We start from the raw sequence: 111,244 nt of genomic DNA, 5'->3' as shown, positions 1-111,244 counted from the left end.
GCGCGGCCGAGTGGGCGCCCGAGCCGGTGCGGCCGTACGAGCCGGCCCGCGTCGAGCCGCCCGCCGCCTACGAGCCACCCCGGCCCGAGCCGGTACGGCCGTACGAGCCGCTGCGTGCCGAACCGGCCCCCGGCCCCGAGGCGACGCGGCAGTACCCGCCGCCCGCCGAGCCCGAGGCGTCCCGGCCGTACGAGCCGGGTGCCGGGCCGGAGCCGACCCGCCGCTACGAGCCGCCGGCCGCGCCGGAGCCGACGCCCGAGGTGACCCGGCCGTTCCGGCTGGCCCGGGGCGACGCCGAACCGCCGCACGGCTACGAGCGGCCCTCCTGGGCCGGGCCGCCGGTGCCGGTCGCCCCGCTGATCACGCCCCCGGGCCCTCCGCCGACGAGTGCCCCGCCCGCACCCGGCGCCCCGCCCGCGCCGGCCGGTGGATACGCCCCCACGGAGGCGGCCGTCCCCGCCCCGCCGACCTCGGGCGTGCCCGCCACGAGCGGCCCGCCGCGGTTCGACCCCACCCCCGCGTCCCAACCGACGAGCGCCCCTCCCTACGCGGCCCGCCGGTCCGCACCGGAACCGGTGCCGGCCGCCGACGCGGTCGCCGAGCCCCGACCGGAGGAACCGTCCCCTGTGCTGCCGCAGCGCGTCCCCTCGGAACCGGACGTGCCAGTCGTGCCGGAGCCACCGGCAGTGGAACCGTCCGCCGAGACCCCCGAACTCGCCCGCATCGCCACCCACCTGCGCCGCGACGACGAACCCGCGCCGCTGCGGGAGCGGCCGGAGGGCTTCGACGTCAACGCGATCCTCGACGCGGTCCGCGAGGTGGCGGGCGTACGCGACGCCGCGCTGCGCCGTACCCCGGCCGGCGCGCACAGTCTGCGGCTCGACCTGGCCGACGGCGCCGACCCGGCCGAGGTGAGCCGCCTGGTGGCCCGGCTGCTCCAGGATCGGATGGGCCTGGCCGCCGCCCCGCAGAACCTGCCCGGCGCGCCCGCCGTGCCGCCGCCGGCCCCGCTGCGCCGCCGCTCGGCCCGGCTGGAGCGCTCCGGTGAGCCGCGTACGGGTGAGAACCGGGCACCCGGCGCGCAGCCGGCGCCGGTCGAGGCCCGCGCCGCGCAGTCCGAGCCGGTCGAGGCCCGCAACGGTGACGAGACGGGCGGCGACGAGATGCCGGCGCGGACCGGTGTGGTCCGTCCGGCCGCGAACCGCTCCGGTGACGCGCGGTTCGGTGCGGACCGTGCCACGCGTCCGGCCGAGGCGCCCGGCGACGCCGACGAGCCGCCGCGCCGCCGCCGGCAGGCCACCCACCGGGGTCGCGCCGCTGTCGACGAGACGTCGCTGGCCGCCGCGCCGACCGGCATGTCCACCGGCAGCCCGGTGACGCTCGGTACGTCGTACTCCGGTGGTCAGATGACCACGACGGAGACCGCGCCGTCGCGACCGCTGGACACCGGCGGCGTGCCGGGGCCCCGGGTGGTGATCGAGCACGTCCTGGTGAGCACGTTCGGCCTGGACGCCACCACCGAGGTCCGCCTGGTCGCGGGCGACCGCACGGCCGAGGGGCACGCGACCGGGCCGGCGGTCGACGGGTACGTGCTGCGGCTCTGCGCGGTGGCCGCGGCCGCCGCGGTGGACGAGCTGCTCGGCCGGGGCGTTCCGGCCGGCGACCACGGCCGGTGCTTCGTGGAGCACGCCGCCGTGGTGCCGTTCGGCAACTGCGAGGTCGCCACTGTGGTGGTGCTGCTGGTCTGCGACGGCTGGGTGGAGCAGCTGGCCGGTTCGGCGCTGGTGGCCGGGGATCCCCGGCAGGCGGTCGTGCGGGCCACGCTCGCGGCGGTGAACCGGCGGCTGGAGGCGCTGCTCTCCTGAGCGCCGGTGTGCGGTACGGCCCCCGTGCGGGGAAGACTGGAGACATGAAGCGCGCCGCACTCTGGCCGGAGCACAGCCTTCCCGCACACCACGTCCCGCCGCCCTGGCCGGGCCGGCACGTCCGCCTCGACGGCACGCTCGTGCACGTCCGCGACACCCCGGCCACCGGTCCCGGCGCGGAGCCCGCGCTGTACGTGCACGGCCTCGGCGGGTCGGCGCAGAACTGGACCGACCTGGCCGGCCTGCTCGCGGACCGGCTCGACGGCCAGGCGATCGACCTGCCCGGGTTCGGGCGCAGCGAGCCGGGGCCGCGCTACACGATCCCGTCCTTCGCCGAGCGGGTGATCCGCTGGATCGAGCACAGCGACAGGGGGCCGGTGCACCTGTTCGGCAACTCGCTCGGCGGCGCGATCTCGGTCCGGGTGGCGGCGTTGCGCCCGGACCTGGTCCGCACGCTCACCCTGGTCTCGCCCGCGCTGCCGTTCCTGGACTTCCGGCGCTCGTTGCAGGGGCGGATGCTCCCGCTGCTGGCGATCCCCCGGGGCGAACGGCTGGCCGCCTGGCGGCTGGCCCAGTTCAGCCCGGAGGTGACCGCGCAGCAGGTGATGGAGGCGTGCGTGGCCGACCTGACCCGGATCAGCGAGCAGCGCCGGCAGGAGGCGATCGACGAGATCCGGGTCCGGTACGAGGCGGCCCACTACGCCGCCGCGTACGTGCGGACGTTCCGGGGCCTGGTCGGCAGCTTCCTGCGGTCGTACCTGCCGGGGGAGGGCGCGCTCTGGCGGCAGGCTTCGGCGGTGCGGGCGCCCACGCTCGTGGTGGGCGGGCGGCAGGACCGGCTGGTCGACGTGCGGGTGGCGCCGCAGGCGGCGCGGGTCATCCCGGACAGCCGGCTGCTGATGCTCGACGGCGTCGGGCACGTGGCCCAGCTGGAGGTGCCCCGCACCGTGGCGCGGGCGGTGCTCGGGCTGCTCGCCGAGGCGACACCGTCGCTCACCACCGGCATGGGGGAGAGCGGATCGGAGCGTGACATGGCAGGCTGAGCCGGATGCCCAGCTCCCGCCGCTCTCGTGCCACACGCTCCCGTTCCTCGTCTCCTCGCTGGCGTACCGCGCTCGTGGTCTGCGCCTTCGTCGCCGCCGCCGCGGTCGGGGTCGGCGTGGCGGTGCAACTGCCGTCGGCGGGCGCGGGGACGCGGGTCACCGACGGGTTCGCCGCCCAGCCTCCGGCGCCCACGCGGGAGCCGTCCACGCCGAGCGTCGCGCCGCCGCCTCCGGTGGTGCCCGGCTCGCCGGCCGCGCCGGTGCTGACGTTGTCCGGTCCGGGGCCGGCGAAGGGCCGGGGCAGCTTCGCGTACGACGAGCGGACCAGCGGTGTGCTCGGCCGCTCGGGGACGCTGCGCCGCTACCGGGTGGCGGTGGAGAACGGCTCCGGCGAGGAGGTCCGCGCCTTCGGCGAGGCGGTGCAGCGCGCCCTGGCCGGCCCGGGCAGCTGGGTCGACGGCGGCACGCTGCGGTTGCAGCGGGTCAGCCCGGGCGACCGGTACGACTTCACGATCTACCTGGCCACCCGCGACACTGCCGGGCGGCTGTGCGGGGCGGGCGGGATCGACATCCGGGTGGGCGGGGTGCCGTACACGTCGTGCCGGGTGCCGGGCAAGGTGGTGATCAACCTGGATAGGTGGCGGACCTCGGCGCCGCACCTGGTCGAGGCCGGGATGCCGCTGGACACGTACCGCCTCTACGTGGTCAACCACGAGGTGGGTCACCAGCTTGGGCACCGGCACGAGGGGTGCCCGGGCGCGGGCCGGGCGGCGCCGGTGATGCAGCAGCAGACGCTCTTCCTCAAGGGCTGCCGGCCGAACCCGTGGCCCTACGTGGGCGGGAAGCGGTACACCGGGCCGGCCCTCTGAGCGCCGGTTTGTGAAGAACATTCGCGGCATGGGCGGCAAAAGCAGCTAAATGCCCGAATTGCATGGCACGCTGAGGTCATGACGTCGTCGTCCCCTTACGACAACCCCGCCACGCCGCCGCCCGAGCGTCCCACGCTGCGCCGGATGCGCCGGCGCCGCCGCCGCTCGGTGCTGCTGCTGGCGATGCTGCTCGCGGCCGTCGGCGGCGCGGTCGGGATCACCCGGCTGAACGCGCCGCCGGCCGGGCACGCCGCGACGTCACTCGCCGCCGAACCGTCGCTCGCGCGCGGCGCCGAGGCCGACGTCCCGGCGGCCGCGCCGACCGGCTACCCCACCGCCGGTCCCGGCACGTTCGCGGTGGCGCAGGGCCGGTCTCCGGTACGCGGACAGGAGGGCCCGCTGCGCCGCTACCGGGTCGAGGTCGAGCAGGACACGGGGCAGGACGCCGACGAGTTCGCCGCAACCGTGGACGCGGTACTGGGCGACCCGCGCAGCTGGATCGCCTCGGGGGACCTGCGGGTGCAGCGGGTGCCCGAGGCGGCCGCCGCCGACTTCACCGTCTACCTCGCCACCCCCGTCACCTCCGAGCGGATGTGCGCCGAGGGCGGCCTGCACACCGACCGGTACACCTCCTGCCGGCTGCCCGGCCGGGTCGTGCTCAACCTGGCCCGGTGGATGACGGCGGTGCCCGGCTACGGCGCCCCGATCGAGGTCTACCGCACCTACGTGATCAACCACGAGGTCGGGCACGAGTTCGGCGAGCTGCACCAGGCGTGCCCCGAGCCCGGCGCGCCCGCACCGGTGATGCAGCAGCAGACGTACGGGCTGGACGGCTGCCTGCCGAACGCCTGGCCGTACGTCGGCGGTGTGCGCTACGAGGGCGAGCCCACCGACGGCGTCTGAGTTATTCCCGGTCCCGCAGTTCGGGCGCAGTGTCCCTCATCATGGCCGATCCCCGCCCAGGCGAGCGACAATGGCGCGGTCACACCGCCGATCCCGGGGAGTCCACCGTGTCGTTGCCCCCGCTCGTCGAACCCGCCGCCGAGCTGACCGTAGACGAGATCCGCCGCTACTCGCGCCACCTGATCATCCCGGACGTCGGGGTCGAGGGGCAGAAGCGGCTGAAGAACGCCCGGGTGCTCTGTGTGGGCGCCGGTGGCCTCGGCTCGCCGGCGCTGCTCTACCTGGCCGCGGCCGGTGTCGGCACGCTCGGCATCATCGACTTCGACACCGTCGACGAGTCGAACCTCCAGCGCCAGGTCATCCACGGCGTCTCCGACGTGGGCCGGTCCAAGGCCGAGTCCGCCGCGGCGTCGATCCGCGAGATCAACCCGCTGGTCAACGTGGAGATCCACAACACCGCGCTGGACCGGGAGAACGTCCGGGACATCTTCTCCCGGTACGACCTGATCGTCGACGGCACCGACAACTTCGCCACCCGCTACATGGTCAACGACGCGGCGGTGCTGCTCGGCAAGCCGTACGTCTGGGGTTCGATCTACCGCTTCGACGGCCAGGCGTCGGTGTTCTGGGCCGAGCACGGCCCCTGCTACCGCTGCCTCTACCCGGAGCCCCCGCCGCCCGGCATGGTCCCCTCCTGCGCCGAGGGCGGCGTGCTCGGCGTGCTCTGCGCGTCGATCGGGTCGATCCAGGTCAACGAGGCGATCAAGCTGCTCGCCGGCATCGGTGAGCCGCTCGTCGGCCGCCTGATGGTCTACGACGCCCTGGAGATGAGCTACCGCAAGATCAAGGTCCGCAAGGACCCGAACTGCGTGCTCTGCGGTGAGAACCCGACCCTCACCGACCTGATGGAGGACTACGAGGACTTCTGCGGCGCCGTCTCCGACGAGGCGCAGGAGGCGGTGGTCGACTCGACCATCACCGCTCTGGAGCTGAAGGACTGGCAGGACTCCGGCAAGGACATCTTCCTGGTCGACGTGCGCGAGCCCGCCGAGTACGAGATCGTCCGGATTCCCGGCGCGACGCTCATCCCCAAGGGCGAGATCCTGTCCGGCGAGGCGCTGGCGAAGTTCCCGCAGGACCGGCAGATCGTGCTGCACTGCAAGTCCGGCGTCCGCTCCGCCGAGGCGCTGGCCGCGCTGAAGGCGGCCGGATTCTCCGACGCGGTGCACCTCCAGGGCGGTGTGCTCTCCTGGGTCAAGCAGGTCGACCCGTCGCTGCCCGCGTACTGAGTCGTGTCGATGGGCCGCCCGGCGCTCCGGGCGGGCCCATCGTGTTCTCCGGGGCCCCTGGCGTGGGCATACGCCCGATCGCGGCGACCGCTGGGCCGGGTGGTCCTGACCGAGCTACCGAGGCGTGACGTCGGCCGCGCCAGTACCGTCGGTGCCGTGGTGGACTTGGACGCGGCGATCGGATTCGTCGTCGCTCACGGTGACGCGGTGGACCGCGCCCGCCTCTCCCGGCTGCGCACCGGCGCTCCGGTGCCGCCCGAGGTGCTCGACGCCGCCGAGTCCGGGCAGGCGCCCGGCGGCGGCTGGCCCGCCGTCCTCGACGACGAGGTCGCCTCGATCGACGCGACCTGCTTCCGCCTGGCCGAGCTGGACGACCTCGGCGCGCTGAGCCGCCCGGCCGCCCGGCACGCGCTGGACTGGCTGGCCGCCCGGCAACTACCAGACGGCGGCTGGGACGAGGACCCCTCACTCGCCGGGCTCGCCCCCGAATGGGCCACCCCCGGTGATCCCGAGGCACGGCTCTACCAGACCGCCAACGCCGGGTTCTGGCTGACAGTGGCCGGGCTCGACGCGCGGGCCGCCGGTCCGCTCGACCACCGGGTCGGCGGCGCGTACGCCGGTGTGGTGCAGGCGGCGGCCCAGGCGCTCGCCGCGCAGCTCGCCCCGGACGGCAGCTGGCCGTCCTTCCTGCCCGCCGGCTGGCTCGCCGCCGCGGTGCTGCACCGCCAGCAGATGTACTACGAGTCCGCACGCATCCAGGCGGTGCTGGCCGACCGGATCCCCCGCATGTCCCCGGCCGACGTGGCCTGGCTCGCCGCCACACTGCGCCGGGTCGACGTGGGCGAGGAGCAGTGGCTGCTGGTCTCCGCGCGCAGGCGGCTCGCCGAGACCCAGCGCAGCGACGGCGGCTGGGACAGCGACGACGGCCACCAGTTCGACGTGCACACGACGCTGCGGGCGATCCGCGCGTGCCGCCCGCACACGCCCGAGGCACCGGTGTCCGGGGCGCCGTTCGTGGTGCCGCAGACCGCCGAGCTGCCCGCGCCGCCCGCGGTGCCGGCCCCGCGCCCGCGTCGGCTCCCCGCATCGACGCCGCCGCCCGCGTCCGACTCTGGGCCGCCCGCCTCCACGCCCGCGTCGCCTGCGCCCGTGTCTCCGCCGCCCGCCCCGGCTCGCCCGTTGACCGGCCCGGCCGAGGCATCGGTCGCATCGGCGGGTCTCGATTCCGAACCTTCGGCGGGCTTCGGCTCCGACCCGTCGTCCAGTTTCGGCACCGACCCGTCGACCGGACCGGGGATCGCGCCCGCGCTGTCGGACGGCGCGCCGGAGCTGTTTCCGGCCCGGGGTCTCGGGCCTGAGACCTGGTTCCGTCCGGACACCGGGTCGGATGCGATGCCCGGATCGGGAGCAGGGCCTGATCCGTCAGCCGGTGTTGAGGTGTCGGCCGGTCCGGACAGCGGGCAGGGACCATGGTCCGCCTGGATCGTCACGCCCGATCTGCTCCCCGACGAGAGCACCGGGCCTGCCGCAGAGCCGGCACCGGAGCTGCTGTCCGGCCCGGTGCCGCCCGTTCTGCCTCCGGCGGTTGCGGTGCCACCGGCCGCCCCGGTGTCTCCGGGATTGCCTCCGCCGGTCATGCCGATGATCAACACCAGATCGGGGAAGTAGCGGCATCAAAGGTGCCGGGATACCGCCACTTCCCCGATCTGGCGCGTGCCCAGACCAGTACGGCGACCGGCGCGCCACGAAGGCACGTCCGGTCAGCGCACGTGACCGTCGCCGGTCACCACGTACTTGGTGCTGGTCAGCTCCGGCAGGCCCATCGGGCCGCGCGCGTGCAGCTTCTGCGTCGAGATGCCGATCTCCGCGCCGAAGCCGAACTCGCCGCCGTCGGTGAAGCGGGTGGAGGCGTTGACCATGACCGCTGCCGAGTCCACCCGGGCCACGAACTCCCGGGCCGCCCGCTGCGAGTCGGTGACGATCGCCTCGGTGTGGCCGGTGCCGTACCGGCGGATGTGCGCGACCGCCGCGTCGAGCGAGTCGACCACGGCCACCGAGATGTCGGCGGAGAGGTACTCGGTGCCGAAGTCCTCCTCGGTGGCCGGCACCACGGCGTCGGAGTGGGCGGCGACAGCGGGCGTGCCGTGCACAGTCACCCCGGCCTCGGCGAACGCGGCCAGCACGGCCGGCAGGAACGCGTCCGCCACGTCCCGGTGCACCAGCAGCGACTCGGCGGTGTTGCAGGTGGACAGGCGCTGGGTCTTGGCGTTCAGCGTGACCGCCAGGGCTTTGCCGAGGTCGGCGGCGGCGTCCACGTACACGTGGCAGTTGCCCACACCGGTCTCGATCACCGGGACCGTCGACTCCTCGACCACGGCGCGGATCAGCGACGCGCCGCCGCGCGGGATCAGTACGTCGACCAGGCCGCGGGCGCGCATCAGCTCCTTCACCGAGTCGCGGGTGCTGGAGTCGAGCAGCTGCACCGCGTCCGCCGGCAGCCCGGCGCCGGAGACCGCGTCGCGCAGCACCGCGACCAGCGCCGCGTTGGAGTGCGCGGCCGACGAGGAGCCGCGCAGCAGCGCCGCGTTGCCGGACTTCAGGCAGATCCCGGCCGCGTCGACTGTCACGTTCGGCCGGCCCTCGTAGACGATGCCGACCACCCCGAACGGCACCCGCACCTGGCGCAGCTCCAGGCCGTTGGGCAGGGTCGAGCCGCGTACCACCTCGCCCACCGGGTCGGGCAGCGCGGCCATCTGGCGCAGCGCGTCGGCGATCGCCGCCACCCGGCCCTCGTCGAGCGCGAGCCGGTCCAGCACGGCCGCGGACAGCCCGGCCTCGCGCCCTGCTGCCAGGTCCGCCGCGTTCGCGGTCAGGATCTCCGGGGTACGCGCCACGAGCGCGTCGGCCATCGCGTGCAGCGCGGTGTCCTTGACGGTACGGGTGGCCGTGGCCAGGGCTTCCGCCGCGTCCCGGGCTCGCCGGGCCTGCTCGACGACGCTCATCGTGCGTACTCCTTCACCGGTGGGGCTCACAGCAGGACCAGGTCGTCGCGGTGGACGACCTCACGTTCGTACGCCGGGCCGAGCGCCGCGGCGAGTTCGGAGGTGGACCGGCCGAGCAGGCCGGGCAGCTCCACCGCGTCGTAGTTGACCAGCCCCCGGGCGACCGGCGCGCCGGCGGTGTCGACCAGGTCCACCGGATCACCGGCGGTGAACGCGCCGTCGACGGCGGTGATGCCGGCGGGCAGCAGCGACTTGCGGCGGCCCACCACCGCCTGCACCGCGCCCGGATCGAGGTGCAGCCGGCCGCGGGGGGCGGTGGCGTGCGCCAGCCAGAACAGGCGGGCGGCGGGGCGGCGGCTGCTCGGGTGGAAGTACGTGCCGACCGGCTCCCCGGCCAGCGCCGGCGCGGCCAGCGGGGCGGCGGTCAGCACCACCGGGATGCCGAAACCGGTGGCGATCCGGGCCGCCTCGACCTTCGTCACCATGCCGCCGGTGCCCACCCCGGCGCGGCCGGCCCCGCCGACGTCCACGCCCGCCAGGTCGCCCTCGCCGTGCACCTCGGTGATCCGGGTGCTGCCCGGGCGGGCCGGGTCGCCGGTCCAGAGCGCGTCGACGTCGGAAAGCAGCACCAGCAGGTCGGCGTCGACGAGCGCGGCGACGAGCGCGGCCAGGCGGTCGTTGTCGCCGAACCGGATCTCCTCGGTGGCCACCGTGTCGTTCTCGTTGACGATCGGCACGGCGTGCAGGTCGAGCAGCTTGCGCAGCGTCCGGTACGCGTTGCGGTAGTGCGCCCGCCGGGTCACGTCGTCCACGGTGAGCAGCACCTGCCCGACGGTGCGGCCGTGCCGGGCGAACGCGGCGGCGTACCGGCCGATCAGCAGGCCCTGGCCGACGCTGGCGGCGGCCTGCTGGGTGGCCAGGTCGCGCGGGCGCCGGGGCAGCCGCAGCGGGGCGAGCCCGGCGGCGATCGCGCCGGAGGAGACCAGCACCACCTCGCGTCCGGAGGCGGCGAGCCCGCCGAGCGTGTCGACGAGCGCGTCGACGCGGGCGTCGTCGAGGCCGCCCGTCGCGGTGGTCAGCGAGGACGAACCGATCTTGACCACGATCCGCCGGGCCGAGGTGACTGCTTCGCGCACCCGACCATTCTGCGCGCTGCGTTCTGCCGCGCCGTGGCGCGTTCCCAAATCGTGGCAGCTCGCGGCCGGTGGCCCGACGGAGCTCACACGAAATCGGTTGCTAGTCGAACGAACAGTTTTGATCGTCCGGTTAGCGGCACACATCCGCGGATTCCGCTGCATAGCGTCTCGTTCATCACGAACGGGGGTTCGCAGTGATGATTCCGAGGAAACATCGTGCCTGGTGGCTGGCGCTGCTCGTCACCGTCGGCCTGGTCGCCGGGCTGACGCCGGTACTCGCCGGTCTCCGCGACGAGAAGGCGCCGGCCGTCCGGCGGGACGGCTACCGGCCGCATCCGGTGCCGCTCGCGGCGATTCCGTCGCGCGAGGGGATCGCGCCGCTGGTGGACGCCGGGCTGCACGACACCGGGAACGTCCGGATGTTCCGGATGCACGACCAGACCTGGGACCACCCGGTGGCGCAGGCCCAGTGGGGTCTGCAGAACCTGGCCGGCTGGCGGGCCACCCGCAAGCGGATCTACCTGGACCGGGCGATAGCGAACGCGCAGCGCAACGTCGACCGGCGCGTCGAGTCGCGCGGCGCCTGGTGGTATCCGTACGACTTCGAACTGACCCGGTGCAAGAAGCGTCCGCTGCTGAAGCCCAGGTGGTACAGCGGCATGTCGCAGGGCCAGCTGCTCAGTCTCTTCGTCGGGCTGTACGAGGAGACGCGCGACGAGAGGTGGAGAACCGCCGCGGACCGGACGTTCCAGAGCCTCACCCTGCCCGCCCGGGCCGGCGAACCGTGGGCCACCTGGACCGACCGCGGCGGCTACCTGTGGCTGGAGGAGTATCCGGAGAACGACGACCCGCGCGGCGAGCAGGTGCTCAACGGGCACATCTTCTCCCTGTACGGCGTCTACGACTACTGGCGGCTCACCGGCGACGAGCGGGCCGCGGAGATCTTCGACGCCGCCGCCACCACGGTGCGCCGCTACCTGCCGACGAGGTTCCGGGTGGAGAACTGGGCCAGCCGGTACTCCATGAACTGCCGGCACTTCCACCCGAAGTACCACCAGGTCCACACCCGGCAGACCCTCAAGCTGTACGAGGTCACCCACGCGACGGTCTTCGCCGAATACGCCGACACGCTGCGGGCGGACTACCCGGTGCCGGACCTGACGGGCACCGTGCAGCTCGAACCCGGGACACACGTGGGCTACACGTACGACGCCGAGGGCGCCGTCACCGGCCGGCGGGCCGTCACGCTGGAGCGGCCGAGCCGGTTAGCTGCGGACGAGCGCATCCGGGTGCGCGGCCGCGGCATCCACTACCGGATCACCGAGGGCCCGCTGGCCGGCCATCTGGTGCCCGAGGAGCCCGGTCGGCGGGTCCTGCTCGGGGTGGCGGTCGAGCACCGCTACCAGCCCGCACGCGTGCTGACCGCCCAGCCCGGCACGTACACCGGCTACACCTACGACCGCAACGGCGCGGTGCTCGACGCCCGGAAGGTCACCTTCGCCGCCGTGACGGAGTTGACGCTCGGCGGCACCGCCTGGGTCAACGGGGAATTCAGCTACCACGTGAGCGGTGGTGAGCTGGGCGGCTACTGGCTGGCGGCGCGGGGAGACCTCGCCATCGCCACGCTCGCCGGCTGAGGCCCCTTATCGTGGCTTCCCGTGACACCTGACGAGTACGTCGAGGCGGTGCTGTCGCTGGTCGAGCGGATCCCGCCGGGGCGGGTGATGTCGTACGGGGCGGTGGCCGACGCGCTGGCGGAGCGCTCGGGACGGGCGTCGCCGCGACTGGTCGGCTCGATCATGGCGCGGCACGGTGGCGGGGTGCCCTGGCACCGGGTGGTGAACTCCGCCGGCCGGCTGCCGCCGGGCCACGAGCGCAAGGCCCGGGAACGGCTGCTCGCCGAGGGATGTCCGTTACGCGGGGACCGGGTGGACCTGGCGGCGGCGTCCTGGTCGCCGGACGAGGGGTGACCCGACCACGTCGGAGACGGCCGGGCGTTCAATCGTGACGGCGCCTCATCGCGGCCAGTCCGAGAACGCGTGGCGGAGGTCGCGGATCTCCGCCGGGGTGAGGCGGTAGAGCGCGAAGACGGTGTCGGGCAGGCGGTCGAGGCGCTGTAGCGCGTCCTGGAACTCTTCGTCGGTGAGCGCCGGGTCGGCCCGCAGTGCGAGGTCCACCAGGTCGCTTCTGCTGTAGCGGCCGAGGGCGGCGGCGACGTCGATGTAGTCGCGGGGCTGGGCGCGGGTGACCATGGCGGCGACCTTGGTGCCGATCACGTCGTCCAGGTGCAGCACCGGCCCGACGTCGAGCACGATCGGGCTGGTGCTGCGCGCGAAGCGTACGAGCTGCAGCCGCACGGTCCGGTCGTCGCGGCGAACCTCGAACTCGGTCATGTCGTGTTCGAAGCCGTAGAAGACGTCGTCCAGCTCGGTGGGCTCGGCGATGGTGTCGACCTGGAAACCGGCATCGAGCAGGGTGGCGTGTACCAGCTCGGCGGCGGCGGTGACCCCGCCGTCGACATCGGTGAACAGGTCGACGTCCTCGGTGGGACGGGCGCCGATGCCGTGGGCGATGAGGGCTTGCCCGCCGGCGAGGGCGAAGCCGTGCCGGCCGGCCACGGCGAGCGCGATACGGGCGACCTCGTGCTGGAACGGGTCCGGCGCCGGTGACATCAGGCGGCGACGTCCCGGGCGCGCAGCACCGGGTGACTTTCTTCCCAGGCGCGGCGGACACCGCGGGGCACGTACAGCTCGGGCCACAGCCGGACGAGGGTGGGGCCGTGCAGCCAGGTGCGCAGCTCGTCGGGGTGAACGGCTTCGGTGAGCACCGTCTCGTACATCCAGGCGAGCAGACCCGGAACATCGAGGTCGACGTGCCGGTCGGGTTGCCAGAACAGCCGGTGGGGCAGCTCGACCACACCGGCGACCGGGCCCTGCAACTCGCTCAGGTCGGGGACCACGACCGCACGACGGCCGGGGCGGGCCTCGTACGGTGCCCGCGAGCTGCGGACGGATCGGGCCGGGTCCATGCCCTCCAGGGTAGCGGTGCCGACCTGCGCCTCACCGCGACTCGCGCGCGACTGTCGGCATCGACGAGCAGCGCAGCACCCGGGAGGGGATGTGACCCGGGCCATAACGTGAGTAGCATTCGGCTCCATGACAGCTTCGGGCCTGCCCCGCCGGGTGCACCTCGGGTACGCGCTGGGTTCCCTGGTCACCGGCGCGTTCGGCACCGTGCCCGGGCTGCTCCTGCTGCCGTACCTCACCGACACGCTCGGCGTCGCCGCCGGGCTGGCCGCCCTGCTGGTGCTGCTGCCGAAGGCGTGGGACGTGCTCGTCAACCCGGTCGCCGGGCGCATCTCCGACCGGACCCGCTCCCGCTGGGGCGCGCGCCGGCCGTACCTGCTCGGCGGCGGGCTGGCGCTCGCCGTGCTGTTCGCCTCGATCTTCGCCGCGCCGTTCGCGAACGGTCCGGCCGCCGCCGCGTACGTGGCGCTGGCGTTCCTGGCGACGGCCACCGCGTTCGCGTTCTTCCAGGTGCCGTACGTGGCCATGCCGGCCGAGCTGACCGCCGACCCGGCGGAGCGTACCCGGTTGATGACCTGGCGGATCGCGGTGCTGGCGCTGGCCATCCTGGTCTCCGGCGCGGTGGCCCCGGCGGTGGTGAGCGCGGGCGGCGACGGCGTGCCCGGCCACCGGTGGATGGGCCTGTTCGTAGCCGTGCTGATCGTCGCCGGCACGGTCGGCGTCTTCCTGGGCACCCGGTCGGCACCGACCGGGACGGCGGGGGAGAGCGAGCCGAGCCTGCGCGCGCAGCTCGCCGTCGCCACCGGCAACCGGCCGTTCCGGGTGCTGCTGATCTGCTTCGTGATCCAGTCCGCCGGGGTGGCCACCGTGCTGGCCGGGGTGAAGTACTTCGCCGACCAGGTGCTGCGCGAGCCGGACAGCGGCCCGACGCTGCTGTTCGCCTGCTTCGTCGCGCCCGCGCTGCTGGTCATGCCGCTGTGGTCGCGGGCCGGCGCGCGGCTGGGCAAGCGGGCCTCGCTGGTCGCCGCGTCGCTGATCTTCGCGGTGGGCGCGCTGACCCTGGTCGCCGCGCCCGCGCTGCCCGCCGCCGCGGCCTACGCGGTGGTCGCGGTGATCGGCGTCGGGTACGCGGGCCAGCAGGTGTTCGCGCTGGCCATGCTGCCGGACTGCATCGCGTACGACACGGCGCGCACCGGGCGGCGGCAGGCCGGGGTGTTCACCGGGCTGTGGACGGCCGGGGAGACGTTCGGGCTGGCGCTGGGGCCGGGCATCTACGGGCTGGTGCTCCAGCTCTCCGGTTACGTCTCGTCGTCCACCGGAACCGCCGCCGTCCAGTCCGACACGGCACGGCTCGGCGTGCTGCTCGGCTTCACCGTGCTGCCCGCCCTGCTGGTGGCGATCCCGCTGGTGCTGCTGCGCGGCTACACCCTGACCCCGGCCCAACTGGCCGCCGCACCCGTGGTCGATGACGCCGCGCCGGCCGCGCGGGCGTGAGCACCGGCCCGTCCAGGAGAGGAACCACCCGATGACCGACACGGCAGGCGGAGGCGCGCTGCCCGCGCGGGGGATGCCCGCGACGGACGTACTGGGCGAGATCCGCGCGCTGCGGGCCGCCGACCGGCCGACCCACGGCGGGCGGCTGTTCGCGTACGTCTACGACCCCGGCGTGGCCGGGCTGGACGAGCTGGCGCAGGCCGCGTACGCGGAGAGCGCGCACGTCAACGGCCTCGACCCGACCGCGTTCCCGTCGCTGCTGGCGATGGAGAACGCGCTCGTCGGCGCCGCCGCCCGGCTGCTCGGCGGCGGGCCCGGCACCGGCGCGCCGGACGTGGTCGGCAGCGTCACCAGCGGCGGCACCGAGTCGCTGCTGCTCGCCGTCAAGGCGGCCCGGGACGCCCGCCCCGATCTCGCCGAGCCGCGGATCGTGGTGCCGGCCACCGCGCACGCCGCGTTCGCCAAGGCGGCGCACTACCTGCGGGTCGCGCTCGACACCGTGCCCGTCGACCCGGTGACGCTGCGCCCGGACGTGGCGGCGGTGGCCGCCGCGATCCGCCCGGAGACCGTGCTGGTGGTGGCGTCCGCGCCGTCGTACGCGCACGGGGTGGTCGACCCGGTGCCCGAGATCGCCGCCGTCGCGGAGGCCGCGGGGGTGCGCTGCCACGTGGACGCCTGCTTCGGCGGCTGGGCGCTGCCCTGGCTGCGCCGGCTCGGCACGCCGGTGCCGCCGTTCGACTTCGCCGTGCCGGGGGTCACCTCGATCTCGGTCGACCTGCACAAGTACGCGTACGCGCCGAAGGGCGTCTCGGTGCTGCTGCACCGCGATCCGGCGCTGCGCGCCCCGCAGTTCTTCGCGTACGCGGACTGGCCCGGGTACACGATGGTCAACCCGGTGATCGCCTCCACCCGGTCCGGCGGGCCGATCGCCGCCGCGTACGCCACACTGCGGCACCTCGGCGAGGACGGCTACCTGCGGCTGGCCGCCGCCACCCGGGACGCGGTCGCCGCGCTGGCCGGCGCGGTACGGGCCACCGGCGGTCTGCGGCTGATGGCCGAACCGGAGACCACAGTGGTCTGCTTCACCAGCGACGGCCCGGGGCTCGACCTGTTCGTGCTCGTCGACGAGCTGACCGAGCGTGGCTGGCACACCCAGCCCCAGCTCACGTACGCCGATCTGCCGGCCAGTGTCCACCTCACGGTGACCGCGGCGGTGGCGCCCCGGGTGGCCGAGTTCGGTCCGGCGCTGGCCGAGGCGGTCGCGGCGGCCCGCGCCGCCGGGCCGGTGGTGCTGCCGCCGGAGCTGCTGGCGCTGGCTGGCAGCCTCACGCCGGAGGCCCTCACCCCGGAGCTGGTGGCGGGGCTTGCCGGCGGGCTCGGTTTGGCCGGCGGCGCCGGTGTGCCGGACCGGATGGCGGTGGTGAACACGCTGCTCGACGCCGCCCCGGCGCGGCTGCGGGAACGGCTGCTCGCCGAGTTCGTCGGGCTGCTCCAGCGCCCCGCCTGGTGACGAACACTCGTCCGTTCGGCGGAGAAGTCGGGCGTTTCGGTGCCGGAACCGGTGTCCGTCCCTGCCTAGCATCAGGGCACATCGATGACACGGGGAGTCTTGCATGATCACCGCTAAGTCACCACCTGTCCGCCGGCTCGTCGCAGTGGTCGCGGCCGGCGCGCTGGTCGGCCTGGCGCCGGCCGGTACCGCCCCGGCCGCCCCACAGGGCCCGGACCGCAGCGCCGACGTCTCAGTCGTGGACCCCGGGTGGGCACCCGACCCGCTGACCGACGGGGTGCCGCAACTGCCCTCGCGGGACGTGGCGAAGACCAAGGAGCAGCAGCGGCGGGAGCGGGCGAGCGGGGCCACCGCCGCCGCCACGTACGCCCGCGACGGGCCCCTGCCGAAGCCGCTGCCGCTCGCCGCCCAGCCGACGAACAGCAACCCGGCGCCGCTCGTCGACAGGGGACTGCACGACGCGCAGGGCGTCCGCATGTTCAGCTTCGCCGGGAAGACCTGGAACCACCCCGTCGGCCAGGCGCAGTGGGGCCTGAGCAACCTGGCCGCCTACCGGACCAGCGGCGACAAGCGGTTCCTGGACCGGGCCGTCGCCAACGCCCAGCGCAACATCGACCGCCGGGTCGAGTCGCGGGGCGCCTGGTGGTACCCGTACGACTTCGACCTGAGCCGCTGCACGGGCCGCCCGCTGCTGCGCGCGCCCTGGTACAGCGGGATGGCGCAGGGCGAGATGCTGAGCCTCTTCGTCGGCCTGGCCGAGATCACCGGCGAGGCCAAGTGGCGGACGGCCGCGGACAACACGTTCCTGAGCCTGACCCTGCCGGTCGTCTCCAACGCGCCCTGGGCTAGTTGGGTCGACCCCAACGGCTACCTGTGGCTGGAGGAGTACCCGGTGACCTTCGGCACCACCGGGGAACGGGTGCTCAACGGACACACCTTCGCCCTCTACGGCGTGTACGACTACTGGCGGCTCACCGGCGACGAGCGGGCGGTCGCCGTCTTCGACGGCGCGGCGAGCACCGTCCGGCGGTACCTGCCGACCCACTTCCGGGTCAACCGGTGGGCCAGCAACTACTCGATGGGCTGCGCGCAGCCGCACGTGAAGTACCACCAGGTCCACACCGCGCAGAACCTCAAGCTCTACGAGATGACCACGTCGGCCGTCTTCGCCACGTACGCGTACCTGCTGCGCTCGGACTACCCGGCGCCCGCCGTCAACGGTGCCGTGTCGTTCGCCGCCGGCACCCACGTCGGCTACACCTTCTCCAGCACCGGAGCCGTCAAGAGCCAGAAGACGCTCAAGCTCGCCCGGGCCTCCGGCGCCCAGGCGAGCCAGCGGGTCCGCGTGTACGGGCGGGGCATCTACTACCAGATCGCCAACGGCGCGCTCGCCGGTTACCTCGTCCCCGAGGCGTACGGGCAGCGCGTCCTGCTCGGCAAGGCGGTCGAGCACCGGTACGACCCGGCCCGGACGCTCTCCTTCCAGCCGGGTACCTACACCGGGTACGCGTACGACGCGGCGGGCAACGTGACCGGCTCCAAGCGGCTCACGTTCTCGGCCGCCTCGATCGCGCCGCTGGGCGCCACGGCCTGGGTGAACGGCCGGCTCAGCTACCAGGTCACCGCCGGGGCGTACGTCGGCTACTGGCTGCCCCACACCACCGGACTGGCCTTCACCTGAGCCTGAGCAACGTGCGGCCCGCCCGGAGTCCGGGCGGGCCGCGGTGTGCGGTGGCTCAGTCGGTCGCGCGGACGCTGAACGTCGTGCTGTTGTCCGCCGGGTCGACGTCCGCCACCGGCTCGCTCTCGTAGACGGCCGCCACGGTGAACGAGCCGCTGCCCAGCGCGCCGGCCGGAGCCCGCAGGACGACGTCGAACGTGCGCTCCTCGCCCGGCATGAACCGGCCGCCGGGGACGTCGAACCAGTCCGGGAAGCTGGGCAGGTCCTGCGGGTCGGTGGCCCACACCTCGACCCCGGCGGGCAGGCTCGCCCGCACGTCGAGCCGGAACGACGGGGCGTCGTTGCCGTAGCGCACTGTCACCGGCGTCCGGCCCAGCAGAGCCCCGTCGGCCTGGCGGGTGAGCGTCACGTCGCCACCGCTGATGGTCAGGTCCGTCTCGGTGGCCTGCCGGTAGACGCGCGGATTGCGGACGCTGCCCGAGGTGGACCGGAACACGGTCCGGAAGGAGTCCCGGTCCGACACCCGGGTGCCGCCGTCCGGTACCACCGCGACCGAGCCGCCCAGCGCGGTCATCGGGTAGGCGCGCGCTGTCGTCCACACCTGGAAGTCCAGGCGGAGGGTCACGCTTGTGCCGGCCGTGACCCGGCCGCCGTAGCTCTCGACGACCCGGCGGTTCTGCTCCATCCCCACCGTGAACCAGGGCGAGCCGTTGTCGAGGCCGGTGAAGGAGCCACCGGCCGGCTCGGTGATGCGCAGACCGGCGGTGGCGTCGGCCCGGCCCCGGTTGCTGATCGTCGTGGTCAGCGTCCCGACGTACCCCTTGCCGGTCGGCGTCAGCACCAGCGTCTCGGTGTCGACGGTCAGCCGCGCCGTGGTGCCGCCGGCCGCGGCGGCCGGCGCGGCCGGCGCGAACAGCGCCGCCGCCCCGGCGAGCAGCGCGGCGGCCACTCGTGTGGTCCGTGTGGTCATGAGAAGGTCCTCCGGATCCCCGTGGTGGGCGGCGGTGGTTCCGTCCGCCCGGCAGTGGTGACACACGCCGGCACCGCTGATCGTTGCGCGGGTGCCCTGTCGGGGGTACGACACCGGAACGGGGCCGCGGGCGCTGTGGTTGACTGGCACCTCGGGGTTCTGCGAGGGAGGCCAGAGATGCAGGTGCCGGCCGTGCTCGGCGAGCCGATCCGGTTCGTGCTGAACTGGGGCCGCCGCTACTCGCTCTGGGTGTTCAACTTCGGCCTGGCCTGCTGCGCCATCGAGTTCATCGCCACCAGCATGGGCCGGCACGACTTCATGCGGCTCGGCGTGATCCCGTTCGCCCACGGGCCCCGGCAGGCCGACCTGATGGTGGTCAGCGGCACCGTCACCGACAAGATGGCCCCGGCGGTCAAGCGGCTCTACGACCAGATGCCCGAACCGAAGTACGTGATCTCGTTCGGCGCCTGCTCGAACTGCGGCGGCCCGTACTGGGACTCCTACTCGGTGACGAAGGGCGTCGACCAGCTCATCCCGGTCGACGTGTACGTGCCCGGCTGCCCGCCCCGCCCGGAGGCGCTGCTGCACGGCATCCTGCGTCTCCAGGAGAAGATCGCCGCCGAGCAGTCGGGCATCGGCGGCGTACCCCGGCCGGACGCGCTCACCTCCCCGGCGGACGCCGTCGCGCGGCCGGTCGAGGCGCTCACCGCACCCCCGGTACGTCCACCGGTCGGCTGACCCGTCGGGTGGCGGCGCGGGGCTAGCCTGCGGCTCATGACCGACCTCGCGGAGGAGCGCTCCGCATTCATCATCGACGTGCTGACCGAGGAGTTCGGCGCGTCCATGGCGATCGACCCGGCGGCGTTCCGCCGCAAGTTCCGCAAGATGGCGGCGTCACCGTTCGCCTTCTACCGGGGCAGCGCCGCGCTGTTCTACGCCGACCAGCGCGGCGACTTCGGCAGCGACCGGTTCCTCGACGAGCGGACCAGCCGGGTGTGGATCCACGGCGATCTGCACGCCGAGAACTTCGGCACCTACATGAACGCCTCCGGGCAGCTCGTGTTCAACGTCAACGACTTCGACGAGGCGTACGTCGGGCCGTTCACCTGGGACCTGAAGCGCTTCGCCGCGAGCGTGGCGCTGCTCGGCTACGCCAAGGCGCTCTCCGACCGGGTGATCGGCGAGCTGGTGACCGGCTTCGCCCGGTCGTACCTGGGCGAACTGCGGGCCATCGCCGCGGGCGGGGACGACGCGATCGGCTCGATCACGCTCGACAACGCCGACGGTGTGCTGCGCCGGGTGCTCCAGCAGGCACGGCTGAACACCCGGGTGGACCTGCTCGCCGCGCAGACCACGATCGACAACTACGAGCGTCGCTTCTCCCTCGGCGACGGCGTGCACGAGATCGACGACGCCACCCGGGAGAAGGTCTGCGCGGCGTTCGCCGACTACCTGCACACGCTGCCGGACTCGACCACCCGGATGCGCCCGGTCGCCGCCGGCATCAAGGACGTGGTGCTGCGTAAGGGCGTCGGCATCGGGTCGGCCGGGCTGCCGTCGTACAACCTGCTGCTGGAGGGGCACACCCAGGCGCTGGAGAACGACGTCGTCATCTACATGAAGCAGGCGCAGGTGCCGGCCGTGGCGCGGTACGTCGACGACGAGCGGGTCCGGTCGTACTTCCGGCACCAGGGGCACCGCACCGCGGAGTCGCAGCGCGCGTTGCAGGCGCACGCCGACCCGTGGCTGGGCTTCACCGAACTGGACGGCGTCGGGCAGCTCGTCGCCGAGGTGTCCCCGTACGCGGCGGACCTCGACTGGGCCGACCTGAACGAGCCGGAGGAACTGGCGGGCGTGCTCGCCGACCTGGGCCGGGCGGTGGCCCGGATGCACTCGGTCGCCGACGACGAGTCCAGCCACGACCTGGTCGACTACTCGACCGAGGAGGCGATCGTCGCGGTCGTCGACGCCGACCCGGAGGCGTTCGTCGACTACCTGGTCGACTTCGGGCACCGGTACGGGATCCGGGCGCGCGAGGACCACCAGCTCTTCGTGGACCTGTTCCGCAACGGCCGGCTACCCGGCATCTGAGGGGCCGGGGCACCGGATCCGGCGCCCCGCCTCACTGCGTGAAGTCCAGCACCGCCTTGATGTCCTCACCGACCGAGGCGTACGCCTGCCGGTAGCTCGACAACGGCACCCGCCGGGTGATCAGCGAGGTCAGCCACGACTGTTCGGCCTGGGCGAGCGCCTCGGCGGCCATCTCCCAGTGCCGCCGGCCGGCGTTCACCGAGCCGAACACCACGTTGTTCTCCAGCACCAGTTCCCGGTTGAGCGCACCGGCGTCGAAGTTGATCGTCCGGCCGCCGCTGGAGACGCCGGTCAGGCAGACGATGCCGGTGGGCGCGGCCTTGCACATGGCGTCGAGCACCACAGTGGGCGCGCCGGTGCACTCGATCACCACGTCCGGCTTCACGTCCAGCTCGGGCACCGTCGACGTGTGGTACGTCGCCCCCAGCGCCCGGACCAGCTCCGGCTTCGGCCCGGTGGTGTTGCGGTCCAGCACGTGCACCGACAGCCCACGCTGGCTGCCGAGCAGCGCGGCCAGCAGCCCGATGGGCCCGGCACCGGTGACCAGCACCGTCATCGGTTTCCACTCGGCCCGGCGGCCGATCCGCTCGATGTGGTCCCACGCCTTCGCCACCACGCTCGTCGGTTCCAGCAGCACGCCCACCGACGCGAGCGCCGGGTCCAGGCCGACGGCGAACTTGGGCTGCAACCGCCAGCGTTCCCGGGCGAAACCGGGCAGCGCCTTGATGCCGTGCTCGGTGTACCGACCGTTGCGGCACATGTCCCACTCGTCCACCGCGCAGTTCGCGCACGGCACCGGGTCCGGGTGGCGGACCACGCCGGCGACCAGGTCGCCGGCCTGCAACGTGCCGGTCGGGTCCTCCAGCACGCGGCCCAGCGACTCGTGCCCGAGCACCAGCCGCTCCTGGCCCGGCGGCGCCTCGCCGTACTCGCCGGCCACGATCTCGTGGTCGGTGCCGCAGACACCCACCGCCAGCGCCTCGACCAGGATCGCGCCCTCCTCGGGCGGCGGCTCGGGCCAGTCCTCGGCGAGCCGCAGCGAATCCGGGACACCGGGGGTCACAGTCACAGCGCGCACGGACCTCATCTTTCCGCGCGCTGCCGCCGCCCGTCCGGCGAAGCGGCGATCCCGGCACGGACGGCCCGACCCGGCCGGCAGCCGTCGGCCATAGGATCAGCGCATGACTCCGGAAGAGGTCGGCCGGCGAGTGGTCGCGCTGCTCGCGCCCGTCGAGGCCACCGCGTCCGTGTCCGGCGGTCAGGGGTACGCCCGCGCCACCGTCGACGTACCCCCGGCGAGCTGGGCGGACGCGGTGCGTGCGGCACGCGACGACGCCGAGCTGGATCTCGACTTCCTGGACTGGCTGTCGGCGGTGGACGAGCTGGCCGACGGCTTCGACGTGGTGCTGCACCTCTGGTCGGTCCGGCACCGGCACGGGCTGCTGCTGCGCACCCGGGTGCCCCGGGACACGCCTGTCGTCGCGTCGGTGGTCGACCTGTTCCCCGGCGCCGCGTGGCACGAGCGCGAGACGCACGAGATGTTCGGCATCGACTTCGCCGGCCACGGCGAGCTGCGTCCGCTGCTGCTGCCACCCGAGTTCGAGGGGCACCCGCTGCGCAAGGAGTTCGTCCTCGCCTCCCGGGTCGCCAAGCCGTGGCCCGGCGCCAAGGAGCCGGGCGAGTCGGAGGCGGGCGGCGGCCGCCGGCCGGTCCGGCCGCCGGGCGTGCCCGCGCCGGGTGAGTGGGGCACGACGCCCACGCCGGCGGGTGCGGCGGGTGCCGGTGAGGGCCCCCGAGGGGGTACGCCGGCGCGCCCGGCCCGGGAACGCCCGGCGCGGCCCGCTCCGGGGGAGCGTCCGGCGCGCCCTGCTGCCGCTGAGCGTCCGGCGCGGCCGACTGCCGGGGATGCTCCGGAGCGGCCTGCTTCCGGGGAGGCCGGGCCGGGGTCAGGTGCTGCTCTGGGGGCCGACGAGGCGGGTCCGCTCGGGCGGCCGTTGCCGGGGGAGCGGCCGACCGGGCCGCCCCGGCAGGAGCCGGAGCCGGGCGCGGCGGGGGAGAGCTGATGCCGGACTGGTTGGAGCTGGTCCTGCGCGTGGCGGGGGTGCTCGTCGCGTTCCTCACGCTGCCGCTGATCGTGGGCCAGGCCGAGCACAAGGTGATGGCACACATGCAGGGCCGGCTGGGTCCGATGTACGCGGGTGGCTTCCACGGCTGGGCGCAACTGGTCGCCGACGGCATCAAGTTCGTGCAGAAGGAGGACGTCACCCCGCGCGACGCGGACCGGCCGGTGTTCCGGCTGGCGCCCGCGGTGGCGCTGGTGCCGTACCTGCTGGTGCTGCTCGTCATCCCGCTCGGGCCGGGTGACCTGGTCGCGCAGCCGCTGGACATCGGCCTGTTCTTCGTGCTCGCCGTGGTGGGCGTCGGCGTGCTGGCGGTGCTCATGTCCGCGTGGGCGTCGGCGAACAAGTACAGCCTGCTCGGCGGGCTGCGCGGCGCGGCCCAGCTGCTCGGGTACGAGCTGCCGCTGGTGCTGGCCGCCGCCTCGGTGGCGATGGCGGCCGGCACGCTCAGCCTGCCCGGCATCGTGGAGGCGTGGCAGCCGTGGTGGCTGCTCTGGCAGGCCCCGGCCATGGTGATCTTCTTCGTGGCCGGGCTGGCGGAGATCCGCCGCCCGCCGTTCGACATGCCGGTGGCCGACTCCGAGCTGGTCTTCGGCTACATGACCGAGTACACCGGCCTGCGGTTCGCGTTCTTCCTGCTCGCCGAGTACGTCGGCATCGTGGTGATCGCGGCGCTGACCACTGTGCTGTTCCTCGGCGGCTGGCAGGGTCCGTTCGCCGACGCGCAGCTCGGCTGGCTGTGGACGCTGCTGAAGGTCTTCGCCGTCGCCTTCGTGATCATCTGGCTGCGGGTGAGCTACCCGAGGCTGCGCGAGGACCAGCTCCAGCGCCTCTGCTGGCTGGTCCTGGTCCCCCTGGCCCTGGCCCAGCTAGTCCTCACCGCCGCAGTCCGCCTGGCCCTGTAACCCACCGTCCCTCCCTCCCCGCCCCGCCCGGCCCGGCCCGGCCCGGCCCGGCCCGGCCCGGCCCGGCGATCTTGCACTTTCTGCCCCGGCGAAAGGGGCAAAGTGTCCAGGCCTAGGGCCCAAAGTGCAAGATCGGCGGGGCGGGGCGGGGAGGGATAAGGCGGGGCGGTGAGGCGGGGCGGCGAGGGAAGGGCGTGGGTCAGCGCAAGGGGGTGTGGGACGGGTCTACCCGCTCGGACTCGGGTGGGGGCGGGGGCGGGGTGCCGTCGCCGAACGGGCGGCCGCCCAGCTCCTCCCGCCCGTGCGGGGTCAGCCAGTTGCTCAGGTCGGGGCCGAGCGGCACGATGCCCGTCGGGTTGATGTCCCGGTGGACCTCGTAGTAGTGCCGCTTGATGTGGTCGAAGTCGATCGTGTCGCCGAACCCGGGCGTGGTGAACAGGTCCCGGGCGTACGCCCACAGCACCGGCATCTCGCTGAGCTTCTGCCTGTTGCACTTGAAGTGCCCGTGGTAGACCGGGTCGAAGCGGACGAGCGTGGTGAACAGCCGTACGTCCGCCTCGGTGATGGTGTCGCCGACCAGGTACCGCTGACCGGCCAGCCGCTCGCTGAGCCAGTCCAGCCGGTCGAACAGCCTGTGGTACGCCTTGTCGTAGGCCTCCTGGCTGCCGGCGAAGCCGCACCGGTAGACCCCGTTGTTGACGTCGGCGAAGACGACAGCGTTCACCTCGTCGATCTCGCCGCGCAGCGGTTCCGGGTAGAGGTCGGGCGCGCCCGGCCGGTGGTGGGCCGTCCACTCGGTCGTGAGGTCCAGGCTCATCTGCGCGTAGTCGTTCGTCACCACCTGCCCGGTGGGCACGTCGACGAGCGCCGGGACGGTGATGCCGCGCTCGTAGCCGGGGAAGCGGGCGAAGTACGCGTCGGCGAGCCGCTCGATGCCGAGCACCGGGTCCTTGCCGTCCGGGTCGAGGTCGAACGTCCAGCTCCGCTTGTCGTGGGTGGGCCCGGCCACGGCCATCGAGATGGCGTCCTCCAGCCCGAGCAGGCGCCTGATGATGATCAGCCGGTTGGCCCAGGGGCAGGCCCGGCTGACCGCCAGCCGGTAGCGCCCCGGTTCCACCGGCCAGCCGTCCCGCTCGTCCGCGGTGATCCGGGTGGCGATGTAGCGCTGATCCCGGGTGAACTCGCCACCCGGCTCCACGTACTTGCCGCCGGTCCGGTCCAGGACCTCGTCGTCGCTGCCCACACCCACCTCCGAGTTCGCTTCTCGTTCCCATCATTGTCGCTCCGGCCGCTCCCGGCAGGGCGAGTGCGTCACCGAGGGGCATAGGCTGCCCGCCGTGATCGATGTGGAGGCGGCAGTCCGGCGTTTCGTCGCCGACGTGTGGAACGCGGGGCGCGAGGAGAGCGCGTACGAGCTGGTCGCGGCGGACTGCCCAGGGCTCGGCGGTACCGGCCCGGCGGCGATGCTGGCGTGGCACCGGGACCGGCGGGCGTCGTTCCCCGACCTGCGCTACAAGATCGTCGACGTGGTGGCGACAGGTACGCGGGTGGCGGTGCGCTGGCGGGCCGCCGGCACCCAGGCGGGGCAGTTCGGCCCGGTGCCGCCGACCGGCCGCGTGGTCAGCTACTCCGGTGCCACGTTCCTGCGCTTCGACGACGACGGGCGGATCGTGGACGTGTGGAGCGTCAACGAGCTGTTCCAGCTGCTCCAGCAGCTCGGGGTGGAGATGCTTCCCCCGCTCACACCCGGCGAGGCGTGATCCGGCCGCACGCGCGGGACAAAGCGACGGGTGGTGGTCGCGCGCGCCCGGGCCACAGGGCAGGATGGGCGGCATGAGCGAGCACGGTGGAGTGCCCGGCGGGGGCCTGGTGAAGGGCCTGGCGGTCACGTTGAAGACGATGACCCGCCGCTCGACCACCCAGCAGTACCCGGACGTCGAGCCGGAGCTGCCGCCCCGCTCCCGTGGCGTGATCGCGCTGCTGGAGGAGAACTGCACCGTCTGCATGCTCTGCGCGCGCGAGTGCCCGGACTGGTGCATCTACATCGACTCGCACAAGGAGGAGGTGGCGGTGCCCGGCGCCGCCCGCCCCCGCCAGCGCAACGTGCTCGACAAGTTCGACATCGACTTCTCGCTCTGCATGTACTGCGGCATCTGCGTCGAGGTCTGCCCGTTCGACGCGCTCTACTGGTCGCCCGAGTTCGAGTACGCCGAGTACGACATCAAGAACCTGCTGCACGACAAGGACCACCTGGGCGAGTGGATGGCCACCGTGCCGCCGCCGCCGGCTCACGACCCGCTCGGCGACCCCTCCAAGGAGGAGACCACCGCCGCCCGGAAGGCGGCGGGTCCGTCGGCCCGTCCGGCTCCTTCCCGGGTACGCCCCGACGCCGCCACCGATCCGGGCGGAGGGGCTGCCTCATGACCGGTGCGGACGTCCTGCTGCTGGCGCTGGGCGCGGTGGCGGTGGGTGCGGGTGCGCTGGTGGTCGCCACCCGCCACCTGGTCCGGGCCGGGCTGTGGCTGGTGGTGTGCCTGGGCGCGCTGGCCGGTGACTACCTGGTGCTGACCGCTGAGCTGGTGGCCTGGGTGCAGGTGCTCATCTACGTCGGCGCGGTGGTGGTGCTGCTGCTGTTCGCGGTGATGCTGACCCGCGCGCCGATCGGCCCGTCGGACGACCTGGACCGGCCGGGCTGGGCCGCAGCGCTCGTCGGCGCGGGCAGCGGCCTGGGCCTGGCCGTGCTGCTGATCGACGCGTTCCGCTGGTCCCGGGTGGACCTGCCGGCCGCCGGCACCGCCGAGCGCATCGGCGAGCAGGTGTTCCGTTCCTGGGTGCTGCCGTTCGAGGTGCTGTCGGTGCTGCTGCTGGCCGCGCTGGTCGGCGCGATCGTGCTCTCCCGCCCCGACATCGGCCGCCGGCCCGTCGACGCCGCGCAACCCGCCGACGAGGGTGGGCGCCGGTGAGGCCGGTCATCCCGTACGTCACCGCCGCGCTGCTGTTCGGCCTCGGCGTGTACGGCGTGCTGCGCCGCCGCAACGCCGTCCTGGTGCTGATGGCGGTGGAGTTGATGCTCAACGCGGTGAACCTGGTGCTCGTCACCGCCGACACCACAGTCAAGGCCGTGCTGCCGCACTCCGGGCAGGTGTTCGCGCTGTTCGTGATCGTGCTCGCCGCCGCCGAGATCGGTGTCGGGCTCGCCATCGTGCTCCAGCTCTACCGGCTGCGCGCCAGCGTCACAGTCGACGACGTACCGCTCGACGAACCGGCGCCGGCGGTCGCGGTGGCCCCGGCCGAGCAGCCGAACGCGCAGGGAGCGGTCCGGTGAGCACGCCGATGCTGTGGCTTGCCGCAATCCTGCCCGCCGCGCCGCTGGTCGCCGGGCTGCTCGGCCTGCTGCTGCCGCCCGCCCCGCGTCAGGACCGGGCGTCGGCCCGGCGGTCGGCGATCGCGCTGGGCGTGGCCGGTGCGGCCGTGTCGCTGCTGGCCGCGCTGGCGCTGCTGGTCCGCGTGGACGCCCCGGTCGAGGCGTCCACCACCTGGATCGACCTGGGCGGGCTGCGGGTCACGCTCGGCCTGCGCCTGGACGGCGTGGCGGTGCTCGTCGCCACCGCCGTCGCCGCCGTCGCGCTGGCCGTGCAGGTCTACTCGATCGGCTACCTGCGCCGGGGCCCGCACGACGACGTGGACGTCGACCACCGCTACCCGCCGTACGCGGCCCAGCTCAGCCTCTTCACCGCCGCCATGCTCACGGTGGTGGTGTCCGGTGACCTGATCATGCTGCTGGTCGGCTGGGAGGTGATGGGCGTCTGCTCGTACCTGCTCATCGCCCACGACCGGCGGCTGCCCGAGGCTCCCGGCGCGGCGGTCAAGGCGTTCCTGGTCACCCGGGTGGGTGACGTCGGCTTCCTGCTCGGCATCGCGCTGCTCGGCGTGGGCGCGGGCAGTTTCCGGATCGCCGACGTGCTGGCCCACGACTACGGCACCGGCACGCTCACCGCCGCCTGCCTGCTGCTGCTCGCCGGGGTGGCGGGCAAGAGCGCCCAGTTCCCGCTGCACACCTGGCTGCCCGACGCGATGGCCGGTCCCACGCCGGTGTCCGCGCTGATCCACGCCGCCACGATGGTCGCCGCCGGGGTGTACGCGGTGGCCCGCCTGTTCCCGCTGTTCGAGCGCGCACCGGCCGCGCTCGCCGTGCTGGGCGTGATGGCCGCGATCACCATGCTGCTCGGCGCGTTCGCCGCCACCGCGCAGGACGACATCAAGCGCGTGCTCGCCTGGTCCACGGTTTCGCAGATCGGCTACATGACCGGGGCGCTGGCGGTCGGCGCACCCGCTGCCGCGCTTTTCCACCTGCTCAGCCACGCCGCGTTCAAGGCGCTGCTGTTCCTCGCCGCCGGTGCGGTGATCCACGCCGTCGGCACCACGCTGATGTCCCGGATGGGCGGCCTGCGTACCGCCATGCCGGTGACGTTCTGGTGCATGGTGGTCGGCCTGGGCGCGCTGGCCGGCGTACCCCCGCTCTCGGGTTTCTGGAGCAAGGACGGCGTGCTCGCGGCTGCCGAGGCGGCCGCGCTCGACGGCGCCGGGCCGACCGCCGCCTGGGTGGGCTGGCTGGTCTGGCTGGCCGGGCTGGTCGGCGTGGCGGTGACCGCCTGGTACGCGACCCGCCTGCTGCTGCGCACCTTCCTCGGCGCCACGCGCACGCCGCTGCTGCGCCCGCACGACCCGCCCGCGCTGCTGCGCTGGCCGGTGCTGCTGCTCACGGTCCCGGCCGCGCTGCTGGGCCTGGCCGCGTTCGCGCAGTGGTTCGCCGACCGGCTGCGCGTGCCGGGCGACGACACCGGCGAGGCGGTCGAGCTGGTCCACCTGGCGCCGAACCTGGTCCTGCCGTTCCTGCTGCTGCTCGCCGGTGCGGGCGTCGCCTGGGCGGGCTGGCGCCGCGATCCGGCCGCCGACCCGGCCCGCTTCCTGGGTCCGCTGCGGCCGGTCTTCGCCCGGGCGTTCCGGCTCGACGACGTCCAGCACACAGTCGTCGTACGCCCGGCGGGCGCGCTGGCGCGGGTCGTGCGTACCGGTGACGAACTGGGCGTGGACGGCCTGGTCGAGGGCACCGGCCGGACGGCGGTCGAGGTGGGCGGCGGCCTGGCCGCGCTGCACCGGGCGGCGCTGCCGCGCGCGGCGGCCGGGGTGCTCGCCGGCGCGCTGCTGATCGGCCTCGCGGTCGCGCTGATCGGAGTGACCTCATGACGTTCGGGCAGGTGCTGCTGGTCGCCGTGGTGGCGGTCCCGGCGCTCGGCGCGCTGGCCGCTGCCGTCGTGCCCGGCGACCGGGCCGGCCGGGTGGCAGGCACCGCTGCCGCCGCGCTGACGCTGCTGGCGACGCTGCCGCTGGTCGGCGGCGACCACGGCTGGTTCGGGTACGGGCCACGCCCGGCGGTGCAGCCGTGGCACCAGCTCGACGTGCCGTGGGTGCCGGGGCTCGACCTGCGCTTCCACCTGGGCGTGGACGGCATCTCCTGGCCGCTCGTGGTGCTGACCGCGCTGCTCACGCTGCTGTGCTGCGCGTACACGCTGTGGCGGGTGCCGCCCGGCGGCGGCAGCGGGCGGGCGCTGGTGGCGCTGCTGCTGGTGGTCGAGGTCGGCATCCTCGGCACGTTCCTCGCGCTCGACCTGGTGTTGTTCTTCCTGTTCTTCGAGGTCGTCCTGCTGCCGATGTACGCGGTGATCGCCGGCTGGGGCGGCGCGGACCGTCGCCGGGCGGCCCGCAAGTTCGCGCTCTACACACTGTTCGGCTCGGTGCTGCTGCTGGTCGGCGTCTACGTGGTGGTGTCCGCGGCGGGCACCGCCGACCTGGTCGCGCTCACCGGCGGTGCCGGGCTGTCCCGGGGCACCCAGCTCGCCGCGTTCACGCTGCTGGCGCTCGCGTTCGCGGTGAAGAGCCCGCTCTGGCCGCTGCACTCGTGGCTGCCCGACGCGCACACCCAGGCGCCCACAGTCGGCAGCGTGATCCTCGCCGGGGTGCTGCTCAAGATGGGCACGTACGGGCTGATCCGGGTCGCCGTGGGCGTCGCCCCGGAGGGCGCCCGCTGGGCCGCGCCCGTGCTCGGTGTGCTCGCCGTCGCGGCGATTCTGATCGGTGGCCTGGTCTGCCTGGCGCAGGACGACCTGAAGCGGCTGATCGCGTACTCCAGCGTCGGGCACATGGGCTTCGTGCTGCTCGGGGTCGCCACGCTCACCGCCACCGGGATCCAGGCCGCGCTGATCGGCAACATCGCCCACGGCGTCATCACCGGCCTGCTGTTCTTCCTGGCCGGGGCGGTAAAGGACCGCGCGCACACCGGCTCGCTGGCCGAGTTGTCCGGGCTGCGGGAGACCGCGCCCCGGCTGGCCGGGCTGCTCGGCTTCGCGGCCGTCGCCTCGCTGGGGCTGCCCGGCCTGGCCGGGTTCTGGGGTGAGGCGTTCGCCGTGGTCGCCGCCGTGCAGCGGGGCGGCCCGCTCTGGCTGACGCTTGCAGTGCTGGCCGCGCTGGGCGGGGCGCTCACCGCCGCGTACTTCCTGCGGCTGCTGCGCCGGGTCACCCACGGGCGGCCCAGCCCGGCGGTGGCGGGGCTCGCACCCGGGCTGGCCGGGGCGGAACTGACCGCCTGGGCGCCGCTGGTGCTGCTCGCGCTCGCGGTCGGCCTGGCCCCGGCGCTCGTGCTGTCGTACGCCTCCGGTCCGGTGGAGGCGCTGCTGGGGGTCGTCCCATGAGCCTGGTGCAGCCTGTCGACAACCTGGCGATGCTGCCTGCGTACCTGGCCGCCGGCACGGCCGTGCTGGTGCTCCTGTTCGACCTGCTGGTGGCCCGGTCCGCCGTCACGGTGGCGGTGGCGGCGCTCGGCGCGGCCGGTACCGCGGCCGGCGCGGCACTGGTCGGGGCGGCCGGTGAGCGGCGCACGTTCTGCGTGGGCGCGGACTGCTCCTGGGTGTGGGGTGGCCGGGCCGCTCTGGTCGGGGCGGTGATCGCCCTGCTCACGCTCGGCGTGCTGGCGCTGTCCGGCCCGCTGCTGCGCGCCGGGCGTACCCCGGTCGGCGAGTACTGCTTCCTGCTCGCCTGCGCGATGACAGGCGGCGTGGTGCTCGGCGCCGCGGGCGACCTGATCACGCTGATCGTGGCGCTGGAGACGCTGACGCTGCCGCTGTACGTGCTGGTCGGCCTGCGCCGGGGCAGCCTCGCCGGTGCCGAGGCGGCGGTGACGTTCTTCGTGGTCAGCGTGGTCGCCACCACTGTGACGCTGCTCGGCGCGGCGCTGCTCTACGCGGTCACCGGCACCCTGCACCTGGACCGGCTCGGCGCCACCCTGGCCGCCCGCGACGACCTGACCGACCTGCCGCTGACCACGGTCGCGGTGGCGCTGGTGGTGGCCGGGCTCGCGTTCAAGGTCGCCGCCGTGCCGTTCCACGCCTGGGCCCCTGCCACGTACGACGGCGCGCCGCTGCCGGTGGCCGCGTACCTGTCGACCGCCTCGAAGCTCGGTGGTGTGGTGGCGCTGCTGGCTGTGGTGCAGCGGGCGCTGCCGGGTGACCTGACCGGCCCGGTGCTGGCGGCGCTGGCGGTGCTGACCATGACCGTCGGCAACCTGGTGGCGCTGCGTCAGCGGCGTACCGTGCGGTTGCTCGCCTGGTCGTCGGTGGCCCAGGCGGGGTACATCCTCGCGCCGCTGGGCGCGCTGGCGCTGGCCGCGGGCCGCACCGGCGACGCGCGGGCGACCGCGTACGCCGCAGCCGTCGCGTACGCGATCTTCTTCGTGCTGCTGGAGCTGGCCGCGTTCGCCGCGGTGGTGGCGTTGCGCCCGGCGGACGGCGACGGCGGCACGCTGGCCGACCTGCGCGGCGCGGCGCGGCGGCACCCGTGGGTGGGCGGCGCGTTCGCGCTGGCGCTGATCGGGCTGGCCGGGTTGCCGCCGGGCCTGGCCGGGCTGTTCGCCAAGGTGACGGTGGTACGCGCGCTGCTGGCCGGGCACGCGGGATGGCTGGCGCTCGTGGTGGCGCTGAACGCGGTGATCGGCCTGGCGTACTACCTGCGGGTCACCGCGTCCCTCTACGCGACGCCGACCGGCGTGGCGACGGTCCGGCCCGCCCGGACCGTGGTGCTGGCGCTCGGCGTGGCCACGGTCGCCGCGGTGGTGATCGGTTTCGCACCGCAGCTCGTGCTGGACGTGGCGTCGCGCTGACCGGTTCCTGCCCGGATGGGCGACCGCTTCAGCCTGCGCACAGCAACATCCAGCCAACTTTCAGCCATGAGCCGGATGGTTGACGGGTACCGGTGTGTTGAACCGGTCAGCGGGCCTCCCGCAAGGGCCCGTGCACCGAAGGAGAGATCGTGCATCACAACCGTCTCAAGACCGCAGCGCTGCTCGGCCTGTTGACCTCGCTGATCCTCGCGATCGGCTACTGGTTCGGCGGTAGCGGCGGTCTCGTCATCGCCGTCGTCGTGTCGTTGCTGATGAACGGCGTCACCTACTTCTACTCCGACAAGCTCGCACTGCGCTCGATGAAGGCGCAACCGGTCAGCGAGGCACAGTTCCCCGAGCTGTACCAGATGGTGCGGGAGCTCTCCACGCAGGCCGGCAAGCCGATGCCCCGGCTCTACGTGAGCCCGACCGCGCAGCCCAACGCGTTCGCCACCGGCCGTAACCCGGAGAACGCGGCGGTCTGCGTAACCCAGGGCATCGTGGAGATCCTCGACTACCGGGAGCTGCGTGGCGTGATCGGCCACGAGCTGTCGCACGTCTACAACCGGGACATCCTGATCTCCAGCGTGGCGGCCGGCCTGGCCGGCATCATCACCATGCTGGCGAACCTCGCCTGGTTCATCCCGCTGGGTTCCTCGGACGACGAGGACGGCCCGAACCCGGCCGTGCTGCTGCTCACGCTGATCCTCGGCCCGATCGCCGCCACGGTGATCCAGCTCGCGATCAGCCGGAGCCGGGAGTTCCAGGCCGACCAGTCCGGCGCCGAGCTGAGCCGCGACCCGCTGGCCCTGGCCAGCGCCCTTCGCAAGATCCACATGGGTACGCAGGCGCGTCCGCTGGCGCCGCAGGGCCAGCTCGCCAGCACCGCGCACCTGATGATCGACAACCCGTTCAAGCGGGGCGGCGGCATCGCCGCGATGTTCGCCACCCACCCGCCGATGGAGCAGCGGGTGGCCCGCCTGGAGCAGATGGCCCGCAACTCCGGGCCGGTGCAGTTCCAGCGCTGACCCGCCGTACCGCCTGCCGCGCCCGCGTCCCCAGGACGCGGGCGCGGTGGTGTGTCCGGGCACAATGCGTTTCCCCCGGTCATCCCGCGCCGTTAGGGTCGAAACGTCTCCCACTCATTACTCCCATGGAGGTCGACCGTGGCCGCACTGCGCCAGTACCAGGGCGTCTGGCGGATCCCCGGCGCGCCGATGCTGCTGGTCCTCGGCATCATCGGCCGGCTCGGGATCGGCATGACCCCGCTGGCGCTGCTGCTCGTCGTCGAGCAGGTCACCGGCCGGTACTCCCTGGCCGCCGTCGCCGGCGGCATCTACGCGCTCTCCGGCGCCGCGCTCAGCCCGGTCGCCGGCCGGATCGCCGACCGGGTCGGACCCACCCCCGTCCTGCTGCTCACCGCGGTCACCCACCCGCTCGCCCTGATCGGGCTGCTCGTCGCCACCCGCTCCGACAGCGGCAACCTCGGGCTGATCTACCTGGCCTCGGGCGTCGCCGGAGCCACGTACCCGCCGCTCACCGCCGCGATCCGGGGCGCCTGGAACGACCTCACCGCCCCCGCCACCGGCCGGGCGCACCTGCGCAACACCGCGCTCGCCGCCGAGACCACCCTCTTCGAGGTCGTGTTCGTGATCGGCCCGCTGCTGGTGGCCGGCTTCGTACTGTTCGCCGACGCCTCCGCCGCGCTCGTCGGCGCCGCCGTGGTCACCCTTGTCGGCACCGCCACCGTCGCGCTCGGCCGGGTCATGCGCGGCTGGCGCCCGCACCCCCGCGAGCACCACGCCCGGGGCCTCGGCCCGTTGCGGCTCGGCGGCTTCCCCGCGCTGCTGCTCTGCGTGGCGAGCCTCGGCATCGCGTTCGGCGCCTCCGGCGTCATCGTCCCGGCCTTCGCCGGGAACTCCGGCGCCGACGACCCGGAGAGCCTGGCCGGCGTGCTGCTCGCCGTCTGGGGCATCGGCAGCGCCATCGGCGGCTTCTGGTTCGGCGTACGCAAGCCCGCCGCTAACATGACCCGCCAGTTCGCCTGGCTGCTCGGCACCGTCGCGGCCAGCTTCGCCGTCTTCGCGGTGATGCCCGGCCCGGCCGCGCTCGGCGTCGCGCTGGTGCTCGGCGGCGCGGCCATCGCCCCCGCGCTCACCCTGGAGAACACGCTCGTCGGGCGGATCACCCCGGCCGGCATGCTGAACGAGGCGTACACCTGGGTGGTGACCATGTCGGTCGCGGCGAGCGCCGCCGGCGGCTCGATCGCCGGCCTGATCATCGACCACGCCGGCGGCGTCTCCTGGGCGTTCGTCTTCGCCGGGGTGGCGGTCGCCGTCGGGGCCGCGGTCGCCGCGCTACCAGGCGGCCCGATCGCCCGGGCCGAGGCCACAGCGGTACGCGCCGAGCAGACGCTCGCCGCCTGACCGCTCACCCGCCGGCGGTCACCACCCGCTCCACCCCGGGCAGCTTCTCCACGGCGGCCCGGATCGGCGCCGGGTCCTCACCCTGCGCCAGCAGCAGCGACAGGACGACCCGGCCGTCGCCGTCCGGCCGAGCCGCGACAGTCCTGCCACCGCAGCGCAGCCCGGTGTCCCCGCGCGCCTGCCCGATCCGGTAGTCGACCTCCCCGATCTGCGGCGTGGCGGCGCCGGGCCGGAAGACGACGTCCAGCCGTACCGGAGGGTCGGCCTGACACGCGGCCGACGCCGTGGCGGACGGGGTGGCCGCGCTGCCGGCGGCCGGCATCGGCGTCGCCGGTCCGGACAGCGCCGCCATGCTCGCGGCGCCGCCGGTGACCGTCACCGCGGCCACCCCCGCCAGAACCGCGGCCCGTCGCCGGCTCCTGGCGCGCCCCCGTGCGCGCACCTCGGCCGCCGGGCTGAGCCGCAGCCCGGTCATGTCCTGCTCCAACTCCCGCAGAGCCTCACCAATGCGTGCCGACATCGACTTCCTCCTTGTCGTCGGTCAGTAGAACGGCGAGCGCGGCGCGGCCCCGGGACAGGTAGGACTTGACAGTCCCCTCCGGCATGCCTGTGCTCCGGGCGATCTCCGCCACCGGCAGGTCGTGGAGGTGGTACAGGACGACGACCAGCCGCTGCGCGTCGGGCAGTCGCCGTAACGCCGCCAGCAACGCCACCCGGTCCGGGTTTGGCCCGGGTGCCGGAGTCTCCCGGCCCAGCCGGGCCCGCGCGGCGAACCAGCGCCGCAGGCCGCGCCACCGGTTGGCCGTCAGGCGCCAGGCCACCGTCCGCACCCAGCCCTCCGGATCCTCGTACGCCCCGACTGTCGACCAGCGCTGCCAGGCCCGCGCGTACGCCTCCTGCGTCACGTCCTGGGCCTCGGCCAGGTCGCCGCAGAGGGCGTAGACGTGGTGCACGACCCGCCGCGCGGTCGCCGTGTAGAAGGCGTCGAAGTCCTCGGGGCCGTCCATGCCCACCTCCCGTGTCCGCTCTCACCACTCGACACCCCGATGCGGCTCCGGCGGTTGCACCCGGATCAGGTCGCTCCGGGTCGTACCCGGTCTGGCGCGTCCACCCGTGCGGACGGGGCGTGCGGTCCGGGCTGGTCGTGCGGGCTCGCCGGCCCGGTCCGCTCCGTGTTCTGTGCTCCGGGGCGGCCGGGGCGTGCGGCGGTCGTCGCGGCGGCCAGACCCAGGGCGAGGATCGTCACCGCGCACGCCAGGAGCGTGGGGCGTGCCCCGAAGGCGGCGGTCGCCGGACCGCCGAGCATCGTGCCCAGCGGTACCGCCAGCACGGTGACCGCGCCGTTCGCAGCCAGCACGCGGGGAAGGTCCACGGTGCCGGCGCGGCGCTGGAACAACGCCGTCGCAGTCGGCTGGTAGGGCGCCCAGACCAGGCCGGCGAGCGCGAACGCGGGCAGCGACAGGACGACCGGCGCGCCCAGGCCGAGCGGGAGCAGCGCGGCGCCGAACAGCGCGACGATGCCGGCGAGCGTGGTCCGCAGCGGCCATCCGCGCAGGTGGCCGGTGAGCAGTCCGCCGAGCAGCGAGCCGACGCCGAACGCGGTGTAGTAGGCCGCGAGCGTCCCGGCGGAGGCGTGCATATCGTCGGTGACGTGCACCGGCATGGCGACGTAGAACGGTCCGAAGAGGAAGAAGAACGCGAAGGACAGCGACAGCAGGCCGAGCAGTGACCGGTCTCGCCCGATGATCCGGAATCCCGACGTACGCGACGGTCCCGCCCCGGCCGGGGCTGCTCGGTCACGGACAGCGGCGGCTTCTCGATTGCGGACGACCAGGCGGTAGCTCGCGGCCAGCACGGCGAAGCTGACCGCGTCGACGGCGATCACCCACACCGCGCCGGCCCAGGCGATGAGAAGGCCGGCCAGCGGCGGGCCGACGATCGTCGCCGCCTGGCCGAACACGCCGAGCAGCGCGTTCGCGGCCAGGTGGTGCCGCTGCGGCAGCAACTCCGCCACGAGCGTGAAGCGACCGGCCGACCCCCACGGGTGCAGCAGCGAGGACACCGCGAGCAGGACGACGTAGAGACGGACGTCCAGCACCCCGGCGAGGTGGGCGGCGGGGATCGCCCCCAACGCGGCGGCGCGCACTGTCGCGTCCCAGCCGGCGAGCTGGGCCCCGCTCCGGCCACCCAGCCACCGCCCGAGCAGCAGCGTGCCGGCCGCGCCCGGCAGCGTGTACGCCGCCACCGCGAACGCGGTCCACGTGCCGCGCTGCCCGGCCGGGGCGAGTTGCAGAGCCAGCCACGTCACCGCGACAAGGGCGAGCCCGTCACCGAGAGCGGATGTCGCGAGCCCGGGGAGCAGCCGGCGCAGGACCGGTTGACCGAGCACCGGGCGATAGGGGAGGAGCATCGCGGGGGTCATGGCTTCCAGCCGACCTCATACCCGGCCCGTACCCCAAGGAAGTCGCCTGACGGCAGAAGAGGCCGTGGCGTTCCGGCCCGCCGGTCGTGGCCGGACCGCGGTCTTTGCCGACGCCGCCGTCGCGGTTGAGCAGGTCGCGTTGATTCGCCGCCGTAGAGGGCTGCGAAGACGCGGTGCCGCAGGATCTCGTACTGCCGACGGCATCGCCCAGGTGGGCCCGGCGGGCGTTGCTGGACCTGACCGCCGACGACGACTTCCGGCGGCTGGAACTGGTCAGCTGTCAGGTCGACCTCGCGGCCGTCGGCCAGTCGATTCCAGTAGTGGTAGCCGATCTTGGCGTCCCCGGCGAGGACCTCGCCCAGGATCAGTTCTCCGCCGAGCAGGTCCTGAATGATCAAGGCGGTCACTCCGCATTGACCACGGGCCGGGTTGCCGGCGTGCCAATCCCGCACATCGTGTGGGTCGCAGGTATCCGCTCCCCAGCCGCTGCGCAGTACCGGACGCAGCATCTCCAGGTCGATCGCGAGCGGGACTGATGGTTGGGCGCGCTCTTCGGACGTCATCCAGGAAGGGTCGGCCCTCGACCGGGTCGAGAGTCAAGAACATCCCCGCCTCGGGTTCCGGCCTACCGAACGGCGCCGCCAGCGGGCTCGCTCATCTAGCGGTCTGGCCCGGGTGCTGCTGTTCGAGGCGGATCGCAGCGATGCTCGCGCTGAGGCGGAAGCTGCCCGCGCTGAGGGCAGCGAGGCTGCGCGCGAACCGCCGTACAGCAAGCGGTGATCCAATCCGCTAGCCGAACGTGGATGATCCCCGCATCGCCTTTATTCATGGTTGCCTGAGCGGGTGGGTGCGAGGCCGCCGCCCGGCCGTCGGCCGTCAAACACGAGTGACGAACGACGACCGGTGGCGACGAGGCCGGCCCGCGAGGCCAGACGGCGTGACCTATGCCCTGACCTGCCAGGGTGGTCGAGCCTTACCTGTAGTTGGTGAACTGGAGCGCCAGCCCGAAGTCCTCGCCCTTGAGCAGGGCGATGACGGCCTGGAGGTCGTCCTTCTTCTTACCGGTGACGCGGAGCTGGTCGCCCTGGATCTGCGCCTGCACGCCCTTCGGGCCTTCGTCGCGGATCTTCTTGCTGATCGCCTTGGCCTTGTCCGAGTCGATGCCCTGCACCACCTTGGCGTCGATCTTGAAGATCTTGCCCGACTGCCGGGGTTCGCCGGCGTCGAGCGACTTCAGCGAGATGTTCCGCTTGACCAGCTTCTCCTTGAAGACGTCCAGCGCGGCCCGGACCCGCTCCTCGGTCTCCGCCTGGAGGCTGATCGCCTCCTCTCCCGACCAGGTGATCTCGGCACCGGTGCCGCGGAAGTCGAACCGCGTCGAGAGCTCCTTCTCCGACTGGCGGAGGGCGTTGTCGACCTCCTGCCGGTCGACCTTGCTCACGATGTCGAACGACGGGTTCGCTGCCATGCTCATGCTCCTGCTGTCCGGCGGTATGTCCTGGTCCGTCCCGCGCTGACCAGCGTGGGACCTCCTGACGGTACCCGGTTGCGGCAGTGCCGGGGGCAACCGCTATCCTTGCTTCCGCCGCCGCGTTGCGACGCGGTGGGGTGCCCTGGCGGGTTGCCCGAGCGGCCAATGGGAGCGGACTGTAAATCCGTCGCGAAAGCTACAGAGGTTCGAATCCTCTACCCGCCACCAGGTGCAAGAACGGCCCCGTGAGCTGCGGAAACGCGCTCCGGGGCCATTCTCGTTCAGGCCGTGCGGCACTCGCCGGCCCTGTCGGCTTGCGCCGTTAAGCTGAGCCATGATCGAAGCGGGCAGCCGCATGCGCGGTCAAGCGCCTCCGCCGGCCGTCGTCTTCGAGGCGCTGACCGAGCCCGACCGCGATCCGGCACGCCCGTGGCTGCTGTTGCTCGACGACGAACAGCGACCGCAGATCCTGCGCCGCGAACGCCCGAACCTGGTCGTCTGGTCATCGCTGTGGTCGAAGCGCCCCGACGCGCAGGTGCGCTTCGATCTCGCGTCCGACGGGCATCAAGGCACCCTGCTTCGGTGGACGCTGCTGCTCGCTGAGCCTCTACCCGACCCCTCGCTGCTCGGGCATCTGCGTAAGCGGCTGAACGAGCTGATCAACGCGAATCTGCGGTACACCTTCGGCCAGTAGCCGCGCGACCGGTTCGCCGGGCCGCGTCCTCCGGCGTACGGGCCGGTAGATCGATACTGGGTCGTGGATCACGATGAGGTTCGGGTGCTGGCGACCGCTGAGTTCACCAGACGGATGCGCGCGGGCAAGCCCCGAGGCGGGTTCCAACTCGACGACTGGCAGATCTCCGAGCCGTACGAAGCGCAGGTGCGAGGACTCCGCGGAACGGAGCGCTTGCTGGTCGTCGACTTCGTCCCCCGTGGCGAAGCCCGAGCCCGGGGACACTTCAAGCTCAGCGTGGCGGTCGACCCGGACACCGGCGTGGCGGACATGCTCAGGTGACGTACGCCGAGACGCTGGAGGCCCCTGGTGTGCCCACTGAGCGGTTCCGGCGTGAATGAGGGAATCATCCTCTGGCGTTCATGACAGGGGCAGGTATGGTGGTCAATGCCCGCGGGTCCGGTGGCAAGCCACCGGACGGATCGGCCGAGTCGAGCCGGCCGGGCGACCCGGGGTTGGTGGTGTGGGGTTTCGCGTGACTTGATCCCCTTCGTGGGTGAAGGTGGGAATCCGCAATGGACGAAGCGGCTGACGTCCCTTCACCCCCATGACCTGGCTGCGTGTCGTGGGTAGCCGGGCCGAACGGCGGAACCTGACAGCTACTCGGGCTGGGCGGGTCCTCTCCGCTTTTCTGCTCCCCGGCGTTGTGGCACGATCGGGAAACCTTCACCATCCCTGTGGCAATCTCCCGACAGGAGCAATCATGTCTGGTCGAACGCTGGGCCGGCTGTTTGGCTCGCTCCTCGTGCTCGCCGCCATCGCAGGCGCCTTCGGCATCATCCCCGGCACTGGTAGCGCGCAACTCGCCGACATCGTCTGGACGATGGACGCCCCACGCTGAATCATCGAGCCGTCCGCCGCCCGGCGGACGGCGTCTCGGGTAGGAGGGGCATGGCAGGCCAGGGCCGACCTCGAAGGTCGACGGAACGTGCCTGGCTCGTCACTGCCCCTCTGGCTCTGCTGGCGGTGGTCTGCAGCACCTGCGTCGCGCTGGTTGCCGATCAACCGTTCGGCAAGTGGCCGCTCGCCTTCGTGTTCTTCGTCGTCATGGCGGGGATCAGCTTCGCGGTGCTGAACGTCTACGTCCGGCGCCAGTCGGTGGGCGTGACGCTCACCGAGGTGCCACTCATCGTGGCGCTCTACTTCCTGCCCCCGTTGAGTGTCGTCCTGATCTACACACTCTCGGTGCTGATCTGGAGCGCCTCGCATCGCTTCGGCGCGGCGAAGCTCTGGTTCAACGTCGCCAAGGCCGCGGCCGCCACCTCGCTGGCCGGCCTCGTACTCCTGGCGCTGCCGCCGCTGAAAAATGTCGGACCGGGGACGTGGGGCTCCCTTTTCCTCGCCGTCTGCGTGGTCACGCTGGTCAGCCTCGTGAGCGTGGTCGGCGTGCACGTGCTGCTCCAGGGCTGGCAGGCCGGGCGGGACGCGCTGCGCAGCATGCCGACCGCTCTGCTCACCGCCGCCATCAACGTGGCGATCGGTCTGCTCGTCCTGATCGCCCTGAAGACGACGTGGTGGTCGGCGCTGCTGCTCGCCGCCCTCTTCAGCGGCCTGGTCCTGGTCTACCGCTCCTACTCCCAGTTCTTCCGGCAGCACCGGACACTGGCCGGGATGTACGAGCTCACCCGCCTTCTCGCCTCCGGCACCGAGCGGTCGCTCGCCGACATCCTGCTCGACCGGGTCCGCGCGCTGATGCAGGCGGAGTACGCCACGCTCTGGCTGCCCGCCCAGGGGCGGCATCCCGAGGTGCTGCTCACCGCCCGGGTGGACACGCCGGGCCTGCTGGACCTGGCGCCCACCCCGGCGAGCCTGCGCCAGCAGGTGCACAAGAAGGGTCGTACCCTCTCGATCGGCCGCTGGCTCGGCGGAGATCCGGCGTTGCGGCAGGCCGCGGGGGAGGAGCGGGTCAAGGACGCCATAGTGGTGCCGCTGCGCTCCGGTCAGGCCGTGATCGGCACGCTGGAGGTGACCAACCGGCTCAGCGACATCGGCCACTTCGCCCCCGGTGACATCCCCGTCTTCGAGACGGTCGCCGCGCACGCCGCGGTGGCGCTGGAGAACTCCCGCCTGGTCGACCGGCTGCGGCACGACGCCGACCACGACGCGCTCACCGGCCTGCCCAACCGGCGGCGCCTCACCTCGTCGGTGGCGGAGGCGGTCAAGATCCGTGCGCCGGGCGAGGTGGTGGCGCTGCTGCTCTTCGACGTCGACCGGCTCCGCCAGGTCAACGAGTCGCTGGGCCACGCCGCCGGTGACAAGGTGCTCATGGAGGTGGCCGAGCGGCTGCGCGCGTGCGCGCCCTCCTCGGCGCTCGTCGGCCGGGCCGGCGGGGACGAGTTCCTGGTGACGCTCCGGCTGGAGAGCACCGAGGCGGCCCTGGAGCTGGCGGCCCAGTTGCGGGAGCAGATCCGCGACGAGATGGTCTTCGACTCGCTGACCCTGGACGTCGACACGGTCGTCGGGGTGGCCGTCCACCCGGACCACGGCAGCGACGCGGTGGCCCTGCTGCAACGCGTCGACCTGGCGGCCACCGCGGCCAAGTCGGTGCCGGGCAGCGTCCAGCTCTACAGTCCGGCGCTGGAGTCCCGGTCGCTGCGCCGGCTCGGTCTCGCCGGCGACCTGCAACGGGCGCTCGACGAGGGCGAGCTGGAGGTCTACTTCCAGCCCAAGGTCACGCTGCGGGACCGCCGCCTGGTGGGCGTGGAGTGCCTGGCCCGGTGGGAGCACCCGGCACACGGCAGCGTCGCCCCCGACGACTTCGTGGCGGTGGCCGAGCACACCGGCCAGCTCGGCCGGCTCACCGAGTTCGTGCTCCGGGAGAGCCTGCGGCGCAGCCGCGACTGGAGCCACGGCGAACAGCCGCTGTCCGTCGCGGTCAACCTCGCCGCGCGTACGCTCACCGACCAGCACTTCCCGGCGCTGGTACGCGACCTGCTGGCCGAGTACGGCGTACCGCCGCAGCGGCTGACGCTGGAGGTCACCGAGGCGGGTGTCCTGGACGGCACCGAACGTCCCATACCGACCCTGCGCAGCCTCCGTGACCTCGGTGTCCGCCTCTCGGTGGACGACTTCGGCACCGGCAACTCGTCGCTGGCGCAACTGCGCCGGCTGCCGGTGCACGAGGTGAAGGTGGACCGGTCGTTCGTGCAGGGCATGGCGACCGACCCGGGCGACCTGGCGATCGTCAACGCGGTGGTGACGCTGTCCCAGCAGTTCGGCCTTGCGGTGGTGGCCGAGGGCGTGGAGAGCGAGCTGACGCTGGAGCTGCTCCAGGACATCGGCTGCGAGATCGGCCAGGGCTTCCTGTTCAGCCGCCCTCTGCCGTACGAGCGGCTGGAGGCCTGGTTCGGTGCCCAGGTCGACCCGGAGACGGTGGTCGCGGGGGAGCTGCCGCGCCTGCGAGTGGTGCCCTGACCAGGGCGGACACGCACCTGGGGGATCCGATTTCACCTGCGCGACGCGGTCGTGTACTGTTTCCTCTGCGCGACACCCCCCGGGGTGATCGAGCAGGCCCCCTTAGCTCAGTCGGCAGAGCGTCTCCATGGTAAGGAGAAGGTCTACGGTTCGATTCCGTAAGGGGGCTCAGAGGGTCCGGCTGGACCCGCCACGGCGGTGTAGCTCAGATGGCAGAGCAAGCGGCTCATAATCGCTGTGTCGCCGGTTCAAGTCCGGCCACCGCTACTCTCGTCCTCCGGGCCCAGCCCGGTGGCCGGTGGGACGGGCGCCACAGGCGCCCACTTTGCATGTCCGCGTCGTCAGCGCGTAGGCTGACACGCCGTAGTTGTTCCGTGAGCGAGGAAGGCACTCCGCCGTGGCGAAGGCGACCGATGTTCGGCCGAAGATCACTCTGGCGTGTGTGGAGTGCAAGGAGCGCAACTACATCACGCGTAAGAACCGCCGTAACGACCCGGACCGCATCGAGCTGAAGAAGTTCTGCCCCCGGGACGGCAAGCACACCGTCCACCGCGAGACCCGCTGACCGCTGCCGGCGCAGCCGGTTCGCAGCAGCTTCTCGAACGCCGATCCACCTGACGGGTGGCCTCCGGGCCGCCCGACCGGGCGGATCGGCGTTCGTGTTTTCCGTGTAGGTTCGGCGGCATGTCCCTGGACCCGTCCTTCGTCGGCCGGACGTACCCGCCGACCGCCCCCTATCAGGTGGGCCGAGAAAAGATCCGCGAGTTCGCCACCGCCGTCGGTGCCACCGACCCGGCCCACCACGACCCCGAGGCGGCCCGGGCGCTGGGCCACCGCGACGTGGTGGCACCCCCGACGTTCCCCGTGGTCGTCACGATGGCGGCGAACCGGCAGGTCGTCGAGGATCCGGCGCTCGGCGTCGACTACAGCCGTGTGGTGCACGGCGACCAGCGGTTCGCGTACACCCGGCCGGTGGTGGCCGGGGACGAGCTGGTGTGCGTGAACACCATCGAGGAGGTCACCACCCGGGGCGGGCACGGCTTCCTGACCACCCGCACGGACGTGAGCACCGTGGACGGTGAGCCGGTGGTCGCCGTGTGGTCCAAGATCGTCGTACGCGGAGAGGGCTGAGGACATGGAGCTGCCCACCCAGACGTACCGGGTGACCCGCGCGGACCTGGTCCGCTACGCGGGCGCCTCGGGCGACTTCAACCCGATCCACTGGAGCGACCGCACCGCCACAGGCGTGGGTCTGCCGGGCGTCATCGCCCACGGCATGTTCACCATGGCGCTGGTCGGCCGGGCGGTGGCCGGCTGGGCCGGCGCGCCGGACGCGGTGGTCGACTTCGGCGTCCGGTTCACCCGCCCGGTGGTCGTCCCGGACACCGACGAGGGCACCGAGATCGAGGTGTCGGCGGTGGTCAAGGAGGTCACCGATGCGGGCCTGACCAGGCTCGACATCACCGCCACCTGCCAGGGTGAGAAGGTGCTGTCGCAGGCTCGGGCTCTGATCCGCACGACGCGCTGAGGGTTCGCCCGACGCGCGAGGGGCAGACCGGTTGGGAAAGTCGCACGACTACCCGTACACTGGTCCGCCGTGGGGCAAGTGACCCCCGCTCGGCACAGCGTGTCCGGGTGGAGGTGAGTTGCCGCACAGGGGTGTAGCTCAATTGGCAGAGCAGCGGTCTCCAAAACCGCAGGCTGCAGGTTCAAGTCCTGTCACCCCTGCGCCTCAGGCCTGACCGTTCCGTGGGTCGCGCCGCCCTCACCGGCGGCGTCCGGCCCGTGGTGGTGGCACCGGTGGGGTGGTTCCGAGGCGTTCGGGCCCTCCCGGCCGGTCCGCCGGCCGCGGCCCGTCGCGGGACGGTTGGTCCGGCCGGCGTGACCAACACGCCGCGCACGCCGCCCGGCGTGCGACCCCATACCCGCACGGAGGGCGAAGTGGCCGAGAGCAAGCGCCGCGGCGAGGACGACGGCGACGAGCGTCTGAACGACGACGCGACCGTCGACGACGTGGCCGACGACGACGCCACCGACGCGGACGAGCCGGTCGCCCGGGGTGGCACCGCGACCCGCAAGCGGGCGCAGGCCGAGCCGGCCGAGGGCCGGAAGACCCGCAAGGACACCGAGCGGATCGGGCTGTTCGCCCGCATCGCGCGGTTCTTCCGCGAGGTCGTGGCCGAGCTGCGTAAGGTCATCTGGCCGACCCGCAAGGAGCTGCTGACCTACACGGCCGTGGTGGTCACCTTCGTGGCGGTGATGCTGGCGATCGTGGCCGGCCTGGACTACGGCTTCGCCAAGGCGGTGCTGTGGGTCTTCGGCGAGTCCAGCTGACCTGCGGACAGCGATACTGACGGAAGTGAGCGAGCGTGCCTGAGTACGACGAGACCGCCGGAACCCCGGACGACCAGTCCACGGTGGCGACGGCGGCCAACAACGAGTCGGTCGAGGCCGCCAGCGAGCCGGAGTTCCCGACCACCGAGCCGGCCCCGGACGAGGACTTCGACCCGGTCGCCGAGCTGCGCCAGAAGCTGCGCTACGCGCCCGGCGACTGGTACGTGGTGCACTCGTACGCCGGCTACGAGAACAAGGTCAAGACCAACCTCGAGACCCGGATCACCTCCCTCGACATGGAGGACTTCATCTACCAGGTCGAGGTGCCGACCCGGGAAGAGGTCGAGGTCAAGAACGGCAAGCGGTCGCAGATCCAGGCGAAGGTCTTCCCGGGCTACATCCTGGTCCGGATGGAGCTGACCGCCGAGTCCTACTCCTGCGTCCGGAACACCCCGGGGGTCACCGGCTTCGTCGGCGCCACCGACCGGGCCGACCGGCCGGCGCCGCTGAGCCTCGACGAGGTTCTCAAGTGGCTGGCCCCGGCGGTCGAGACCGAGCAGAAGAAGGCCAAGCCCGAGGTCAAGGTCCTCGACTTCGAGGTCGGCGACTCGGTCACCGTCACCGACGGCGCGTTCGCGTCGCTGCCGGCGACGATCAGCGAGATCAACGCCGACCAGCAGAAGCTCAAGGTGCTGGTGTCGATCTTCGGCCGGGAGACGCCGGTCGAGCTGAACTTCAACCAGGTCGCCAAGATCTGACGTACGTCGGCACCGGCGGCCCGCCCCTCCGGGGGTGGCCGCCGGTGCGCCGTTTCGCCGCCCGCCGACCTCGGCGCGGAGGGTGGCCGACGGCTGCGCTACCCTAGAACGTCGGCTGTCCGCACCGTGCTGACCGTGCGCGCCCGCGGACCGGCGAGAATCCCAGTTCCAAGCCCCAGGAAGAGACATGCCTCCGAAGAAGAAGCTCGTCAAGACGTTCACGCTTCAGCTCCCGGCGGGCCAGGCCACCCCGGCGCCGCCGGTCGGCCCCGCGCTCGGCCAGCACGGCGTGAACATCATGGAGTTCTGCAAGTCCTACAACGCGCAGACCGAGTCCCAGCGGGGCGACATCGTCCCCGCCGAGATCAGCGTCTACGAGGACCGCACCTTCACCTTCGTGCTGAAGACCCCGCCCGCCGCCCGGCTGCTGATCAAGGCCGCCGGTGTGCAGAAGGGCTCGGGCGTCCCGCACAAGGAGAAGGTCGGCTCGGTCACCCGCGCCCAGTTGCGCGAGATCGCCGAGAAGAAGATGGCGGACCTCAACGCCAACGACATCGACCAGGCCGAGAAGATCATCGCCGGCACCGCCCGGTCGATGGGCCTGACCGTCGCCGACTGATCTCGCTCCACCGCTCCACCCGATCTTTCTGTTCGTGGGAGGGCCGCGCACGCCGCGCGCCCGCCAGAGACCACAGGAGTCACCAGAAATGCAGCGCAGCAAGAGCTACCGCAAGGCCGCCGAGGTCATCGACCGGTCGAAGCTCTACACCCCCGTCGAGGCCGTCAAGCTGGCCAAGGACACCACCAACACCAAGTTCGACGCCACGGTCGAGGTCGCGATGCGCCTCGGCGTCGACCCCCGCAAGGCGGACCAGATGGTCCGCGGCACGGTCAACCTGCCGCACGGCACCGGTAAGACCGCCCGCGTGATCGTCTTCGCCGCCGGCGCGAAGGCCGAGGAGGCCGTCGCCGCGGGTGCGGACGAGGTGGGCACCGACGAGCTGGTCGCCCGTATCCAGGGCGGTTGGCTGGACTTCGACGCGGCGATCGCCACGCCCGACCAGATGGCCAAGATCGGCCGGATCGCGCGGATCCTGGGCCCGCGCGGTCTGATGCCGAACCCGAAGACCGGCACCGTGACCATGGACGTCACCAAGGCCGTCTCGGACATCAAGGGCGGTAAGATCACCTTCCGGGTGGACAAGCACTCCAACCTGCACCTGATCATCGGCAAGGCCTCCTTCTCGGAGAACCAGCTGGTGGACAACTACGCCGCGGTGCTGGACGAGGTGCTGCGGGCCAAGCCGTCCGCGGCCAAGGGCACCTACCTCAAGAAGGTCACCCTCACCACCACGATGGGCCCGGGCGTCCCGGTCGACCCGAAGGTCGTGAAGAACTTCCAGGAGGGCTCGGCCGAGGGCTGAGCACGCGTACTCCCGGACGGGGCCCCGCCACCACGACGTGGCGGGGCCCCGTCCGTCTGTCCGGTGTGGCACGCTCGGGCGCATGCGGCTCGACGGCGTCTGGCTCCGCTACCACCGGCACGGCCCGTGGGTGCTGCGGCAGGTCGACGTAGCGATCGGCCCGGGTGAGGCGGCGGTGGTGCTCGGCCGCAACGGCGCCGGCAAGTCCACGTTGCTCCAGCTCGCCGCCGGGGTGCTGCGCCCGAGCCGGGGCCGGGTCACCGACCGGCCGCCGGTCGTCGGCTGGGTGCCGGAGCGCTTCCCCGCCGACCAGCCGTTCACCGTCGGGGCCTACCTGTCCGCGATGGGCCGCGTCGCCGGCCTGCCCGGTCCCGCCGCCGACCGGGCGGTGCGCCACTGGGTGGAGCGGCTGGGCCTGACCCGCTTCCACGACGTACGCCTGCCGCGGTTGTCCAAGGGCACCGCGCAGAAGGTCGGCCTGGCGCAGGCACTGCTGCGGCCGCCCGGCCTGCTGGTGCTCGACGAGCCCTGGGAGGGGCTGGACGCCACCGCCCGCGAGGCGGTCCCCGAGATCATCGGCGAGGTGCTGGCCGGCGGCGGCGCGGTGCTGGTCAGCGACCACCGGGGCGAGACGGTCCGGCTCCCGGGTGCCCGGCACCTGTCGGTCACCGACGGCACGGTGACCGAGGAGGCGTCGTCGGGCGGCGCGGCCGTCGCCGTGGTCGAGCTGGCGGTGCCGGCCGCCGGGCTGGCCGCCGCCGTCGCCCGCCTGCGCGCCGACGGCCACCAGATCCTTCGGGTACGCGAACCCGCCGTCCCGCCCCCGGCCACGCACCCGGTGCCGGCCTCCGCCGGCCCGTCGGGCACCGGCGGATCGGCCGGCGCGTCCGCCGCCGGTTCCCCGGACCAGGCCGCTGCCGAGGGGGACTCTGCCCGGCCCGGGCCGGCGCCGGAGGTGACCAGGTGATCGCGCTGGTCCGGCTGCGGCTGGCCGGCTTCGTGCGTACCGGACGGGCGCTGGCGCCGGTGCTGGCCGGCCTGCTCGTCCTCGGCGTCCTCTACGGCGGTGGCCGGGCCCGGCCGGCGGAGGCCTACGGCGTCTCCGCCGTGGTGCTGTTCCCGGTGCTGGCCTGGCAGACCAAGATCCTGCTGAACGTGGAACCCGACGTGCAGCGCCGGATCGCCCGGGTGGTGGCCGGCCCGGCCCGGGAACGGGCGGCCGGGCTGCTCGCGGCGCTGGTGGCGGGGCTCGCCGTGGTGCTGCTCGCGCTGGCGCTGCCGTGGCCGCTGGGCGGTGTCACCGCTGCCGTCGGGCCGGGGGAGCGGCCGGTGCTCGCCGGGGTGGCCCTGGGGCTCTGGGCGCACCTGCTCGCGCTGCCGGCGGCGGTGGCGCTCGGCGCGCTCGCCAGCCGGGCGGTGACGCGCAGCGCCGGCTACGGGGTCGCGGTGCTGGTCACCGGCGCGGTCGGGGTCGTGGTGCTCGGGCTCTCCGGCTCGGTAGTGCCGTGGCTGGCCCCGCCGGTGATGGCGACCGCGCGGGCGCTCACCGGGCCGGTCGCGGCCGGCGAGGGTCTGCTGCTCACCGGCTGGGCGGCGCTCTGGGCGGCGGTGGCGCTGACCGGCTACGCCTGGGCGCGGCGTACCCGGGCCTGAGCGATGGGTGACCGGGAGCACCCGGCGCGATTTGGTGCTGCGGCGTACGTCGCGTAACCTGGTGCGGTAGTTCCACCCAAAGACCGCTGGTCACCGTGCTCCGGCACGGTCGAAGGTCCCGCGACGACGGGCGACCCGCGCAGGGCGGTAAGCGAAACTCGGTGTCACCCACGGTCCGCCGACTGTGTCAGTGTCCCGGCCCTCGCCCCGTGCGCCCTGCGCCGGGGCTTTTTCGTTGTCGTGATGCCTCCGCCGCCGTCGTCGAGCCTCGGCTCGCCGCCGGCGTACCAGCTCCGAGCAACGAGAGAGGAGGGACATGGCGGACAAGCCGATCCGGGCCGACAAGGCCACGGCCGTCGCCGAGCTGACCGAGAGCTTCCGCAACGCGGGAGCGACCGTGCTGACCGAGTACCGCGGGCTCACGGTTTCGCAGCTCACCCAGCTGCGGCGCTCGCTCGGCAAGGAGACCAGCTACACGGTCGCGAAGAACACGCTGGCAAAGCGTGCCGCGGCCGATGCGGGCATCTCCGGGCTCGACGAGCTGTTCTCCGGTCCTACCGCGCTGACTTTCGTTTCGGGCGACGTCGTCGAGGCGGCGAAGGGGCTTCGCGACTTCGCGAAGGCCAACCCGAAGCTCGTCATCAAGGGCGGTGTCTTCGAGGGCAAGGCCATTTCCGCGGCCGAGGTCACGAAGCTCGCCGACCTGGAGTCCCGCGAGGTGCTGCTGGCCAAGCTGGCCGGCGCCATGAAGGGCAACCTGAGCAAGGCCGCGGCCCTGTTCCAGGCTCCGCTCGCCAAGACCGCGCGTCTGGCGGCCGCCCTGCAGGACAAGCGCGAGAAGGAGGGCGCCGAGGCGGCCTGAGGCCACCCGGCGCACCCACGTTCTTAGTTTTCATTGCGAGAAAGGACGCCAGACATGGCGAAGCTCAGCACCGACGAGCTGCTCGACGCGTTCAAGGAGATGACGCTGATCGAGCTCTCCGAGTTCGTGAAGCAGTTCGAGGAGACCTTCGAGGTCACCGCCGCCGCTCCGGTCGCCATGGCCGGCCCGGCCGGTCCGGGTGCCCCGGCCGCCGAGGCCGAGCCGGAGAAGGACGAGTTCGACGTCATCCTCGACGCCGACGGTGGCAAGAAGATCCAGGTCATCAAGGTCGTGCGCGAGCTGACCGGCCTGGGCCTCAAGGAGGCCAAGGACCTGGTCGAGGCCGCTCCGAAGGCCGTCCTGGAGAAGGCCAACAAGGAGACCGCCGAGAAGGCCAAGGCCAAGCTCGAGGGCGAGGGCGCCAAGGTCACCCTCAAGTGACCTTGCTCCACCTGACGCGCGTCCGGCTCACGTGAGCCGGGGCACATCGCGTCGCGGCGGGCGGTGATCCGGGAGACCGGGTCACCGCCCGCCGTGTTGGTGCCACCCGACGGCGAACGGCGTGAGCAGGGCGTACAGCGTCCTCTCATCGGCCGGTCAGCGACGTCTGTCGGTAGCCCGTCGGTGGGAAAGACACCCCGAGCGGTAACCGGCCCTTGACGCGGCACCGGCCTGCCAGGCACGCTGAACATCAGCAAGACCTTCCGCGCTTGCAACGGCCGCCTCTCGGGTAAGGGCAACGGCAGCACCGCCGCCGCGGCTCCCGAGCGGACCGGCAGGAGCGTCGCGTTCCGAGCGGCCCGGTCGACCCGGTTTTCCGAGGTCCCAGGGCATGTTCCGCGACGACCTGCGGGGTGGGCTGGACAGCGGTTAGCCTCTCGGCTACACTGCTAGTTTGCGCTGCCTTCCGACTTGACCCCTGCTCGGAAATGTCCGATTGTGGATATTTCTGGTGGGGTCATTGGAGTGCACGCGTACCAGCCGTTCTGCAGCACCGGTCCTCGGAAGGACGCATCTTGGCAGCTTCCCGCCCTGCGAAGACCAGTCGTACGTCGAGCGCATTCGCGCCCCGCCGAGTTTCTTTCGGTCGGATCACCGAACACCTCGAGGTCCCCAACCTCCTCGCCATCCAGAACGAGTCCTTCGACTGGCTCGTCGGCAACGAGGCTTGGCAGGGCCGGTCGGCGGACGACCCGCACGCACGCTCGGGTCTCGCGGAGATCCTCGACGAGATCAGTCCCATTGAGGACTTCTCCGGCACCATGTCGCTCTCCTTCTCGGCTCCGCGCTTCGACGAGGTCAAGGCCTCGATCGAGGAGTGCAAGGAGAAGGACCTGACCTACTGCGCGCCGCTGTTCGTGACCGCGGAGTTCACCAACAACACCACTGGCGAGATCAAGAGCCAGACGGTGTTCATGGGTGACTTCCCGATGATGACGCCGAAGGGCACCTTCATCATCAACGGCACCGAGCGCGTCGTGGTCAGCCAGCTCGTCCGCTCGCCGGGCGTGTACTTCGACAAGCAGCCGGACAAGACCTCCGACCGCGACCTCTCCAGCGTCAAGGTCATCCCGAGCCGGGGTGCCTGGCTGGAGTTCGACATCGACAAGCGCGACACGGTCGGCGTTCGCATCGACCGCAAGCGCCGCCAGGCCGTCACCGTCCTGCTCAAGGCCATCGGGTGGTCCGCCGAGCGCATCCGTGAGAAGTTCGGCTGGTCCGAGCTCATGATGACCACGCTCGAGAAGGACCACATCGCCGGCCAGGACGAGGCCCTGCTCGACATCTACCGGAAGCTCCGCCCTGGCGAGCCGCCGACCCGTGAGAACGCCCAGACCCTGCTCGACAACCTCTTCTTCAACCCGAAGCGGTACGACGTCGCCAAGGTCGGGCGCTACAAGTTCAACAAGAAGCTCGAGCTGGACGTGCCGATCACCACCGGCACGCTCACCGAGGACGACATCGTCGCCACCGTGGAATACCTCTGCCGGCTGCACGCCGGTGAGGAGGGCTACGAGGCCGACGACATCGACCACTTCGGCAACCGTCGCCTGCGTACCGTGGGCGAGCTGATCCAGAACCAGGTCCGGGTGGGTCTCTCCCGGATGGAGCGGGTCGTCCGCGAGCGGATGACCACCCAGGACGTCGAGGCGATCACGCCGCAGACCCTGATCAACATCCGCCCGGTGGTGGCGGCGATCAAGGAGTTCTTCGGTACGTCGCAGCTGTCCCAGTTCATGGACCAGACCAACCCGCTGGCGGGCCTGACCCACCGGCGCCGGCTGAGCGCGCTCGGCCCGGGTGGTCTGTCCCGCGAGCGGGCCGGCTTCGAGGTCCGCGACGTGCACCCGTCCCACTACGGCCGGATGTGCCCGATCGAGACGCCGGAAGGCCCGAACATCGGCCTGATCGGCGCGCTGTCCACGTTCGCCCGGGTCAACCCGTTCGGCTTCATCGAGACGCCGTACCGGAAGGTCATCGACGGCCGGGTCACCGACCAGATCGACTACCTGACCGCGGACGAGGAGGACCGGTTCGTCAAGGCGCAGGCGAACGCCCCGCTTAAGTCGGACGGCACCTTCGCCGAGGACCGCGTCCTGGTCCGCCGTAAGGGCGGCGAGACCGAGGACGTCGCGCCGGGCGCCGTGGACTACATGGACGTGTCGCCGCGGCAGATGACCTCGGTCGCCACCGCGATGATCCCGTTCCTGGAGCACGACGACGCCAACCGCGCGCTCATGGGCGCGAACATGCAGCGTCAGGCGGTGCCGCTGGTCAAGGCCGAGGCCCCGCTGGTCGGTACGGGCATGGAGTACCGCGCCGCGGTCGACGCCGGTGACGTCGTCGTCGCCGAGGTCGGCGGTGTGGTCGAGGACCTGTGCGCGGACTACATCACCGTCCACCAGGACGACGGCCACCGCCGGACGTACCTGCTGCACAAGTTCCGCCGCTCCAACGCCGGCTCCTGCGTCAACCAGAAGCCGGTCGTCTTCGAGGGCGACCGCGTCGAGGCCGGTCAGGTCATCGCCGACGGTCCGTGCACCGACGAGGGCGAGATGGCGCTCGGACGCAACCTGCTGGTGGCGTTCATGTGCTGGGAGGGCCACAACTACGAGGACGCGATCATCCTGTCGCAGCGCCTCGTGCAGCAGGACGTGCTCACCTCGATCCACATCGAGGAGCACGAGGTCGACGCCCGGGACACCAAGCTCGGCCCGGAGGAGATCACCCGCGACATCCCGAACGTCAGCGAGGAGATGCTCGCGGACCTCGACGAGCGCGGCATCATCCGGATCGGCGCCGAGGTCGTCCCCGGCGACATCCTGGTCGGCAAGGTCACCCCGAAGGGTGAGACCGAGCTGACCCCCGAGGAGCGGCTGCTCCGCGCGATCTTCGGCGAGAAGGCGCGCGAGGTCCGGGACACCTCGCTGAAGGTGCCGCACGGCGAGACCGGCACGGTCATCGGTGTGCGTACCTTCTCCCGCGAGGACGGCGACGAGCTGCCGCCGGGCGTGAACGAGCTGGTCCGGGTCTACGTGGCCCAGAAGCGCAAGATCCAGGACGGTGACAAGCTCGCGGGCCGCCACGGCAACAAGGGCGTCATCTCCAAGATCCTGCCGATCGAGGACATGCCGTTCCTGGAGGACGGGACCCCGGTCGACATCGTGCTGAACCCGCTCGGTGTGCCGTCCCGGATGAACATCGGCCAGGTCCTGGAGACCCACCTCGGGTGGGTGGCCAAGACCGGCTGGAGCGTGGACGGCGACGACGCCGAGTGGAAGCGCCAGCTCCGCTCGATCAACGCGCACGAGTCCGAGCCGGACACCAACGTGGCCACTCCGGTCTTCGACGGTGCCCGCGAGGAGGAGATCTCCGGTCTGCTGGCGTCGACCCGGCCCAACCGGGACGGCAACCAGCTCATCGGGGGCAGCGGCAAGGCGCAGCTGTTCGACGGTCGTTCCGGCGAGCCGCTGCCCGACCCGATCGCGGTCGGCTACGTCTACATCCTGAAGCTCAACCACCTGGTCGACGACAAGATCCACGCCCGGTCGACCGGCCCGTACTCGATGATCACGCAGCAGCCGCTGGGTGGTAAGGCGCAGTTCGGTGGCCAGCGCTTCGGTGAGATGGAGTGCTGGGCCATGCAGGCGTACGGCGCCGCCTACGCCCTGCAGGAGCTGCTGACCATCAAGTCCGACGACGTCCTGGGCCGGGTCAAGGTCTACGAGGCGATCGTCAAGGGCGAGAACATCCCCGAGCCGGGCATCCCGGAGTCGTTCAAGGTGCTGCTCAAGGAGCTGCAGTCGCTGTGCCTCAACGTCGAGGTGCTCTCCAGCGACGGTGTGGCCCTGGAGATGCGCGAGACCGACGACGAGGTGTTCCGGGCGGCGGAGGAGCTGGGCATCGACCTGTCCCGGCGCGAGCCGAGCTCGGTCGAAGAGGTCTGAGGTGGTGATCCGGGGCAGGGTGACCCTGCCCCGGATCCCACTCGTTAGCTAGCAGTACAGACGACGACATAGGGGACATAGTGCTCGACGTCAACTTCTTCGACGAGCTGCGCATCGGCCTCGCCACCGCTGACGACATCCGTCAGTGGTCCCACGGCGAGGTCAAGAAGCCCGAGACCATCAACTACCGCACCCTCAAGCCGGAGAAGGACGGGCTCTTCTGCGAGAAGATCTTCGGTCCGCAGCGGGACTGGGAGTGCTACTGCGGTAAGTACAAGCGGGTCCGCTTCAAGGGCATCATCTGCGAGCGCTGCGGCGTCGAGGTGACCCGCTCCAAGGTTCGCCGGGAGCGGATGGGTCACATCGAGCTGGCCGCTCCGGTGACCCACATCTGGTACTTCAAGGGCGTGCCGAGCCGGCTGGGCTACCTGCTGGACCTCGCCCCCAAGGACCTCGAGAAGATCATCTACTTCGCCTCGTACGTCGTGACGAGCGTGGACGCCGAAGCGCGTCACCGCGACCTCTCGACCATCGAGAACGAGATCCTGGCCGAGAAGCGGCAGGCCGAGAACAGCCGCGACTCGGAGATCGAGAAGCGGGCCGCCAAGCTGGAGGCCGACCTGGCCGAGCTGGAGGCCGAGGGCGCGAAGGCGGACGTCCGGCGCAAGGTCAAGGAGGGCGGAGAGCGCGAGATGCGCCAGATCCGCGACCGGGCCCAGCGCGAGATCGACCGCCTCGACGAGGTCCTCGACACCTTCCGCAAGCTGGAGCCGAAGCAGCTGGTCACCGACGAGCTGCTCTACCGCGAGCTGCGCGACCGCTTCGGTGAGTACTTCACCGGCAGCATGGGCGCCGAGGCGATCAAGGCCCTGGTCCAGAACATGGACCTGGAGGCCGAGGCGGAGAACCTGCGCGAGACCATCCGCTCCGGCAAGGGCCAGCGGAAGATCCGGGCGCTCAAGCGGCTCAAGGTCGTCGCGGCGTTCCAGAACACCCGCAACTCGCCGCTCGGCATGGTGCTGGACTGCGTCCCGGTCATCCCGCCGGACCTGCGCCCGATGGTGCAGCTCGACGGTGGCCGCTTCGCGACCTCCGACCTGAACGACCTGTACCGGCGTGTGATCAACCGGAACAACCGCCTCAAGCGGCTGATCGACCTCGGCGCGCCCGAGATCATCGTCAACAACGAGAAGCGGATGCTCCAGGAGGCCGTCGACGCGCTGTTCGACAACGGCCGTCGTGGTCGTCCGGTCACCGGCCCGGGTAACCGGCCGCTGAAGTCGCTGTCCGACATGCTCAAGGGCAAGCAGGGCCGGTTCCGCCAGAACCTGCTGGGCAAGCGCGTCGACTACTCCGGCCGTTCGGTCATCGTGGTCGGCCCGAAGCTCAAGCTGCACCAGTGCGGCCTGCCCAAGCAGATGGCGCTGGAGCTGTTCAAGCCGTTCGTGATGAAGCGGCTGGTCGACCTCAACCACGCGCAGAACATCAAGTCCGCCAAGCGGATGGTCGAGCGGCAGCGGCCGGTCGTGTGGGACGTGCTGGAAGAGGTCATCGGCGAGCACCCGGTGCTGCTGAACCGCGCGCCGACCCTGCACCGTCTGGGCATCCAGGCCTTCGAGCCGCAGCTGGTCGAGGGCAAGGCCATCCAGATCCACCCGCTGGTCTGCACCGCGTTCAACGCCGACTTCGACGGTGACCAGATGGCGGTCCACGTGCCGCTGTCCGCCGAGGCCCAGGCCGAGGCGCGGATCCTGATGCTGTCGTCGAACAACATCCTCAAGCCGGCCGACGGCAAGCCGGTCACCATGCCCACCCAGGACATGGTCATCGGTCTCTACCACCTGACCCACCTCACTGCGGGTGGCAAGGGCGAGGGCCGGGCGTTCAGCTCGGACGCCGAGGCGCGGATGGCGTACGACAACGGCGAGCTGCACCTGCAGGCTCCGGTCCGGATCCGGCTGCGCGACGTGGTCGGTGTGGACAACGGCGCCGGCGCCGAGCCGTGGACCGCCCCCGAGGGGTGGACCGAGGGCGAGCCGGTGACCGTGGAGACCACGCTGGGCCGGGTCCTGTTCAACGAGACGCTGCCCCCGGGCTACCGCTTCGTGAACTACGAGATCCGCAAGGGCCAGCTCTCCGCGATCGTCAACGACCTCGCCGAGCGCTTCCCGAAGGTGGCCCTGGCGGCCACCCTGGACGGGCTCAAGGAGGCCGGTTTCCACTGGGCCACCTGGTCCGGCGTCACCATCGGCATGGAGGACGTCATCGCTCCGCCGCGCAAGCGGGAGATCCTGGAGCGGTACGAGAAGGAAGCCGACCGGATCGACAAGCAGTACCAGCGCGGTCTGATGACCGCCGAGGAGCGCCGCGGCGAGCTCATCGAGATCTGGACCAAGGCGACGAACGAGGTCGCCAAGGAGATGGACACCGCGCTGCCGCAGGAGAACCCGCTGTGGAAGATGATCAACTCGGGTGCCCGCGGTAACCTGCTCCAGCTCCGGCAGATCGCGGCGATCCGTGGTCTGGTGGCCAACCCGAAGGGCGAGATCATCCCGCGGCCGATCAAGGCCAGCTACCGGGAGGGTCTGTCCGTGCTGGAGTACTTCATCTCCACGCACGGTGCCCGTAAGGGTCTCGCGGACACCGCCCTGCGTACCGCCGACTCGGGTTACCTGACCCGGCGTCTGGTGGACGTCTCGCAGGACGTCATCATCCGCGAGGAGGACTGCGGCACCGACCGTGCCATCCCGATGCAGATCGGTGAGCGCATCGACGGCAAGCTGGTCGTGCACGAGCACGCCGAGACCAGCGTGCACGCCCGGACGCTCGCCGACGACATCAAGGGCCCGGACGGCACCGTGGTGGCCCACCGCGGCCAGGACATCAACTCCATCGGGGTCGACGCGATCGTCGCCGCCGGCGTGGAGACGGTGCGGGTGCGCAGCGTGCTCACCTGCGAGTCGAAGCTGGGCGTCTGCGGTGCGTGCTACGGCCGCTCGCTGCCGACCGGCAAGACCGTGGACGTCGGCGAGGCGGTCGGCATCATCGCCGCCCAGTCGATCGGTGAGCCGGGTACGCAGCTGACGATGCGTACCTTCCACACCGGTGGTGTCGCGGGTGAGGACATCACCCAGGGTCTGCCCCGTGTCCAGGAGATCTTCGAGGCCCGGGTGCCGAAGGGTAAGGCGCCCATCGCCGACACCCCGGGTCGCATCCGGATCGAGGACGGCGAGCGGTCCCGCAAGATCGTGGTCATCCCGGACGACGGCAGCGACGAGATCGTCTACGACAAGATCTCGAAGCGGGTGCGGCTCCGGGCGCACGACGGCGACCACGTCGAGGTCGGCGAGAAGCTCACCGAGGGCACCATCGACCCGCACGAGCTGCTGCGCATCCTCGGCCCGCGCGCGGTCCAGGTCCACCTGACCCAGGAGGTCCAGGAGGTCTACCGCTCGCAGGGTGTGCTCATCCACGACAAGCACATCGAGATCATCATCCGCCAGATGCTCAAGCGGGTGACGGTGATCGACTCCGGCTCGACCGAGTTCCTGCCGGGTGTGCTGGTCGACCGGGCGCTGTTCGAGTCGGAGAACCGCCGGCTCGTCGGCGAGGGTGGCGAGCCCGCCGCCGGTCGCCCGGTGCTGATGGGTATCACCAAGGCCTCGCTGGCCACTGACTCCTGGCTGTCGGCGGCCTCCTTCCAGGAGACCACCCGGGTGCTGACGGACGCGGCGATCCACGCCCGCAGCGACTCGCTGATCGGCCTCAAGGAGAACGTGATCATCGGTAAGCTCATCCCGGCCGGTACGGGCATCAGCAAGTACCGCAACGTCCGGGTCGAGCCGACCGAGGAGGCGAAGGCCAAGGTCTACTCGATGACCGGCTACCCGGAGACCGACTACGGCTTCGGGCCGGCCAGCGGCCAGGCGGTTCCGCTGGACGACTTCGACTTCGGGTCGTACCGCTAAGCAGTAGGCAACGACGAGGCCCCCGGCATCCGCCGGGGGCCTCGTCGCGTCCGGAGTGCCGGGACCGGTGGACCGGATCCGGGGCATGATGGAGGCATGACGACCGTGCCCGGGCAGGCGCCCGTCGTGCCGCACGCGTACCGCCATCCGCACGATCCGGAACCGGTCCGCTCCACGAAGGCCCGCGCCGTCTTCGCGCTCGGGCTGATCGGCGCGCTCACCGGCTTCTTCATCGGCGGGGCGGTGCCGGCCACCATCGCGCTCGTGCTCGCCCGGCAGGCCCGCCGGGAGGCGTACGCGTCGGGTGGTTATCTCACCGGCGCGGACTGGCTGCGGCGCGGCGAGCAGATGGCGCGGACCGGTCTGGTGCTGACCGCCGCCGCGGTGGTCGCGGCGGTGGTGATCGGTGTGGTCCGGGCCGCGGACGCGTCGTTCGGCCACGACTTCGCGCCGAACTTCGACTGACCCGGTGGGGGAGCGGGCCCGCGCCCGCCCGCCCCGCAATGATCGGCGACGGTAGCCTGGCCGGTGTCCGCCGCGCGGCGGGCGTGTGGACAGGAGGACCCCGTGACGGAACCGGCCGCGCCGGGAGGCGACCCGACCCGCCCCGGGCCGTACCCGCCGGGTCCCGCGTCCGCGCCGGCGCACGGGCCGTACCCGGGGGGTCCACCGGCGCACGGGCCGGCGTTCGGGGCGTACCCGGGGAGTCCGCCGGCGCACGGCGGCGGGTGGCCGGCGCCGGGGAGCGCGCACGGCCACGGTGGCTGGGGCCCGCACGGCGGGCCGGCGCTTCCGCCCCCGCCGGCCGAGACGCCGCGGCCGCCGAAGCGGGTCGACGCGGTGCCGGGTACGCCGTTCGGCGTGGTCCACCTCGACGTGCCGCCGGTCACCTCGGGCCTGGCGATCGGGTCGCTCGTCGCAGGTATCGCCGCGATCGGGGTGTCGCTGCTGGTGTTGTGCTTCGGCCTGGCCGGCCGCAACGTCGGCGGCGCCTGGGCGGCGGGCGCGTTCACCGTGCTGGGCGGGCTGATCGGCGTCGGCGCGATGGTGGCCGGGCTGCTCGCCCGGCGGCAGATCCGGCGGCCGGCGCCGCCGCCGTCGGTGCGCTTCACCGGCGCCGGCCTGGCCGTGGCGGGGATCTCCTGCGGGGCGGCGGGCCTGCTGTTCGGCCTGATCGGGCTCGCGCTGGCCCTGGTGGTGCAGATCACGTGACGCCGCGTCTGCGACGCCTGCGGCCGGTGACCTGCCTTGTGCGGTATGTCCGGGTGCCCGAAGGCCGGGCGGTGCCGGGGCCGCCGGGTCGCGCGGCGGACGAGCCGGTACACTTGTCACTGTAGGTGCCCATCACCGGCGCATCGGCGACCCGGAGACCGGGCGGCGGACCGCACAGCGGTCCTTCCCGACCCATCCGTTTTGACCGGCGCGGCTGTGGTAGGTACTCTTTCCCCTTGTGCCCGGGCCCGCCCGGGCAATGCGTGCGTGCGCTGGAACCGGTCAGCCGGTGATCGCGCGGTCGCACCACCAAGACCAGAAGATCCGGTACGACGCGTCAGCGGCCGGCACCGGAACCGTGACTCGGGCGACACGCCCGACCGCGGGTGCTGGGGAGCCGTCAGGCGGCCCTGGTTGGAATGTAGGAGAGCCGCCCACCCGGACGGCTGGAGCAGACGGCGCGGTCGCCTCGCAGCGGCCGAAGGGAGCGGAGAAACCCGGTGCCCACCATTCAGCAGTTGGTCCGAAAGGGCCGTCAGGCCAAGACGACCAAGACCAAGACCCCGGCGCTCAAGGGGTCTCCCCAGCGGCGCGGCGTGTGCACCCGTGTGTACACCACCACCCCGAAGAAGCCGAACTCGGCGCTGCGCAAGGTCGCTCGTGTCAAGCTCAGCAGCCAGATCGAGGTGACCGCCTACATCCCGGGCGTCGGCCACAACCTCCAGGAGCACTCGATCGTGCTCGTGCGCGGCGGTCGTGTGAAGGACCTCCCGGGCGTGCGGTACAAGATCGTGCGCGGTTCGCTGGACACCCAGGGTGTCCGCAACCGCAAGCAGGCTCGCAGCCGCTACGGCGCGAAGAAGGAGAAGAGCTGACATGCCGCGTAAGGGACCCGCTCCGCGGAAGCCGCTGGTCGCTGACCCGGTGTACAACTCGCCCCTGGTCACCCAGCTGGTGAACAAGATCCTGCTGCGCGGCAAGCGTCAGCTCGCCGAGCGCATCGTGTACGCCGCCCTGGAGGGCTGCCGCGAGAAGTCCGGCACCGACCCCGTCGTCACGCTCAAGCGCGCGATGGACAACGTCAAGCCGACCCTCGAGGTGCGCAGCCGCCGTGTCGGTGGCGCCACCTACCAGGTTCCGGTCGAGGTCCGGCCGTCCCGCGCGACCACGCTCGGTCTGCGCTGGCTGGTGACCTACTCCCGGGCGCGGCGCGAGAAGACCATGGTCGAGCGGCTGATGAACGAGCTGCTGGACGCGAGCAACGGCCTCGGCGCCGCCGTCAAGCGGCGTGAGGACACGCACAAGATGGCCGAGTCCAACAAGGCCTTCGCGCACTACCGCTGGTAACACCTGAGGTTCCGGCGCCCACCCGGCGCCGGAACCGCCACCAGTTGTGTCGAGACGACGATAAGTAGGGATTGAAGTGGCCGCCGCAGACGCGCTCGCCAACGTACGCAACATCGGCATCATGGCCCACATCGATGCCGGTAAGACCACTACCACCGAGCGAATCCTGTTCTACACCGGCATCACGTACAAGATCGGTGAGGTCCACGAGGGCGCCGCCGTCATGGACTGGATGGAGCAGGAGCAGGAGCGCGGTATCACCATCACTTCCGCCGCCACCAAGTGCGAGTGGAAGGGCCACACGATCCAGATCATCGACACGCCCGGCCACGTCGACTTCACGGTCGAGGTCGAGCGGTCGCTGCGTGTTCTGGACGGTGCGGTCGCGGTCTACGACGGCGTGGCCGGCGTGGAGCCCCAGACGGAGAACGTCTGGCGGCAGGCGGACAAGTACAACGTCCCCCGGATGTGCTTCGTCAACAAGCTCGACCGGACCGGCGCCGACTTCTTCCGCTGCGTGCAGATGATGATCGACCGGCTCAACGCCACCCCGCTGGTCCTCCAGATCCCGATCGGTGCCGAGTCCGACTTCATCGGCGTGGTCGACCTGGTCGAGATGCGTGCGCTGACCTGGCGCGGCGAGACCCAGAAGGGTGAGGACTACGCGGTCGAGGAGATCCCGGCCGACCTCGCCGACTCCGCCGCGGAGTGGCGCGAGAAGCTGATGGAGACCCTCGCCGACGTCGACGACTCGGTGATGGAGAAGTACCTCGAGGGCGAGGAGATCTCGGTCGACGAGATCAAGGCCGCCATCCGCCGGTCCACCATCGCCGGCAAGGCCAACCCGGTCCTCACCGGTACCGCCTTCAAGAACAAGGGCATCCAGCCGATGCTGGACGCGGTCGTCGCGTACCTGCCCTCGCCGCTGGACATCCCGGCGATCGAGGGTACGGCCACCGACGGCGAGACCCCGCTGCAGCGGAAGCCCTCGGTCTCCGAGCCGTTCTCCGGCCTGGCCTTCAAGATCCAGACCGACAAGCACCTCGGCAAGCTGACGTACGTCCGGATCTACTCCGGCACGCTCGAGTCCGGTTCTCAGGTGATCAACTCCACCAAGGACCGCAAGGAGCGGATCGGCAAGATCTACCAGATGCACGCCAACAAGCGGGAGGAGCGCAGCTCCGCCCAGGCCGGCGACATCATCGCGGTGCAGGGTCTGAAGCAGACCACCACCGGTGACACCCTGTGCGACCCGGCGAACCCGGTCATCCTGGAGTCGATGACCTTCCCGGAGCCGGTCATCGAGGTGGCCATCGAGCCGAAGACCAAGGCCGACCAGGAGAAGCTCAGCACCGCCATCCAGCGGCTGGCCGAGGAGGACCCGACCTTCCGCGTCAAGCTGGACGACCAGACCGGTCAGACGGTCATCTCCGGCATGGGCGAGCTGCACCTGGACATCCTGGTCGACCGGATGCGCCGCGAGTTCAACGTCGAGGCGAACATCGGTAAGCCGCAGGTGGCGTACCGCGAGACCATCCGCCGCAAGGTGGAGAAGGTCGAGTACACCCACAAGAAGCAGACCGGTGGTTCCGGCCAGTACGCCCGCGTGATCATCAGCGTGGAGCCGCTGCCGCTGGGCAACGACGCCCCGACGTACGAGTTCGCCAACGCGGTGACCGGTGGCCGCATCCCCCGGGAGTTCATCCCCTCGGTGGACGCGGGCGCGCAGGACGCCATGCAGTACGGCATCCTCGCCGGCTTCCCCCTGGTGGGCGTCAAGCTCACCCTGGTGGACGGCCAGTACCACGAGGTCGACTCGTCGGAGATGGCGTTCAAGATCGCCGGCTCGATGGCGATGAAGGAGGCGGCCCGCAAGGCCGACCCCGCTCTCCTCGAGCCGATGATGGCCGTTGAGGTCACCACTCCTGAGGAGAACATGGGTGACGTCATCGGCGACCTCAACTCCCGGCGTGGCATCATCCAGGCGATGGAGGAGCGCAGCGGCGCTCGCGTCGTCCGGGCTCTGGTGCCGCTGTCGGAGATGTTCGGCTACGTCGGCGACCTGCGGTCGAAGACCCAGGGCCGGGCTAGCTACAGCATGCAGTTCGACTCCTACGCCGAGGTTCCGGCCTCGGTGGCCAAGGAGATCATCGCCAAGTCGACGGGTGAGTGACACTCACCCTCGGCTGATCCGATGACGCGAGGGCGGTCGCGGGAGGGTTCTCCCGCCCGCGGCCACCTCGATCGGGTTGCGTGAGACCGGGCCTGTAGGCTTCATCGCCGCAGAACCCACAAAAGCTCTCCGGCCTTCCGGCCGGAAAGGCTGTCGACAGAGTCCTAAGCGCCGAACGGCGCGCCGGGGCGAACGAACCAAGAAAGTCCACAGGAGGACACCAGTGGCGAAGGCGAAGTTCGAGCGGACTAAGCCGCACGTCAACATCGGCACCATTGGTCACATCGACCACGGTAAGACGACGCTGACGGCGGCCATCACCAAGGTCCTGCACGACCAGTACCCGGACCTGAACCCGTACACGCCGTTCGACGAGATCGACAAGGCGCCGGAGGAGAAGGCCCGCGGCATCACGATCTCCATCGCGCACGTCGAGTACCAGACCGAGGCGCGTCACTACGCGCACGTCGACTGCCCCGGTCACGCCGACTACATCAAGAACATGATCACCGGTGCCGCGCAGATGGACGGCGCGATCCTGGTGGTGGCGGCGACCGACGGCCCGATGCCGCAGACCCGCGAGCACGTGCTGCTGGCCCGTCAGGTCGGTGTGCCGTACATCGTCGTGGCGCTCAACAAGAGCGACATGGTCGACGACGAGGAGCTCCTGGAGCTCGTCGAGCTCGAGGTCCGTGAGCTGCTCTCCTCGCAGGAGTACCCGGGTGACGACCTGCCGGTCGTCCGGGTCTCGGCGCTGAAGGCCCTCGAGGGTGACCCGGAGTGGACCGGGAAGCTCCTGGACCTGATGAACGCCGTGGACACCGCGATCCCGCAGCCGGAGCGCGAGACCGAGAAGCCGTTCCTCATGCCCATCGAGGACGTCTTCACGATCACCGGTCGCGGCACCGTGGTCACCGGTCGCGCCGAGCGCGGCATCCTCAAGCCGAACGAGGAGGTGGAGATCGTCGGCATCCGTGAGAAGTCGATGAAGACCACCTGCACCGGCATCGAGATGTTCCGCAAGCTGCTCGACGAGGCCCGCGCGGGTGAAAACGTCGGTCTGCTGCTGCGCGGCATCAAGCGCGAGGACGTCGAGCGCGGCATGGTCGTCATCAAGCCGGGCACCACGACCCCGCACACGGAGTTCGAGGCGACGGTCTACATCCTCTCCAAGGAGGAGGGCGGCCGGCACACCCCGTTCTTCCAGAACTACCGCCCGCAGTTCTACTTCCGGACCACGGACGTCACCGGCGTCGTCACGCTGCCCGAGGGCACCGAGATGGTCATGCCGGGCGACAACACCTCGATGACGGTGAAGCTGATCCAGCCCATCGCCATGGAGGAGAACCTGAAGTTCGCGATCCGCGAGGGTGGTCGTACGGTCGGCGCGGGTCGCGTCACCAAGATCATCAAGTGAGCTGGGTAACCCCGATTAGCGTCGCCGCCGGTCGTGCGGCATACTAGTCAGGTTGCGTAACGACGGTCAGTCGCCTGCGTCCGGTTGAGGCTGGACCTCCGGGAGTCAGACTGTCTCGCGTAGGGTGGTTGATCGCCATCGGCGGTCAACCACCCTCGCGCGGCGTTCAGGTCGCGGTCCCCGCGATCGGCGCCATGACCCACCGCGTGGTCAGAGAATCGCTCCGGAGTCCCGGGGCGGAGCCTGGCCCACGGGCGCGACACGCCCGACCGCGGGGGTCGGCGGAAGTGGGCCTGTGCCAGCCGGTACAGGCGCCCGCAACACAGCGGCATCGAGAGAAGGAACAGAAGCCACCATGGCGGGACAGAAGATCCGCATCCGGCTCAAGGCCTATGACCACGAGGTCGTCGACTCCTCGGCTCGGAAGATCGTCGAGACGGTGACGCGTACCGGGGCGCAGGTCGCTGGCCCGGTGCCGCTGCCCACGGAGATCAACCGTTTCTGCGTCATCCGCTCGCCGCACAAGTACAAGGACTCGCGCGAGCACTTCGAGATGCGTACGCACAAGCGTCTGATCGACATCATCGACCCGACCCCGAAGACGGTCGACTCGCTCATGCGCCTCGACCTGCCGGCTGGCGTCGACATCGAGATCAAGCTGTAGGGACCGGACAAATGGACAGGCAAGTCAAGGGGATCCTGGGCGCCAAGCTCGGCATGACCCAGGTCTGGGACAACAACAAGGTTGTGCCCGTGACCGTGGTTCAGGCCGGCCCGTGCGTCGTGAGCCAGGTTCGTAGCGCCGACAAGGACGGCTACTCCGCGGTCCAGCTGGCGTACGGGGTCATCGACCCGCGCAAGGTCAAGAAGCCGGTCGCCGGCCACTACGCCAAGGCGGACGTCGCGCCGCGCCGGCACATCGTCGAGCTGCGCACCTCCGACGCCGCGGACTACGCGCCGGGCCAGGAGGTCACGGTCGAGGAGTTCCCGGCCGGCGTCGTGATCGACGTGACCGGCAAGACCAAGGGCAAGGGCTACGCCGGCCCGATGAAGCGGCACGGCTTCCACGGTCTGCGTGCCAGCCACGGTGTCGAGCGCAAGCACCGCTCGCCCGGCTCGATCGGCGCCTGCGCGACCCCGGGTCGCGTCTTCAAGGGCACCCGGATGGCGGGCCGGATGGGTGGCGTGCGCTACACCGTCCAGAACCTGACCGTCCAGGCGGTCGACACCGAGAACAACCTCCTGCTCGTCCGCGGCGCCATCCCCGGCCCGAAGGGCGCGCTGGTCCTGGTCCGCACTGCGGCCAAGGCGAAGGTGAAGAAGGGCGGTGCGGCCAAGTGACCACCGTTGACGTCATCAACGTCGAAGGCGCCAAGAGCGGCTCCGTCGAGCTGCCGGCCGACATCTTCGACGCGCAGGCCAACATCGCCCTGATGCACCAGGTCGTGGTGGCCCAGCTCGCGGCGGCCCGTCAGGGTACGCACAAGACGAAGACCCGCGGCGAGGTCTCCGGTGGAGGCAGGAAGCCGTACAAGCAGAAGGGCACCGGTCGTGCCCGCCAGGGCTCGACCCGCGCGCCGCAGTTCGCCGGCGGTGGCGTGGTCCACGGCCCGGTGCCGCGCGACTACAGCCAGCGCACCCCGAAGAAGATGAAGGCCGCCGCCCTGCGTGGCGCCCTCTCCGACCGGGCCCGCGCCGGCCAGGTGCACGTCGTCGAGGCGTTCGTCTCCGGCGAGAAGCCGTCCACCAAGGCGGCCCTGGCCACGCTGACCAAGCTGACCCAGGCCCGTCGGGTCCTGGTCGTGCTGAGCAGCACCGACGAGCTGAACTGGGTGTCGCTGCGGAACCTGCGCAACGCGCGGGACAGCCGGGTGCACCTGATCGAGGCCGGCCAGCTCAACACCTACGACGTGCTGGTGGCCGACGACGTGGTCTTCACCAAGGAGGCCCTGGACGAGTTCCTGGGCGTTCCCGCCGAGACCACCGAGGAGGATGGCAAGTGAGCACGATCGCCGATCCGCGTGACGTCATCGTCGCGCCGGTCGTCTCGGAGAAGAGCTACAGCGAGCTGAACCGCAACTGGTACACCTTCCTGGTGCACCCGGACGCCAACAAGACCGAGATCAAGATCGCTATCCAGCAGATCTTCAACGTCCGCGTCCTGACGGTCAACACGCTCAACCGCGAGGGCAAGCGCAAGCGGACCCGTACCGGGTTCGGCAAGCGCAAGGACACCAAGCGCGCGATGGTGAAGCTGGCTGACGGTGACCGTATCGAGGCCTTCGGCGGCCCGGTCAGCTGAGGGGTGTAGACAATGGCTATCCGTAAGTACAAGCCGACGACGCCGGGCCGGCGTGGCTCGAGCGTTGCCGACTTCGCCGAGATCACCCGGTCGACGCCCGAGAAGTCGCTGCTGGCTCCGCTGCCGAAGAAGGGCGGACGCAACGCCCACGGCCGGATCACCACGCGGCACCACGGTGGCGGCCACAAGCGCCAGTACCGTCTGATCGACTTCAAGCGGGTCGACAAGGACGGCGTGCCGGCGAAGGTCGCCCACATCGAGTACGACCCGAACCGCACCGCGCGCATCGCGCTGCTGCACTACGCCGACGGCGAGAAGCGCTACATCATCGCGCCGAAGGACCTGAAGCAGGGCGACCGCGTCGAGTCCGGTCCGGGCGCCGACATCAAGCCGGGCAACAACCTGCCGCTGCGCAACATTCCGGTCGGTACCACCATCCACAACGTGGAGCTGCGTCCGGGTGGCGGCGCCAAGCTGGCCCGCTCGGCCGGCGTCGGCATCCAGCTGCTCGGCCGTGAGGGCGCGTACGCGACCCTGCGTATGCCGTCCGGTGAGATCCGGCGTGTGGACGTGCGCTGCCGCGCCAGCATCGGCGAGATCGGCAACGCCGACCAGTCGAACATCAACTGGGGTAAGGCCGGCCGTATGCGGTGGAAGGGCAAGCGCCCGACCGTCCGTGGTGTCGCGATGAACCCGGTCGACCACCCGCACGGTGGTGGTGAGGGTAAGACCTCCGGTGGTCGCCACCCGGTCAACCCGCAGGGTAAGCCCGAGGGCCGCACCCGTCGTAAGGGCCAGCCGAGCGACCGGCTGATCGTCCGCCGCCGCTACGCCACGCGTAAGCGCGGCTGAGGGAGATAAGACATGCCTCGCAGCCTGAAGAAGGGCCCGTTCGTCGACGACCACCTGCTCAAGAAGGTGGAGACGCAGAACGACAAGGGCTCGAAGAACGTCATCAAGACCTGGTCGCGCCGCTCGACGATCATCCCGGAGATGCTGGGTCACACGATCGCCGTGCACGACGGACGTAAGCACGTCCCGGTCTTCGTGACCGAGGCCATGGTCGGGCACAAGCTCGGCGAGTTCGCGCTGACCCGCACGTTCAAGGGTCACGAGAAGGACGACCGGAAGAGCCGCCGGCGCTGACGCCGCGGGCATACGGATAGAGGAACAAGGGGTTACAGCGATGCCAGGAAAGGGCGACGCTCCGGTGCTTCCGGGCGCGCGGGCGGTTGCGCGGCACGTGCGCATCTCGCCGATGAAGGCGCGCCGGGTGGTCAACCTCGTCCGCGGCCTGCCCGCGAAGGAGGCGCTCACGGTGCTGCAGTTCGCGCCGCAGGCTGCGAGCGAGCAGGTGTACAAGGTGCTCGCGAGCGCGATCGCCAACGCGGAGAACAACGAGCGGCTGGACCCCGACGCGCTGCTCGTCAGCGAGGCGTTCGTCGACGAGGGCCCGACCATGAAGCGGTTCCGGCCGCGGGCGCAGGGCCGGGCGTACCGGATCCGCAAGCGCACGTGCCACATCACCGTGGCGGTCGAGGCGGTCGCGGCGGCCACGCCGAAGAAGTCGGCGAAGAAGGCCGCTCCGGCCAAGCCGGCCGCTGAGGAGCAGAGCACGACGGAGGGTGCCGAGTAATGGGTCAGAAGGTTCACCCGACCGGGTTCCGGCTCGGCATCTCGACCGACTGGAAGTCCCGCTGGTTCGCGGACAAGCTCTACAAGGACTACATCGGCGAGGACGTCAAGATCCGCCGCATGATGTCCAAGGGTCTCGAGCGCGCCGGCATCTCCAAGGTCGACATCGAGCGCACCCGTGACCGGGTCCGCGTCGACATCCACACCGCCCGGCCGGGCATCGTCATCGGCCGTAAGGGTGCGGAGGCCGACCGGATCCGCGGCGAGCTGGAGAAGCTCACCGGCAAGCAGGTCCAGCTGAACATCATCGAGGTGAAGAACCCCGAGTCGGACGCGCAGCTGGTCGCCCAGGGCGTCGCCGAGCAGCTGTCCAGCCGGGTCAGCTTCCGTCGGGCCATGCGCAAGGCGATGCAGTCCGCCATGAAGAACCCCGCCTGCAAGGGCATCCGGGTTCAGGTCTCGGGCCGTCTGGGCGGTGCCGAGATGAGCCGGACCGAGTTCTACCGCGAGGGCCGGGTTCCGCTGCACACGCTGCGGGCCAACATCGAGTACGGCTTCTTCGAGGCCCGTACCACCTTCGGCCGGATCGGCGTGAAGGTCTGGATCTACAAGGGCGACGCCGTCCCGGGCCGCGAGGCCCCGGCCGAGGCTGCCCCGTCGCGCGGCCCGCGCCGTGACCGTGGCGACCGGCCGGACCGGCCGCGCCGTGGCCGCTCGGGCTCGTCCGGTACGACCGCCGGTGGCACCGAGGCCGGCCGGGCTGCCGCGACCACCATCGCGCAGCAGGCGGAGACGCCGGCCGGCGACCCGGTCGACAGCAGCGCTGTCGCCGCAGCCGCCTCGGCTCCGGTCGGTAACCAGCCGGCAGAACAGCAGCAGGAGGGCTGACAGATGCTGATGCCGCGCAAGCCCCCGAAGGGCTTCCGCAAGCCGCACCACCCGGACCGCAGTGGCGCGTCCAAGGGTGGTAACCGGGTGGTGTTCGGCGAGTTCGGGATCCAGGCTCTCGAGCCGGCGTACGTGACCAACCGCCAGATCGAGTCGGCGCGTATCGCGATGACCCGCCACATCAAGCGTGGCGGCAAGGTCTGGATCACGATCTTCCCGGACCAGGCCCTCACCAAGAAGCCGGCCGAGACCCGGATGGGTTCCGGTAAGGGTTCGCCCGAGTGGTGGGTCGCCAACGTGAAGCCGGGGCGGGTTCTCTTCGAGATGTCCTTCCCCAACGAGCAGATCGCGCGAGAGGCGATGCGTCGCGCGATCCACAAGCTCCCGATGAAGTGCCGCATTGTTACGCGCGAAGTGGGTGAATCCTGATGGCAGCGGGCGTCAAGCCCTCCGAGCTGCGTGAGCTCTCCGAGGAGGAGCTGGTCACGAAGTTGCGCGAGGCGAAGGCGGAGCTGTTCAACCTCCGCGTGCAGGCCGCAACCGGGCAGCTGGACAACAACCGGCGGCTGCAGGTCATCCGTCGGGAGATCGCCCGGATCTACACGATCATGCGTGAGCGTGAGCTGGGTCTCTCGGCCGCGCCGACTGAGGTGACTGCATCATGAGTGAGAACACCACCGCCCCCGCGCGGTCCCGCCGCAAGGTCCGCGAGGGCCTCGTGGTCAGCGACAAGATGGACAAGACCGTCGTGGTCGAGGTCGAGGACCGCGTCAAGCACGCGCTGTACGGCAAGATCATGCGCCGTACGCGCAAGCTGAAGGTGCACGACGAGCAGAACTCGGCCGGCATCGGCGACCGGGTCCTGATCATGGAGACCCGGCCGCTGTCCGCCACCAAGCGCTGGCGGCTCGTGGAGATCCTCGAGAAGGCCAAGTAGCGAAGGCTCGAGCTCGGCCGGGTCTCGGTCGGGCGCAGGTTCCGCCAGGCTCCGGCCGCCCCGAGCGGCCGGAGAACCGGCAGACATAGGAGATAGACGTGATTCAGCAGGAGTCGCGACTGCGCGTCGCCGACAACACGGGTGCCCGGGAGATCCTGTGCATCCGGGTGCTCGGCGGCTCCGGTCGGCGCTACGCGAGCATCGGCGACGTCATCGTGGCGACCGTCAAGGACGCGATCCCCGGTGCCGGTGTGAAGAAGGGCGACGTCGTCAAGGCCGTCGTCGTTCGGACCGCCAAGGAGAAGCGGCGGCCGGACGGGTCGTACATCCGCTTCGACGAGAACGCCGCCGTCATCATCAAGGACGGTGGGGACCCGCGCGGTACCCGTATCTTCGGCCCGGTGGGCCGGGAGCTGCGGGACAAGCGGTTCATGAAGATCATCTCTCTCGCGCCGGAGGTGTTGTGACCGTGAAGGTCAAGAAGGGCGACACGGTCGTCGTCATCGCCGGCAAGGACAAGGGTGCCAAGGGCAAGGTCATCGCGGCCTACCCGCGGCAGGACAAGGTCCTGGTCGAGGGCGTGAACCGGGTCAAGAAGCACACCCGTATCAGCACCACCCAGCGTGGCGCCAAGACCGGTGGCATCGTCACCCAGGAGGCCCCGATCCACGTCTCGAACGTGATGGTCCTGGACTCCGACGGCAAGCCGACCCGCGTCGGCTACCGGATCGACGACAACGGCCAGAAGGTCCGCATCGCGCGTAGCACCGGTAAGGACCTCTGATGACCACGGCTACCGAAACCAAGACCCTGCCGCGCCTCAAGGAGCGGTACCGCAACGAGGTGGTGGCCGAGCTGCAGAAGCAGTTCGAGTTCGCCAACCCGATGCAGGTGCCGCGGCTGGTCAAGATCGTCGTCAACATGGGTGTCGGCGAGGCCGCTCGCGACGCCAAGCTGATCGACGGGGCCGTCCGCGACCTGGCCACCATCACCGGCCAGAAGCCGCAGGTCCGGCGGGCCACGAAGTCCATCGCGCAGTTCAAGCTCCGCGAGGGCATGCCGATCGGCGCGAAGGTCACCCTGCGCGGCGACCGGATGTGGGAGTTCCTGGACCGGCTGCTCTCGATCGCGCTGCCGCGTATCCGTGACTTCCGCGGCCTGGACGGGCGCAAGCTCGACGGGCACGGCAACTACACGTTCGGCCTGACCGAGCAGTCGGTGTTCCACGAGATCGACCAGGACAAGATCGATCGCCAGCGGGGCATGGACATCACGGTGGTCACGACCGCCACGACCGACGACGAGGGCCGGGCGCTGCTCAAGCTCCTGGGCTTCCCGTTCAAGGAGAACTGAGATGGCCAAGAAGGCGCTGATCCTCAAGGCGGCCGCGAAGCCGAAGTTCTCGGTTCGCGCGTACACCCGCTGCCAGCGGTGCGGGCGTCCGAAGGCGGTCTACCGCAAGTTCGGTCTCTGCCGGGTGTGCATCCGGGAGATGGCCCACCGCGGTGAGCTGCCCGGCGTGTCCAAGGCTTCCTGGTAATAGCCCGGCGCGCTCCGGCGCGTCAGCTGAACTGTCTCTTCGCCGTAGGCCCCGGGCCTGGCCCGGGGAACCCCGGCGAGAAAGGTTGACGAGTTTTCATGACGATGACCGACCCGATCGCAGACATGCTCACGCGTCTGCGTAACGCCAACCAGGCGTACCACGACCGGGTGACGATGCCCTACTCGAAGATCAAGGCGAACATCGCCGAGGTCCTCAAGGCCGAGGGTTACATCGCCACCTGGTCGGTCGAGGAGCCCGAGGAGGGCGCCGTCGGCAAGCGACTGGTCGTCGAGCTGAAGTACGGCCAGAACCGCGAGCGGAGCCTGGCCGGCATCAAGCGCGTGTCCAAGCCCGGTCTCCGGGTGTACGCCAAGTCGGACGGGCTCCCGCGGGTGCTCGGCGGGCTGGGCGTGGCGATCATTTCGACGTCCCAGGGGCTGCTCACCGACCGGCAGGCCCGCAAGCGGAGCGTTGGCGGGGAAGTCCTCGCCTTCGTCTGGTAACGGGAGACAGGTAGAAATGTCGCGTATTGGACGTAAGTCGATCCCGGTGCCTGCCGGCGTCGACATCACGATCGACGGCCGGACCGTCAAGGTCAAGGGCCCCAAGGGCGAACTGAGCCACGTGCTGGCCGAGCCGATCACGGCGGAGCGGGGCGAGGACGGCGAGCTGCACGTCAACCGGCCCAACGACGAGCGCAAGGCCAAGGAGCTGCACGGCCTGAGCCGTACGCTGGTGGCCAACATGATCGTCGGTGTCACCGAGGGCTACCGCAAGAGCCTGGAGATCGCCGGTACCGGTTACCGCGTGACCGCCAAGGGCAAGGACCTGGAGTTCGCGCTCGGGTTCTCGCACCCGGTCCTGGTGCCGGCGCCGGAGGGCATCACCTTCACGGTCGAGAAGCCGACGCTGTTCCACGTGGCCGGCATCGACAAGCAGCAGGTCGGCGAGGTCGCCGCCAACATCCGGAAGATCCGTCCGCCGGAGCCCTACAAGGGCAAGGGCGTGAAGTACCAGGGCGAGGTCATCCGCCGCAAGGCTGGAAAGGCAGGTAAGAAGTGAGCGCCACGCTGCTCAAGCGCCGCCGCGGCGTCGCCGCCAAGCGTGCCGTCGGGCGTGCGCGTCGGCACTTCCGGGTCCGCAAGAACGTCAGCGGCACCGCCGAGCGTCCCCGCCTGGTCGTCACCCGCTCCCTGCGCCACGTGGTGGCCCAGGTCGTGGACGACACCAAGGGTCACACCCTGGCGTCGGCCTCGACCATGGACGCCTCGCTGCGCGGCGCCGAGGGCGACAAGAGCGCCCTGGCCGGCAAGGTCGGCGCCCTGCTCGCCGAGCGCGCCAAGGCCGCCGGCGTCTCGAAGGTCGTCTTCGACCGCGGTGGCAACCGGTACGCGGGGCGTGTCGCCGCGCTTGCCGACGCCGCCCGCGAAGCCGGGCTCGAGTTCTAGAAACCCCGTCACGAGAGAGAAGGAAGGCTGCTGATGCCAGGTCAACAGCGCCGTGGCGGCGGGTCCGGTGGCAACGAGGGTGGTCGCCGCGACAACCGCCGTGAGGGCGGCCGCGGAAACGCGCCCGTCGAGAAGACCCCGCACCTCGAGCGGGTCGTCGCGATCAACCGCGTCGCCAAGGTCGTGAAGGGTGGTCGTCGCTTCAGCTTCACCGCCCTGGTGATCGTGGGCGACGGCGACGGCACCGTCGGTGTGGGCTACGGAAAGGCCAAGGAGGTGCCCGCGGCGATCGCCAAGGGTGTCGAGGAGGCCAAGAAGCACTTCTTCAAGGTGCCGCGCATCGCGTCCTCGATCCCGCACCCGGTGACGGGTGAGGCGGCGGCCGGTGTGGTGCTGCTCAAGCCGGCCTCCGCCGGTACGGGCGTCATCGCCGGTGGCCCGGTGCGTGCCGTGCTGGAGTGCGCGGGCATCCACGACGTGCTCTCCAAGAGCCTCGGCTCGTCCAACCCGATCAACATCGTGCACGCCACGGTGGCGGCCCTGAAGGGGCTCGAGTCCCCGGAGCAGGTCGCGGCTCGTCGTGGTCTGCCGGTCGAGGACGTCGCGCCGGCCGCCATGCTGGCGTCGCGGGCGGGGGTGGCGTCCTGATGGCACGCCTGAAGGTCACCCAGGTCCGGTCCGAGATCGGGACCAAGAAGAACCAGCGTGACTCGCTGCGTTCGCTCGGTCTCAAGCGGATCAACGACGTGGTGGTCAAGGAGGACCGGCCGGAGATCCGCGGCATGATCTTCACGGTCAACCACCTCGTGAAGGTCGAGGAGGTCGAGTAATGACGATCAAGGTGCACCACCTGCGTCCGGCTCCCGGCGCCAAGACCGACAAGACCCGCGTGGGTCGCGGTGAGGGCTCCAAGGGCAAGACCGCCGGTCGCGGTACCAAGGGTTCCAAGGCCCGGAAGAACATCTCGCCGGCGTTCGAGGGTGGGCAGATGCCCATCCACATGCGCCTGCCGAAGATGAAGGGCTTCAAGAACAAGTTCAAGGTCGTGTTCCAGGTGGTCAACCTGGACCGGCTGGCCGAGCTGTTCCCGAACGGCGGCCAGGTCGGCCCGGTCGAGCTGGTCGAGGCCGGCGCGGTCCGCAAGGGTCACCCGGTCAAGGTGCTCGGCACCGGCGACCTCGGTGGCGTGTCTCTCCAGGTCTCGGCGCACGCGTTCAGCGCGTCGGCCAAGGAGAAGATCACCGCCGCCGGTGGCTCGGTCACCGAGCTGTAAGGCGATGTCCATGGCGCCCGTTCAGTTGTTCGCAACTGGGCGGGCGCCATGGTCTACCGGCCACATGTGCGCCGGGTAACATCGGATTCGGTTTATGTAGCCGGGCACATCTGCCCGGACCGGGGCCGGGCTGTTAGAGTCCGTTCCCAGCCATGGATACCGGACACTCCGTCCGGCACCACCCCGCCCCGCCAGGGACTCGTTCACCGGCGGCCCGCGTCGCGCAGGAGGAAGAAGTTGCTGTCCGCCTTTCTCAGTGCGTTCCGTACGCCTGACCTGCGCAAGAAGCTGCTGTTCACAGTAGGCATCATCGCGGTCTACCGGCTGGGCGCCACGCTGCCCAGCCCGGGCGTCTCGTACGGCAACGTGCAGAAGTGCCTCGACACGATCCAGGGTGGAAGCACCGGTGTGCTCAACCTGCTGGATCTCTTCTCCGGTGGCGCGCTGCTCCAGCTCTCGGTCTTCGCGCTGGGCATCATGCCCTACATCACCGCGTCGATCATCCTGCAGCTGCTGACGGTGGTGATCCCGCGCCTGGAGCAGCTCCGCAAGGAGGGCCAGGCCGGGCAGGCCAAGATCACGCAGTACACCCGCTACCTGACGCTGGGCCTGGGCATCCTCCAGTCCTCGGCGTTCGTGGCGCTGGCCCGCTCCGGGCAGCTGTTCAACAACCAGTGCGACCAGTTCCCGATCGTGCCCCAGGGCACCGGCATCCCGGACTGGCTGACCCTGACCATCCTGGTCATGACCATGACCGCCGGCACCGGCGTGGTGATGTGGCTCGGTGAGCTGATCACCGACCGGGGCGTCGGCAACGGCATGTCCGTGCTGATCTTCACCTCGATCGCGGCCCGGCTCCCCAGCGAGGGCTGGAAGATCAAGACCACAAAGGGCTGGGGGATGTTCCTCCTCGTCATCGCCCTGGTGCTGCTGGTCATCACCGCTGTCACCTTCATCGAGCAGGCGCAGCGCCGCATCCCGGTGCAGTACGCCAAGCGCATGATCGGCCGGCGGATGTACGGCGGGACGTCGACCTACATCCCGCTGAAGGTGAACCAGGCGGGTGTCATCCCGGTCATCTTCGCCTCGTCGCTGCTCTACCTGCCGCAGCTCGCGCTCCAGTTCTTCGATCAGAACGACCCGGGCAAGGTCCAGGCGTGGATCCAGAACCACATCGTGAAGGCGAGCGCGCCGGAGCACATCGCGATCTACTTCCTGCTGATCATCTTCTTCACGTACTTCTACGTGTCGATCACGTTCAACCCGACCGAGGTCGCGGACAACATGAAGAAGTACGGCGGCTTCGTGCCGGGCATCCGCCCCGGCAAGCCGACCGCCGAGTACCTCGACTTCATCCTCAGCCGGATCACCCTGCCGGGCGCGCTCTACCTGGGCATCGTCGCGATCCTGCCGAACTTCTTCTTCATCTGGCTCGACAACCAGCAGTTCCAGAACTTTCCGTTCGGCGGCACCGCTGTGCTCATCATGGTCGGCGTCGGTCTGGAGACCGTGAAGCAGATCGAGAGCCAACTCATGCAGCGGAACTACGAAGGGTTCCTGCGGTAGATGCGACTCGTTCTGGTTGGCCCGCCGGGCGCGGGCAAGGGCACACAGGCGGAGTTCGTCGCCGCGCACCTCTCGGTGCCGAAGATCTCGACCGGTGACATCTTCCGGGCGAACGTCTCCCAGGGCACGCCGCTGGGCGTCGAGGCCAAGCGGTACATGGACGCCGGCAAGCTGGTCCCGGACGAGGTCACCATCAACATGGTGCGGGACCGGCTCGCTGAGCCGGACGCGAGCGAGGGGTTCCTCCTCGACGGCTTCCCGCGGACCACTCCGCAGGCCGCCGCGCTGGACAAGCTCCTCGCCGACCTCGGCACCGCGCTGGACCTGGTGCTGGAGCTCGTCGTCGACGACGACGAGGTGATCCGGCGGCTGTCCGGCCGGCGCACCTGCCGCGGCTGCGGCAAGATCTGGCACGTCGAGTTCGACTCGCCGAGCCGGGAGGGCGTCTGCGACCGCTGCGGCGCCGAGCTGTTCCAGCGCGACGACGACAAGCCGGAGACCATCGCCGCCCGGCTGCGGGAGTACGCCGAGAAGACCGCGCCGCTCGTGGACTACTACGGCGCCCAGGGCAAGCTGGTCGGCATCGACGCGACCGGCCCGGTGGAGGACGTCACCGTCCGCGCCATCGACGCGCTGCGCTCGTACGGCGGCTGAGGTCCCACCCGCCACCCGGCGGATAGAGTGCGAACAGCGGGGTACGTGCGACGTGCCCCGCTGCTCCGCGTACGCGTGACGAAAGGTAACCACCACCATGCGCCGTCCCCAGCTGGACATCCAGCTGAAGACCCCCGAGCAGATCGAGCTGATGCGGGCCGCCGGTCTGGTCGTCGCCCGCGCCCTGCGGCGGATGCGGGAGGCGGTGGCGCCGGGCGTGTCGACGGCCGACCTGGACGCGATCGCCGAGTCGACCATCCGCGAGGCGGGCGCCGTGCCGTCGTTCAAGGGCTACCACGGCTTCCCGGCGTCGATCTGCTCCTCGGTCAACCGGCAGGTGGTGCACGCCATCCCGTCGGCCGAGCAGGTGCTGCGCGAGGGCGACCTGATCTCGATCGACTGCGGCGCGGTGCTGGACGGCTGGCACGGCGACGCGGCGGTCACGGTGCCGGTCGGCGAGGTCGACCCGGCGCTGCTGAGGATGACGGCGGTGGCCGAGGACGCCATGTGGGCCGGGATCGCCGCGGCGGCGCGCGGGGCGGCTTCCGGCAAGGGCCGGCTCACCGACATCTCGCACGCGGTCGAGACGGCGGTCCGCAAGGGCGGCCGGTACGGCATCGTCGACGGCTACGGCGGCCACGGCATCGGCACCGAGATGCACCAGGACCCGCACGTGCTCAACCACGGGCGTCCCGGCAAGGGGCCGCGCCTGGTGCCGGGCCTGGCGCTCGCCATCGAGCCGATGATCACGATGGGCTCGCCGCGTACGGTCGAGCTGTCCGACGGCTGGACCGTGGTGACCCGGGACGGGTCGATGGCGGTGCACGTCGAGCACTCGATGGCGCTGCTGGACGACGGCGTGTGGGTGCTGACCGCCGAGGACGGCGGACGGGCCCGCCTGGGCGACCTGGTGACCAAGCGGCAGACGTCGGTGGACTCACCGGCCTGATCGAGGGCCCCGGCCGCGCCGGATGACCGGCCACGCCGTGCCGGGCTGGCGATCGGGTGACATGCTTGCTCCCATGGAGGAGCGCAACCGCATGCGGGCGGCCGACGCGGACCGTGAGGCCACCGCGGAGCGACTCCGGGCGGCGTTGAACGAGGGCCGGCTCGACCTGCACGAGTACGACGACCGGCTGCGCCGGGCGTACGGGTCGAAGACCTACGGCGAGCTGGACGAGCTGCTGACCGACCTGCCCGGCGCCGGACCGGCCGGACGCCCCCTGCCGGCGCCCCGCGCGCCCGGGGAGGGCGGGGTGGCGGTCCCGGGCCCGGAGGCCGTGAGCGGGGCGCGTAGCGCCTGGCTGCTGGGGGTCTGGGGCCCCTGGCTGAAGGTGGCCCTGATCCTCACCGCGATCTGGTTCGTCTCGCAGCTGGGTGAGGGCGAGTTCGAGTTCGACGACTACTGGCCGCTCTGGGTGCTCGGCCCGTGGGGCGCGGTGGTGCTCTACCAGACCGTCCAGGGGCTGGCGTCCGGCGCGCCGGAGAAGGACGCCGAACGCCGGCGGCGCAAGCGGGTCGAGCGGGAGGCCCGCCGCCAGGCGAAGCGCGAACTGCCGGAGACGTGACCTGCGTCATATCCGAGCCGTCCGGGTGACTGTCGCGCCGGTCGGTTTGGCGAGCACGTGCGGGTCGGCGTACACTTTCAGATCGGCGCACAGCGTCCACTCCGCCATGCCCACCCTGCGCTTCGGTGGGAGTCGGAGCCGCGGCTGGCGCGGGTTTCCTGATCTTGGTCAGTTCACCCGTGTAAGACGTTGTGGGCCGTCCGGAGTAACCGACGTCAGGACAGCGGAGGACATGCCGAAAAAAGACGGAGCCATCGAGATCGAGGGTCGGGTCATCGAGCCCCTGCCGAACGCCATGTTCCGGGTGGAGCTCGCGAACGGCCACAAGGTGCTCGCTCACATCAGCGGCAAGATGCGCCAGCACTACATCCGCATCCTGCCGGAGGACCGGGTCGTCGTCGAACTCTCGCCGTACGACCTGACCCGCGGGCGCATCGTCTACCGCTACAAGTAAGCCTGACGGCGGCCGGGAGACCCGTGTCCGTCTTCGACGTCCGGATCGCGCACCGCCGCGGCTCCGGGCCAGATGGGAAGTAAGGCAACCGTGAAGGTCAAGCCGAGCGTCAAGAGGATCTGCAACAAGTGCCGGGTGATCCGCCGGCACGGCCGGGTCATGGTCATCTGCACCGACCCGCGCCACAAGCAGCGCCAGGGCTGACGCCCCACACATCACCAGCTCGTCTCAGCCGCGGTCGGGTGCGCAGCGCGTACCCCTCGTGGTTGACCCCCGGTCGGAGGCCGGGGCCCGCTCGGGCAGCGACCGATCCCGGTCGCCGGCGTTCTTGACGCCGGAAGGACAGGGACGGCCGGTAGCGGGGTGGGACGGGTCCACACCTCCGCCACAACATCACGAGGAGTACGCCCGCACATGGCACGTCTAGTCGGCGTGGATCTCCCCCGCGAGAAGCGGATGGAGATCGCGCTCACCTACATCTTCGGGGTCGGTCGCACCCGCGCCCTGGAGACGCTCGCCGCGACCGGCATCTCGCCGGACAAGCGCGTTCGGGACCTCACGGACGAGGAGCTCGTCGAGCTCCGGAACCACATCGAGGGCAACTACAAGGTTGAAGGCGACCTGCGCCGCGAGGTCGCCGCTGACATCCGCCGCAAGGTCGAGATCGGCTGCTACGCCGGTATCCGGCACCGCCGCGGTCTGCCCGTGCGTGGCCAGCGCACCAAGACCAACGCGCGGACCCGGAAGGGCCCGAAGCGGACCGTGGCCGGCAAGAAGAAGCCCGGCAAGAAGTAACTAGGAGCGCACAGACTTATGCCACCGAAGGCTCGTGCCGGAGCCGCCGTCAAGAAGGTCCGGCGCAAGGAACGCAAGAACGTCGCCCACGGGCAGGCGCACATCAAGAGCACCTTCAACAACACCATCGTGTCCATCACGGACCCGACCGGTGCGGTCATCTCCTGGGCCTCCTCCGGCCAGGTCGGCTTCAAGGGCTCCCGCAAGTCGACTCCGTTCGCCGCGCAGCTCGCCGCCGAGGCCGCCGCGCGCCGCGCGATGGAGCACGGCATGCGCAAGGTCGACGTGTTCGTCAAGGGCCCCGGCTCCGGCCGGGAGACCGCCATCCGTTCGCTGCAGGCCGTCGGCCTCGAGGTCGGGCAGATCTCCGACGTCACGCCGCAGCCGCACAACGGGTGCCGTCCGCCGAAGCGTCGCCGGGTCTGAGAGGTTAGAGAGAGATGGCTCGTTACACCGGTGCTGACTGCCGCCGTTGCCGGCGGGAGAAGATGAAGCTGTTCCTCAAGGGCAGCAAGTGCGATGGTCCGAAGTGCCCGTTCGAGTCCCGGCCGTTCCCGCCCGGGCAGCACGGCCGCGGCCGCACGAAGGAGACGGAGTACCTGCTCCAGCTCCGTGAGAAGCAGAAGGCCCGTCGTGTCTACGGCGTGCTGGAGAAGCAGTTCCGCGGCTACTACGAAGAGGCCGTGAGCAAGGAAGCCAAGACCGGTGAGGTCCTGCTGCAGATCCTCGAGTCGCGGCTGGACAACGTGGTCTACCGGGCCGGCTACGCCAAGTCCCGGGACATGGCCCGTCAGCTGGTCAAGCACGGCCACTTCACGGTGAACGGCAAGAAGGTCGACATCCCGTCGTACCGCGTCAAGGAGCACGACATCGTCGAGGTGCGTGCCAAGAGCAAGGAGCTCACCCCGTTCCTCGTGGCGCAGGGTGAGGCCGGCTCGCGGACCGTTCCGGCGTGGCTGGAGGCGATCCCGAGCCAGCTGAAGATCCTCGTGCACTCGCTCCCGGCCCGCCAGGTGATCGACACCCAGGTCCAGGAGCAGCTGATCGTCGAGCTCTACTCCAAGTAAGGGCTCGTTGCGGTGGCCCGTCCTCCGGGGCGGGCCACCGGAACAGTTGTGTCGTGGGCGTCAAATAGCGGGCGCCCCGGAAGAGAAGAGAAAAGATGCTCATCAGCCAGCGACCGTCTCTCTCCGAAGAGTCGATCAACGAGACCCGCTCCCGGTTCACCATCGAGCCGCTGGAGCCCGGCTTCGGCTACACGCTGGGCAACTCGCTCCGGCGTACGCTGCTGTCCTCGATCCCGGGCGCGGCGGTCACCTCGATCAAGATCGACGGTGTGCTGCACGAGTTCACCACGATCCCCGGTGTCAAGGAGGACGTGGTCGAGCTCGTCATGAACATCAAGGAGCTGTGCGTCAGCTCCGAGCACGACGAGCCGGTCAGCATGTACCTGCGCAAGCAGGGCCCGGGCGACGTGACCGCCGGTGACATCCAGCCCCCGGCCGGTGTCTCGGTGCACAACCCGGACCTGAAGCTCGCCACCCTCAACGGCAAGGGCCGGCTCGACATGGAGCTGACCGTCGAGCGGGGTCGCGGCTACGTCACGGCGGCGCAGAACAAGCAGGCGGGCGCCGAGATCGGCCGGATCCCGGTCGACTCGATCTACTCGCCGGTGCTCAAGGTGACGTACCGGGTCGAGGCGACCCGTGTCGAGCAGCGTACCGACTTCGACCGGCTCATCATCGACGTCGAGACCAAGCCGTCGATGGGCCCGCGTACCGCGCTGGCCTCGGCCGGCTCGACGCTGGTGGAGCTGTTCGGGCTGGCCCGGGAGCTGGACGAGACCGCCGAGGGCATCGACATCGGGCCGTCCCCGCAGGACGCCCAGCTGGCGGCGGACCTGGCCCTGCCGATCGAGGAGCTGGACCTCACCGTCCGCTCCTACAACTGCCTCAAGCGCGAGGGCATCAACTCCGTTGGTGAGCTCATCGGGCGTACCGAGGCCGACCTCCTCGACATCCGCAACTTCGGTCAGAAGTCGATCGACGAGGTCAAGATGAAGCTCGCCGGGATGGGCCTGGGGCTGAAGGACTCGGCTCCGAACTTCGACCCGGCGCACGTCGTGGACGCCTTCGGCGAGGCGGACTACGACACCGACGACTACCGCGAGACCGAGCAGCTCTAGTCCGCGCTGCCGCCACACCTGAGGAGCACCAAGCATGCCCACGCCCACCAAGGGCCCCCGCCTCGGCGGCAGCCCCGCGCACGAGCGGCTGATGCTGGCCAACCTGGCCACTGCGCTGTTCCAGCACGGCAAGATCCAGACCACCGAGACGAAGGCCCGGCGGCTGCGTCCGCTGGCCGAGCAGCTCATCACCAAGGCCAAGCGCGGCGACCTCGCCTCGCGCCGCCGCGTGCTGGGCGTCGTCAAGGACAAGGACGTGGTCTACGCCCTGTTCGACCAGATCGCGCCCCGGTACGCCAACCGCAACGGTGGCTACACCCGGATCGTGAAGACCGGTCCGCGCAAGGGTGACGCCGCTCCGATGGCGATCATCGAGCTGGTGGAGGAGCTTCAGGTCGCCGAGCCGAAGGCGAACAAGAAGACCGCCGCCCGCAAGGCCGCGCAGCAGGACAAGGTCGAGGCCCTGGCCCCGGCCGAGGAGACCCCGCGCTCCAGCGCCGGTGACCAGGACGCCGAGGCGCCGGTCTCCGCGTCGGGTGACACCGCCGCCGCCCGTGAGGACAGCGACGAGGCCACCGAGAACGACAAGGCCTGAGATCAGGCTCGACCGGGCCCGGCATCCCCTCGGGGGTGCCGGGCCCGTCGCCGTCGACAGGAGGTACGAGGTGGACGAGCGGACCCGGCTGCGGCTGGACGTCTCGTACGACGGCACCGACTTCTCCGGCTGGGCGCCCCAGCCGACCCGGCGCACCGTGGCCGGCGTACTCGTGCAGACGCTGGACCTGGTGCTCGGCGCGGGCACGGTGACCGGCCTGACGGTGGCCGGGCGTACCGACGCCGGGGTGCACGCCACCGGGCAGGTCTGCCACCTCGACCTGCCGACTCCCGTGTGGCGGGAGCACGAGGGGCGGCTGCTGCGCCGGCTGGCCCGGCTCCTGCCGCCTGACGTCCGGGTACGCGCGATGACCGAGGTGCCCGCCGACTTCGACGCCCGGTTCTCGGCCACGTTCCGGCGCTACGAGTACCGGGTCACCGACGCACCGTGGGGCGCCGAGCCGCTGCGCCGCGGGGACACCCTGGCCTGGCCCAAGCCGCTGGACCTGGCGGCCCTCAATGCCTCCGCCGCCGGGCTGGTGGGCGAGCACGACTTCGCCGCGTACTGCCGGCGCAAGGAGAACGCGACCACGCTGCGCGAGGTGACCCGGCTGGACTGGCGGCGCGACCCGGACGGGATCCTGGTCGCCACCGTGCAGGCCGACGCGTTCTGCCAGAACATGGTGCGCAGCCTGGTCGGGGCGATGCTGGTGGCCGGCGACGGTCGGCGGCCGGTCCAGTGGCCGGCCGGCCTGCTGACCCGGCGTGAACGCTCCAGCGAGGTGACAGTGGCGCCGGCGCACGGCCTCGCCCTGGTCGCTGTGGGCTACCCGGCCGACCCGGCCGAGTACGCCCGCCGCGCCGAGGAGACCCGCCGGTTGCGGGTGCCGGTGGCCGAGGGCTGAGCCCGCCTCAGTCCGTGCCCCGCTGTCCGGCGCTGTCCCCGGCCGACTCCGCGTCGGGCTGACCGGCCGTGCCGGCCGCCGCGCGACGGTCCAGCACACCCCGGTTGAGGTGCAGCTCGACCATGTCGTACATGATCTCGCGGGCGGCCGCGTCGTCGCTCGGGATGCGTTCCCCGTCGGCGCGGGTGACCAGGCAGTAGGCGACGTAGTGTCCGCGTACCTGCCAGGCGACCCGGGCCGCGGCCTTCTCCACCGCGTCGGTGTCGTCGCCGGCCGCCATGCCACGGAACCGTCCCTGGCGCGCGTCGAGCAGCGGCCGGATGCGGTCGCGTACGCGCTGGGCGGTGGCCACGTCGGTGAGGTTGAACAGGCCGGCGGTGATCAGGTGGTCGCCGTCGGGGGAGCGGAGCGTGCCCCGCACGACCTGGTTGCAGCCGAGCCGGACCAGCAGGTCGGCGATCTCGCCGGTGGCCGCTACCTGGCACTTCGTGCTGGCCTGGGTCTTCAGCACCCGGTATGCGGGCTTTCCGTCGGTGACCACCAGATCCTTCGTCGGGAAGACCTCCGTGGCGGTGAGCGACGCCTGGTCGGTGTCCCGGGAGTCCAGGTCGGTGGCACCGGACGGGGTGCTCGACTCGGTCGGCTGCGGGGTCGGCTGGCCGGCTGGGGGCGTGGCGGTGCGTTCGTCGAGCAGAGCCGCGACGGCGAGCCCGGTGAGCGAGAGCAGCAGCAGGACGGCGGCACCGCCGACGAGCGTCTGCCAGAGCCGCCCGCCGCCGCGGCGTTCGGCGCGCCGGGTCCGGGGCAGCTCGGAGACGTCGGCGGCGCGGGCGGTGGGGCTGGCCGGGATCGGCACCGTCGGCCGGTTCACCGCCGCCGGTACGGGCGCGGGCATGGGCGGCGCGGGCTGCGGCACCGGGGACGGCTCCCGTGGTGGCGCGGGCCGTCCGGGTGCCGGCGCCGGGGCCGGTGGTGCCGGAACGGGTGCGCGGGTGTCGTCCGCCACCGCCTGCCCGTCGGGGTCGGCCTGTTCGGCCGCGCCGGCCGGCGGCAGCGCCGGTTGCGGGCGCGGCGGCGGGGGCAGCGACGGCGTGGGGAAGCGGGAGCGTGACGGACCCGCGGGCGGAGGCGTGGCTGCGGGCCCGGTGGGGGCCGACCCGGGCTTCGGGTACTCCAGGAAGGCGTCCTCATCGGACTCGTACCGGTACACCATGTGGCATAGAGTAGGGCTGATTGTCCCTTTCAGGGGTAATATCGGGAAATTCTGGTGGAGTGGCGTCCGGCCTGCCCGTGACACCGTCGCCGGAACCGCCCCGGCCCGGTGCGAGAATGCCTGCGTGACCGGCGACCACTACTTCACCGCTGAACCCTCGACCCCGGCCCGCCCGCGCGAGGTCGAGTTCACAGTCGCCGGGCGCGACTACACACTCGGCTCGGCCGGTGGCGTCTTCTCCGCCGACCGGCTCGACCCGGGGACCGCCGTGCTGCTGCGCAAGGCCGACCTGCCGGCCGCCGACGTCACCGGCGCGCTGCTCGACATCGGATGCGGCTTCGGCCCGATCACCTGCGTCCTCGCCACTGTCGCGCCGAAGGCCACCGTCTGGGCGGTGGACGTCAACGAGCGCGCCCGCGCCCTCACTACCGACAACGCGGCAAGGGTCGGCGCCGCCGACCGGGTACGCGCCGTCGCGCCGGACGATCTGCCGGACGACGTCACCTTCACCCAGATCTGGTCCAACCCGCCGATCCACATCGGCAAGGCGGAACTGCACCGCCTGCTGCTGCGCTGGCTGCCCCGGCTCGCCCCGGACGGAGTGGCCTGGCTGGTCGTCGCCCGGCACCTCGGCGGCGACTCGCTGCACCGCTGGCTGGTGGAGCAGGGCTGGTCCGTCGAGCGGCAGGCCAGCCAGAAGGGCTACCGGGTGCTGCGGGTCACCCGGTAATCCGGTGTCGTCCACCGACCCGGCTCGGGCAGGATGCCCGCGTGGGATACGTGGACGTGGCAGGAGTCGGGCACATCCTCCCGGACGGGCGTGAGCTGTTCAGCGACGTGTCGTTCCGGGTCGGTGAGGGCGCGAAGGTGGCGCTCGTCGGCCCGAACGGCGCCGGCAAGACCACGCTGCTGCGGATGGTCGCCGGTGACCTGCCGGTCAAGACCGGCGCGATCGCCCGCTCCGGCGGGCTGGGCGTGATGCGGCAGTTCATCGGCATGATCGGCGACGAGTCCACGCTCGCCGACCTCGCCCTGTCGCTGGCGCCGCCGGCGCTGCGCGACGCCGGGCGGCGGCTCGCCGAGACCGAGGCGGCCATGCGGGCGGCCGAGGTCCGCGGCAAGTACAGCTCCGCCGCCGCGAAGACCCAGCTCGCGTACGCCGAGGCGCTCGCCGCCTGGGGCGAGACCGGCGGGTACGACGCGGAGGTCCTCTTCGACACCGTCGCCACCATCGTGCTGGACCTGCCATGGGACAGCGCCCGGGAACGGCCGGTCCGCACGCTCTCCGGCGGCCAGCAGAAACGCTTCGCGCTGGAACTGCTGCTGCGCGGCCCGGACGAGGTGCTGCTGCTCGACGAGCCGGACAACTTCCTCGACGTACCCGGCAAACGCTGGCTGGAGGGGCGGCTGCGCGAGTCGGCCAAATCCGTGCTGTACGTCTCGCACGACCGGGAACTGCTCGCGCAGACCGCCGACCGCGTCGTCGCGGTGGAGGGCGGCAGCGCCTGGGTGCACCCAGGCGGCTTCGCGAGCTGGCACGACGCCCGGGTGGCCCGGCACGCCCGCCTCGACGAGCTGCGCAAACGCTGGGACGAGGACCACCAGAAGCTGCGCGAGCTGATGCTGATGTACAAGCAGAAGGCCGCGTACAACGACGGGATGGCGTCCCGCTACCAGGCCGCGCAGACCCGGTTGCGCAAGTTCGAGGAGGCCGGGCCGCCGCCCGTACCCCCGAAGGACCAGGACATCCGGATGCGCCTGACCGGCGGGCGGACCGGCAAGCGCGCGGTCATCGCCGAGCAGCTGGAGCTGGACGGCCTGACGTACCCGTTCGACCTGGAACTCTGGTACGGCGACCGGGTCGCGGTGCTGGGCGCGAACGGCACCGGCAAGTCGCACTTCCTGCGCCTGCTGGCCCGCGGCGGCACCGACCCGGAGCCGGGAAACACCCCAGTCGACGGTGCCGGCGCGCTCGCACCGGTCGCCCACGGTGGCGTGGTGCGGCTCGGCGCGCGGGTCCGGCCCGGGCACTTCTCGCAGACCCACGACCGGCCGGAGCTGATGGCCAAGACGCTCGTCGAGGTGCTGTGGCGCGGCGACGACCACCGGGCCGGCATGGACCGGCACGCCGCCATGGCGGCGCTGTCCCGGTACGAGCTCGCCGGCCAGGGCGACCAGCGGTTCGGCACGCTCTCCGGCGGGCAGCAGGCCCGCTTCCTGGTGCTGCTGCTGGAGCTGTCCGGGGCGACGCTGCTGCTGCTCGACGAGCCCACGGACAACCTCGACCTGGCCTCGGCCGAGGCGCTGGAGGCCGGGCTGACCGCGTTCGAGGGGACTGTGGTCGCTGTGACGCACGACAGGTGGTTCACCCGTACCTTCGACCGGTTCGTGCTGTTCCGGGGCGACGGCGACGTGGTGGAGACGCCGGAGCCGGTCTGGGACGTGGGGTGATCGACCGGGAGCTGGCCGATCGGCTGTGCGCGGTGGACGGCGTGGTCGCGGTGGCGCTCGGCGGCAGCCGCGCCCGCGGCGACCACCGGCCCGACTCCGACTGGGACCTGGGCCTCTACTACCGGGGTACGCCGGACCTGGCCGGGCTGCGCGCGGTGGCCGCCTCGATCGCCGACGGGCCGGTGGACCTCACCGCACCGGGCGGCTGGGGGCCGTGGGTCGACGGGGGCGGCTGGCTGCGTGTCGGCGGCGTCGCAGTGGACTGGATCTACCGCGACCTGGACCGGGTGCACCGGGTGTGGGCGGACTGCCGGGCCGGCCGCTACACGGTCGAGGCGCAGGCCGGGCACCCGCTCGGCTTCTACTCGCACGCGTACGCCGGGGAGGTGGCGCTCGGGCGGGTGCTCGGCGACCCGAGCGGCGAGCTGACCGCGCTGCGGGCCGAGACCGTCGACTACCCGCCCGCGCTCGGCGCCGCGCTGGTCGCCGGCGGCTGGGAGACCGGGCTGCTGCTCGACGGCGCGGCCAAGGGCGCGGCCGGGGGCGACGCCGGCTACGTGGCGGGCTGCCTGTTCCGGGTGGTCGGCGTGCTGGTCCACGCGCTGCACGGCCGGGCCGGACGGTGGCTGGTCAACGAGAAGGGCATGATCACGTCCGCCGGACGCCTGCCTGGTGCGCCGCCGGACTTCGCCGAGCGGGCGCAGGAACTGCTGGGCGCGGTGGGGCGTACCCCGTCCGAGCTGGCGGCGACGATCGCCGCCGCCCGGACGCTGGCCACCGAGGTGCTGCCGCTGCCCGGATGACACCCGGGCAGCGGGCATAGGGTGGATCTCGTGAGTGAGATGACCTATCGCCGGCTGGGCGACTCCGGGCTCGTGGTGTCAGTGGTCGGTATCGGCTGCAACAACTTCGGCCGCAAACTCGACAGCGACGGCACCCGGGCGGTGGTGGACGCCGCGCTCGACGCCGGGATCAACTTCTTCGACACCGCCGACATCTACGGCGAGCCGCAGGGCGCCTCCGAGGAACTGCTCGGCCAGGCGCTCAAGGGCCGCCGCGACGACGTGGTGGTGGCCACCAAGTTCGGCATGGACATGCACGGCGCGAACGGGCCGGACCACGGCGCCCGGGGCGCCCGCCGCTACATCGCCCGCGCGGTCGAGGCGTCGCTGCGCCGGCTCGGCACCGACCACATCGACCTGTACCAGATGCACGAGCCCGACCCGGGCACCCCGATCGACGAGACGCTCGCCGCGCTGGACGACCTGGTGACCGCCGGCAAGGTGCGCTACCTGGGCAACTCCAACTTCGCCGGCTGGCAGATCGCCGACGCCGACTGGACCGCGTCGTCGCAGGGGCGTACCCGGTTCATCTCCGCGCAGAACCACTACTCGCTTGTGGAACGCGGGGTGGAGGACGAGGTGATCCCCGCCTGCGAGCGGTTCGGCCTCGGCATGCTGCCGTTCTTCCCGCTCGCCAACGGGCTGCTCACCGGCAAGTACAAGCGCGGTGAGGCGCCCCCGGCTGGTAGCCGACTGGCCGGTGGCGGCCGGTACGCCGAGCGGCTGGCCGCCGCGCGCTGGGACGTCATCGAGGCGATCGAGGCGTACGCGGCCGAGCGCGGCATCACCATGCTCCAGGTAGCCATCGGCGGCCTGGCCGCCCGTCCCGCCGTGACCTCCGTGATCGCCGGCGCGACGACCCCCGAGCAGGTGAAGGCGAACGCCGAAGCCGGGACGTGGCAGCCCAGCGACGAGGACCTCGACGCCTTGGACGCCATCCTCTGACCGTCCCCGCCGGTACCGACGCGCCCGCTCGTGCGTTGGATCCGTCCGCGTGTCGGCGTGCACCCACCGTGGCCGCCCGCGCGCGGAGGCACCCATGGCGTTCCACTCAGAGGCAGCGCTCACGACGGGTGGAACGGCATGGGTGTCAAAAGGGCCTTGAAACACCCATGGCGTTCCACTCGTCGCCAGATTCAGTCGCGAGTGGAACGCCATAGGTGTCTGCGGGCGGGCCTTCTGACGCCCGTGGCGTCTCGGGCGGCCCGGCCCGGCCCGGCCCGGCCCGGACCGGCCAGGCGGCGGGTGGCGGGCCGGGGCTGCGGGCACGGATCAGTGGTTCGTCTCGATGGCGCGACGTTCTGCCAGGGCCTGGCGCACCAGGGCCACTGTGGCGTCGGGGCGGCGTAGCACGTCGTCGCCGGTGAACCGGAGCACGACCCACCCGGCCGCGCGGAGCGCGTTCAGGCGCGCCACGTCCCGCCGGAAGTGCGCCCGCTCCCGGTGGTGGTCGCCGTCGTACTCGACCGCGAGGCGGAGAGCCGGCCAGGCCAGGTCCACCCGAGCCACGAAGCGTCCGCCGGCGCGAACCTCGTGCTGTGCGACGAGCGGGCCGAGGCCGGCGTCGAGCAGGAGCAGCCGCAACCGTGTCTCCATCGGGGACTCGCTCAGCGGCTCGGCCACCGCCAGTACCTCGCGCAGCAGCGGAGCACCCGGCCAACCCGGCCGGTCGGCGGCGTAGGCCCGCAGGACTGGCAGCTTCACGGCCCGGCGACGCAGCAGCGCGTCGACGGCGACCAACGCCTCGACGCGGGTGCCGTGGCGGCCCAGGTCGAACGCGGTACGCAGCGGGGTGGTGACCGGTAGCCCGCCGACGAGGGTGCGATCCTGCTCCGGCAGCGGCGAACGGACCACCCGCAACCGTGGGTGCGGTCGCAGTCGAGCAGCAGGCGGCAGCACCACTGTGACCGGCGCGTCGCGGGTGAGCACGTCCACGCCGTACACCCAGGCGGCGCTGCGTCCGGCAAGCACGGCATCCGGCGGCAGACGCAACGTCACCGCCTCGCACCACATCCGGTGGTCGTCGGCGCGGTATCCGTCCCGGTGCACGTACACGTCCGGCAGTAGGCGGATCCACGCCGGCCCGCGCAGCATCGTCCAGGTGAGCAGCCCTTCGGAGACGACACTGCCGCCTCGGAACGGCACGATCGCCAGGCGGCGCGGAACGCGGGCGGGAACGGCCATCCCGGCAGCGTGTCGTGACGGGACGGTCACCCGCTGCCCCGATCCGGCGGACGGCTGGTTCCTGGGAAAAACCTCACCCGGGCTTCCGTACGGGCGGGAGGCGTCGTACGGTAGGCCGCAAGTGACCCACGGGAGCCCGGTGCGGACCGGGCTGAGAGGGGGGCTGGGAGCCCCCGACCGTCGAACCTGATCCGGGTAATGCCGGCGCAGGGAGGAGCGTTGCCGTGCTGTCCCTGGGACGACTGCATCTCATCACCGACACCCGGCCGGGGCGTGACCCGCTCGCCGTGCTGCGTGCCGCCCTGCCCGTCGCGCGCGCCGACCTCGTCGTGCAGGTGCGCGTGGAGGACGACGCCACCGACCGGGAGGCGTACGAGCTGGCGTGCCGGGTGACCGAGGCGTGCCGGCCGTACGGAGCGCGGTGCCTGGTCAACGACCGGCTGCACGTGGCGCTCGCGGTGGACGCCGCCGGGGGCCATGTCGGCGCGGACGACCTGCCGGTCGCAGCCGCCCGCCGGGTACTCGGCCCGGACGCGGTGCTCGGCGCGACCGCCCGGGAGCCGGTAGGCGCCCGTGCGGCGGTGGACGCGGGCGCGAGCTACCTGGGCGTGGGCCCGTGCCACGCCACCACCACCAAGTCCGGCCTGCCGGACCCGATCGGCCCCGACGGGGTACGCGCGGTCGCCGAGGCGGTGAGCGTGCCGGTGATCGCGATCGGCGGGGTGACCGCCGCGAGCGTGCCGGCGTTGCGGGCGGCCGGGGCGTACGGGGTGGCGGTGGTCGGCGCGCTCAGCCTGGCCGCCGATCCAGCGCACGCCACCGCCGAGCTGATTCGGGCCCTGACGTGTTAAAAGGGGGCTCTTCCTCTACCGGAGGCGTTAATAAGGGGCCCTTCCTTACCGACGTGGCGGTGGTGGGCGCCGGGCCGGTGGGACTGGCGATCGCGTGGCGGTGCGCGCAGCGCGGACTGCGCGTGGTCGTGCACGACGACCGGCCCGGGTCGGGTGCGTCGTCGGTGGCCGCCGGGATGCTGTCGCCGGTCGCCGAGGCGTACTTCGGTGAGCACGAACTGACCGCGCTCCTCGTCGAGTCCGCCGCGCGTTGGCCCGGTTTCGCCGCCGAGCTGGCCGGGGCGAGCGGCGTCGACCTCGGCTACCGCACCGAGGGCACGCTCGTCGTCGGGCTCACCGCCGACGACCTGGCCGAGGCGGGGCGGCTGTGGTCGTACCAACGGGGTTTGAGACTGCCGATCACGCCGCTGCGCCCCTCGGAGCTGCGCGACCGCGAGCCGGCGCTGGCGCCGCGCGTGCGCGGCGGCGCTGTCGCGCCCGGCGACCACCAGGTCGACCCGCGGCGGCTGGTCGTCGCGCTGCGCACGGCCGCCGAGCGCGCCGGGGTGGAGCTGCGTCCGGCCCGCGTCGGCGCGTTGTCCGAGGTGGACGCAAGGATCACCGTGGTCGCGGCCGGATGCGGCGCGGCGGCGCTGACCGGCCTGCCGGTCCGGCCGGTCAAGGGCCAGGTGTTGCGGCTGCGCGCGCCGGGTGGCGGTCCGCCGGGCTTCCGGCACGTGATCCGGGGGTACGCGGACAGCGAGTCGGTCTACCTGGTGCCCCGGGACAGCGGAGAGGTCGTGGTCGGGGCGACGGTCGAGGAGCGCGCGGACACCGCTGTCACCGCCGGTGGCGTGCTGACACTGCTGCGCGCCGCCGTGGAGCTGGTGCCGGAACTCGTCGAGTACGAGCTGGTGGAGGCCGTCGCGGGGCTGCGCCCCGGTACGCCCGACAACGCGCCGATCATCGGGCCGCTGCCCGGGCGGCCGGGCGTGCTCGCCGCGACCGGGCACCACAGGCACGGCATCGTGCTCACCCCGGTCACCGCCGACCTGGTCACCGAACTGATCGTCACCGGCGAGCCGGATCCCGCGCTCGTCCCCTTCACCCCGGACCGCTTCGGGAAGGAGCGCACGTGGAACTGATCGTCAACGGCACCGGCCGGACGCTGCCCGAGGGCGTCACCGTCGCCGAGGTGGTCCGCACCGTCACCGACCGGGAGCGCGGGCTCGCGGTGGCGGTGAACGGCGAGGTGGTGCCGCGCGGAGGCTGGACGGCGAGCGTGCTGCGCGACGGCGACCGGGTCGAGGTGCTCAGCGCCACCCAGGGCGGGTGAGCAGGATGTCCACGCTTGAGATCGGTGGGGTCACGTTCGGCTCCCGGCTCATCCTCGGCACCGGCGGCGCGGCCAACCTGCACGTGCTGGAGCAGGCCATCCGCGCCTCCGGCACCGAGCTGGTGACGTTGGCGCTGCGCCGGGTGGACACCACGCCCGGCGGGTCGGGCGGCCTGCTCGACCTGGTGGAGCGGTGCGGCGTACGGCTGCTGCCGAACACGGCCGGCTGCCGTACCGCAGTGGAGGCGGTGAAGACGGCGCACCTGGCCCGGGAGGCGTTCGACACCGACTGGGTGAAGCTGGAGGTGATCGGCGACGAGCGCACGCTCCTGCCCGACGGGGTGGAGCTGCTGCGCGCCGCCGAGGAACTGGTGGCCGACGGGTTCACAGTGCTGCCGTACACCTCGGACGATCCGGTGCTGGCCCGGCGGCTGGCCGACGTGGGCTGCGCGGCGGTGATGCCGGCCGGGTCGCCGATCGGTTCCGGGCTGGGCATCGGCAACCCGCACCACATCCGGCTGATCCGGGCGGCCGTGGACGTGCCGGTGGTGCTCGACGCGGGCATCGGTACCGCCTCCGACGCGGCACTCGCGATGGAGCTGGGCTGCGACGCGGTGCTGCTGGCGAGCGCCGTGACCCGGGCCGCCGACCCGGTGGCGATGGCCACGGCCATGCGGTACGCGGTCGAGGCCGGCCGCCTGGCGTACGGCGCGGGCCGCATCACCCGCCGCTTCCACGCCTTGCCGTCCACCTCGGACGAGGGACGGCCGGACCTGTGACCGCCGTACGCGCTGCGGATCCTGGTACGGAGGCGCCCGTGGAGGGACGGCCGCGTAACAAGATCTACGCCGGTCCGACCGGGGTCGTCGTGCTCACCGATCGACGGGTCGCTCGGGGACCGCTCGTCGACGTGGTCGCTGGTGCCGTCGGCGGGGGAGTGCGGTGGGTGGTGCTGCGGGAGAAGGACCTGCCCCGCGCCGAACGCCTCGCGCTCGCCGTCGACCTGCGCGCGATCCTCGCCGAGGCAGGCGGCACGCTCGTCGTCGCTGGACCGGACCCGCTCGACGGGGACGCGGTGCACCTGCCCGCGGCCGGCCCGTACCCGCCGCCCGCCGTCGGACTCGTCGGCCGCTCCTGCCACGACACCGCCGAGCTGGCCCGGCTCACCACCGAGCACTACGCGACGCTGTCCCCGGTCTACGCGACACAGACAAAGCCCGGCTACGGCCCGGCGTTGCGACCGGACGGATTGAGCGAGCTGGTGAAAGCCAGCCCGGTCCCGGTGCTCGCCCTCGGCGGCATCGAAACGGCAGCTCAGGTAGCGGCCTGCGTTGAAGCGGGCGCAACAGGAGTAGCAGTCCTGGGAGCCGTCATGCGCGCCAACGACTCCACCGAAACCGCCACCACGCTTGGCAGAGCCTTCCAGGAGGCGGCCACCCGTGTGGCGCGCACCCACCCCGCGCGATCCGACGAAGGCCCACACGAGAAGGGCTGCGGCCGACCGTGACCACGGAGGGATCAAGCCTGACCGCCCGGAGTGGGCACGGTCGGCCGCAGCCCTGAACCGCAACCACCGGAGAAGACAAGTGACGCCGAAAACAGTTCTGAGCATCGCCGGCTCCGACTCCGGAGCGGGAGCGGGCATCCAGGCCGACCTCAAGACGTTCGCCGCGCTCGGGGCGTACGGCACGACAGTTCTCACCGCAGTCACCGCGCAGAGCACCAGGGGCGTGGACGCCGTCCTGCCGCTGCCCCCGCAGACAGTGCGCGACCAGATGGACAGCGTCCTCGGCGACTTCGACGTGCGCGCTGTGAAGACCGGGATGCTCGGCACCCCGGCCGTCGCCGACGCGGTGGCCGAGGCGGCCCGGGCCGGGCGGCTGCCGCACCTGGTCGTCGACCCGGTGCTGGTCGCCACGAGCGGGCACCGGCTCGGCGTGGTGGAGGCGGTCGAGCGGCTGCTGCCGTACGCGGAGGTCGCGACGCCGAACTGCGCGGAGGCCGCGGCCCTCACCGGAGGCCCGGTGGGCACCGTCGAGGAGATGGTCGCGGCGGCCGAGGCGCTGGCGGCGCGTGGACCGGCGTTCGTGGTGGTGACCGGCGGCGACGTGGACGCCGACGGCGAGTCGGTGGACGTGCTCGCCGGCGGCGGGACGACCCGCCTGCTGCGCGCGCCCCGGGTGGACACCCGGCACAACCACGGCACCGGCTGTTCGTTCTCGGCCGCCGTCGCGGTCCGGCTCGCCGCGGGCGACGCGGTGCCGGTCGCGGTGGCGGCCGCCAAGGAGTACGTCACCCGCGCGCTGACCGGCGCGCGGACCTGGGAGCTGGGCGCGGGACGCGGCCCGCTGGACCACTTCGGCTGGTCCGCATGAGCGACAGGGAGGCTGTCATGCAGGCACGTCGCAAGGTGTACGTGGAAGGGTCACGCCCGGACATCCGGGTGCCGTTCGCCGAGGTGACGCTGACCGGGGACAACCCTCCGGTACGGCTCTACGACACCTCCGGTCCCGGCTCCGACCCGGAGGTGGGGCTGCCCGCGCTGCGCGGACCGTGGATCGCCGAACGCGGGGACGTGGCCCCGGTACGCGGAGCGGGCACGCCGCTGGCCGGAACCCGTCCCACTCAGCTCGCGTACGCCCGGGCCGGGATCGTCACGCCGGAGATGGAGTTCGTGGCGATCCGGGAGTCGGTGTCGCCGGAGTTCGTGCGGGACGAGATCGCGGCCGGGCGGGCCGTGCTGCCGCTCAACGTCAACCACCCCGAGTGCGAGCCGGCCATCATCGGCAAGGCGTTCCTGGTGAAGGTGAACGCCAACATCGGCACCTCGGCGGTCACCTCGTCGGTGGCCGAGGAGGTGGAGAAGCTGACCTGGGCCACCCGGTGGGGCGCGGACACCGTGATGGACCTGTCCACCGGCAAGCGCATCCACGAGACCCGCGAGGCGATCGTGCGGAACGCGCCGGTGCCGATCGGCACGGTGCCGATCTACCAGGCGCTGGAGAAGGTCGGCGGCGACCCGGTGAAGCTGAGCTGGGAGGTGTTCCGCGAGACGGTCATCGAGCAGGCGGAGCAGGGCGTCGACTACATGACCGTGCACGCCGGGGTGCTGCTGCCGTACGTGCCGCTGGCGGTGGACCGGGTCACCGGGATCGTGTCCCGGGGCGGCTCGATCATGGCGGCCTGGTGCCTGGCGCACCACGAGGAGAACTTCCTCTACACGAACTTCCGGGAGCTGTGTTCGCTGCTCGCGAAGTACGACGTCACGTTCTCCCTCGGTGACGGCCTGCGCCCCGGTTCCATCGCGGACGCCAACGACGAGGCGCAGTTCGCCGAGCTGCGCACGCTCGGTGAGCTGACGAAGGTCGCCTGGGAGTACGACGTGCAGGTGATGATCGAGGGCCCCGGGCACGTGCCGATGCACAAGATCAAGGAGAACGTGGACCTCCAGCAGGAGTGGTGCCACGAGGCGCCGTTCTACACGCTCGGGCCGCTGACCACCGACGTCGCGCCCGCGTACGACCACATCACCTCCGCGATCGGCGCGGCGATGATCGGCATGTTCGGCACCGCGATGCTCTGTTACGTCACCCCGAAGGAGCACCTCGGGCTGCCGGACCGCGACGACGTGAAGGCGGGCGTGATCGCGTACAAGATCGCCGCGCACGCGGCCGACCTGGCCAAGGGGCACCCGGGCGCGCAGGCGTGGGACGACGCGCTCTCGAGGGCCCGGTTCGAGTTCCGCTGGTCCGACCAGTTCAACCTGGCGCTCGACCCGGAGACCGCGCGGGCGTACCACGACGCGACGCTGCCCGCCGAGCCCGCGAAGACCGCGCACTTCTGCTCGATGTGCGGGCCCAAGTTCTGCTCCATGAAGATCACCCAGGAGCTGAAGGACTACGCGGCGCGGGGCATGCGCGGCAAGTCCGAGGAGTTCGTCGCCTCCGGATCGCGGGTGTACCTGCCGCTGGCGTGAGCGAGGCCCGGGCGGGCCGTTTCGACCCGGTCCGCCCCGGCCGTCGTTCAGTCGCGGTGGTGCCGTCCGGTCCGCAGCGAGCGGGCGTCGTCGGCGTTGTCGTCCGAGGCGAGACCGGCCACCCAGTCCACGTACTCGTCGTCGGCAGCGGTGGTCGGCTCGGCCGTACGCTCGGCCGGCTCCGGCTCGTCCTTGGCCCGGTTGCGCCGGAACAGGCCGCGCCGGGGCTTCGACTTCCCGCCGGACGCGTCGGCGTCGTCCGGTCCGGCGTGCCGCCCGCGCCGGGAGTCCGCCTCCGTCTCCGTGGCGGTGGCCTCCGGCAGTGCGGCGGTGGTGTCCGGCAGTGCGGCGGTGGTGTCCGGCAGCGCGGCACCCGCCTCGCCCGGTGCGACGGTCGTCGCGGGCCGGGCGACAGGCTTCCCCGCCTCGGGCCGGGTGAGCGGCCCTGCCGGGCGGGCGTTCGTGGCGAGCGCGTCCCATCCGGTGCTCGCGCCCGGCTCGGGCAGGCCCCGGTGGCGGGGACGCGGCGCCGGCTCGGCCGGGACGTTCGCCTCCGCGGCGTCCCGAGCCGGTGCGTCCGGTTCGGTGGTCGCGCGGTGCGGGCGGCCCGCCGGGGTGATCGGCCAGGCCGGGCGCACCTCGCCGGGCGTCCCGGTCACGTCCTCGAACATCGGGAACCGGGGCCGGGGCGACGGGACCGGCGCCGGGTCGTCGAAGAAGAAGTTGCGTCCGGTACGCCCCGGCGACGCGACCTCGTTGGAGTCGGCACGGGGAGCCGGGCTGCCGAGGGAACCGTCAGGCGCGCCAGAGTCCGTGCGGTCCGGTGCCGAGGCGGCGCTCGCGTCGTTCCGGGCCGGGTTCGCGGCCTGGGGGATCGGGGCGGTGTCGGTGGCGTCCGGTGCCGGCCGGGTCCGGCGGCCGGTCGCCGTCGGCGCGGCGTCGGACGAGCCGTCCTGGGCGCTGGTCTTCGTCGGCACCGCTTCGGCCTGCCCGCCCGCCGTCGTCGGTGCGGCGTCGGCCGGGTCGAACTCGGGAGTGGCCGGGCCGGTGGCGCGCGGTCCGGCCTTCGAGGCGCGGGGACGCCGGGAGCGGGTGGAGCGGCCGGTGGCTTCGGCCGGCGGCGCGGCGGGGGTGGCGCTGCCCGCGTCGGTAGTGGCTGGTCCGGCGGGGACGGCGCTGTCCGTCTCGGCCGCGACCGGTCCGGCGGGTGCGCCGCCATCCGTACGCGGGCCGGGCACCTGGCCCTCGGCGGTGGCCGGTGACGTCTCGTTCGAGGTGGTGCCCGCACCGGCGCTCGGGGAGGAGACGTCCGCGGGGCGAGGTGCGGTGATGCCGTCGGCGCGTGACGCCGGTCCGTCGATCGGGTCGGCGGACCGGCCGGCGCGGGTGCGGCGCGGCCGGGTCACCCGGGGCGCGGTCGCCGCCGCTTCCGGTGCGGCACCGTCGGTCCCGGCTGCGGAGCCGGAGCCGGTGGCCGACGTGGTGGAGACGGCCCCGCTGTCGGTCGGTGCGGCTGTCGCCTGCCCGGACGCTCCATCGGCGGGTTCGGAACCGGCGACGGCCGGGTCGAGAGTGGTCGCACGGTCCGTGGTGGCCGCCTCGCCGGTGCTGCCCGCGTGGGCCGTGCCCGTGCCCGTGCCCGGGTCGGGGCGGCCCGCGGCGAGGACGTCGATGGCCGAGGTCCGGCGGCCCGGGGGCAGTAGACCCGGCATGGGCTGGCCGTGGCCCGTGTCGGCGACGGCCGAGCGCTCACCCACCGGCCGTTCCGCAACTGCCGGCTGATCGACGGCGGGCAGATCCGCGAGGGCCGGCCGGCCGGCCGCGGGAAGATCGGTGCCGGCCGTCGCCGTGGCCGAGCCGCCGGGCTCCGGCCAGTTCCAGTGCGCGGGCGCGGCGGCGCCGCTCGTCACCGGAGGCTCGGGCGGGGCGGCCGGGACGCCCGGCGCGGACGAGTGCGGCAGCGGCGCGAGGATGTCGGTGGCCTCGACCGCGTCGGGGTCGCCGGTGGCGGTGACCGGGCGGGGCAGCACGGTGGTGGCGGTCGAGCCGAGCGCACCGGCGATCACGGCGATCAGCGCGCCGTAGTAGGGCGCGACCTGGTAGCGGTCGGTCGCCGAGCCGGGACCGGCGGTCAGGTAGGCGAACGCGACGAGCACCGGACCGGCCGCCCCGGCCGCGCCGCCGACCAGCGGCGGCCATTCGGCCCGGCGCGCGAGTACGCCGACCGCGCCGCCGGCCAGCAGAGCGAGCACCGGCAGCAGCAGCATGGACAGGCGTTGGGCCGCCTCCGGATCGAGCCAGGAGGGTTCGAGGACGCCGAGCCGTACCGTGGCGAGCGGGCGGTTGGCGACGATCGTGGGTGCGACGGAGAGCAGCGCCAGCAGCCAGACGATGCCGGCGGTGATCGCCACGCCCCAGCCGAACGGCGGCTTGAGCAGGACGGCGATCGCCGCGCCCGCCCCGACGACCGCGCCGAGGGCGGCGCAGATGCCGGCGGCCCAGACCGGGTCGACGGATCCGCCCAGCTCGGCCGCGCGGGCCGGTTGCATGCACAGCGGGGCGACCACCATCGCGCCCAGCGCGCTGACGCCGGCGATGGAGAGCAGTTCGGTGGTGCCGCCGGGACTGTCGTCGCGGCGGGCGAAGCGCTCGGTGAGGACGGCTCCGGCGACCGTGGCGACAGCGGCGAACCAGCCCACCCAGACGAGCTGGGCGGGCCACCGGTTGACCGAGACGTCCACGAACGCGCCGTCGAGGCGTACGACTCCGAAGCCGTACGCGATCCCCAACTGGCCGGCCCCGGCCAGTACGCTCACCCCGAGCGCCGTGAGCAGCAGCCTGCCCCACGTCCGAAAGGCCATGTCGGGCACGTTACGGCCCGGTGACCCCGATCGCCACCTTGCCGCCGCGCGGCGCGGCGAACCCGCCGGTGTGGCTACTTCAGCTCGACCAGGCGCGCGAGGTAGGTGGTGTCGCCGACGTTGGTGAGCATGTGCACCGCGCCCGGGTCGCGGTAGACCACGCCGCCGGTCGGCTCGTCGGCGTCGATGGTGGTGCCGTCGATCGTCTGCACCACGTTCTTGGCGCCCTGGATGGCCACCACCAGGTACGGGTGGTCGTGGCGGTGCAGCGGCTGCCGCTCACCCGGCTCCAGCCGGATGTGCCAGACGCGTACGCGGTCGTTCTCGTACACGATCTCCTGGCCCACCGGGCCGAGTTCGAGGTCGGCGGGGAGTTCGGTCATCGTGGTCCGTCCAGTCGGGGGAGCACCTCGGCGGCGATGAGCTCCACGTGGTCGAGGTCGTCGAAGTCGATCAGGCGCAGGTGCACCCGGGTGGCCCCGATGGCGGCGAACTCGCCGATCCGGTCGACCAACTGGGCGGGGGAGCCGACCACCGGGTCCTCCGGCGGCAGCGCGCTGGAGACGTGCAGCGGCGCGGCCCGGCGCTGCGCCTCGGCGTCGGTGCGTCCGATCGCCACCACGATGCCGGCGGAGAGTGTCAGCGGCGCGCGGCCGGAGGCGTCCCGCCCGGCGCGGTCGCACGCCTCGCGTACCCGCTCGTACGCGGCGGCGGTCTCGGCCACGCTCTTGAACGGCATGTTGAACTCGTCGGCGTAGCGGGCGGCCAGCTCGGGGGTGCGCTTCGGTCCCCGGCCACCGACGATCACCGGCGGGCCGGGCTGCTGCACCGGCTTGGGCAGCGCGGGCGCGTCGACCAGCCGGTAGTGCTCACCGGTGAAGCTGTACGTCTCGTCGGCCGGGGTGCGCCACAGGCCGGTGACGATCTCCAGCTGCTCGGCGAGCCGGTCGAATCGCTCGCTGACCGGCGGGAACGGGATGCCGTACGCGGTGTGCTCGCGCTCGTACCATCCGGCGCCGATGCCCAGCTCGACCCGGCCGCCGCTCATCCGGTCGACCTGGGCGACCATGACGGCGAGCGGCCCGGGGAGCCGGAACGTGGCGGACGTGACGAGCGTGCCGAGGCGGATCCGGGAGGTCTCCCGGGCCAGCGCGGCGAGCGTCAGCCAGGCGTCGGTGGGGCCGGGCGGCGCCGGCTCGTCCCCCATGGCCCGATAGTGGTCGGCCCGGAAGAAGCCCTCGAAGCCGGTCTCCTCGACCAGCCGGGCGAACCGGAGCTGGTCGTCGTAGTCCGCACCGCGGTGGGGTTCGGTGAACACCGAGACCCGCATGGTCACCGGCCTCCGACGGGTACGCCGGGGGCGTCCCGCTCCATCAGCAGTTCGTGCAGCTCGGCGCTGATCCGCGCGACGTCTTCCAGGTGTTCGTGGCGGCCCAGCGTGCGCGGCCGGGGGACGTTCACCTCGACCACCTCGCGGATGCGCCCGGGGCGCGGGCTGAGCACGACGACCCGGTCGGCGAGCAGCACCGCCTCGTCGATCGAGTGGGTGACGAAGACGATCGTCGCCTTCGTCTCCATGTGCACGCGCTGGAGTTCGCCGGAGAGTTCCTCGCGGGTGAGCGCGTCGAGCGCGGAGAACGGCTCGTCCATGAGCATCACCCGGGGCGAGCCGACCAGCGACCGGCACAGCGACACGCGCTGCTGCATTCCGCCGGACAGCTCGTGCGGGAGGCGCTTCTCGAAGCCGCCCAGCCCGGCCATCTCCAGCAACTGGCGGGCCCGGTCGCGGTGCTCGGCGCGGCGCCAGCCGAAGATCTCCACCGGCAGCAGCACGTTGTCGAGCACCGAGCGCCAGGGCAGCAGCGCCGGCCGCTGGAACAGCATCGCCACGTCGCGGCGGGGCTTCGTGATCGGCGTACCGCCCACGGTGATCTCACCGCCGGTGACCGGGAGCAGGCCCGCGATCATGCGCAGCAGCGTGGACTTGCCGCAGCCGGACCGGCCGAGGACGGCGACGAACTCGCCTTCGGCGACGTCGAGGTCGATGCCGCGCAACGCCTCCACCCGCCCTGAACGGCCGTCGAAGGTGCGGGACACCCCGGACAGTCGGATCATCTTCCGCCGGCTCCCTTCCACGTCGTCCGAATGCGAGCCGGGCTAGCGTAGCGGACGGTGCTTATAGCACTGTCCGGGGTGGACGTCAGTCCGCTTTCCGTCACGCAACTTCGTTTCCGTTCCGCAACCGGGACGGCGGCGGCAGGTCATCCGGCTTCTCGTACGCTGTTGCGCGCGAAGAGTCCCCTCACGACGGTCCAGTCGGCCGAACCCACTTGCCGACCCCGTCGGACCCACGACCCGACCGGCGAAGAAGTCCTGGTCGGAAAGGACATGGTGCACTGATGAGAAGGCTGACCCGTACGGTCGCCGCCGCGGCTCTGGCCACCGCCCTCGCCCTGGTGGGCGGCTGCAGCAGCGACTCGGACAAGTCCGAGAGCGGCGGCGGCAACGGCGCGGCACTGGAGAAGGTGACGTACCTCACCTCGTTCGGCAACTTCGGGCGTGACTCCTACGCCTGGGTGGCGAAGGACAAGGGCTTCTTCAAGGAGGCCGGTTTCGACGTCGACATCAAGCCCGGTCAGGGCACCGGCTCCGTGATCCAGACCATCACCGGCGGCCAGGCCGACTTCGGCCCGATCGACCTGACCGGTGGCATCCTCCAGCTCGGCAACGGCCAGGCGAAGGACTTCGTGGCGGTGGCCGCGATCCAGCAGCGCACCATGGCCGCGATCGTCACGGTCGAGGGCAAGAACATCGCCACCCCGAAGGACCTCGAGGGCAAGAAGCTCGCCGACACCCCGACGTCCGTCGTGCGCAACCTCTTCCCGACGTACGCGCGCCTCGCCGGCATCGACGGCAGCAAGGTGACCTGGGTAAACGGTGAGGCGCAGGGCCTGATCGGCATGCTCGGCTCGGGCTCGGTGGACGGCATCGGCCAGTTCGTCGTCGGCCAGCCGACGGTGGAGACGGTGACCAAGAAGAAGCCGGTCGTCCTGCCGTACAGCAACGTGATGCAGGACCTCTACGGCAACGCGCTGATCACCTCGTCGAAGATCGCCAAGGAGAAGCCGGAGATGGTGAAGAAGTTCACCGCCGCGCTGCTCAAGGGCCTGGAGTACTCGCTGGCCAACCCGGACGAGGCGGCCGAGATCCTGAAGAAGAACGTGCCGGCCGCCGTCCCGGCCGCGGCGTCCGCCGAGCTTCAGCTGATGGCCGCGTACGTGCGGTCGAGCAACTCCGGCACCGCGATCGGCACGCTGGACAGTGGCCGGGTGGCCAAGAGCATCGCGCTGCTCCAGGGCGCCGGTGCGCTGAAGCAGAACCTCACCCCGGACCAGATCATCGACTTCAGCCTCGCGCCGAAGGCCTGACCGGCCCGCTCGGGCCAACGGGGGTGCGACCCGCCGGACACCCCGGTGGGGCGCACCCCCTTCGCGTGCCGGTCACACCGACCGGCGCAGAGAGGAGGACACGTTGACACAGTCGACCGAGGCCCGGCCGGAGGCGCTGCCGCGCCCGGCGGTCCGGCGCGGGGTCGCCGTACGCCCGGCGGCGGTCGGGCTGCCGGCGCTCGGCCTGGTGATCGCGGTGGCGGCCTGGTGGCTGGTCACCTCGGGCCTGAACCTGGTGCACCCGGCCGCGCTGCCCCCGCCGCAGGCGGTGGGGAAGTCCCTCGCCGGCACCACCGAGGTGCTGCTGCCCGCGCTGGGCATCACCACCTGGATGACGGTGTTCGGCTTCCTGCTCTCGTCGGTGGCCGGGGTGCTGATCGGGATGGCACTGGCCGCCTCCAGCCGGGTGGAACGGATGTTCGCGCCGCTGCTGGTGGCGGTGAACGCGGTCCCGAAGATCGCGTTCGGGCCGCTGCTCGTGGTAGCCGTGGGCTGGGGGCAGAAGCCGATCCTGACCATGGTGTTCCTGCTCTGCTTCTTCCCGATCGTGCTCTCCACCGCGACCGGGCTGACCACCACCCCGGCGGATCTGGCGGAGCTGGGCCGGTCGCTCAACGCCTCGTGGTGGCAGTCGTTCCGCAAGGTGCGCTTCCCGGCGGCGCTGCCGCAGATCTTCGTCGGTCTGAAGGTGGCCATGCCGCTCGCCGCGATCGGCGCGGTGATCGGGGAGTTCTACTCGGACCGCCCGGGCCTGGGTTACCAGATCCTCCAGTACAACGGCGTCGGCGACACCGCTACCGCGTGGGCGGCGATCGTGCTGGTGGCGCTGATGAGCATCGTGCTCTACGCCGCGCTGAGCCTGGTCGAGCGCCTGGCCCTGCCCTGGGTGCGGGCCACCACCTCAGCCCGCTGAGAGCACCGACAAGAGCACCCGGCGTCGACCGAGCACCCAGAGGGGAATCTCAACCCACGGGTGCTGGCCGCCCACGGCAGGTGTGGCCCCACCGCAACCGGCGCAGGGATCAAGCTCGACCGCCCGGAGCCGGTTGCGGTGGGGCCACACCCCCACCGCAACCAAGCAATCAGCCGGCGAGCCGCCAACGCCCACCACGAGCCACGAGCGTCGTCAACGCCTGCGGCATCAGCCCGGAGTGGTTGTCCGGCGTCATCCGGATCGGCCCGGAGAGCCCGTCGAGCTGCGACGTCTCCAGCACGTCGCGCAGCCCGTCCCGGTCGACCTTGCCCGGCTCGCCGCCGGCCTGCAGCTCGGCGTCGGCGATCAGCTGGACCGCGTCCGCCGCGAACGAGGAGAAGCCGTTGTAGCCGCCGAACCGGGCGGTGTAGTCCTGGAACCACTGCCGCCGCGCGGCCTTGGCCGGGGTGGTGGCGATCACGTCGTCGATCACCATGGTCTGGGTGAAGATCAGCGTGGCCTCGTCGGTGGAGCGGGCCGAGGGGCCCAGGAAGAGGTCACCGGCGGCCGTGGCGTCGAAGAACAGCGACCCGCGGAACTTGCTCTGCCGTGCCGTGGTGGCGGCGAGCATCGCCTGCTCCGGCGTGGTCCACAGGACCAGTGCCTGCGGCTTGCGGGTGACCAGCTGGTTGATCTGCGTGCCGACCTCGGTGTCGGTGACCCGCACCGATTCGTTGGCGACCAGCTTCACGGAGGTCTTGCTCAGCTCGCGGCGCAGGGCGGCGAGCCCTTCCTGGCCGTAACCCTCGGCGCTGTGCAGCAGCGCCACCTTGCGGATCTCGCGCCGCTCCAGTTCCGCGGCGAGCGCGGCGGCGCTGTCGGTGGCGTTCGGGGCGAGCTTGAAGACGTATCGGCGCTCGGCCACCGGCTCGGTGATGTCGCTGGACGACCCCAGTGCGATCGTCGGAATGCGCTTCTCGCCGATCGTTCGGGCCGCGCCGACGGCGCATTCGTTGCAGCCGCCCATGATGACCGCGCTCACGCGCGAGTCACTGCTGAAATCATTGATGTTCCGCAAGGATTCCGCGGCATCCGAGCGGTTGTCCTTGACCCGCAGATCGATCTTCCGGCCGCCCAGGGCGCCGGAGGCGTTCAACTGCTCGACCTTCAGTTGCAGAGCCCGTTGGTAGACCTTGCCGACCGGCGCCGACGCGCCGGAGAGTTCCAGGTCGGCGGCGATCACGATCGGGCTGGTGTCCTGCGGTTCCCCGCCGATCCCGCAGCCGGTGAGCGTGGTGGCCAGCACGGCCGATGCGAGCGCCGCGATGCTCGCGGAGCGGATGGGGCTCAACTCAGTCCTCCAGGTGCGGCGCGGGCCGACGCCCGATCACCGCCGCTCGTCCGTCCTCAGTGGAGGAACGGGATTGGTTTGCCGTACGGTGTGCGCGAAGCCTGCAAAACCTTGCCAATGCCGGGGCCTGTGGTCAAGCCGGGCTGGCGAGTGCTGTTTCGGGACAGCCATCCCACATGCTGGGGACACGGAACATTAACTGACAATTACTGCACAGATGCGCGTGACCACTCTGGAGTGACATCCCCTGTTCAGGGGGTTGGAGAAAAGAAGGTATTAGGTGATCGGATCCCGGGATGCGTCGGCCGCGACCGTTTCCTGCCTCACTGCGGCTTCCCAAACAGGATCTCGTCTGATGAAATCGCGGCCGTGCCGCGCGTGGCGCTGGCCGCTGCACCAGGCACGGGTCAGCGGGTCGCGCGTGGAAGAAACGACGGAGGCGATGTCGTGAGCACCGGACCTACGACCCTGCCCGGGAGCCCCAACGCCGAACAGCGGAACCGGCGCCGGCGCCTGCCCAGGCTGCGCGACGCGCGGATCCGCTCCAAGCTCGCCCTCATCCTGGTCGTTCCGGTCGCCGCTGTCATCGCACTGGCAACTATCCGACTCGTTTCGGTCGGTCAGGGCGCGTACGAGGCCGACCGGATCCGGTCGCTGAGCGCGGTGTCCGTCGACATCGCGGCGCTCACCCAGGACCTGCACAAGGAGCGGATGGCGGCGGCGGTCTTCCTGGCCGACCCGAACCAGAAGCCGGACGCGTACAACCTGCGGGTGCGCCAGACCGACGAGCGCATCGCGGCGTACCAGGACGAGCGGGGCAAGCTCGGCGACGTGTCCGGCGCGATCAGCAACCAGATCAAGGTGATCGACGCCCACCTGTCCACGTTGAACGGCACCCGCCAGGAGGTGCTGGACCGGCTGCAGATGCCGGTGGCCGAGGCGAGCCTGCGCTACGGCATCGTGCTCGACGACCTGGTCGCGTACAGCGACGCGCTGGCCCAGCAGCCGGGTGCGGACAGCCTTGCCGACGCCCGCCGCGCGGTGGCCGCGTTCGCCCACGCCAAGGCCCAGGTGGCCGAGGAGCAGGCGGTGGCCTTCACCGCCCTCGACGGCGGGCAGGTCGGCGAGGAGCAGTTCTCGTCCTTCGTGGCCACGCTCACCGGTCAGCAGGAGGCGCTGCTCACCTTCTCCCGGACCGCGACGCCGGGCCAGCGGGCCCTGGTGGACCGCACCGTCTCCGGTGACGCCGTCCAGCTCGCCGACCGGGTCGCCGGCGACGTCTCCCGGTCCATCGGTCGTCAGGCGCTGGTCACCCGCGACGAGGCGTCCGCCGCCATCGGCGCGGTCGACGACCTGATGCGGTGGGCCGAGATCCAGCTCCTGGACGACATGCTGGCCGACGCCGACGAGGCACGCGCCGATGTGATCCGGCAGGCGATCGTGGAGAGCCTGCTCGTGCTGCTCACGCTCGCGGTAGCGGTGACGCTCGCCGTGGTGCTGGCCCGCTCGCTCAACGACTCGCTGCGCCGGCTGCGCGAGGGCGCGCTCGCCGTGGCCAACCACGACCTGCCGGACGCGGTGAGCCGGCTGCAGAACGTCAACGCCATCGGTGACGGCGGTGTGGACGAGATCGTCCAGCAGGTCCGGGACCCGATCAAGCTGAGCAACCGCGACGAGGTCGGTCAGGTGGCGGTGGCCTTCAACGTGGTCCACCGCGAGGCGGTCCGGGTCGCGGCCGAACAGGCCGCGCTGCGGACGAGCGTCTCGGCGATGTTCCTCAACCTGGCCCGCCGCTCGCAGAGCCTGGTCGACCGCATGATCGGCGAGCTGGACGCGATCGAGCGGTCCGAGGAGGACCCGAAGCGGCTGGCACAGCTGTTCGAGCTGGACCACCTCGCCACCCGGATGCGCCGCAACGACGAGAACCTGCTGGTGCTCGCCGGCGCCGACTCGGCCGTGCCGCGCCGCGACGACGCGCTCCTGGTCGACGTGCTGCGCGCCGCGCAGTCCGAGGTCGAGCTCTACAACCGGATCGAGTTCGGCACCGTCGACACCGACATCTCGGTGGCCGCGCACGCTGTGAACGACGTCGTCCGGCTGGTCGCCGAGCTGCTCGACAACGCCACCCGGTTCTCGCCGCCGAACACCACGGTGGTGGCCGACGGCCGCCGGATCCGCGACTACGTGCTGATCCAGATCGAGGACCGCGGTCTGGGCCTCAGCGACGACCAGCTCGACTCGCTCAACCGGCGCCTGGCCGCGCCGCCGACCGTCGACGTGGCCGCGTTCCGGCTGATGGGTCTGGCCGTGGTCAGCCGGCTCGCGTCCCGCTACGGGATCCGCGTCGAGCTGCGCCGCAACGTCGAGGGCGGCACGGTCGCCCAGGTCACGCTGCCGAACTCGACAGTGGTGCTGCCGGCCAACCGGGGCCAGGCCCCGCTGACCCGGCCGCGTCAGCCGCTCGCCGTCGAGCAGTCCCCGCTCAGCCAGGTCGGCGCCGGAGACGCGCTGGCCGGAGCCGGGCGGGGCGCTGCCACCGCGACGCTCGCCGACCAGTGGCACGGGGCGACCACCGCCCCGCCGTCCCGGTGGCAGACGCCCGCCGAGACGCGCGACACCACTCCCGCCGTACAGCTGGGTGGGGCGACGGGTGCGCTGCCGACCATGGCGGCGCCCGCCCCGGTGGCCGCGGCGCCGGCCACCGCCGCGCCGGCTCCGGTCTCCGGAGCGGGCTGGTCGGCCGGTGGCCCGACGGTGGCGTACCCCGCGCTGGACCCGCTGCCCAAGCGGACGCCCGGTGTCGAGTCGGCGCAGCCCGCGACCCAGGCCGCACCTCCGGCCTACCAGCAGCTCGCCGCGGCGCCGGCGGTGGAGAGCACCCCGGCGACGCCGGTGGTGGCCCGGCCCGAGCAGCGGGCCGAGGCGCCGATATTCCGTGAGATGGAGGCGGTCTGGTTCCGTTCGCACGGAGAGGACGAGACCACCATCTTCACCCGTCCCACGTTCGACGAGCCGCCCGCACCGGCACAGCCGGCGGTGGCGCCCCCCGCGGCGTCGGCGCGTCCGAAGCTGCCCACCCGTACCCCGGGGGCCCAGGCGTCGGGGTTGACCACGTCGACGACGCCGCCCGCGTACAGCCCGCCGGAGGTCCCGTCCACGCCGCCGGCGGCCGCGACGCCGCCCCCGGCACCACCCGTCGCCGAACCCGCGCCCGCGCCGTCGATCGACCCGGAGGCCTGGCGTACGGCGGCCGACGAGGGCTGGTCGCGGGCCAGCCGTGCCGCGGAGCCCACCACCGGCGGGACCACCCGCTCCGGCCTGCCCAAGCGGGTTCCGCAGGCCCAGCTCGTGCCCGGCGGAATAGAGCCGAAGAGCGGCCGGGACCGCAGCCGGCGCACGCCGGACGAGGTACGCGGTCTGCTCTCCGCCTACCACCGTGGCGTCCAGCGGGGCCGTACGGCCGGCGCCGACCTGAACAGCACCTCGACCAAGGAGACGAACCGATGAACAGGCCGGCGGCCATGCAGGACATGGGGTGGCTTCTCACCAACTTCGCCGACAGCGTCGCGGGCATCGCGCACGTGGTGGCGGTGTCCGCGGACGGGCTGCTGCTCGCCTCCTCGCGGGATCTGCCCGGCGACCGGGCCGACCAGCTCGCCGCGATCACCTCCGGCGTGGTGAGCCTGACCGAGGGCGCGGCGCGGATGTTCAGCGCCGGCGGGGTGCTGCAGACCGTGATCGAGATGGACAGCGGCTACCTGTTCCTGATGTCCATCAGCGACGGTTCGTCGATGGCCGTGCTCGCGGCGCGCAGCTGCGACGTCGGCCAGGTGGGTTACGAGATGGCGCTGCTGGTGGAGCGGGTCGGCCAGGCACTGGTCCCGCTGCCGAGGGACGCGGTCCGGTCCTGATCGGAGCGGGGAGCTGACGACCGGAGCCGGTGCGGCTCCGAACGAGGGGAGGTGATCGCGAGATGGACCCGCGACGTGATCCACGTGGCGCGCTGGTGAGGCCGTACGCGGTCACCCGGGGTCGCACCGAGCCGTTGCAGAACATCGCGCTCGAAGCGGTGCTGTCGAGCACGCCGACGCAGTCGGCCGAGGCACGCTTCGCCGGGCACGACAAGTACCGCATCTCCTCGGTCTGTGAGGGCCGGGCGCAGTCGCTTGCGGAAATCGCCGCTTACACCCGGATGCCGCTGGGCGTCACCCGGGTGCTGGTCGCCGACATGGTGGCCGAGGGCCTGCTGACGCTACACACTGCCGCTCCCGCGACGGGTTTCGCGGCGCGGATGAACCTGCTTGGAAGGGTGCTAAGTGGACTTCGCGAACTATGACCCCGACGGGGTGAACCGCGGCCGGGAGATCATCTCCGCGAAGATCGTGATCGCGGGTGGCTTCGGCGTGGGAAAGACCACGCTCGTCGGGGCGATCTCCGAGATCCAGCCGCTGACCACCGAGGCGCTGATGACCGCGGCCGGCGTGGGCATCGACGACGCGTCGAAGGTGCCGGGCAAGGAGACCACCACGGTCGCCATGGACTTCGGCCGTATCACCATGGCCGAGGACCTGATCCTCTACCTGTTCGGCACACCGGGCCAGACCCGCTTCTGGTTCATGTGGGACGAGATCATCAGGGGCGCGGTGGGTGCGGCGGTGCTCGTGGACACCCGCCGGATCACCGACGCGTTCGCGCCGCTGGACTACTTCGAGAACCGCAAGCTGCCGTACGTCGTGGCGTTGAACCGCTTCGGCGACGCGCCGCACTACGAGCTGGAGGAGGTCCGGGAGGCGCTCGCCATCTCCCCGGACGTGCCGATGGTCCTGTGCGACGCCCGTCAGCGGGACTCGGTCAAGCAGGTGCTGGTCACAGTGGTGGAGCACGCCATGCTCCGCCTCCAGGCCGAGCACGGCTACCCGGCTTCTGTGGGCTGACCGCCTGCGGGTCAGTCGACCCGCAGGCGGTACCCCCGCTTGACCACCGTCTGCACCACGCGGGGCGCCTTCAGCCCGGCCCGCAGGCGGGCGACAGCCATCTCCACCGCGTGCTCGTCGGCGCCGCGCGGCAGCGTCCGCAGCAGCGCGGTGCGGGAGAGCACCTTCCCCGGTGACGCGGCGAGCGCCCGCAGCACCGCCATCGGCGCCGGCGCCAGCTGACGTAGCTCGCCGTCCACCACCGCGGCGTGCCCGCGCAGCGTCAGCACGTGCCCGGCCGCCTTCACCGAGACGGTACGCCGGGGCAGTTCCTCGACGATGGTGCGGACCAGCGCGCCCAGCCGGGCCCGGCTCGGCGCGCTCACCGGCACCCCGCGGCGGACCAGCGGCTCGGCGGTGACGGTGCCGACGCACCCGGCCAGCACGTCGCCGCGCAGCGCCTCCAGCACCGTCTCGGTACGGTCCCCGGCCGCCCGCAGCAGCGCCTCCGCCGCCGGAGCGGAGGTGAACGTGACGGCGTCGACGAGACGCCCGGCCACCAGGTCGATGAGCCGGTGCAGCGGCGCCGGGTCGGCCGGCGGCGCCCACCGGTACACCGGCACCTCGATCACCGTGGCACCGGCCGCCACCAGTGCGTCGGCGCACTCGGGCTGCCGCTCGCCGTGCAGTTGCATCGCCACCACCTGGCCGGCCACCCCGCGCCGGACCAGGTGCTCGACCACCTCATCGCAGCTCTCCGAGTCCGGGGACCAGTGCTCGCGCAGCCCGGCGGCACGGATCGCCCCGGTCGCCTTGGGGCCGCGGGACACCACGTACGCGCGGGCGAGCGTGCTGCGCAGCGGCTCGGCCAGCCCCCAGCCCTCGGCCGCCTCCAGCCAGCCGCGCATGCCGATGCCGGTGTTCGCCATCAGCACGTCCGGCGGCTGTTCCAGGCAGGCCCGGGTGGCCTCACGCAGGTCCGTGTCGTCGGCCAGCGGGACGATCCGCAGTGCCGGGGCGAGCACCACCCGCGCCCCACGCCGCTGGAGCAGCGCGGCCAGTTCGTCGCGCCGCCGGTCGGCGGTGACCCCGATGGTGAAGCCGGCCAGCTCGTCCCGCATCATTCCTCCTGCCGTAGCCGCACCTCGACCAGGCCGTCCCGGCAGCGCACCGGATGCCGGCGCAGCGTCACGCCCGGTAGATCCAGGCACCGCCCCGTGGTGAGGTCGTAGACCTGCTTGTGCAGCGGCGAGGCGAGCGTGGGCACCCCACCCCGGCTGCCGACCAGGCCCCGGGACATGACGTACGCGCCGCCGACCGGGTCGAGGTTGTCCACCGCGTACAGCCCGTCCGCGGTGCGGAAGACCGCCACCTGGACGCCGTCGACGAGCGCGGCCACGCCCCGGCCGGGGTCGAGCCGGTCCAGCGGGCAGAGCGGGGTCCAGTCCAGCGTGACGACGGGGCTCATCGGCGTACCTCCGGCAGGCCCAGCACGACGGGCTGGCGACGGTGTCCGCCGTCCGGGGGTGCGCCCCGGGCCGGCACCGGCTGGCCCCGCTCCTGGGTGAACGTGATGGACGGGTCGGGTACGTCCGGCGCGTTGACGAAGGAGGTGAATCGGCGCAGCCGGTCCGGGTCCTCCAGGACGTCGCGCCACTCGTCGGAGTAGCTCGCGACGTGCCGGGCCATCGCCGCGTCGAGGTCGGCGCAGAGCCCGAGCGAGTCGTCCACGAGCACCGACCGGAGGTGGTCCAGGCCGCCGTCCATGGCCTCGATCCAGGCGGCCGTGCGCTGCAACCGGTCGGCGGTGCGGATGTAGTACATGAGGAACCGGTCGATCACTGTCACCAGTTCCGCGGTGCTCAGGTCGGTGGCGAACAGGTCGGCGTGCCGGGGCCGAAAACCGCCGTTGCCGCCGACGTACAGGTTCCAGCCGGTCTCGGTGGCGATGACGCCGAAGTCCTTGCTCCGGGCCTCGGCGCACTCGCGGGCGCAGCCGG

118 protein-coding genes, 4 tRNA genes, 1 pseudogene and 1 riboswitch (2 of these 124 cut by a window edge) are annotated in these 111,244 nt (G+C 72.0%); of the genes and pseudogenes, 102 read left to right on the top strand and 21 right to left on the bottom strand.

What is annotated here, in order from left to right; all coding sequences use genetic code 11:
* The 6 genes and pseudogenes from OC439_RS09845 to OC439_RS30275 all read left to right on the top strand — a co-directional run.
* Positions 1–1,865, top strand: the 3' portion of a protein-coding gene (locus tag OC439_RS09845; RefSeq protein ID WP_262013127.1) for a hypothetical protein. 973 nt of this gene lie to the left of the window's left edge; 1,865 of the gene's 2,838 nt are visible here — the last part of the coding sequence; its start codon lies off the left edge, out of view; it ends in the stop codon at positions 1,863–1,865.
* Positions 1,866–1,909: 44 nt separating this feature from the next.
* The gene (locus OC439_RS09840; RefSeq protein ID WP_262013126.1) at positions 1,910–2,908 is read left to right on the top strand and encodes an alpha/beta fold hydrolase; all 999 of its coding nucleotides are present in this window, start codon (positions 1,910–1,912) and stop codon (positions 2,906–2,908) included.
* 5 nt (positions 2,909–2,913) lie between these two features.
* The gene (locus OC439_RS09835) at positions 2,914–3,777 is read left to right on the top strand and encodes a DUF3152 domain-containing protein (protein ID WP_262013125.1); all 864 of its coding nucleotides are present in this window, start codon (positions 2,914–2,916) and stop codon (positions 3,775–3,777) included.
* A gap of 78 nt (positions 3,778–3,855) precedes the next feature.
* Positions 3,856–4,680, top strand: coding sequence for a DUF3152 domain-containing protein (locus OC439_RS09830; protein ID WP_262013124.1), 825 nt, complete (start codon positions 3,856–3,858; stop codon positions 4,678–4,680).
* 41 nt (positions 4,681–4,721) lie between these two features.
* Positions 4,722–5,969, top strand: coding sequence for an adenylyltransferase/sulfurtransferase MoeZ (gene moeZ, locus OC439_RS09825; protein ID WP_030269268.1), 1,248 nt, complete (start codon positions 4,722–4,724; stop codon positions 5,967–5,969).
* Between the two features lie 9 nt (positions 5,970–5,978).
* Positions 5,979–6,944 (top strand): annotated as a pseudogene (locus OC439_RS30275) (hypothetical protein); the annotation flags it as partial.
* Positions 6,945–7,729: 785 nt separating this feature from the next.
* On the opposite strand, the gene OC439_RS09815 reads toward OC439_RS30275, so the two are convergent.
* Together OC439_RS09815 and proB are read right to left on the bottom strand one after the other, a co-directional pair.
* Positions 7,730–8,971, bottom strand: a complete 1,242-nt coding sequence (locus OC439_RS09815) for a glutamate-5-semialdehyde dehydrogenase (protein WP_262013122.1) — start codon at positions 8,969–8,971, stop codon at positions 7,730–7,732.
* 26 nt (positions 8,972–8,997) lie between these two features.
* Positions 8,998–10,107, bottom strand: a complete 1,110-nt coding sequence (gene proB, locus OC439_RS09810; protein ID WP_041784188.1) for a glutamate 5-kinase — start codon at positions 10,105–10,107, stop codon at positions 8,998–9,000.
* A gap of 197 nt (positions 10,108–10,304) precedes the next feature.
* On the opposite strand from proB, the gene OC439_RS09805 reads away from it, so the two are divergent.
* Positions 10,305–11,744: a D-glucuronyl C5-epimerase family protein gene (locus tag OC439_RS09805; RefSeq protein WP_262013121.1), complete on the top strand. Its 1,440-nt coding sequence runs from the start codon at positions 10,305–10,307 to the stop codon at positions 11,742–11,744.
* A 21-nt stretch (positions 11,745–11,765) separates the two neighbouring features.
* The gene (locus OC439_RS09800; RefSeq protein WP_262013120.1) at positions 11,766–12,077 is read left to right on the top strand and encodes an MGMT family protein; all 312 of its coding nucleotides are present in this window, start codon (positions 11,766–11,768) and stop codon (positions 12,075–12,077) included.
* 45 nt (positions 12,078–12,122) lie between these two features.
* Here the strand turns inward: OC439_RS09800 and OC439_RS09795 are convergent, their stop codons facing one another.
* Positions 12,123–12,779: a nucleotidyl transferase AbiEii/AbiGii toxin family protein gene (locus tag OC439_RS09795; RefSeq protein ID WP_262013119.1), complete on the bottom strand. Its 657-nt coding sequence runs from the start codon at positions 12,777–12,779 to the stop codon at positions 12,123–12,125.
* On the bottom strand, positions 12,779–13,135 hold the full coding sequence (locus tag OC439_RS09790) for a hypothetical protein (RefSeq protein ID WP_262013118.1): 357 nt from the start codon (positions 13,133–13,135) through the stop codon (positions 12,779–12,781). Before OC439_RS09790 ends, OC439_RS09795 begins: the two co-directional genes overlap by 1 nt.
* Before the next feature lie 127 nt (positions 13,136–13,262).
* On the opposite strand from OC439_RS09790, the gene OC439_RS09785 reads away from it, so the two are divergent.
* The 3 genes from OC439_RS09785 (at position 13,263) to OC439_RS09775 (ending at position 17,818) form a co-directional block, all read left to right on the top strand.
* The gene (locus tag OC439_RS09785) at positions 13,263–14,627 is read left to right on the top strand and encodes an MFS transporter (RefSeq protein ID WP_262013117.1); all 1,365 of its coding nucleotides are present in this window, start codon (positions 13,263–13,265) and stop codon (positions 14,625–14,627) included.
* Positions 14,628–14,658: 31 nt separating this feature from the next.
* On the top strand, positions 14,659–16,137 hold the full coding sequence (locus tag OC439_RS09780; RefSeq protein ID WP_262013116.1) for a pyridoxal phosphate-dependent decarboxylase family protein: 1,479 nt from the start codon (positions 14,659–14,661) through the stop codon (positions 16,135–16,137).
* 103 nt (positions 16,138–16,240) lie between these two features.
* The gene (locus OC439_RS09775) at positions 16,241–17,818 is read left to right on the top strand and encodes a D-glucuronyl C5-epimerase family protein (RefSeq protein ID WP_262013115.1); all 1,578 of its coding nucleotides are present in this window, start codon (positions 16,241–16,243) and stop codon (positions 17,816–17,818) included.
* Between the two features lie 55 nt (positions 17,819–17,873).
* On the opposite strand, the gene OC439_RS09770 is transcribed toward OC439_RS09775, so the two are convergent.
* Positions 17,874–18,788, bottom strand: coding sequence for a hypothetical protein (locus tag OC439_RS09770; protein WP_262013114.1), 915 nt, complete (start codon positions 18,786–18,788; stop codon positions 17,874–17,876).
* Between the two features lie 177 nt (positions 18,789–18,965).
* On the opposite strand from OC439_RS09770, the gene OC439_RS09765 reads away from it, so the two are divergent.
* Positions 18,966–19,526, top strand: a complete 561-nt coding sequence (locus OC439_RS09765; protein ID WP_013288676.1) for an NADH-quinone oxidoreductase subunit B — start codon at positions 18,966–18,968, stop codon at positions 19,524–19,526.
* A gap of 36 nt (positions 19,527–19,562) precedes the next feature.
* Positions 19,563–20,879 (top strand): DUF2252 domain-containing protein, encoded by a 1,317-nt coding sequence (locus OC439_RS09760; protein ID WP_262013113.1) that lies wholly within the window; start codon positions 19,563–19,565, stop codon positions 20,877–20,879.
* Positions 20,880–20,910: 31 nt separating this feature from the next.
* Here the strand turns inward: OC439_RS09760 and OC439_RS09755 are convergent, their stop codons facing one another.
* Positions 20,911–21,957: a glucose 1-dehydrogenase gene (locus OC439_RS09755; RefSeq protein ID WP_262013112.1), complete on the bottom strand. Its 1,047-nt coding sequence runs from the start codon at positions 21,955–21,957 to the stop codon at positions 20,911–20,913.
* A gap of 103 nt (positions 21,958–22,060) precedes the next feature.
* Between OC439_RS09755 and OC439_RS30335 the strand changes: the two genes are divergently transcribed.
* The gene (locus OC439_RS30335; protein WP_410054905.1) at positions 22,061–22,942 is read left to right on the top strand and encodes an NADH-quinone oxidoreductase subunit C; all 882 of its coding nucleotides are present in this window, start codon (positions 22,061–22,063) and stop codon (positions 22,940–22,942) included.
* A complete protein-coding gene (gene nuoH / locus OC439_RS09745) occupies positions 22,942–23,904 on the top strand; it encodes an NADH-quinone oxidoreductase subunit NuoH (protein WP_013288672.1) in 963 nt (320 codons plus the stop codon). Before OC439_RS30335 ends, nuoH begins: the two co-directional genes overlap by 1 nt.
* 199 nt (positions 23,905–24,103) lie before the next feature.
* On the opposite strand, the gene OC439_RS09740 is transcribed toward nuoH, so the two are convergent.
* On the bottom strand, positions 24,104–25,147 hold the full coding sequence (locus tag OC439_RS09740; RefSeq protein WP_262013111.1) for a glutathione S-transferase family protein: 1,044 nt from the start codon (positions 25,145–25,147) through the stop codon (positions 24,104–24,106).
* A gap of 94 nt (positions 25,148–25,241) precedes the next feature.
* On the opposite strand from OC439_RS09740, the gene OC439_RS09735 reads away from it, so the two are divergent.
* From OC439_RS09735 to OC439_RS09695, 9 genes are all read left to right on the top strand, one after another.
* The gene (locus tag OC439_RS09735; RefSeq protein ID WP_262013110.1) at positions 25,242–25,664 is read left to right on the top strand and encodes an ester cyclase; all 423 of its coding nucleotides are present in this window, start codon (positions 25,242–25,244) and stop codon (positions 25,662–25,664) included.
* Between the two features lie 73 nt (positions 25,665–25,737).
* Complete coding sequence (locus OC439_RS09730) at positions 25,738–26,328, top strand: NuoI/complex I 23 kDa subunit family protein (RefSeq protein WP_120573060.1); 591 nt, start codon at positions 25,738–25,740, stop codon at positions 26,326–26,328.
* Positions 26,325–26,867, top strand: a complete 543-nt coding sequence (locus OC439_RS09725) for an NADH-quinone oxidoreductase subunit J (RefSeq protein ID WP_194801447.1) — start codon at positions 26,325–26,327, stop codon at positions 26,865–26,867. Before OC439_RS09730 ends, OC439_RS09725 begins: the two co-directional genes overlap by 4 nt.
* Positions 26,864–27,229: an NADH-quinone oxidoreductase subunit NuoK gene (gene nuoK, locus OC439_RS09720; protein WP_262013109.1), complete on the top strand. Its 366-nt coding sequence runs from the start codon at positions 26,864–26,866 to the stop codon at positions 27,227–27,229. The genes OC439_RS09725 and nuoK overlap by 4 nt, the downstream gene beginning before the upstream one ends.
* On the top strand, positions 27,226–29,151 hold the full coding sequence (locus OC439_RS09715; protein WP_262013108.1) for an NADH-quinone oxidoreductase subunit L: 1,926 nt from the start codon (positions 27,226–27,228) through the stop codon (positions 29,149–29,151). Before nuoK ends, OC439_RS09715 begins: the two co-directional genes overlap by 4 nt.
* A complete protein-coding gene (locus tag OC439_RS09710; protein ID WP_262013107.1) occupies positions 29,148–30,653 on the top strand; it encodes a NuoM family protein in 1,506 nt (501 codons plus the stop codon). The genes OC439_RS09715 and OC439_RS09710 overlap by 4 nt, the downstream gene beginning before the upstream one ends.
* Complete coding sequence (locus tag OC439_RS09705) at positions 30,650–32,116, top strand: NADH-quinone oxidoreductase subunit N (RefSeq protein ID WP_262013106.1); 1,467 nt, start codon at positions 30,650–30,652, stop codon at positions 32,114–32,116. Before OC439_RS09710 ends, OC439_RS09705 begins: the two co-directional genes overlap by 4 nt.
* Before the next feature lie 149 nt (positions 32,117–32,265).
* Complete coding sequence (gene htpX / locus OC439_RS09700) at positions 32,266–33,144, top strand: zinc metalloprotease HtpX (protein WP_194801442.1); 879 nt, start codon at positions 32,266–32,268, stop codon at positions 33,142–33,144.
* Between the two features lie 138 nt (positions 33,145–33,282).
* Positions 33,283–34,542 (top strand): MFS transporter, encoded by a 1,260-nt coding sequence (locus tag OC439_RS09695; protein ID WP_262013105.1) that lies wholly within the window; start codon positions 33,283–33,285, stop codon positions 34,540–34,542.
* 4 nt (positions 34,543–34,546) lie between these two features.
* Here the strand turns inward: OC439_RS09695 and OC439_RS09690 are convergent, their stop codons facing one another.
* The 3 genes from OC439_RS09690 to OC439_RS09680 all read right to left on the bottom strand — a co-directional run bounded on the left by OC439_RS09690 (position 34,547) and on the right by OC439_RS09680 (position 36,964).
* A complete protein-coding gene (locus tag OC439_RS09690; protein WP_262013104.1) occupies positions 34,547–35,062 on the bottom strand; it encodes a hypothetical protein in 516 nt (171 codons plus the stop codon).
* Positions 35,043–35,549: a SigE family RNA polymerase sigma factor gene (locus OC439_RS09685; RefSeq protein ID WP_262013103.1), complete on the bottom strand. Its 507-nt coding sequence runs from the start codon at positions 35,547–35,549 to the stop codon at positions 35,043–35,045. The genes OC439_RS09690 and OC439_RS09685 overlap by 20 nt, the downstream gene beginning before the upstream one ends.
* A gap of 65 nt (positions 35,550–35,614) precedes the next feature.
* Complete coding sequence (locus OC439_RS09680; RefSeq protein ID WP_262013102.1) at positions 35,615–36,964, bottom strand: MFS transporter; 1,350 nt, start codon at positions 36,962–36,964, stop codon at positions 35,615–35,617.
* Between the two features lie 173 nt (positions 36,965–37,137).
* Here OC439_RS09680 and OC439_RS09675 point away from each other — a divergent pair, with 173 nt between their 5' ends.
* Positions 37,138–37,500, top strand: coding sequence for a hypothetical protein (locus tag OC439_RS09675; protein ID WP_262013101.1), 363 nt, complete (start codon positions 37,138–37,140; stop codon positions 37,498–37,500).
* 437 nt (positions 37,501–37,937) lie between these two features.
* On the opposite strand, the gene OC439_RS09670 is transcribed toward OC439_RS09675, so the two are convergent.
* The gene (locus OC439_RS09670) at positions 37,938–38,432 is read right to left on the bottom strand and encodes a YajQ family cyclic di-GMP-binding protein (RefSeq protein ID WP_194801435.1); all 495 of its coding nucleotides are present in this window, start codon (positions 38,430–38,432) and stop codon (positions 37,938–37,940) included.
* Between the two features lie 147 nt (positions 38,433–38,579).
* Between OC439_RS09670 and OC439_RS09665 the strand changes: the two genes are divergently transcribed.
* The 60 genes from OC439_RS09665 (at position 38,580) to truA (ending at position 82,925) form a co-directional block, all read left to right on the top strand.
* Positions 38,580–38,663: transfer RNA gene (locus OC439_RS09665), tRNA-Tyr, on the top strand.
* A gap of 106 nt (positions 38,664–38,769) precedes the next feature.
* A complete protein-coding gene (locus OC439_RS09660; protein WP_262013100.1) occupies positions 38,770–39,129 on the top strand; it encodes a hypothetical protein in 360 nt (119 codons plus the stop codon).
* A gap of 63 nt (positions 39,130–39,192) precedes the next feature.
* Positions 39,193–39,450 carry a hypothetical protein gene (locus OC439_RS09655; protein ID WP_262013099.1) on the top strand — a complete coding sequence of 86 codons (258 nt, stop codon included), beginning with the start codon at positions 39,193–39,195 and terminating at the stop codon, positions 39,448–39,450.
* 421 nt (positions 39,451–39,871) lie between these two features.
* Positions 39,872–40,009 carry a hypothetical protein gene (locus tag OC439_RS09650; RefSeq protein WP_162959301.1) on the top strand — a complete coding sequence of 46 codons (138 nt, stop codon included), beginning with the start codon at positions 39,872–39,874 and terminating at the stop codon, positions 40,007–40,009.
* Positions 40,010–40,059: 50 nt separating this feature from the next.
* Positions 40,060–42,582 carry a putative bifunctional diguanylate cyclase/phosphodiesterase gene (locus tag OC439_RS09645; protein WP_194801433.1) on the top strand — a complete coding sequence of 841 codons (2,523 nt, stop codon included), beginning with the start codon at positions 40,060–40,062 and terminating at the stop codon, positions 42,580–42,582.
* A gap of 96 nt (positions 42,583–42,678) precedes the next feature.
* Positions 42,679–42,751: transfer RNA gene (locus OC439_RS09640), tRNA-Thr, on the top strand.
* A 25-nt stretch (positions 42,752–42,776) separates the two neighbouring features.
* Positions 42,777–42,849: transfer RNA gene (locus OC439_RS09635), tRNA-Met, on the top strand.
* 130 nt (positions 42,850–42,979) lie between these two features.
* Positions 42,980–43,147: a 50S ribosomal protein L33 gene (gene rpmG / locus OC439_RS09630; protein ID WP_013288652.1), complete on the top strand. Its 168-nt coding sequence runs from the start codon at positions 42,980–42,982 to the stop codon at positions 43,145–43,147.
* Positions 43,148–43,266: 119 nt separating this feature from the next.
* Positions 43,267–43,713: a MaoC family dehydratase N-terminal domain-containing protein gene (locus OC439_RS09625; RefSeq protein WP_194801432.1), complete on the top strand. Its 447-nt coding sequence runs from the start codon at positions 43,267–43,269 to the stop codon at positions 43,711–43,713.
* A gap of 4 nt (positions 43,714–43,717) precedes the next feature.
* A complete protein-coding gene (locus OC439_RS09620; protein WP_262013098.1) occupies positions 43,718–44,110 on the top strand; it encodes a MaoC family dehydratase in 393 nt (130 codons plus the stop codon).
* Positions 44,111–44,237: 127 nt separating this feature from the next.
* Positions 44,238–44,310, top strand: a tRNA-Trp gene (locus OC439_RS09615).
* Positions 44,311–44,523: 213 nt separating this feature from the next.
* On the top strand, positions 44,524–44,916 hold the full coding sequence (secE, locus tag OC439_RS09610) for a preprotein translocase subunit SecE (RefSeq protein WP_013288649.1): 393 nt from the start codon (positions 44,524–44,526) through the stop codon (positions 44,914–44,916).
* A gap of 35 nt (positions 44,917–44,951) precedes the next feature.
* A complete protein-coding gene (nusG, locus tag OC439_RS09605) occupies positions 44,952–45,674 on the top strand; it encodes a transcription termination/antitermination protein NusG (protein ID WP_194801430.1) in 723 nt (240 codons plus the stop codon).
* 187 nt (positions 45,675–45,861) lie between these two features.
* Positions 45,862–46,293, top strand: coding sequence for a 50S ribosomal protein L11 (gene rplK, locus OC439_RS09600; protein WP_013288647.1), 432 nt, complete (start codon positions 45,862–45,864; stop codon positions 46,291–46,293).
* Positions 46,294–46,381: 88 nt separating this feature from the next.
* Positions 46,382–47,098: a 50S ribosomal protein L1 gene (gene rplA, locus OC439_RS09595; RefSeq protein ID WP_135242081.1), complete on the top strand. Its 717-nt coding sequence runs from the start codon at positions 46,382–46,384 to the stop codon at positions 47,096–47,098.
* An 82-nt stretch (positions 47,099–47,180) separates the two neighbouring features.
* The gene (locus OC439_RS09590) at positions 47,181–48,065 is read left to right on the top strand and encodes an ATP-binding cassette domain-containing protein (protein ID WP_262013097.1); all 885 of its coding nucleotides are present in this window, start codon (positions 47,181–47,183) and stop codon (positions 48,063–48,065) included.
* A complete protein-coding gene (locus OC439_RS09585; RefSeq protein WP_262013096.1) occupies positions 48,062–48,751 on the top strand; it encodes a hypothetical protein in 690 nt (229 codons plus the stop codon). The genes OC439_RS09590 and OC439_RS09585 overlap by 4 nt, the downstream gene beginning before the upstream one ends.
* A gap of 316 nt (positions 48,752–49,067) precedes the next feature.
* Complete coding sequence (gene rplJ / locus OC439_RS09580; RefSeq protein WP_018784544.1) at positions 49,068–49,613, top strand: 50S ribosomal protein L10; 546 nt, start codon at positions 49,068–49,070, stop codon at positions 49,611–49,613.
* A 54-nt stretch (positions 49,614–49,667) separates the two neighbouring features.
* Positions 49,668–50,054, top strand: coding sequence for a 50S ribosomal protein L7/L12 (gene rplL, locus OC439_RS09575; protein WP_018784545.1), 387 nt, complete (start codon positions 49,668–49,670; stop codon positions 50,052–50,054).
* Between the two features lie 575 nt (positions 50,055–50,629).
* Complete coding sequence (locus tag OC439_RS09570; protein ID WP_262013095.1) at positions 50,630–54,061, top strand: DNA-directed RNA polymerase subunit beta; 3,432 nt, start codon at positions 50,630–50,632, stop codon at positions 54,059–54,061.
* An 80-nt stretch (positions 54,062–54,141) separates the two neighbouring features.
* A complete protein-coding gene (locus OC439_RS09565) occupies positions 54,142–58,029 on the top strand; it encodes a DNA-directed RNA polymerase subunit beta' (RefSeq protein WP_262013094.1) in 3,888 nt (1,295 codons plus the stop codon).
* 96 nt (positions 58,030–58,125) lie between these two features.
* Positions 58,126–58,494, top strand: a complete 369-nt coding sequence (locus OC439_RS09560) for a hypothetical protein (RefSeq protein WP_262013093.1) — start codon at positions 58,126–58,128, stop codon at positions 58,492–58,494.
* Between the two features lie 375 nt (positions 58,495–58,869).
* Complete coding sequence (locus OC439_RS09555) at positions 58,870–59,241, top strand: hypothetical protein (protein ID WP_194801541.1); 372 nt, start codon at positions 58,870–58,872, stop codon at positions 59,239–59,241.
* Between the two features lie 500 nt (positions 59,242–59,741).
* Positions 59,742–60,116: a 30S ribosomal protein S12 gene (gene rpsL, locus OC439_RS09550; RefSeq protein WP_007465318.1), complete on the top strand. Its 375-nt coding sequence runs from the start codon at positions 59,742–59,744 to the stop codon at positions 60,114–60,116.
* Position 60,117: 1 nt separating this feature from the next.
* The gene (rpsG, locus tag OC439_RS09545) at positions 60,118–60,588 is read left to right on the top strand and encodes a 30S ribosomal protein S7 (protein ID WP_013288637.1); all 471 of its coding nucleotides are present in this window, start codon (positions 60,118–60,120) and stop codon (positions 60,586–60,588) included.
* Positions 60,589–60,664: 76 nt separating this feature from the next.
* A complete protein-coding gene (fusA, locus tag OC439_RS09540) occupies positions 60,665–62,761 on the top strand; it encodes an elongation factor G (RefSeq protein ID WP_262013092.1) in 2,097 nt (698 codons plus the stop codon).
* Positions 62,762–62,984: 223 nt separating this feature from the next.
* A complete protein-coding gene (tuf, locus tag OC439_RS09535) occupies positions 62,985–64,178 on the top strand; it encodes an elongation factor Tu (RefSeq protein WP_013288635.1) in 1,194 nt (397 codons plus the stop codon).
* Positions 64,179–64,533: 355 nt separating this feature from the next.
* Positions 64,534–64,842, top strand: coding sequence for a 30S ribosomal protein S10 (rpsJ, locus tag OC439_RS09530; RefSeq protein ID WP_007073037.1), 309 nt, complete (start codon positions 64,534–64,536; stop codon positions 64,840–64,842).
* An 11-nt stretch (positions 64,843–64,853) separates the two neighbouring features.
* Positions 64,854–65,519 (top strand): 50S ribosomal protein L3, encoded by a 666-nt coding sequence (gene rplC / locus OC439_RS09525; RefSeq protein ID WP_120573086.1) that lies wholly within the window; start codon positions 64,854–64,856, stop codon positions 65,517–65,519.
* Positions 65,516–66,181: a 50S ribosomal protein L4 gene (gene rplD / locus OC439_RS09520; protein ID WP_047891644.1), complete on the top strand. Its 666-nt coding sequence runs from the start codon at positions 65,516–65,518 to the stop codon at positions 66,179–66,181. The genes rplC and rplD overlap by 4 nt, the downstream gene beginning before the upstream one ends.
* The gene (gene rplW / locus OC439_RS09515) at positions 66,178–66,480 is read left to right on the top strand and encodes a 50S ribosomal protein L23 (RefSeq protein ID WP_013288632.1); all 303 of its coding nucleotides are present in this window, start codon (positions 66,178–66,180) and stop codon (positions 66,478–66,480) included. The genes rplD and rplW overlap by 4 nt, the downstream gene beginning before the upstream one ends.
* Positions 66,481–66,492: 12 nt before the next feature.
* Positions 66,493–67,332 (top strand): 50S ribosomal protein L2, encoded by an 840-nt coding sequence (rplB, locus tag OC439_RS09510; protein ID WP_013288631.1) that lies wholly within the window; start codon positions 66,493–66,495, stop codon positions 67,330–67,332.
* A gap of 12 nt (positions 67,333–67,344) precedes the next feature.
* Positions 67,345–67,626: a 30S ribosomal protein S19 gene (gene rpsS, locus OC439_RS09505; protein WP_007073032.1), complete on the top strand. Its 282-nt coding sequence runs from the start codon at positions 67,345–67,347 to the stop codon at positions 67,624–67,626.
* Between the two features lie 40 nt (positions 67,627–67,666).
* The gene (gene rplV, locus OC439_RS09500; protein ID WP_013288630.1) at positions 67,667–68,116 is read left to right on the top strand and encodes a 50S ribosomal protein L22; all 450 of its coding nucleotides are present in this window, start codon (positions 67,667–67,669) and stop codon (positions 68,114–68,116) included.
* Entirely contained in the window at positions 68,116–69,003 is an 888-nt protein-coding gene (gene rpsC / locus OC439_RS09495; RefSeq protein WP_262013091.1) for a 30S ribosomal protein S3, read from the top strand. Before rplV ends, rpsC begins: the two co-directional genes overlap by 1 nt.
* A gap of 3 nt (positions 69,004–69,006) precedes the next feature.
* Entirely contained in the window at positions 69,007–69,432 is a 426-nt protein-coding gene (gene rplP / locus OC439_RS09490) for a 50S ribosomal protein L16 (protein WP_007465292.1), read from the top strand.
* On the top strand, positions 69,432–69,668 hold the full coding sequence (rpmC, locus tag OC439_RS09485; RefSeq protein ID WP_013288628.1) for a 50S ribosomal protein L29: 237 nt from the start codon (positions 69,432–69,434) through the stop codon (positions 69,666–69,668). Before rplP ends, rpmC begins: the two co-directional genes overlap by 1 nt.
* Positions 69,665–69,940, top strand: coding sequence for a 30S ribosomal protein S17 (gene rpsQ / locus OC439_RS09480; RefSeq protein ID WP_128137051.1), 276 nt, complete (start codon positions 69,665–69,667; stop codon positions 69,938–69,940). The genes rpmC and rpsQ overlap by 4 nt, the downstream gene beginning before the upstream one ends.
* Positions 69,941–70,038: 98 nt before the next feature.
* A complete protein-coding gene (rplN, locus tag OC439_RS09475; RefSeq protein WP_007073026.1) occupies positions 70,039–70,407 on the top strand; it encodes a 50S ribosomal protein L14 in 369 nt (122 codons plus the stop codon).
* On the top strand, positions 70,404–70,724 hold the full coding sequence (gene rplX, locus OC439_RS09470; RefSeq protein WP_013288626.1) for a 50S ribosomal protein L24: 321 nt from the start codon (positions 70,404–70,406) through the stop codon (positions 70,722–70,724). Before rplN ends, rplX begins: the two co-directional genes overlap by 4 nt.
* On the top strand, positions 70,724–71,293 hold the full coding sequence (rplE, locus tag OC439_RS09465) for a 50S ribosomal protein L5 (RefSeq protein ID WP_018784556.1): 570 nt from the start codon (positions 70,724–70,726) through the stop codon (positions 71,291–71,293). Before rplX ends, rplE begins: the two co-directional genes overlap by 1 nt.
* Position 71,294: 1 nt before the next feature.
* A complete protein-coding gene (locus tag OC439_RS09460) occupies positions 71,295–71,480 on the top strand; it encodes a type Z 30S ribosomal protein S14 (RefSeq protein WP_007073023.1) in 186 nt (61 codons plus the stop codon).
* A 98-nt stretch (positions 71,481–71,578) separates the two neighbouring features.
* Positions 71,579–71,986: a 30S ribosomal protein S8 gene (gene rpsH / locus OC439_RS09455; RefSeq protein ID WP_013288624.1), complete on the top strand. Its 408-nt coding sequence runs from the start codon at positions 71,579–71,581 to the stop codon at positions 71,984–71,986.
* A gap of 16 nt (positions 71,987–72,002) precedes the next feature.
* Complete coding sequence (gene rplF, locus OC439_RS09450; RefSeq protein ID WP_013288623.1) at positions 72,003–72,545, top strand: 50S ribosomal protein L6; 543 nt, start codon at positions 72,003–72,005, stop codon at positions 72,543–72,545.
* Positions 72,542–72,931, top strand: coding sequence for a 50S ribosomal protein L18 (gene rplR, locus OC439_RS09445; protein WP_013288622.1), 390 nt, complete (start codon positions 72,542–72,544; stop codon positions 72,929–72,931). The genes rplF and rplR overlap by 4 nt, the downstream gene beginning before the upstream one ends.
* 33 nt (positions 72,932–72,964) lie before the next feature.
* Complete coding sequence (gene rpsE, locus OC439_RS09440) at positions 72,965–73,579, top strand: 30S ribosomal protein S5 (RefSeq protein ID WP_135242070.1); 615 nt, start codon at positions 72,965–72,967, stop codon at positions 73,577–73,579.
* A complete protein-coding gene (gene rpmD / locus OC439_RS09435) occupies positions 73,579–73,761 on the top strand; it encodes a 50S ribosomal protein L30 (RefSeq protein WP_013473693.1) in 183 nt (60 codons plus the stop codon). The genes rpsE and rpmD overlap by 1 nt, the downstream gene beginning before the upstream one ends.
* Positions 73,761–74,204 (top strand): 50S ribosomal protein L15, encoded by a 444-nt coding sequence (rplO, locus tag OC439_RS09430; RefSeq protein ID WP_018784561.1) that lies wholly within the window; start codon positions 73,761–73,763, stop codon positions 74,202–74,204. The genes rpmD and rplO overlap by 1 nt, the downstream gene beginning before the upstream one ends.
* A gap of 237 nt (positions 74,205–74,441) precedes the next feature.
* Complete coding sequence (gene secY / locus OC439_RS09425; protein ID WP_194801423.1) at positions 74,442–75,770, top strand: preprotein translocase subunit SecY; 1,329 nt, start codon at positions 74,442–74,444, stop codon at positions 75,768–75,770.
* Positions 75,771–76,424 (top strand): adenylate kinase, encoded by a 654-nt coding sequence (locus OC439_RS09420; protein ID WP_013288618.1) that lies wholly within the window; start codon positions 75,771–75,773, stop codon positions 76,422–76,424.
* Positions 76,425–76,521: 97 nt separating this feature from the next.
* Positions 76,522–77,373 (top strand): type I methionyl aminopeptidase, encoded by an 852-nt coding sequence (map, locus tag OC439_RS09415; RefSeq protein WP_013288617.1) that lies wholly within the window; start codon positions 76,522–76,524, stop codon positions 77,371–77,373.
* A gap of 91 nt (positions 77,374–77,464) precedes the next feature.
* On the top strand, positions 77,465–77,992 hold the full coding sequence (locus OC439_RS09410) for a DUF1707 domain-containing protein (RefSeq protein WP_262013267.1): 528 nt from the start codon (positions 77,465–77,467) through the stop codon (positions 77,990–77,992).
* Between the two features lie 232 nt (positions 77,993–78,224).
* A complete protein-coding gene (gene infA / locus OC439_RS09405) occupies positions 78,225–78,446 on the top strand; it encodes a translation initiation factor IF-1 (RefSeq protein ID WP_007073013.1) in 222 nt (73 codons plus the stop codon).
* Between the two features lie 90 nt (positions 78,447–78,536).
* Positions 78,537–78,650, top strand: a complete 114-nt coding sequence (gene rpmJ, locus OC439_RS09400) for a 50S ribosomal protein L36 (RefSeq protein ID WP_012184307.1) — start codon at positions 78,537–78,539, stop codon at positions 78,648–78,650.
* A gap of 210 nt (positions 78,651–78,860) precedes the next feature.
* Complete coding sequence (rpsM, locus tag OC439_RS09395; RefSeq protein WP_013288614.1) at positions 78,861–79,241, top strand: 30S ribosomal protein S13; 381 nt, start codon at positions 78,861–78,863, stop codon at positions 79,239–79,241.
* Between the two features lie 18 nt (positions 79,242–79,259).
* Complete coding sequence (rpsK, locus tag OC439_RS09390) at positions 79,260–79,667, top strand: 30S ribosomal protein S11 (RefSeq protein ID WP_013288613.1); 408 nt, start codon at positions 79,260–79,262, stop codon at positions 79,665–79,667.
* Between the two features lie 14 nt (positions 79,668–79,681).
* A complete protein-coding gene (gene rpsD, locus OC439_RS09385) occupies positions 79,682–80,308 on the top strand; it encodes a 30S ribosomal protein S4 (protein WP_018784565.1) in 627 nt (208 codons plus the stop codon).
* A 95-nt stretch (positions 80,309–80,403) separates the two neighbouring features.
* Positions 80,404–81,426: a DNA-directed RNA polymerase subunit alpha gene (locus OC439_RS09380; protein ID WP_007073009.1), complete on the top strand. Its 1,023-nt coding sequence runs from the start codon at positions 80,404–80,406 to the stop codon at positions 81,424–81,426.
* A gap of 34 nt (positions 81,427–81,460) precedes the next feature.
* Positions 81,461–82,021, top strand: a complete 561-nt coding sequence (gene rplQ / locus OC439_RS09375; protein WP_013288611.1) for a 50S ribosomal protein L17 — start codon at positions 81,461–81,463, stop codon at positions 82,019–82,021.
* A gap of 70 nt (positions 82,022–82,091) precedes the next feature.
* Complete coding sequence (gene truA, locus OC439_RS09370) at positions 82,092–82,925, top strand: tRNA pseudouridine(38-40) synthase TruA (protein WP_262013090.1); 834 nt, start codon at positions 82,092–82,094, stop codon at positions 82,923–82,925.
* 7 nt (positions 82,926–82,932) lie between these two features.
* Here the strand turns inward: truA and OC439_RS09365 are convergent, their stop codons facing one another.
* Positions 82,933–84,138, bottom strand: coding sequence for a hypothetical protein (locus OC439_RS09365; protein WP_262013089.1), 1,206 nt, complete (start codon positions 84,136–84,138; stop codon positions 82,933–82,935).
* Positions 84,139–84,262: 124 nt separating this feature from the next.
* Between OC439_RS09365 and OC439_RS09360 the strand changes: the two genes are divergently transcribed.
* Genes OC439_RS09360 through OC439_RS09345 form a run of 4 tightly spaced genes read left to right on the top strand, consistent with a single transcriptional unit; the run spans position 84,263 to position 88,376 of the window.
* Complete coding sequence (locus OC439_RS09360) at positions 84,263–84,868, top strand: class I SAM-dependent methyltransferase (RefSeq protein WP_262013088.1); 606 nt, start codon at positions 84,263–84,265, stop codon at positions 84,866–84,868.
* Positions 84,869–84,909: 41 nt separating this feature from the next.
* The gene (locus tag OC439_RS09355; RefSeq protein WP_262013087.1) at positions 84,910–86,589 is read left to right on the top strand and encodes an ABC-F family ATP-binding cassette domain-containing protein; all 1,680 of its coding nucleotides are present in this window, start codon (positions 84,910–84,912) and stop codon (positions 86,587–86,589) included.
* Positions 86,586–87,392, top strand: a complete 807-nt coding sequence (locus OC439_RS09350) for a nucleotidyltransferase family protein (RefSeq protein WP_262013086.1) — start codon at positions 86,586–86,588, stop codon at positions 87,390–87,392. The genes OC439_RS09355 and OC439_RS09350 overlap by 4 nt, the downstream gene beginning before the upstream one ends.
* Positions 87,393–87,413: 21 nt before the next feature.
* Positions 87,414–88,376 (top strand): aldo/keto reductase, encoded by a 963-nt coding sequence (locus OC439_RS09345; protein WP_262013085.1) that lies wholly within the window; start codon positions 87,414–87,416, stop codon positions 88,374–88,376.
* A gap of 327 nt (positions 88,377–88,703) precedes the next feature.
* On the opposite strand, the gene OC439_RS09340 is transcribed toward OC439_RS09345, so the two are convergent.
* Positions 88,704–89,615 (bottom strand): DUF559 domain-containing protein, encoded by a 912-nt coding sequence (locus tag OC439_RS09340; RefSeq protein ID WP_262013084.1) that lies wholly within the window; start codon positions 89,613–89,615, stop codon positions 88,704–88,706.
* 118 nt (positions 89,616–89,733) lie between these two features.
* Positions 89,734–89,845, top strand: a riboswitch (TPP riboswitch).
* On the opposite strand from OC439_RS09340, the gene thiE reads away from it, so the two are divergent.
* The 7 genes from thiE (at position 89,840) to thiC (ending at position 95,757) form a co-directional block, all read left to right on the top strand.
* Positions 89,840–90,466 carry a thiamine phosphate synthase gene (thiE, locus tag OC439_RS09335; protein ID WP_262013083.1) on the top strand — a complete coding sequence of 209 codons (627 nt, stop codon included), beginning with the start codon at positions 89,840–89,842 and terminating at the stop codon, positions 90,464–90,466. Its footprint overlaps the riboswitch before it by 6 nt.
* Positions 90,460–91,590 carry a glycine oxidase ThiO gene (gene thiO / locus OC439_RS09330; protein ID WP_262013082.1) on the top strand — a complete coding sequence of 377 codons (1,131 nt, stop codon included), beginning with the start codon at positions 90,460–90,462 and terminating at the stop codon, positions 91,588–91,590. The genes thiE and thiO overlap by 7 nt, the downstream gene beginning before the upstream one ends.
* The gene (thiS, locus tag OC439_RS09325; protein ID WP_262013081.1) at positions 91,581–91,781 is read left to right on the top strand and encodes a sulfur carrier protein ThiS; all 201 of its coding nucleotides are present in this window, start codon (positions 91,581–91,583) and stop codon (positions 91,779–91,781) included. Before thiO ends, thiS begins: the two co-directional genes overlap by 10 nt.
* A gap of 5 nt (positions 91,782–91,786) precedes the next feature.
* A complete protein-coding gene (locus OC439_RS09320) occupies positions 91,787–92,560 on the top strand; it encodes a thiazole synthase (protein ID WP_262013080.1) in 774 nt (257 codons plus the stop codon).
* Positions 92,561–92,598: 38 nt separating this feature from the next.
* Positions 92,599–93,288 (top strand): thiamine phosphate synthase, encoded by a 690-nt coding sequence (locus tag OC439_RS09315; RefSeq protein ID WP_315985919.1) that lies wholly within the window; start codon positions 92,599–92,601, stop codon positions 93,286–93,288.
* A 79-nt stretch (positions 93,289–93,367) separates the two neighbouring features.
* Positions 93,368–94,156, top strand: a complete 789-nt coding sequence (gene thiD, locus OC439_RS09310) for a bifunctional hydroxymethylpyrimidine kinase/phosphomethylpyrimidine kinase (protein WP_013288598.1) — start codon at positions 93,368–93,370, stop codon at positions 94,154–94,156.
* A 17-nt stretch (positions 94,157–94,173) separates the two neighbouring features.
* Positions 94,174–95,757 carry a phosphomethylpyrimidine synthase ThiC gene (thiC, locus tag OC439_RS09305; RefSeq protein ID WP_262013079.1) on the top strand — a complete coding sequence of 528 codons (1,584 nt, stop codon included), beginning with the start codon at positions 94,174–94,176 and terminating at the stop codon, positions 95,755–95,757.
* Positions 95,758–95,804: 47 nt separating this feature from the next.
* Here the strand turns inward: thiC and OC439_RS09300 are convergent, their stop codons facing one another.
* From OC439_RS09300 to OC439_RS09285, 4 genes are all read right to left on the bottom strand, one after another.
* Entirely contained in the window at positions 95,805–98,618 is a 2,814-nt protein-coding gene (locus tag OC439_RS09300) for a hypothetical protein (RefSeq protein ID WP_262013078.1), read from the bottom strand.
* 74 nt (positions 98,619–98,692) lie between these two features.
* On the bottom strand, positions 98,693–99,001 hold the full coding sequence (locus tag OC439_RS09295) for a cupin (protein ID WP_262013077.1): 309 nt from the start codon (positions 98,999–99,001) through the stop codon (positions 98,693–98,695).
* Complete coding sequence (locus tag OC439_RS09290) at positions 98,998–99,948, bottom strand: LLM class F420-dependent oxidoreductase (protein ID WP_262013266.1); 951 nt, start codon at positions 99,946–99,948, stop codon at positions 98,998–99,000. The genes OC439_RS09295 and OC439_RS09290 overlap by 4 nt, the downstream gene beginning before the upstream one ends.
* Before the next feature lie 2 nt (positions 99,949–99,950).
* The gene (locus tag OC439_RS09285; protein WP_194801410.1) at positions 99,951–100,733 is read right to left on the bottom strand and encodes an ABC transporter ATP-binding protein; all 783 of its coding nucleotides are present in this window, start codon (positions 100,731–100,733) and stop codon (positions 99,951–99,953) included.
* A 284-nt stretch (positions 100,734–101,017) separates the two neighbouring features.
* Between OC439_RS09285 and OC439_RS09280 the strand changes: the two genes are divergently transcribed.
* Together OC439_RS09280 and OC439_RS09275 are read left to right on the top strand one after the other, a co-directional pair.
* Positions 101,018–102,046 carry an ABC transporter substrate-binding protein gene (locus tag OC439_RS09280; RefSeq protein ID WP_262013076.1) on the top strand — a complete coding sequence of 343 codons (1,029 nt, stop codon included), beginning with the start codon at positions 101,018–101,020 and terminating at the stop codon, positions 102,044–102,046.
* 136 nt (positions 102,047–102,182) lie between these two features.
* Positions 102,183–102,980, top strand: a complete 798-nt coding sequence (locus tag OC439_RS09275; protein ID WP_262013265.1) for an ABC transporter permease — start codon at positions 102,183–102,185, stop codon at positions 102,978–102,980.
* A 169-nt stretch (positions 102,981–103,149) separates the two neighbouring features.
* On the opposite strand, the gene OC439_RS09270 is transcribed toward OC439_RS09275, so the two are convergent.
* The gene (locus tag OC439_RS09270; protein WP_262013075.1) at positions 103,150–104,331 is read right to left on the bottom strand and encodes an ABC transporter substrate-binding protein; all 1,182 of its coding nucleotides are present in this window, start codon (positions 104,329–104,331) and stop codon (positions 103,150–103,152) included.
* Positions 104,332–104,778: 447 nt separating this feature from the next.
* On the opposite strand from OC439_RS09270, the gene OC439_RS09265 reads away from it, so the two are divergent.
* The 4 genes from OC439_RS09265 (at position 104,779) to OC439_RS09250 (ending at position 109,265) form a co-directional block, all read left to right on the top strand.
* A complete protein-coding gene (locus tag OC439_RS09265; protein WP_262013074.1) occupies positions 104,779–107,838 on the top strand; it encodes a nitrate- and nitrite sensing domain-containing protein in 3,060 nt (1,019 codons plus the stop codon).
* Positions 107,835–108,242 carry a roadblock/LC7 domain-containing protein gene (locus tag OC439_RS09260; protein WP_013288588.1) on the top strand — a complete coding sequence of 136 codons (408 nt, stop codon included), beginning with the start codon at positions 107,835–107,837 and terminating at the stop codon, positions 108,240–108,242. Before OC439_RS09265 ends, OC439_RS09260 begins: the two co-directional genes overlap by 4 nt.
* 62 nt (positions 108,243–108,304) lie before the next feature.
* Entirely contained in the window at positions 108,305–108,667 is a 363-nt protein-coding gene (locus tag OC439_RS09255) for a DUF742 domain-containing protein (protein WP_013288587.1), read from the top strand.
* On the top strand, positions 108,648–109,265 hold the full coding sequence (locus OC439_RS09250; RefSeq protein ID WP_013288586.1) for a GTP-binding protein: 618 nt from the start codon (positions 108,648–108,650) through the stop codon (positions 109,263–109,265). The genes OC439_RS09255 and OC439_RS09250 overlap by 20 nt, the downstream gene beginning before the upstream one ends.
* Positions 109,266–109,276: 11 nt before the next feature.
* Here the strand turns inward: OC439_RS09250 and OC439_RS09245 are convergent, their stop codons facing one another.
* The 3 genes in view from OC439_RS09245 to nirB are tightly spaced (each overlapping or abutting the next) and all read right to left on the bottom strand, a layout consistent with a single transcriptional unit that may run on beyond the window.
* Positions 109,277–110,365 carry a uroporphyrinogen-III synthase gene (locus OC439_RS09245; RefSeq protein WP_194801405.1) on the bottom strand — a complete coding sequence of 363 codons (1,089 nt, stop codon included), beginning with the start codon at positions 110,363–110,365 and terminating at the stop codon, positions 109,277–109,279.
* The gene (nirD, locus tag OC439_RS09240; protein ID WP_262013073.1) at positions 110,365–110,712 is read right to left on the bottom strand and encodes a nitrite reductase small subunit NirD; all 348 of its coding nucleotides are present in this window, start codon (positions 110,710–110,712) and stop codon (positions 110,365–110,367) included. The genes OC439_RS09245 and nirD overlap by 1 nt, the downstream gene beginning before the upstream one ends.
* A protein-coding gene (gene nirB, locus OC439_RS09235; RefSeq protein ID WP_262013072.1) for a nitrite reductase large subunit NirB crosses the window boundary here: on the bottom strand, positions 110,709–111,244 show its final stretch. It continues 1,987 nt past the right edge of the window; the window shows 536 of its 2,523 coding nt (coding positions 1,988–2,523); its start codon lies beyond the right edge, outside the window — the gene reads right to left on this strand; it ends in the stop codon at positions 110,709–110,711. The genes nirD and nirB overlap by 4 nt, the downstream gene beginning before the upstream one ends.

The sequence above is a fragment of the Micromonospora sp. Mcm103 genome (assembly GCF_024519755.1).
Classification (GTDB): Bacteria; Actinomycetota; Actinomycetes; order Mycobacteriales; family Micromonosporaceae; genus Micromonospora; species Micromonospora aurantiaca.
The sequence above is the reverse complement of the archived record's forward strand: the minus strand, read 5'-3'. Positions and strand labels throughout refer to the sequence as shown.

Excerpts from the sequence above, each read along its gene's own strand:
- OC439_RS09840 (WP_262013126.1), top strand. The coding sequence starts at position 1,910 with ATGAAGCGCGCCGCACTCTGGCCGGAGCACAGCCTTCCCGCACACCAC.
- OC439_RS09835 (WP_262013125.1), top strand. The coding sequence starts at position 2,914 with ATGCCCAGCTCCCGCCGCTCTCGTGCCACACGCTCCCGTTCCTCGTCT.
- OC439_RS09830 (WP_262013124.1), top strand. The coding sequence starts at position 3,856 with ATGACGTCGTCGTCCCCTTACGACAACCCCGCCACGCCGCCGCCCGAG.
- moeZ (WP_030269268.1), top strand. The coding sequence starts at position 4,722 with ATGGCCGATCCCCGCCCAGGCGAGCGACAATGGCGCGGTCACACCGCC.
- OC439_RS09815 (WP_262013122.1), bottom strand. The coding sequence starts at position 8,971 with ATGAGCGTCGTCGAGCAGGCCCGGCGAGCCCGGGACGCGGCGGAAGCC.
- OC439_RS09805 (WP_262013121.1), top strand. The coding sequence starts at position 10,305 with ATGATTCCGAGGAAACATCGTGCCTGGTGGCTGGCGCTGCTCGTCACC.
- OC439_RS09795 (WP_262013119.1), bottom strand. The coding sequence starts at position 12,779 with ATGTCACCGGCGCCGGACCCGTTCCAGCACGAGGTCGCCCGTATCGCG.
- OC439_RS09790 (WP_262013118.1), bottom strand. The coding sequence starts at position 13,135 with ATGGACCCGGCCCGATCCGTCCGCAGCTCGCGGGCACCGTACGAGGCC.
- OC439_RS09785 (WP_262013117.1), top strand. The coding sequence starts at position 13,263 with ATGACAGCTTCGGGCCTGCCCCGCCGGGTGCACCTCGGGTACGCGCTG.
- OC439_RS09780 (WP_262013116.1), top strand. The coding sequence starts at position 14,659 with ATGACCGACACGGCAGGCGGAGGCGCGCTGCCCGCGCGGGGGATGCCC.
- OC439_RS09775 (WP_262013115.1), top strand. The coding sequence starts at position 16,241 with ATGATCACCGCTAAGTCACCACCTGTCCGCCGGCTCGTCGCAGTGGTC.
- OC439_RS09770 (WP_262013114.1), bottom strand. The coding sequence starts at position 18,788 with ATGACCACACGGACCACACGAGTGGCCGCCGCGCTGCTCGCCGGGGCG.
- OC439_RS09765 (WP_013288676.1), top strand. The coding sequence starts at position 18,966 with ATGCAGGTGCCGGCCGTGCTCGGCGAGCCGATCCGGTTCGTGCTGAAC.
- OC439_RS09760 (WP_262013113.1), top strand. The coding sequence starts at position 19,563 with ATGACCGACCTCGCGGAGGAGCGCTCCGCATTCATCATCGACGTGCTG.
- OC439_RS30335 (WP_410054905.1), top strand. The coding sequence starts at position 22,061 with ATGACTCCGGAAGAGGTCGGCCGGCGAGTGGTCGCGCTGCTCGCGCCC.
- nuoH (WP_013288672.1), top strand. The coding sequence starts at position 22,942 with ATGCCGGACTGGTTGGAGCTGGTCCTGCGCGTGGCGGGGGTGCTCGTC.
- OC439_RS09730 (WP_120573060.1), top strand. The coding sequence starts at position 25,738 with ATGAGCGAGCACGGTGGAGTGCCCGGCGGGGGCCTGGTGAAGGGCCTG.
- OC439_RS09725 (WP_194801447.1), top strand. The coding sequence starts at position 26,325 with ATGACCGGTGCGGACGTCCTGCTGCTGGCGCTGGGCGCGGTGGCGGTG.
- OC439_RS09710 (WP_262013107.1), top strand. The coding sequence starts at position 29,148 with ATGACGTTCGGGCAGGTGCTGCTGGTCGCCGTGGTGGCGGTCCCGGCG.
- OC439_RS09705 (WP_262013106.1), top strand. The coding sequence starts at position 30,650 with ATGAGCCTGGTGCAGCCTGTCGACAACCTGGCGATGCTGCCTGCGTAC.
- OC439_RS09690 (WP_262013104.1), bottom strand. The coding sequence starts at position 35,062 with ATGTCGGCACGCATTGGTGAGGCTCTGCGGGAGTTGGAGCAGGACATG.
- OC439_RS09685 (WP_262013103.1), bottom strand. The coding sequence starts at position 35,549 with ATGGACGGCCCCGAGGACTTCGACGCCTTCTACACGGCGACCGCGCGG.
- OC439_RS09680 (WP_262013102.1), bottom strand. The coding sequence starts at position 36,964 with ATGACCCCCGCGATGCTCCTCCCCTATCGCCCGGTGCTCGGTCAACCG.
- OC439_RS09670 (WP_194801435.1), bottom strand. The coding sequence starts at position 38,432 with ATGGCAGCGAACCCGTCGTTCGACATCGTGAGCAAGGTCGACCGGCAG.
- OC439_RS09660 (WP_262013100.1), top strand. The coding sequence starts at position 38,770 with ATGATCGAAGCGGGCAGCCGCATGCGCGGTCAAGCGCCTCCGCCGGCC.
- OC439_RS09650 (WP_162959301.1), top strand. The coding sequence starts at position 39,872 with ATGTCTGGTCGAACGCTGGGCCGGCTGTTTGGCTCGCTCCTCGTGCTC.
- OC439_RS09645 (WP_194801433.1), top strand. The coding sequence starts at position 40,060 with ATGGCAGGCCAGGGCCGACCTCGAAGGTCGACGGAACGTGCCTGGCTC.
- OC439_RS09625 (WP_194801432.1), top strand. The coding sequence starts at position 43,267 with ATGTCCCTGGACCCGTCCTTCGTCGGCCGGACGTACCCGCCGACCGCC.
- OC439_RS09620 (WP_262013098.1), top strand. The coding sequence starts at position 43,718 with ATGGAGCTGCCCACCCAGACGTACCGGGTGACCCGCGCGGACCTGGTC.
- rplK (WP_013288647.1), top strand. The coding sequence starts at position 45,862 with ATGCCTCCGAAGAAGAAGCTCGTCAAGACGTTCACGCTTCAGCTCCCG.
- rplA (WP_135242081.1), top strand. The coding sequence starts at position 46,382 with ATGCAGCGCAGCAAGAGCTACCGCAAGGCCGCCGAGGTCATCGACCGG.
- OC439_RS09590 (WP_262013097.1), top strand. The coding sequence starts at position 47,181 with ATGCGGCTCGACGGCGTCTGGCTCCGCTACCACCGGCACGGCCCGTGG.
- rplJ (WP_018784544.1), top strand. The coding sequence starts at position 49,068 with ATGGCGGACAAGCCGATCCGGGCCGACAAGGCCACGGCCGTCGCCGAG.
- rplL (WP_018784545.1), top strand. The coding sequence starts at position 49,668 with ATGGCGAAGCTCAGCACCGACGAGCTGCTCGACGCGTTCAAGGAGATG.
- OC439_RS09560 (WP_262013093.1), top strand. The coding sequence starts at position 58,126 with ATGACGACCGTGCCCGGGCAGGCGCCCGTCGTGCCGCACGCGTACCGC.
- rpsG (WP_013288637.1), top strand. The coding sequence starts at position 60,118 with ATGCCGCGTAAGGGACCCGCTCCGCGGAAGCCGCTGGTCGCTGACCCG.
- rpsJ (WP_007073037.1), top strand. The coding sequence starts at position 64,534 with ATGGCGGGACAGAAGATCCGCATCCGGCTCAAGGCCTATGACCACGAG.
- rplC (WP_120573086.1), top strand. The coding sequence starts at position 64,854 with ATGGACAGGCAAGTCAAGGGGATCCTGGGCGCCAAGCTCGGCATGACC.
- rplB (WP_013288631.1), top strand. The coding sequence starts at position 66,493 with ATGGCTATCCGTAAGTACAAGCCGACGACGCCGGGCCGGCGTGGCTCG.
- rpsS (WP_007073032.1), top strand. The coding sequence starts at position 67,345 with ATGCCTCGCAGCCTGAAGAAGGGCCCGTTCGTCGACGACCACCTGCTC.
- rplV (WP_013288630.1), top strand. The coding sequence starts at position 67,667 with ATGCCAGGAAAGGGCGACGCTCCGGTGCTTCCGGGCGCGCGGGCGGTT.
- rpsC (WP_262013091.1), top strand. The coding sequence starts at position 68,116 with ATGGGTCAGAAGGTTCACCCGACCGGGTTCCGGCTCGGCATCTCGACC.
- rplP (WP_007465292.1), top strand. The coding sequence starts at position 69,007 with ATGCTGATGCCGCGCAAGCCCCCGAAGGGCTTCCGCAAGCCGCACCAC.
- rpmC (WP_013288628.1), top strand. The coding sequence starts at position 69,432 with ATGGCAGCGGGCGTCAAGCCCTCCGAGCTGCGTGAGCTCTCCGAGGAG.
- rpsQ (WP_128137051.1), top strand. The coding sequence starts at position 69,665 with ATGAGTGAGAACACCACCGCCCCCGCGCGGTCCCGCCGCAAGGTCCGC.
- rplE (WP_018784556.1), top strand. The coding sequence starts at position 70,724 with ATGACCACGGCTACCGAAACCAAGACCCTGCCGCGCCTCAAGGAGCGG.
- OC439_RS09460 (WP_007073023.1), top strand. The coding sequence starts at position 71,295 with ATGGCCAAGAAGGCGCTGATCCTCAAGGCGGCCGCGAAGCCGAAGTTC.
- rpsH (WP_013288624.1), top strand. The coding sequence starts at position 71,579 with ATGACGATGACCGACCCGATCGCAGACATGCTCACGCGTCTGCGTAAC.
- rplF (WP_013288623.1), top strand. The coding sequence starts at position 72,003 with ATGTCGCGTATTGGACGTAAGTCGATCCCGGTGCCTGCCGGCGTCGAC.
- rpsE (WP_135242070.1), top strand. The coding sequence starts at position 72,965 with ATGCCAGGTCAACAGCGCCGTGGCGGCGGGTCCGGTGGCAACGAGGGT.
- rpmD (WP_013473693.1), top strand. The coding sequence starts at position 73,579 with ATGGCACGCCTGAAGGTCACCCAGGTCCGGTCCGAGATCGGGACCAAG.
- rplO (WP_018784561.1), top strand. The coding sequence starts at position 73,761 with ATGACGATCAAGGTGCACCACCTGCGTCCGGCTCCCGGCGCCAAGACC.
- OC439_RS09420 (WP_013288618.1), top strand. The coding sequence starts at position 75,771 with ATGCGACTCGTTCTGGTTGGCCCGCCGGGCGCGGGCAAGGGCACACAG.
- map (WP_013288617.1), top strand. The coding sequence starts at position 76,522 with ATGCGCCGTCCCCAGCTGGACATCCAGCTGAAGACCCCCGAGCAGATC.
- OC439_RS09410 (WP_262013267.1), top strand. The coding sequence starts at position 77,465 with ATGCGGGCGGCCGACGCGGACCGTGAGGCCACCGCGGAGCGACTCCGG.
- infA (WP_007073013.1), top strand. The coding sequence starts at position 78,225 with ATGCCGAAAAAAGACGGAGCCATCGAGATCGAGGGTCGGGTCATCGAG.
- rpsM (WP_013288614.1), top strand. The coding sequence starts at position 78,861 with ATGGCACGTCTAGTCGGCGTGGATCTCCCCCGCGAGAAGCGGATGGAG.
- rpsK (WP_013288613.1), top strand. The coding sequence starts at position 79,260 with ATGCCACCGAAGGCTCGTGCCGGAGCCGCCGTCAAGAAGGTCCGGCGC.
- rpsD (WP_018784565.1), top strand. The coding sequence starts at position 79,682 with ATGGCTCGTTACACCGGTGCTGACTGCCGCCGTTGCCGGCGGGAGAAG.
- OC439_RS09380 (WP_007073009.1), top strand. The coding sequence starts at position 80,404 with ATGCTCATCAGCCAGCGACCGTCTCTCTCCGAAGAGTCGATCAACGAG.
- rplQ (WP_013288611.1), top strand. The coding sequence starts at position 81,461 with ATGCCCACGCCCACCAAGGGCCCCCGCCTCGGCGGCAGCCCCGCGCAC.
- OC439_RS09365 (WP_262013089.1), bottom strand. The coding sequence starts at position 84,138 with ATGGTGTACCGGTACGAGTCCGATGAGGACGCCTTCCTGGAGTACCCG.
- OC439_RS09340 (WP_262013084.1), bottom strand. The coding sequence starts at position 89,615 with ATGGCCGTTCCCGCCCGCGTTCCGCGCCGCCTGGCGATCGTGCCGTTC.
- OC439_RS09320 (WP_262013080.1), top strand. The coding sequence starts at position 91,787 with ATGTCCACGCTTGAGATCGGTGGGGTCACGTTCGGCTCCCGGCTCATC.
- thiC (WP_262013079.1), top strand. The coding sequence starts at position 94,174 with ATGCAGGCACGTCGCAAGGTGTACGTGGAAGGGTCACGCCCGGACATC.
- OC439_RS09300 (WP_262013078.1), bottom strand. The coding sequence starts at position 98,618 with ATGGCCTTTCGGACGTGGGGCAGGCTGCTGCTCACGGCGCTCGGGGTG.
- OC439_RS09295 (WP_262013077.1), bottom strand. The coding sequence starts at position 99,001 with ATGACCGAACTCCCCGCCGACCTCGAACTCGGCCCGGTGGGCCAGGAG.
- OC439_RS09290 (WP_262013266.1), bottom strand. The coding sequence starts at position 99,948 with ATGCGGGTCTCGGTGTTCACCGAACCCCACCGCGGTGCGGACTACGAC.
- OC439_RS09285 (WP_194801410.1), bottom strand. The coding sequence starts at position 100,733 with ATGATCCGACTGTCCGGGGTGTCCCGCACCTTCGACGGCCGTTCAGGG.
- OC439_RS09280 (WP_262013076.1), top strand. The coding sequence starts at position 101,018 with ATGAGAAGGCTGACCCGTACGGTCGCCGCCGCGGCTCTGGCCACCGCC.
- OC439_RS09260 (WP_013288588.1), top strand. The coding sequence starts at position 107,835 with ATGAACAGGCCGGCGGCCATGCAGGACATGGGGTGGCTTCTCACCAAC.
- OC439_RS09255 (WP_013288587.1), top strand. The coding sequence starts at position 108,305 with ATGGACCCGCGACGTGATCCACGTGGCGCGCTGGTGAGGCCGTACGCG.
- OC439_RS09245 (WP_194801405.1), bottom strand. The coding sequence starts at position 110,365 with ATGCGGGACGAGCTGGCCGGCTTCACCATCGGGGTCACCGCCGACCGG.
- nirD (WP_262013073.1), bottom strand. The coding sequence starts at position 110,712 with ATGAGCCCCGTCGTCACGCTGGACTGGACCCCGCTCTGCCCGCTGGAC.